90 protein-coding genes, 4 tRNA genes and 1 pseudogene are annotated in these 104,636 nt (G+C 52.7%); 64 read left to right on the plus strand and 31 right to left on the minus strand.

The window, feature by feature from the left end; genetic code table 11:
- The 6 genes and pseudogenes from RDM26_RS00005 to RDM26_RS00030 form a co-directional block, all read right to left on the minus strand.
- A pseudogene (locus RDM26_RS00005) lies at positions 1-210 on the minus strand (hypothetical protein); the annotation flags it as partial.
- Between the two features lie 507 nt (positions 211-717).
- A complete protein-coding gene (locus tag RDM26_RS00010) occupies positions 718-1,386 on the minus strand; it encodes an NAD-binding protein (protein WP_307737034.1) in 669 nt (222 codons plus the stop codon).
- Positions 1,379-2,713 carry a potassium transporter TrkG gene (locus RDM26_RS00015; RefSeq protein WP_307737035.1) on the minus strand — a complete coding sequence of 445 codons (1,335 nt, stop codon included), beginning with the start codon at positions 2,711-2,713 and terminating at the stop codon, positions 1,379-1,381. Before RDM26_RS00015 ends, RDM26_RS00010 begins: the two co-directional genes overlap by 8 nt.
- 211 nt (positions 2,714-2,924) lie before the next feature.
- Positions 2,925-3,407: an EamA family transporter gene (locus tag RDM26_RS00020; protein ID WP_307737119.1), complete on the minus strand. Its 483-nt coding sequence runs from the start codon at positions 3,405-3,407 to the stop codon at positions 2,925-2,927.
- Positions 3,335-3,664 carry a hypothetical protein gene (locus tag RDM26_RS00025; protein WP_307737036.1) on the minus strand — a complete coding sequence of 110 codons (330 nt, stop codon included), beginning with the start codon at positions 3,662-3,664 and terminating at the stop codon, positions 3,335-3,337. The genes RDM26_RS00020 and RDM26_RS00025 overlap by 73 nt, the downstream gene beginning before the upstream one ends.
- 203 nt (positions 3,665-3,867) lie before the next feature.
- Complete coding sequence (locus tag RDM26_RS00030) at positions 3,868-4,437, minus strand: nitroreductase family protein (RefSeq protein ID WP_307737037.1); 570 nt, start codon at positions 4,435-4,437, stop codon at positions 3,868-3,870.
- A gap of 353 nt (positions 4,438-4,790) precedes the next feature.
- On the opposite strand from RDM26_RS00030, the gene RDM26_RS00035 reads away from it, so the two are divergent.
- On the plus strand, positions 4,791-5,336 hold the full coding sequence (locus tag RDM26_RS00035; RefSeq protein WP_307737038.1) for a ClbS/DfsB family four-helix bundle protein: 546 nt from the start codon (positions 4,791-4,793) through the stop codon (positions 5,334-5,336).
- On the opposite strand, the gene RDM26_RS00040 is transcribed toward RDM26_RS00035, so the two are convergent.
- On the minus strand, positions 5,275-7,968 hold the full coding sequence (locus tag RDM26_RS00040; protein WP_307737039.1) for an SNF2-related protein: 2,694 nt from the start codon (positions 7,966-7,968) through the stop codon (positions 5,275-5,277). The genes RDM26_RS00035 and RDM26_RS00040 overlap by 62 nt on opposite strands.
- A 54-nt stretch (positions 7,969-8,022) precedes the next feature.
- Between RDM26_RS00040 and RDM26_RS00045 the strand changes: the two genes are divergently transcribed.
- Positions 8,023-8,787, plus strand: coding sequence for a fumarylacetoacetate hydrolase family protein (locus RDM26_RS00045; protein ID WP_307737040.1), 765 nt, complete (start codon positions 8,023-8,025; stop codon positions 8,785-8,787).
- Between the two features lie 29 nt (positions 8,788-8,816).
- Here the strand turns inward: RDM26_RS00045 and RDM26_RS00050 are convergent, their stop codons facing one another.
- Entirely contained in the window at positions 8,817-10,001 is a 1,185-nt protein-coding gene (locus RDM26_RS00050) for an aminotransferase class I/II-fold pyridoxal phosphate-dependent enzyme (protein ID WP_307737041.1), read from the minus strand.
- Between the two features lie 174 nt (positions 10,002-10,175).
- Between RDM26_RS00050 and gltX the strand changes: the two genes are divergently transcribed.
- From gltX to RDM26_RS00070, 4 genes are all read left to right on the plus strand, one after another.
- Entirely contained in the window at positions 10,176-11,708 is a 1,533-nt protein-coding gene (gene gltX / locus RDM26_RS00055; protein WP_307737042.1) for a glutamate--tRNA ligase, read from the plus strand.
- Between the two features lie 102 nt (positions 11,709-11,810).
- A tRNA-Gln gene (locus tag RDM26_RS00060) sits at positions 11,811-11,882 on the plus strand.
- A 32-nt stretch (positions 11,883-11,914) separates the two neighbouring features.
- Positions 11,915-11,987, plus strand: a tRNA-Glu gene (locus tag RDM26_RS00065).
- Positions 11,988-12,085: 98 nt separating this feature from the next.
- Entirely contained in the window at positions 12,086-13,390 is a 1,305-nt protein-coding gene (locus RDM26_RS00070; RefSeq protein WP_307737043.1) for an ATP phosphoribosyltransferase regulatory subunit, read from the plus strand.
- A 131-nt stretch (positions 13,391-13,521) separates the two neighbouring features.
- On the opposite strand, the gene nhaA is transcribed toward RDM26_RS00070, so the two are convergent.
- Entirely contained in the window at positions 13,522-14,895 is a 1,374-nt protein-coding gene (nhaA, locus tag RDM26_RS00075; protein WP_307737044.1) for a Na+/H+ antiporter NhaA, read from the minus strand.
- 151 nt (positions 14,896-15,046) lie between these two features.
- Here nhaA and RDM26_RS00080 point away from each other — a divergent pair.
- The 4 genes from RDM26_RS00080 to RDM26_RS00095 all read left to right on the plus strand — a co-directional run bounded on the left by RDM26_RS00080 (position 15,047) and on the right by RDM26_RS00095 (position 18,452).
- Positions 15,047-15,120, plus strand: a tRNA-Leu gene (locus tag RDM26_RS00080).
- 155 nt (positions 15,121-15,275) lie between these two features.
- Positions 15,276-16,172 (plus strand): Bax inhibitor-1/YccA family protein, encoded by an 897-nt coding sequence (locus tag RDM26_RS00085; protein WP_307737045.1) that lies wholly within the window; start codon positions 15,276-15,278, stop codon positions 16,170-16,172.
- 68 nt (positions 16,173-16,240) lie between these two features.
- Entirely contained in the window at positions 16,241-16,738 is a 498-nt protein-coding gene (locus tag RDM26_RS00090) for a hypothetical protein (RefSeq protein ID WP_307737046.1), read from the plus strand.
- Between the two features lie 106 nt (positions 16,739-16,844).
- Entirely contained in the window at positions 16,845-18,452 is a 1,608-nt protein-coding gene (locus RDM26_RS00095; protein ID WP_307737047.1) for an AI-2E family transporter, read from the plus strand.
- Between the two features lie 4 nt (positions 18,453-18,456).
- On the opposite strand, the gene RDM26_RS00100 is transcribed toward RDM26_RS00095, so the two are convergent.
- Positions 18,457-19,221, minus strand: a complete 765-nt coding sequence (locus tag RDM26_RS00100) for an isoprenyl transferase (RefSeq protein ID WP_307737048.1) — start codon at positions 19,219-19,221, stop codon at positions 18,457-18,459.
- Between the two features lie 151 nt (positions 19,222-19,372).
- Here RDM26_RS00100 and RDM26_RS00105 point away from each other — a divergent pair, with 151 nt between their 5' ends.
- Both RDM26_RS00105 and greA read left to right on the plus strand, forming a co-directional pair.
- Positions 19,373-20,065, plus strand: a complete 693-nt coding sequence (locus tag RDM26_RS00105) for a hemolysin III family protein (protein ID WP_307737049.1) — start codon at positions 19,373-19,375, stop codon at positions 20,063-20,065.
- 138 nt (positions 20,066-20,203) lie between these two features.
- Positions 20,204-20,680: a transcription elongation factor GreA gene (gene greA, locus RDM26_RS00110; RefSeq protein ID WP_307737050.1), complete on the plus strand. Its 477-nt coding sequence runs from the start codon at positions 20,204-20,206 to the stop codon at positions 20,678-20,680.
- A gap of 43 nt (positions 20,681-20,723) precedes the next feature.
- Here greA and RDM26_RS00115 read toward each other — a convergent pair whose 3' ends face one another.
- Genes RDM26_RS00115 through xseA form a run of 3 tightly spaced genes read right to left on the minus strand, consistent with a single transcriptional unit; the run spans position 20,724 to position 23,695 of the window.
- A complete protein-coding gene (locus tag RDM26_RS00115; protein WP_307737051.1) occupies positions 20,724-22,199 on the minus strand; it encodes an LssY C-terminal domain-containing protein in 1,476 nt (491 codons plus the stop codon).
- A 3-nt stretch (positions 22,200-22,202) separates the two neighbouring features.
- Positions 22,203-22,418, minus strand: coding sequence for an exodeoxyribonuclease VII small subunit (locus RDM26_RS00120; RefSeq protein WP_307737052.1), 216 nt, complete (start codon positions 22,416-22,418; stop codon positions 22,203-22,205).
- A complete protein-coding gene (gene xseA, locus RDM26_RS00125) occupies positions 22,418-23,695 on the minus strand; it encodes an exodeoxyribonuclease VII large subunit (RefSeq protein WP_307737053.1) in 1,278 nt (425 codons plus the stop codon). Before xseA ends, RDM26_RS00120 begins: the two co-directional genes overlap by 1 nt.
- Positions 23,696-23,772: 77 nt before the next feature.
- Between xseA and RDM26_RS00130 the strand changes: the two genes are divergently transcribed.
- From RDM26_RS00130 to ychF, 3 genes are all read left to right on the plus strand, one after another.
- Positions 23,773-24,777 carry a 4-hydroxy-3-methylbut-2-enyl diphosphate reductase gene (locus tag RDM26_RS00130; protein WP_307737054.1) on the plus strand — a complete coding sequence of 335 codons (1,005 nt, stop codon included), beginning with the start codon at positions 23,773-23,775 and terminating at the stop codon, positions 24,775-24,777.
- Positions 24,778-24,785: 8 nt separating this feature from the next.
- A complete protein-coding gene (locus RDM26_RS00135) occupies positions 24,786-26,255 on the plus strand; it encodes an alpha/beta hydrolase-fold protein (protein WP_307737055.1) in 1,470 nt (489 codons plus the stop codon).
- Between the two features lie 126 nt (positions 26,256-26,381).
- Positions 26,382-27,458 carry a redox-regulated ATPase YchF gene (ychF, locus tag RDM26_RS00140; RefSeq protein ID WP_307737056.1) on the plus strand — a complete coding sequence of 359 codons (1,077 nt, stop codon included), beginning with the start codon at positions 26,382-26,384 and terminating at the stop codon, positions 27,456-27,458.
- Between the two features lie 65 nt (positions 27,459-27,523).
- Here the strand turns inward: ychF and RDM26_RS00145 are convergent, their stop codons facing one another.
- Together RDM26_RS00145 and RDM26_RS00150 are read right to left on the minus strand one after the other, a co-directional pair.
- Entirely contained in the window at positions 27,524-27,766 is a 243-nt protein-coding gene (locus RDM26_RS00145) for a hypothetical protein (protein WP_307737057.1), read from the minus strand.
- Positions 27,767-27,768: 2 nt separating this feature from the next.
- A complete protein-coding gene (locus tag RDM26_RS00150; protein WP_307737058.1) occupies positions 27,769-28,014 on the minus strand; it encodes a ribbon-helix-helix protein, CopG family in 246 nt (81 codons plus the stop codon).
- A 118-nt stretch (positions 28,015-28,132) separates the two neighbouring features.
- Between RDM26_RS00150 and RDM26_RS00155 the strand changes: the two genes are divergently transcribed.
- From RDM26_RS00155 to RDM26_RS00165, 3 genes are all read left to right on the plus strand, one after another.
- Positions 28,133-28,414, plus strand: a complete 282-nt coding sequence (locus RDM26_RS00155; protein WP_307737059.1) for a type II toxin-antitoxin system RelE/ParE family toxin — start codon at positions 28,133-28,135, stop codon at positions 28,412-28,414.
- Positions 28,401-28,703, plus strand: a complete 303-nt coding sequence (locus tag RDM26_RS00160) for a HigA family addiction module antitoxin (protein WP_374041803.1) — start codon at positions 28,401-28,403, stop codon at positions 28,701-28,703. The genes RDM26_RS00155 and RDM26_RS00160 overlap by 14 nt, the downstream gene beginning before the upstream one ends.
- Positions 28,704-29,020: 317 nt before the next feature.
- Positions 29,021-30,304, plus strand: coding sequence for a DUF4143 domain-containing protein (locus RDM26_RS00165; RefSeq protein ID WP_307737061.1), 1,284 nt, complete (start codon positions 29,021-29,023; stop codon positions 30,302-30,304).
- A 132-nt stretch (positions 30,305-30,436) separates the two neighbouring features.
- Here RDM26_RS00165 and RDM26_RS00170 read toward each other — a convergent pair whose 3' ends face one another.
- A complete protein-coding gene (locus tag RDM26_RS00170; protein WP_307737062.1) occupies positions 30,437-30,724 on the minus strand; it encodes a YciI family protein in 288 nt (95 codons plus the stop codon).
- Positions 30,725-30,848: 124 nt separating this feature from the next.
- Here RDM26_RS00170 and xerD point away from each other — a divergent pair, with 124 nt between their 5' ends.
- The 8 genes from xerD (at position 30,849) to der (ending at position 38,945) form a co-directional block, all read left to right on the plus strand.
- Positions 30,849-31,802, plus strand: coding sequence for a site-specific tyrosine recombinase XerD (gene xerD, locus RDM26_RS00175; RefSeq protein WP_307737063.1), 954 nt, complete (start codon positions 30,849-30,851; stop codon positions 31,800-31,802).
- 498 nt (positions 31,803-32,300) lie between these two features.
- Positions 32,301-33,137, plus strand: coding sequence for an AAA family ATPase (locus tag RDM26_RS00180; protein WP_307737120.1), 837 nt, complete (start codon positions 32,301-32,303; stop codon positions 33,135-33,137).
- Entirely contained in the window at positions 33,124-34,005 is an 882-nt protein-coding gene (locus tag RDM26_RS00185; protein ID WP_307737064.1) for a segregation/condensation protein A, read from the plus strand. The genes RDM26_RS00180 and RDM26_RS00185 overlap by 14 nt, the downstream gene beginning before the upstream one ends.
- The gene (gene scpB, locus RDM26_RS00190; protein ID WP_307737065.1) at positions 33,998-34,570 is read left to right on the plus strand and encodes an SMC-Scp complex subunit ScpB; all 573 of its coding nucleotides are present in this window, start codon (positions 33,998-34,000) and stop codon (positions 34,568-34,570) included. Before RDM26_RS00185 ends, scpB begins: the two co-directional genes overlap by 8 nt.
- A 141-nt stretch (positions 34,571-34,711) precedes the next feature.
- Positions 34,712-35,491, plus strand: a complete 780-nt coding sequence (locus RDM26_RS00195) for a pseudouridine synthase (protein ID WP_374041804.1) — start codon at positions 34,712-34,714, stop codon at positions 35,489-35,491.
- Between the two features lie 9 nt (positions 35,492-35,500).
- Complete coding sequence (locus RDM26_RS00200) at positions 35,501-36,631, plus strand: prephenate dehydrogenase (RefSeq protein WP_307737067.1); 1,131 nt, start codon at positions 35,501-35,503, stop codon at positions 36,629-36,631.
- 122 nt (positions 36,632-36,753) lie between these two features.
- Positions 36,754-37,464, plus strand: a complete 711-nt coding sequence (gene cmk / locus RDM26_RS00205) for a (d)CMP kinase (protein ID WP_307737068.1) — start codon at positions 36,754-36,756, stop codon at positions 37,462-37,464.
- 41 nt (positions 37,465-37,505) lie between these two features.
- Complete coding sequence (gene der, locus RDM26_RS00210) at positions 37,506-38,945, plus strand: ribosome biogenesis GTPase Der (RefSeq protein WP_307737069.1); 1,440 nt, start codon at positions 37,506-37,508, stop codon at positions 38,943-38,945.
- A gap of 235 nt (positions 38,946-39,180) precedes the next feature.
- Here der and RDM26_RS00215 read toward each other — a convergent pair.
- Positions 39,181-39,266 (minus strand) — tRNA-Leu (locus tag RDM26_RS00215).
- Positions 39,267-39,315: 49 nt separating this feature from the next.
- Here RDM26_RS00215 and RDM26_RS00220 point away from each other — a divergent pair.
- The 8 genes from RDM26_RS00220 (at position 39,316) to tgt (ending at position 49,696) form a co-directional block, all read left to right on the plus strand.
- Complete coding sequence (locus RDM26_RS00220; protein ID WP_238128102.1) at positions 39,316-39,924, plus strand: ANTAR domain-containing response regulator; 609 nt, start codon at positions 39,316-39,318, stop codon at positions 39,922-39,924.
- A 78-nt stretch (positions 39,925-40,002) separates the two neighbouring features.
- A complete protein-coding gene (polA, locus tag RDM26_RS00225; RefSeq protein ID WP_307737070.1) occupies positions 40,003-42,666 on the plus strand; it encodes a DNA polymerase I in 2,664 nt (887 codons plus the stop codon).
- A gap of 224 nt (positions 42,667-42,890) precedes the next feature.
- Positions 42,891-44,348, plus strand: coding sequence for a 30S ribosomal protein S1 (rpsA, locus tag RDM26_RS00230; RefSeq protein ID WP_022865380.1), 1,458 nt, complete (start codon positions 42,891-42,893; stop codon positions 44,346-44,348).
- Positions 44,349-44,524: 176 nt separating this feature from the next.
- Complete coding sequence (locus RDM26_RS00235; RefSeq protein WP_307737071.1) at positions 44,525-45,016, plus strand: hypothetical protein; 492 nt, start codon at positions 44,525-44,527, stop codon at positions 45,014-45,016.
- A gap of 29 nt (positions 45,017-45,045) precedes the next feature.
- A complete protein-coding gene (locus RDM26_RS00240; protein WP_307737072.1) occupies positions 45,046-46,611 on the plus strand; it encodes a hypothetical protein in 1,566 nt (521 codons plus the stop codon).
- Between the two features lie 110 nt (positions 46,612-46,721).
- On the plus strand, positions 46,722-47,384 hold the full coding sequence (gene coaE, locus RDM26_RS00245; RefSeq protein WP_307737073.1) for a dephospho-CoA kinase: 663 nt from the start codon (positions 46,722-46,724) through the stop codon (positions 47,382-47,384).
- Positions 47,385-47,742: 358 nt separating this feature from the next.
- Positions 47,743-48,471, plus strand: coding sequence for a queuosine precursor transporter (locus tag RDM26_RS00250; protein WP_307737074.1), 729 nt, complete (start codon positions 47,743-47,745; stop codon positions 48,469-48,471).
- On the plus strand, positions 48,452-49,696 hold the full coding sequence (tgt, locus tag RDM26_RS00255; RefSeq protein WP_307737075.1) for a tRNA guanosine(34) transglycosylase Tgt: 1,245 nt from the start codon (positions 48,452-48,454) through the stop codon (positions 49,694-49,696). The genes RDM26_RS00250 and tgt overlap by 20 nt, the downstream gene beginning before the upstream one ends.
- A gap of 38 nt (positions 49,697-49,734) precedes the next feature.
- Here tgt and gluQRS read toward each other — a convergent pair whose 3' ends face one another.
- Positions 49,735-50,688, minus strand: coding sequence for a tRNA glutamyl-Q(34) synthetase GluQRS (gluQRS, locus tag RDM26_RS00260; RefSeq protein ID WP_307737076.1), 954 nt, complete (start codon positions 50,686-50,688; stop codon positions 49,735-49,737).
- Positions 50,689-50,765: 77 nt separating this feature from the next.
- On the opposite strand from gluQRS, the gene thrS reads away from it, so the two are divergent.
- From thrS to RDM26_RS00345, 17 genes are all read left to right on the plus strand, one after another.
- On the plus strand, positions 50,766-52,775 hold the full coding sequence (thrS, locus tag RDM26_RS00265) for a threonine--tRNA ligase (RefSeq protein WP_307737077.1): 2,010 nt from the start codon (positions 50,766-50,768) through the stop codon (positions 52,773-52,775).
- 3 nt (positions 52,776-52,778) lie between these two features.
- Positions 52,779-53,342: an HIT domain-containing protein gene (locus tag RDM26_RS00270; RefSeq protein WP_307737078.1), complete on the plus strand. Its 564-nt coding sequence runs from the start codon at positions 52,779-52,781 to the stop codon at positions 53,340-53,342.
- A gap of 14 nt (positions 53,343-53,356) precedes the next feature.
- Positions 53,357-53,971: a phosphatidylinositol phosphate synthase gene (gene pgsA, locus RDM26_RS00275; RefSeq protein ID WP_307737079.1), complete on the plus strand. Its 615-nt coding sequence runs from the start codon at positions 53,357-53,359 to the stop codon at positions 53,969-53,971.
- The gene (locus tag RDM26_RS00280; protein WP_307737080.1) at positions 53,972-54,922 is read left to right on the plus strand and encodes a phosphatidylinositol mannoside acyltransferase; all 951 of its coding nucleotides are present in this window, start codon (positions 53,972-53,974) and stop codon (positions 54,920-54,922) included.
- A complete protein-coding gene (locus tag RDM26_RS00285; RefSeq protein WP_307737081.1) occupies positions 54,919-56,034 on the plus strand; it encodes a glycosyltransferase in 1,116 nt (371 codons plus the stop codon). The genes RDM26_RS00280 and RDM26_RS00285 overlap by 4 nt, the downstream gene beginning before the upstream one ends.
- An 89-nt stretch (positions 56,035-56,123) precedes the next feature.
- A complete protein-coding gene (locus RDM26_RS00290; protein ID WP_307737082.1) occupies positions 56,124-57,464 on the plus strand; it encodes a PrsW family glutamic-type intramembrane protease in 1,341 nt (446 codons plus the stop codon).
- A 1-nt stretch (position 57,465) separates the two neighbouring features.
- Complete coding sequence (locus RDM26_RS00295; RefSeq protein WP_307737083.1) at positions 57,466-58,053, plus strand: NUDIX domain-containing protein; 588 nt, start codon at positions 57,466-57,468, stop codon at positions 58,051-58,053.
- 88 nt (positions 58,054-58,141) lie between these two features.
- On the plus strand, positions 58,142-58,903 hold the full coding sequence (locus RDM26_RS00300; protein ID WP_307737084.1) for a YebC/PmpR family DNA-binding transcriptional regulator: 762 nt from the start codon (positions 58,142-58,144) through the stop codon (positions 58,901-58,903).
- 9 nt (positions 58,904-58,912) lie between these two features.
- Positions 58,913-59,551 (plus strand): crossover junction endodeoxyribonuclease RuvC, encoded by a 639-nt coding sequence (locus RDM26_RS00305; RefSeq protein ID WP_307737085.1) that lies wholly within the window; start codon positions 58,913-58,915, stop codon positions 59,549-59,551.
- Between the two features lie 39 nt (positions 59,552-59,590).
- On the plus strand, positions 59,591-60,190 hold the full coding sequence (ruvA, locus tag RDM26_RS00310) for a Holliday junction branch migration protein RuvA (RefSeq protein ID WP_307737086.1): 600 nt from the start codon (positions 59,591-59,593) through the stop codon (positions 60,188-60,190).
- Between the two features lie 9 nt (positions 60,191-60,199).
- Positions 60,200-61,324, plus strand: a complete 1,125-nt coding sequence (gene ruvB, locus RDM26_RS00315) for a Holliday junction branch migration DNA helicase RuvB (protein WP_307737087.1) — start codon at positions 60,200-60,202, stop codon at positions 61,322-61,324.
- Positions 61,325-61,371: 47 nt separating this feature from the next.
- Complete coding sequence (gene yajC, locus RDM26_RS00320) at positions 61,372-61,803, plus strand: preprotein translocase subunit YajC (RefSeq protein WP_307737088.1); 432 nt, start codon at positions 61,372-61,374, stop codon at positions 61,801-61,803.
- A 41-nt stretch (positions 61,804-61,844) separates the two neighbouring features.
- On the plus strand, positions 61,845-63,728 hold the full coding sequence (secD, locus tag RDM26_RS00325) for a protein translocase subunit SecD (RefSeq protein WP_307737089.1): 1,884 nt from the start codon (positions 61,845-61,847) through the stop codon (positions 63,726-63,728).
- Entirely contained in the window at positions 63,725-64,813 is a 1,089-nt protein-coding gene (gene secF, locus RDM26_RS00330; protein ID WP_307737090.1) for a protein translocase subunit SecF, read from the plus strand. The genes secD and secF overlap by 4 nt, the downstream gene beginning before the upstream one ends.
- The gene (locus RDM26_RS00335; protein WP_307737091.1) at positions 64,810-65,349 is read left to right on the plus strand and encodes an adenine phosphoribosyltransferase; all 540 of its coding nucleotides are present in this window, start codon (positions 64,810-64,812) and stop codon (positions 65,347-65,349) included. The genes secF and RDM26_RS00335 overlap by 4 nt, the downstream gene beginning before the upstream one ends.
- A 149-nt stretch (positions 65,350-65,498) precedes the next feature.
- Positions 65,499-65,852, plus strand: coding sequence for a hypothetical protein (locus RDM26_RS00340; protein WP_307737092.1), 354 nt, complete (start codon positions 65,499-65,501; stop codon positions 65,850-65,852).
- Between the two features lie 58 nt (positions 65,853-65,910).
- Positions 65,911-68,238, plus strand: a complete 2,328-nt coding sequence (locus tag RDM26_RS00345; RefSeq protein WP_307737093.1) for a RelA/SpoT family protein — start codon at positions 65,911-65,913, stop codon at positions 68,236-68,238.
- On the opposite strand, the gene RDM26_RS00350 is transcribed toward RDM26_RS00345, so the two are convergent.
- Together RDM26_RS00350 and RDM26_RS00355 are read right to left on the minus strand one after the other, a co-directional pair.
- Complete coding sequence (locus RDM26_RS00350; RefSeq protein WP_307737094.1) at positions 68,182-68,772, minus strand: hypothetical protein; 591 nt, start codon at positions 68,770-68,772, stop codon at positions 68,182-68,184. The two genes, RDM26_RS00345 and RDM26_RS00350, sit on opposite strands and share 57 nt — an antisense overlap.
- Positions 68,773-68,861: 89 nt before the next feature.
- Positions 68,862-69,617 carry an MBL fold metallo-hydrolase gene (locus RDM26_RS00355; protein WP_307737095.1) on the minus strand — a complete coding sequence of 252 codons (756 nt, stop codon included), beginning with the start codon at positions 69,615-69,617 and terminating at the stop codon, positions 68,862-68,864.
- 131 nt (positions 69,618-69,748) lie between these two features.
- Between RDM26_RS00355 and RDM26_RS00360 the strand changes: the two genes are divergently transcribed.
- Together RDM26_RS00360 and RDM26_RS00365 are read left to right on the plus strand one after the other, a co-directional pair.
- A complete protein-coding gene (locus RDM26_RS00360) occupies positions 69,749-71,089 on the plus strand; it encodes a DUF349 domain-containing protein (protein WP_307737096.1) in 1,341 nt (446 codons plus the stop codon).
- Positions 71,090-71,117: 28 nt separating this feature from the next.
- On the plus strand, positions 71,118-72,497 hold the full coding sequence (locus RDM26_RS00365) for a UTP--glucose-1-phosphate uridylyltransferase (protein WP_307737097.1): 1,380 nt from the start codon (positions 71,118-71,120) through the stop codon (positions 72,495-72,497).
- 123 nt (positions 72,498-72,620) lie between these two features.
- Here RDM26_RS00365 and RDM26_RS00370 read toward each other — a convergent pair whose 3' ends face one another.
- Positions 72,621-74,498, minus strand: a complete 1,878-nt coding sequence (locus tag RDM26_RS00370) for a DEAD/DEAH box helicase (protein WP_307737098.1) — start codon at positions 74,496-74,498, stop codon at positions 72,621-72,623.
- Positions 74,499-74,663: 165 nt separating this feature from the next.
- Between RDM26_RS00370 and aspS the strand changes: the two genes are divergently transcribed.
- Positions 74,664-76,448, plus strand: a complete 1,785-nt coding sequence (aspS, locus tag RDM26_RS00375; protein WP_307737099.1) for an aspartate--tRNA ligase — start codon at positions 74,664-74,666, stop codon at positions 76,446-76,448.
- 77 nt (positions 76,449-76,525) lie between these two features.
- On the opposite strand, the gene RDM26_RS00380 is transcribed toward aspS, so the two are convergent.
- The 3 genes from RDM26_RS00380 to proC form a co-directional block, all read right to left on the minus strand.
- Entirely contained in the window at positions 76,526-77,494 is a 969-nt protein-coding gene (locus tag RDM26_RS00380; RefSeq protein WP_307737100.1) for a bile acid:sodium symporter, read from the minus strand.
- Between the two features lie 108 nt (positions 77,495-77,602).
- Positions 77,603-77,929: a YciI family protein gene (locus RDM26_RS00385; protein WP_307737101.1), complete on the minus strand. Its 327-nt coding sequence runs from the start codon at positions 77,927-77,929 to the stop codon at positions 77,603-77,605.
- Positions 77,930-78,023: 94 nt separating this feature from the next.
- Positions 78,024-78,839 carry a pyrroline-5-carboxylate reductase gene (proC, locus tag RDM26_RS00390; RefSeq protein WP_307737102.1) on the minus strand — a complete coding sequence of 272 codons (816 nt, stop codon included), beginning with the start codon at positions 78,837-78,839 and terminating at the stop codon, positions 78,024-78,026.
- A gap of 281 nt (positions 78,840-79,120) precedes the next feature.
- Between proC and ileS the strand changes: the two genes are divergently transcribed.
- From ileS to RDM26_RS00405, 3 genes are read left to right on the plus strand one after another with little or no spacing between them, the layout of a single operon-like run.
- Positions 79,121-82,381: an isoleucine--tRNA ligase gene (gene ileS / locus RDM26_RS00395; protein WP_307737103.1), complete on the plus strand. Its 3,261-nt coding sequence runs from the start codon at positions 79,121-79,123 to the stop codon at positions 82,379-82,381.
- A gap of 28 nt (positions 82,382-82,409) precedes the next feature.
- Positions 82,410-84,095, plus strand: a complete 1,686-nt coding sequence (locus tag RDM26_RS00400) for a glutamate ligase domain-containing protein (RefSeq protein WP_307737104.1) — start codon at positions 82,410-82,412, stop codon at positions 84,093-84,095.
- 56 nt (positions 84,096-84,151) lie between these two features.
- On the plus strand, positions 84,152-85,174 hold the full coding sequence (locus RDM26_RS00405) for an RNase H family protein (RefSeq protein ID WP_307737105.1): 1,023 nt from the start codon (positions 84,152-84,154) through the stop codon (positions 85,172-85,174).
- A 193-nt stretch (positions 85,175-85,367) separates the two neighbouring features.
- Here RDM26_RS00405 and sucB read toward each other — a convergent pair whose 3' ends face one another.
- Positions 85,368-87,341, minus strand: a complete 1,974-nt coding sequence (sucB, locus tag RDM26_RS00410) for a 2-oxoglutarate dehydrogenase, E2 component, dihydrolipoamide succinyltransferase (RefSeq protein WP_307737106.1) — start codon at positions 87,339-87,341, stop codon at positions 85,368-85,370.
- Positions 87,342-87,365: 24 nt separating this feature from the next.
- Positions 87,366-88,733, minus strand: coding sequence for a dihydrolipoyl dehydrogenase (lpdA, locus tag RDM26_RS00415; protein ID WP_307737107.1), 1,368 nt, complete (start codon positions 88,731-88,733; stop codon positions 87,366-87,368).
- A 284-nt stretch (positions 88,734-89,017) separates the two neighbouring features.
- Between lpdA and RDM26_RS00420 the strand changes: the two genes are divergently transcribed.
- Positions 89,018-89,458 (plus strand): hypothetical protein, encoded by a 441-nt coding sequence (locus RDM26_RS00420; protein ID WP_307737108.1) that lies wholly within the window; start codon positions 89,018-89,020, stop codon positions 89,456-89,458.
- Here the strand turns inward: RDM26_RS00420 and RDM26_RS00425 are convergent.
- The gene (locus RDM26_RS00425) at positions 89,455-89,916 is read right to left on the minus strand and encodes a TrmH family RNA methyltransferase (RefSeq protein WP_307737121.1); all 462 of its coding nucleotides are present in this window, start codon (positions 89,914-89,916) and stop codon (positions 89,455-89,457) included. The genes RDM26_RS00420 and RDM26_RS00425 overlap by 4 nt on opposite strands.
- Before the next feature lie 130 nt (positions 89,917-90,046).
- Between RDM26_RS00425 and RDM26_RS00430 the strand changes: the two genes are divergently transcribed.
- Complete coding sequence (locus RDM26_RS00430) at positions 90,047-90,580, plus strand: YbhB/YbcL family Raf kinase inhibitor-like protein (RefSeq protein WP_307737109.1); 534 nt, start codon at positions 90,047-90,049, stop codon at positions 90,578-90,580.
- 17 nt (positions 90,581-90,597) lie between these two features.
- Here RDM26_RS00430 and RDM26_RS00435 read toward each other — a convergent pair whose 3' ends face one another.
- From RDM26_RS00435 to RDM26_RS00445, 3 genes are all read right to left on the minus strand, one after another.
- A complete protein-coding gene (locus tag RDM26_RS00435) occupies positions 90,598-90,864 on the minus strand; it encodes a type II toxin-antitoxin system RelB/DinJ family antitoxin (protein ID WP_307737110.1) in 267 nt (88 codons plus the stop codon).
- Positions 90,865-90,955: 91 nt separating this feature from the next.
- Positions 90,956-91,510 (minus strand): hypothetical protein, encoded by a 555-nt coding sequence (locus RDM26_RS00440; RefSeq protein ID WP_307737111.1) that lies wholly within the window; start codon positions 91,508-91,510, stop codon positions 90,956-90,958.
- 172 nt (positions 91,511-91,682) lie between these two features.
- The gene (locus RDM26_RS00445) at positions 91,683-95,843 is read right to left on the minus strand and encodes a G5 domain-containing protein (RefSeq protein ID WP_307737112.1); all 4,161 of its coding nucleotides are present in this window, start codon (positions 95,841-95,843) and stop codon (positions 91,683-91,685) included.
- Positions 95,844-96,203: 360 nt separating this feature from the next.
- On the opposite strand from RDM26_RS00445, the gene RDM26_RS00450 reads away from it, so the two are divergent.
- The 4 genes from RDM26_RS00450 to RDM26_RS00465 all read left to right on the plus strand — a co-directional run bounded on the left by RDM26_RS00450 (position 96,204) and on the right by RDM26_RS00465 (position 102,306).
- Positions 96,204-97,778, plus strand: a complete 1,575-nt coding sequence (locus RDM26_RS00450) for a type I restriction-modification system subunit M (protein ID WP_307737113.1) — start codon at positions 96,204-96,206, stop codon at positions 97,776-97,778.
- Entirely contained in the window at positions 97,775-98,449 is a 675-nt protein-coding gene (locus RDM26_RS00455) for a restriction endonuclease subunit S (protein ID WP_307737114.1), read from the plus strand. The genes RDM26_RS00450 and RDM26_RS00455 overlap by 4 nt, the downstream gene beginning before the upstream one ends.
- A 9-nt stretch (positions 98,450-98,458) precedes the next feature.
- Positions 98,459-98,998: a restriction endonuclease subunit S gene (locus tag RDM26_RS00460; protein ID WP_307737115.1), complete on the plus strand. Its 540-nt coding sequence runs from the start codon at positions 98,459-98,461 to the stop codon at positions 98,996-98,998.
- A 302-nt stretch (positions 98,999-99,300) separates the two neighbouring features.
- Complete coding sequence (locus RDM26_RS00465) at positions 99,301-102,306, plus strand: HsdR family type I site-specific deoxyribonuclease (RefSeq protein ID WP_307737116.1); 3,006 nt, start codon at positions 99,301-99,303, stop codon at positions 102,304-102,306.
- Positions 102,307-102,580: 274 nt separating this feature from the next.
- Here RDM26_RS00465 and RDM26_RS00470 read toward each other — a convergent pair whose 3' ends face one another.
- Entirely contained in the window at positions 102,581-104,143 is a 1,563-nt protein-coding gene (locus RDM26_RS00470; RefSeq protein ID WP_307737117.1) for a hypothetical protein, read from the minus strand.
- A 35-nt stretch (positions 104,144-104,178) separates the two neighbouring features.
- On the opposite strand from RDM26_RS00470, the gene RDM26_RS00475 reads away from it, so the two are divergent.
- Complete coding sequence (locus RDM26_RS00475; RefSeq protein WP_307737118.1) at positions 104,179-104,484, plus strand: ADP-ribosylglycohydrolase family protein; 306 nt, start codon at positions 104,179-104,181, stop codon at positions 104,482-104,484.
- Positions 104,485-104,636: the final 152 nt, after the last annotated feature.

The raw sequence follows: 104,636 nt of genomic DNA on the forward strand, positions 1-104,636 counted from the left end.
ACCTTCTACTTTACCACAGCACTCGTAGTAGATTTGAGATCCCAAAATCTCCTGCAGGATTACGTGATAGATGAGCGTCCTCTGCATCGTGCTACGTTCGGTTGCCGAACGCCCAGAAAAGGTCAAGCCCAATAGAAACGAATAGGACGAGGTTATCTGGTAGTTTTTAGCGCCGCACGGTTTGGGGCGTAGCCAGTTCCTAAGACCCATGGTTTTTCCTTTTAGGTCATGAAAAAATGAGTGCATGCAAAGGTGGAAAAGACGTGGCACGTGGATGCGACTTGGCGTGCTTTTCGCCTGCTATCTTTTACTGCCTGCGCTTACTAGGGCGGCCATCGGAGTGTTCTGCGCCCCTGATTCAGGAATGATGCTGTTTATCTTGATGCTGTTCATAGCATTTCCGCTAATCACCGTCTCGCTAGCCGCTTGGGACGGGTTCTGGTAAGGATTCACCGTTTTGTGGACGTTCCTGCCGCTTCTATTTTTCATGGTGCCCATGCTGATCTTTTTCAACGAATCCGCGCTGATCTACGGGGCCGCCTATTCACTGCTAGCAGTAATAGCTAACAAGATCGGCAGTTTGTTTCACTCAAAGGCTCACAGTATCAACAGTCCCCGCGAATCGTAAACCGCACTGTTGTTTGAGGCATTGCTGCTCCGATACGTGCTGAGGCAGTTAGCCCGGTTATTGCTAGTGGCCGCGCTAGGGTAGGGCAGCTACGGTCGGGGTGCGAGGCGGGCAAACTTTTCTAACTGTTTCGCGCTGCCGTAAATTTGGACTTGGTCGCCTTCAGTTAGTTCTACTGCCCCCAGTACCGGTTGCCACTGGTTTTCCCGCAGCACCGCCACAATTTTGACCCCGTGCCGATTCCAAAGGTCAACCTCATCGAGCGGCCCGGCTGCAGACTTGGGAAGAATAGTTCTAACCATGGCGGTGCCGGAAGACAGTTCTACGTAGTCCAGGTTTACCCCGCGTACCAGGTGAGCAACCCTGCGCCCCATCGCTACCTCGGGGTAAACGATATGGGGAACTCCAATCTGTTCCAAGATACGTCCGTGGGCGGTTCCGGAGGACTTTGCCCACAGGTTCTTAACCCCCATATCGGTGAGCAGGGAGCAGGTGAGGATAGAGGCCTCCACATGGGGGCCGCCAATCCCGACTACTACGCCATCACAATCAGCGACACCGAGTTCAGTAATGGAAGCAATATCGGTGGCATCGGTTTGCGCCACCTGGCTCAAGATGCCGTTATTGCGGTTTACTACCGTCTCATTTAAATCGATACCGATAACTACGGCATAGTCGGACATCAGTTCGCGGGCGACGGCGCTGCCAAAGCGTCCTAAGCCCAGCACTGCATAAGTAGGTTTAGAGAAATTAACCAATGATCGGCCTTTCTGTGGGGAAGGAAATCTTAGAGGCACTAGGTGCGAAAGCGAGTGCGGTAGCAACCGTAATCGGACCTAATCGCCCAATAATCATTAAAGCTATAAGTATTAACTGCGAAGGATCGTTAAGTAGCGGCGTTATTCCGGTAGATAGACCTACGGTACCAAAAGCGGAGAACACTTCAAATAGGGTTTGCGACAAGTTGAAGTGGGTTAAGAACATGATCGAAATGGTGGAAGTAACCACCAAGATGAATCCCAGCACCACCACCGCGACTGCTTGATGGACGACCTCGGAAGAAATGCTTTTCCCAAATACTACTGCTTGGTTACGGCCGCGGATAACCGCAGCGACAATCGCCAGGAGGGCAAACATGGTGGTGATTTTGATACCCCCGGCAGTTCCGGCCGGTCCAGCGCCGATAAACATAAAAGTGTCCATCGCAAACAAGGTGGATTCGTGCATTTGTCCAATATCTATCGAGTTAAAACCGGTGGTGCGGGTTTGGACTGCTTGAAATATTCCGGCCAGGATCGCGTCCGCGGTGGGGAGTTTGCCCAAAGTTTTCGGGTTGTGCCACTCGAAAGCCGTAACCAATAGGGAAGAAAATACCAGCAGACCGCCGGTGCCAGCTATCATCATCCGTGTGTGCAGTGACCAGCGGTAAGGCTTGAATAGGCTGGTACGCAGTTGGAAGAGGACCGGGAATCCCAAACCTCCGATAATGATCGCAATGATCAGGGGCAGACATACCCCCCAATCTCCTACAAAGGAAGACATATTGTCGGAATAGAGGGCGAAGCCGGCATTATTAAAAGCCGAAACTGCATGAAATACCCCATGCCAGAGGGCGCGCGGCAGCGAATACCCTAGGGACAGGAAACGAATCGTCAGGGGAATAGCGGTGAGTAGCTCAACCAGGAGGGAAGTTCCCAGTACCCGGCGCAACAGCACGCCCAACCTGCCGGTGACGCTGCGCCGCTCGGCCGCTGAAGCTAACTTGGCGCTATGACTTTCTCGGCGGATTACTGCTTGCGCGAGCACGGCTGCAAAACTCATCACCCCGAAGCCGCCTACCTGTATTAATAGTAAAATTACGACTTTGCCAAAATCCGTCCAATAGGTGGCGGTGTCAACAATCGTCAAGCCGGTAACGCAGAGGGCAGAGGTGGCGGTAAATAAGGACGGAAGTAGCGGCAGGCCCCCGACATGCACCGTTGATAACGGCAGCATTAGTAGGCAGGTTCCTATCAGCAGGGCGATGAGGAACCCGGATAATATCACTGCCGCATAGTTAAAATAATGCCGCTGTGTTTTGGACACGAACTGCATCCTACGCAGCATTGCCCCCTCCTGCAAATGCGCGATTCTCTCCGAAAATAGTTGGGTGTTTCTCCTAGTCAGTAGGTATTGCTAGTTATTAGCTTGGAAAATACTTTTCGGGAGATTTTTGTGCAATCAGCGGGACTCTATTGGTGTTTTTGTCGGCGCCTATCCTGGTAGTTAGTGCAGTAAATCCGTTCCGCCTTTAGGGTTAGGATCCGTAGCCAGCTGGGAAGGTAATCGCGATTAGGATCAACTCAACTGCCAGCGCCCCTAGCAAACTGAACTGTTCATGCAGTACAAATGCTCCTATTATCGCTGCTACCGCCGGATTTAAAGCCGATAATAGTCCGGTCATTTCTGCCGATACTCGCGCCTGAGCAACCAGTTGGAAAGTGAAACCAAAAACCGTGCACACCACGACCTGTATTCCTAGCATGCCCCATTGCGCGGACGAGGAAGGCAAATGTGGGGATTCCAAGAAAAGACTGGCGAACCCAGCAAACAGTGCCAGCGTACGCAGTTGAATAATGCCGACTGCGAATCCCTCCTCGGGGCTGTGGGTTAAACGATCGGTAACGATGATGGTGACTGCGTAACAGACGGCTCCCAGCAGGGCGATTAACAGTCCCGCAGAAAATTCCCGCCCGGCAGCGTCAGCATCCCTACTTCCGCAACCGCCAGGAATGCCGATCGTAGCATCAAGAGATTAGGGCGCACCCTCGCCAAAGCGGCTGTTGCTAGTGGCACCATCACAATATTGGTGTGTTCAGTCAGTGCTACCGGACCGGTATCTGCCATGGTCAAAGCAGTAAGCTCCAGTGACATCACCAAGAAATATAGGAAGCCAATCAAGAATCCCGCTACCCATACTTTCCGGCTGGCACGATAGAAGCGTCGGGCAAATATCGCTGCCAATATCAGGAAAGCAATCCCAAAACGTAGCGTCAAAACGTTGGAAGGTGCTCATGGTTTCTAACAGCAGTTTGCTGAATATAAACGAAGTACCCCGAGCCATCATCACCAGAGCTAACAGTATTTCCAGTCCGTGCGCACTCGTTTTCTTCATCTTGGTCACCCTATTAACGAAGAGGGTGGCGAAGATGCCAGGATTCCAATACTGAAATCCTGGTTACTAATTTTGGGGTATCCCGTTAACGCTGGATTACTCGTTGGCGAATGTCTTGCAGTTGTTTGGGGGAGGGCTCATCGCTGGCCAGTCCGAACGGCATTTGCGCATCTAACACCCAGGTTTCGGGCAGATCGAACATTTGCTTCACCGCGTGGTCGATTACCGGATTGTAGTGTTGCAGGGAAGCTCCAATTCCAGCCTCCCGGAGCGCTACCCACAGTGAAAACTGCAGCATTCCCAGAGATTGTGCCGCCCAATGCGGGAACTTGTCGGCGTATGTAGGGAACTTGCCCGCCATTTCTTCGGTGACTGCCTGGTCATAAAAGTAGAGAATAGTGCCGTATCCAGCCCGGAAAGAATCAATTTTTTCCCGCGGAACCTTCCCCTCGAAAACCTCAAAAACCCGATTCCAGAGGGCGTCCTGATTCTCTCCAGTAACTACCAGGAGTCGTTGCGACTGCATATTGAAAGCATCCGGCACCTGCGCGGTTACCTCATCAATCAAATCGAGCAGTTCCTGATGGCTCAGGGGAATCTCCCGGTTAAGTTGGTAGCGGGAGCGTCGATTGCGCAAAAGTTCCAAGGTTTTCATAGCTATTCCTTCCGTCTGTTTCCTGATAATCGTCTCGAACAATCCTCGCGGACGCTAGCAGCGACAGCAGAATTCAGCTCCCGGCACATAAACGCTTATCCAGCAGTTTTTATTATCGACAGTCAAAAAGGAATAACCGATACTTGCTTGCTGCGAAAAACTATAAGCTAGCGCCTGTGGATACGGTGCGGAGGTGGGGCGGAATCTTTAAAAAAGTTTTATATTCTTGAGCGTGACAGACGTAAGTTTTAATAGCGACCGAGGGTAATCGAAACTTCAGGCGGTCAGTAGAAATAGCTAAAACTTGAGGCAGTCGCGCTAAATAGGTACTACCAGCTTCAGGGGGGTAAGAAATGAGGACATATGAGTCAGGAACTGAGCTAGCTGCCGAGATTACTAAACGGGCTAATTTGTTTATCGGTGAATTTGCCGAGGTTCCTGCGGGTAGTTGGGATTTGTTAGTCGAGGGGGTAGATCGCACTCCCCGCCAGATACTTGCTTACCAGTTGGGGTGGATGGAGCTTTTACTGGGATGGGAACGCGATGAACAAGCCGGTATCGAGGTGGTTACTCCCTCTCCCGGCTACAAATGGAATAAATTGGGCGGCCTGTATGAGTCTTTTTATAAGCGTTGGGAGCAGGTTGAAACCGCAGAGCTGATTGATCACTTCCAAGCGCTGCTAGATGAAGTTATTGAACTGGTAAATACTCTCAGTGCAACCGAACTGTTCGCGCCTGACCAGCGAGCATGGGCATCGTCTACCCCCTCGGCCTGGCCGGTGTGGAAATGGATACATATCAACACGGTTGCCCCGTTTACTACCTTTCGCACCAAAATCAGGAAATGGAAGAAACTAACTGCTCGCTATCCATCAACAAAGCATCAGCTAAATCGGTAATAGAACTAGAAGTGTTTATCACTGAAGAGAATAAATCCCGTTTACGCTGTTGAAGTTGAGAAACCTTTTCTTCAATAGTTCCTGCCGAAACCAGGCGGTAGACATTGACCGGGCGTTCTTGCCCGATGCGGTGGGCGCGGTCGATTGCTTGCTCTTCCACCGCCGGATTCCACCATGGATCCATCACAAACACATAGTCGGCGGCAGTCAAAGTAAGTCCCGTGCCGCCTGCTCGCAGCGAAATCAAGAATGCTCGTGCGTCTCCCTCGGAAAACTCCTTAACTACCTGGTCACGCTGCCGAGTAGACCCATCCAGATAGGTAGTTTTTATTCCTGCCTCCTCTAGGGCTTCTTTAATCAACTTTAAATAAGAGGTGAACTGGGAAAATACCAAGGCTTTATGGCCAGGTATTGCCTGTAACTGTTCCAACAGAGCGTTAGTTTTCGCGCTAGTTATCCCGGCGCGTCCTCCTACCAGACGCAGGTCTAAGCTGGCTCTCCGCAGCGCCGTCAGCGCCGCCAAAATTGACATCCGATCCCCGGATCGCAGCAACCCGCTAACCTGGCGGCGTGCCTGGGTTTCCAGTTCCCGATAGGCGGTGCTATGTCCCGGCTCTAAATCAACCCGCAACACCTGTTCAATCTTGGGAGGTAAATCTGGCGCTACCTCTGCTTTAGTGCGCCGTAACATATAGGGCGCCACCAGCGAACGCACCTGACTCAGCCCGCGCAGTTGCAGGGCAGCAAACTGTTCCCGTGAAAGCAAAGTGCCTGGTTGTGCTAAAGATAAAATCGCATGTAAATCGGCTAAAGAGTTTTCTAGGGGAGTGCCGGTAGCACAAATCGTCCAGTCTCGGCGCATATCGGCGAGGACGCGCCAGGCTTGGGTGCGCGGATTCTTCACTAGCTGTGCTTCGTCACAGATAACTCCCTGCCACTGAGGCTCTAAGAAAGCCTCTGCATGGCGGCGCAGCAACCCGTAGGAGGTAACCACTAAATCTGCGCCGCTGAAACCGTCTTCGATCTCGGTGCCGCTACGCAGCGCCTGCACTTCCATCTCGGGATAAAAACGTTGCGCTTGAGACTCCCAAACATTAATCACTGAAGTGGGCGCCACTACCAGCACCGGATTCGAGGTGGGTAAGGATTTAATCGCTGCTAGAATCTGCAGAGTTTTTCCCAGCCCCATTTCGTCGGCCAGCACTGCTCCGGGCCCAATCGAGAGTTGCGCCAGCAGCCAGGACACCCCCGTACGTTGATATTCGCGCAGCTTGGCGGTGTGGGGCGGGGCTATGGGTGGCAACTTTAGTTGGCGTGAATTCCAGGCTTCTAGGCCGCGCACCTTTGCCTGCGTACCCTCCAGGATCTGAGAAAGGTCAATAATCGCCGGGTGAATGCCGCGCCGATTAAGGGTCGCACGCTCACTAAGCAGGCTCAATTGATCCAGATCTGCTTCGCTCAAGTAAGTATCGCTATCGATTAGCCCGCCCCGCTCGCGAATCTGGGCGATATCGGAGGCCGAAAAGTCGCGGTCATCTAAATGTAACCGCACATTCGGGGTAAACCAACCGTAAGTATTGGGAACTAAATCCACGATGATCTGCCCGCCCCTTTGCGAAAACGAACGGGGAATGCCGCTACGATTAACCGCTAAGTCTTGACCGTCAAAAACGGTTTCCAGCTCATCTAACAACTGGTTTATGCGGTGAGCGGGGCAAGAAAGAAAACTATCGAAAGTGAAAACTCCTTCTTGGCGGCGTAACCACTTTGTCACCTGGGTTTTCAGCTGCGCAATCTGGTCAGGCGGGGCGCTAGTTTCAATCTTTTCACCCTCAAGTTCGCGCATTCCGCGCAGGTGAATCCGGTAAAGATCGTCTTCTCGGGAAGTTCCCACTTCAAGCAGGTAGCGATATTTTGGGAACTCAAAACTGTTATCCAAAGAATAAACCGGGAAACTATCGCTAAGGCGCGGAAAATCTCGCAACAAAAAATCCGCTAAATCCCCTTGTGGCACCCGCACCGGTTTCGCCCCCAACACCCGGTTGAGCTGCCCGAAACGATCATCCCAGAAGGCAAAGCACCCCAGCTCCGCACTGGCCACCAGTTCGAGGCCAGCCGCCACACAAGTAGCAGCCACTGTGCGCCCCGCCGGATCTTGACCGGCAGAAAAATCAATCCCGAAGCGCAGCGCCACGTCCCCAGTAACACAAATATCTAGGAAAGGACGCGCCACAATTGGAGAGAAACGCAGTGGAGTGAGGGGCTCGGTGCCGAGGGCAAAAGAAAATCCGGCGCGTGCCAAAGAGCGAATAGCGGGGGATACCTGCGCTGCCTCCTCGGAAGATAGTCGCTGGGGAGCCTTTTCCAATATCCCGGCCACCTGTCGCAGGCAGCTGAGCTGCGTCCTATCTAAACCGGCAGAAACCGACTCCCATTTAGTTTGGCAAAGGTCGCGCCAACTGGCACGATTGCGGGTCCAAGTGCCCGAAACTTCCCGGCGTAGAGGATGGAAACTACCATCCAATTCGATACAAATCCCCAGGTCGGCGCCAGGAGTTATTTCAGGACGCGGGGAGGTAAACATCGCGCCTAGCAGGCGACGCCATGTCGGTTCCTGGTCATTACTACTCACGCGTTCCTCCGGGCTCATCCTTTCTACTTTAGCAAGGAGGCTAGACTGGGCTCTATGAAGATTGTGCGATTTCGGATTGATGACCACCCTATTTACGGTGCTTTAGAGGACGGAAGTGAGCGGATAGTCGCCCTCAAAGGTGACCCCCTGTTCCAAAAGGCGGAACCCTCCGGACAGCTCTATAGCCTAGAGGAAGCGCGGCTGCTATCTCCGGTGATTCCCCGCTCGAAGGCAGTTAGCTGCTGCGCGAATCTGCCGGGATCAGCGGCTGGTGTGGGGCAGTGGCCACAGGTGGCTATCAAACCCAATACGGCGGTGATTGGACCAGATGACCCCATCGCCATTCCTGCTTGGGGAGGTGGCACGACGCGCGCCTTCGTGGGGCTCGCAGTAGTTGCTAAAACTATTTGTAAAAATGTCACTGCCGAACAGGTGGGGTCGGTGATCGCTGGGTGGACTATCGGGGTAGACTTTGCGAGTGGCGGGGATGAAATTAGTTTCACTCAGTCCAAGGCTTGGGATACTTCTGCCGCGATAGGTCCGTGGATTGTAGTTGACCCTGGTTTTAATCCCGATAACGTCACCATTAGCGCCAGCGTTTCCGGCGGGGAGGTCGCCTCCGTTAGCAGCGTCGACTTTCCGCTAACAGCCGCCGAAGCCTTCGCTAAAGTGAGCGCCATGATGACCCTGCTACCCGGGGACGTAGTGATGGTAGGAGGAATTGAGTTGCCACAGCCCTTAAGCGCTGGTGAGCGCCTAACAAGCGCCATAACCGGGGTAGGACAGATGGAAAATATGGTGGTTAGCGCCAACCGCTAACCCATTTACACCACCTGCTGTGCAGGGCCCTAATCATTTTCTGCTTCTCGCAGGGCGCTAGCTAGCCGCCGGGTCATCTCCAGGAACAGGTAGCGGGGAGTAGCGGCGTTAAGCCGCAACAAACCGGGGTATCCGGTACCCAGGATTTCGCCGCCATTTACCCCTACTCGCGCTTTCTCCTCCGCGATTTTGACCGGGTTTTCGCAATAGTTACTCGCGTCCCATAGTGACAGGTAGGTGCCTTCAACTTCCGGGATTTGCAGCCGCGGGGCAATCTGCAGCGCCAAATCCTGGGAGCAGGCAAGATTTTCGCGAATATAAGCTTTGATTTCTTGCAGCCAAGCGCCGCCCTCTTGATAAGCGGCGCAGGCAGCCAGTGCCCCTAGGGGAGTCGCGCCCATCGCTAGCTGGGTAGTTAACCCTGACTCTTCAAATTGATCGCGTAGCGGCGAGGGCGGCAAAACCATTTGTGCGCAATGGAGTCCCGCCAAATTCCATCCTTTAGAGGCTGCATGCGCGGTAACCGTAATCTGGGTAAAATCAGGATCTAGGCTAGCGAAAGGAATATGGCGAGCCTTATCGGTAAGCACCAGGGGAGCGTGGATTTCATCCGCAAACACCGTTACCTGATGGGCAAGTGCCAGTCGCCCAACTTTTTTCAGCTCGGATTCGCTAAGGACTCTCCCGGTGGGGTTCCAAGGGTTACAAAGCACCAGCAGCTTAGCTTTTTCTTGACTAAGGGCTCTATCGAGCGCCGCAAAATCCAGCTCCCAACGTCCCTGGTGATACCGGCTTTTAACTTCTATTAGTTCTCGTCCTGCCTGGGTGGGGATAGTCAAAAAGGGCATATAGGCCGGAGTGGGAACCACCACCGCTTCCCCGGCTTTAGTCGTCAGTTGGATTTGGGCCCGCAGAATCGAAAGCACATCGGAGGAAATAAACACATCCTCGGCGCTAACCTGCCACCCATAGGATGCAGCGAGAAAACGCCCGGTTTCTTCCCGGAGGTCATTGGCAAGGTCAGGCGGCATGTATCCAAAGAAACCGTCATCGATAGCGCGATGCAGGCAGCGTTCAACCGCAGGAGCGGTTCCAAAATCCATTTCCGCAACCCACGCTCCCCATAAAGGCTCGCCCTCGAAGGTCTTTCCTGTCCATTTTAAAGATCCGCGGCGGCGTAGTTCTTGCAGGGATAAGTGGTCATAATCTTGCATGTATCCACCCTACGCCTCTAGCTGTACCCGGGGTGGCTTACTGCTTAGGGCAGGCTATCGAAAACGAATTGGAAACAGGTGGTCGGTTTACCCAATCCCCTAGGTTCGAGAATCAGGCGAGGCGCGAAGTAGAATCAAGGGGAACGAACGATTTTACGCAAGGAGATTATAGGTATGAATCCGGATTCTACTTCCCCTATTCGGGTGCGGTTTTGCCCTTCACCCACTGGTACCCCACATGTGGGAATGGTGCGTACCTGCCTATTTAACTGGGCATACGCGCGCCACACCGGGGGAACTTTCGTTTTCCGGATCGAGGATACCGACGCCAAACGTGACTCGGAAGAATCTTTCCAGCAAATCCTAGAGTCGCTGCGCTGGCTGGGGCTAGATTGGGACGAGGGCGTGGATAAAGGCGGCCCCTACGGCCCCTACCGGCAGAGCGAACGGATGGATATCTATAAAGAGGTAGCAGATAAGCTGCTTGCCGGGGGATATGCTTACGAATCCTATTCCACCCCTGAGGAAATCGCGGCGCGTCATAAGGCTGCCGGTCGTAACCCGCATCTGGGCTATGACGGTTATGACCGCACCCTGACCGAGGAACAAATCGCTGCTTTCCGCGCGGAAGGCCGCCAGCCGGTTTTGCGTATGCGGATGCCCGATGAAGATATTACTTTCCATGACCTAGTGCGCGGAGACATCACTTTCCAAGCCGGTTCCGTTCCCGATTATGTGATTGTGCGCGGCGGAGGTGACCCCCTCTACACCCTGGTAAACCCGGTAGATGACGCCCTAATGCATATCACGCACGTGCTGCGCGGGGAAGACCTGCTCTCCTCCACCCCCCGCCAAATTGTGTTATACCGCGCCCTCATCGAGTTAGGAATCGCCGATCGCGTCCCCGAGTTCGCGCACCTGCCATACGTCATGGGGGAGGGAAACAAGAAACTATCCAAGCGTGACCCAGAATCTAACCTGCTATTGCACCGGGAAAACGGGATGATCCCCGAAGGGCTCGTGAACTATTTAGCGCTGCTCGGATGGGCTTTATCAGCCGACCGAGACGTGTTTAACAAAGAAGAAATGATCGGGGCCTTCGATATTGAGGACGTCAACCCCAATCCGGCGCGTTTTGACTCCAAGAAAGCACTGGCGATTAACGCCGACCATATTCGGATGCTGGAAGTTGGCGATTTCACCGAACGGATCGTTCCCTACCTGCACGCCGGCGAATTCGTAAGTGCCGATAACCTAGCCGATTTAACGGAGAAAGAAAAACAGCTTTTAGAGGCCGCCGCTCCGCTTGCCCAAAGCCGGATGCAGGTACTGTCTCAAGCTAAGAGCCTGCTGGGATTCTTATTTATTGCCGATGACCAGGTGGAATACCAAGAAAAACCGCTGCGCAAACTCAAAGATAATGCTCCGCAGGTGCTAGCAGCCGCGGCTGAAGTGGTAGATGGCTTGCCAGACGGCCAAGTTGGCGAGACCGGAACCATTGGAGATTCAGAGGCCGTAAAAGCCGCTATGAGCCAGGTAATGGTCGAAGAAATGGGGCTGAAACCGCGCGTTGCTTTCCAACCGCTCTTTATGGCGATCACCGGCTCTAACGTGTCGATTCCGGTATTTGACTCCATTGGAATCTTGGGGAAAGAGGCAACTATAAAACGCCTACGTAAACTGCAAAACCGTCTGGAGCAGGCGTAATGCAGGTGATTAGTCACACAAGGAAATTATTTGAAGCGGGATAACCTACTGGGTTAAAGTAGGTGACTGTGCGATTAAGCGTGAGCTTAGTTGAACAGCCCTTGGGGTATGGTGTAATCGGTAACACAGCTGATTCTGGTTCAGCCATTCTAGGTTCAAGTCCTGGTACCCCAGCAAAAATGGGAACCTGTTGGTTCTTGTTTCTGGCCCCCATAGTCTAGAGGCCTAGGACACCGCCCTCTCACGGCGTAGACACGGGTTCGAATCCCGTTGGGGGTACCGCTAAGGATTTTACCCTTTTAACTTTGGTTTACTTTTACCCTGATAAGCTTTTTAGTCCCAAAGTCGAAACTTTCGCCAATGCTAAAGTGATAGTCATGTCTGGAAAAATTGTTGCTACTCGCGGGATGCGAGACTTTTTACCCACCGAAAAAACTTGGCGTGAACGCGTGCTTAGCGTTTTGCGTGATACCTATACGTCCCTGGGGTTCATGGAAATAGAAACCCCTGCCCTAGAGCCGATCGAGCGGCTACAATCTGGGCAAGGTGGGGAAAACGAAAAAATGATTTTCCAGGTGATGCGGCGCGGTTTGGATCCGCAAGCCGGCATCCTGCCCGCCGAGGCCGTAGACCTGGGGCTGCGCTATGACTTGACTCTTCCGCTAACTCGCTATTTTGCCAGTCACCAGGCGGAGCTACCGAATGTGTTCCGTGCCTTCCAGACCGGTCCAGTCTGGCGTGCTGAGCGTCCGCAAAAGGGGCGTTTCCGCCAGTTTAACCAGGTGGATATCGATATTCTGGGGGAAGCTTCTTTCAGTGCGGAGGTGGAAATCTTAGCGACCGCTTGGAGCGCTGTCACCAAACTGGGACTAGACAAAGACTCTACCGTGTTGATTAATGATCGCCGTTTCCTGCGCGACCTGATGAGCGCTGCCGGTATTGATGGCGATAAGCACGATAGTGCCTTTATCACCCTGGATAAGATGGAAAAAATCGGTCAAGAGGCAGTGATTAAAGAACTGGTTACTCACCAGATTGCTAGTGATAGCCAAGCTCAATCTTTGGTGGAGGCGGTAGCTAGCATTTCCGCTGTAGACCTGCAAGCAGATATGAATACATTGGAAGTAGCTGCTTTGCAAACCGAGCTGCCACTATATGACCTGGGAGAAATCGCTGCTCAGGTTGGTAAAATCTGCCCCGATATTAAAATCAAGTTCACCCCCACTTTGGTGCGCGGTATGGGGTACTACACCGGTCCGATTTTCGAAGTTTCCCACACTGCCTCTGGTTCCTCGATTTGTGGAGGAGGGCGCTATGACGGGGTAGTAGGGCGCTGGCTCGGGCGAGATGTTCCGGCCGTGGGCTTCAGCTTCGGTTTTGAGCGGATTGTGGATCTAGTATCCCTGCCTGAGGAAGGACAGCAGCTAAAGGTGGCGCTGGCCTATCAAAAGCCCCATGAAGCTCTCGCGGCTTTGCATCTGCGCGAAGGGCTGCTGGCAGCTGGAGCCAGTAAGGCCGGCCTGCTGAAAGCCCCCCGTAAAATGTCGGCTGGCTTCTTCGAGCAAGCAGCCTCCCTCGGCTATAACCGAGTGTTGCTGCCTAGCCGTTACTTAGAGGCAGCCGAGCAGAATAACCCGGACTTTGCGGCTTTGCTGGAGCAGGCACGCGTCCTCGAAAACTAGGAACGAGGGCGAAGAACGAGGGCGCGAAACCGCCCCAAGTATCCGGGGAACTGTTTTTGGGGAACTGGGGACAGTGTATTCACCCTGCGCAGTAAGCCACTGGGGAATGGAGGTTGGCCAGAGCTACTACTTTAGCTTTGGATCTTTCCAGCAGCTTTTAAGTGTCGCACCCGAATTTGCAGAGCGATAGCGGCCAAGATCACTGAAGCAAAAGTTCCCATAAGTACCCCGAGGGAGCCCGCTTGGGTAAGTTCCGCGTTCCCTCTAAAGGCCAGGTGGGAGATTAGTAGCGCTACTGTGAAGCCGATACCAGCGGTTATCGAAACCGGAAGTACATCGCGCAGCCCTACGCCCTCGCCTAGAGTCAGGGGAGTTACCTTGGTAAATAAAGCTACGGAACCGAAGATTCCCAGTACTTTACCAAGCGGCATTGCCAGCATTACTGAAAGCGCGATCGGATGAGTAATCACGTTGAGGGGGCCTCCGGCCACATCCACCACGTTTACCCCGGCAGCGAAGAAAGCGAAGATCGGCACCGCCAGTCCCGCGCTAAAGGGGTTAACGGCTTCCGTCAAACGTTCAGTTTCTGGTTCGGTCTCGCCGGCGAGTTGTTTGGCAGGAACCGTCATTCCTAGCAGCACCCCAGAGATAGTGGCGTGCACTCCCGAGTCAAACATGAAATACCAGGTAACAATGCCCAGAGGAATCAGTATCCACCAGCGTCCCCAGCGTTTTTGGGCTAAGAAACCAAAAATTGCGGCGCAGACAAACGCCAGCAGGAGGGAAATAAATTTCATTCCAGTGGCATAGAAGATGGCGATTACCAAAATCCCACCCAGGTCATCGGCGACTGCCAGGGTTAGCAGGAAGGTGCGGGCAGCTTGCGGCAGGCCGCGGCCAAAGATCTGCAGAATCGCCACTGCGAAAGCGATATCGGTAGCGGTGGGAATCGCCCAACCATGCCAGGCATTATCCCCAGAAATCGCAGTTCCTATCAGGTAGACGGTGGCCGGCCCGATCATCCCGAATATCGCGGCGATAATCGGCATAGCGGCAACTTTAATGTTATGTAGCGACCCCACTGCGAACTCTTGTTTGAGCTCTAGTCCCACGGTGAAGAAAAACAGGGTCAAGATTCCGTCCTGTGCCCATTCGTGCACCGATAGGTGTAGTCCCAAGGAGCGCGGACCAAACTCGAAGTTCGAAAGCGCCATATAGCCTTCCCGCACCGGAGAAGGAGCGTTCGCCAGGATCAGTGCCAAGATAGCGGCCGAGACCAAAATCATACCGGCCACAATGTCATTTGCTAACACCCGTTTAATCGAGGTAGCGACCCCATGGGGAGCATCATCGCTGTAATCCTTGGGGGAAGGAGCCGCTAAATCCTGGTAGTCAGGGGGAGTAACCAGTTCTTCAACCTCTTTTTCTAGCGGGAAATAATGAACATCCCGCTGAGGCTGATTCTTCGCGGATCCTTTGTTTTCGTCTCCAGGTTTTTCTCGCATGGCACTATGCTAGCGGTTATTCGTTTCGACAATTAGGAATGCCTGAGGTTTAATATGGAGTGGCGCTTTACAAAAGGCTTTCACTTTTGGTAAAACAAGACTTGGCCGGTGTGCACTAACGCAGACAGGGAAGAATAAAAGCCCTGGTAAAGCCCCCGTAGCCCAATCGGTAGAGGCAGCTGACTTAAAATCAGTCCAGTGTCGGTTCGAGTCCGACCGGGGGTACAACTCATTATTCTTACCGGACTCATCCAGAAACTTTTAAGAAACATTCACTAATAATTTGATTAGTGGCCTTACTTCCACCTCTGAAAAATACAGGGCGCGACTGCAGAAGTTGCAAAGGGGAGTGGCTGGTAATGGAACAAGGAGAGATCTAGATGGCAAATCCGGTTATGAATCAAGTAGGCGAGCAGATGCGTCGTACTCCCGCCGGCTATCCCGAAATGCCGGGGTACCAGGTGGGACGGAACGCGCAGCCGGCTAATCCCACATATCCGCAGTCCGCTACTCCTGGCGGCTTTTCGCAAACTACTTTTGACCAGGGCGAGCAAATAGGCCAGCCACAACGAGTTTCTCGTCCCATGACCTTAGACGATGTACTGGTGCGCACCGGCTTGAGTTTTGGGGTAATGGTACTGGGCGCGGCGGCGCTATGGTTTTGGGGCGTAAATGACTTAACGGCTAACGCGGGAACTATGCTCACCATTTCTTCACTTTCCGCTTTGGTGGCTTTCGCGCTGGTATTGGTCTCTTCTTTCCGACGTAAGCCTTCAGCGGCGATCACTTTGGGCTATTCCTTCTTTGAGGGACTATTCATCGGTGGGATTTCTGCTTTCTTCGAATACTCCTATCCCGGGATCGTAGTGCAGGCCTTGATTGGGACAGTAGCCGTCTTCGTTACCTGCCTGGTGCTATTTAAGTCAGGACTGGTGCGGGTTAATTCGAAGTTTATGAAGATCTTGCTGCTGGGCATGGTATCAATCTTGGTTTATCGTCTCTTGGCGATGGTTCTGGCGATGGTTACTCCTGCCAGTGCGCTAGGTAACATTGATCAAGTCACGGTACTGGGACTTCCCTTAGGGCTCTTGGTAGGGCTCTTCGCAGTGATTTTTGGGGCAATGTCCCTGATCTCAGACTTCGATATGGTTCGCGAGGGCGTACGCCTAGGGGTAGATAAAGAGATGTCCTGGAGCTGCGCCCTCGGGATTATGGTTACGGTGGTGTGGCTCTACGTGGAGATCCTGCGAATCCTGGCGATCCTAAGAGACAACTAAAAAACTTTGCTTCGGGGCGACTACAATAGGGCTAGTCGCCCCGAAGTACTTTTAGGGAGGAAATAGCTGTGCCGGTGATCGTAAGAACCCCCACTTTGGTTGATGCTGCCGGCGCGGCTATGGCGCATCGCCAGATTCTAACCGAAACTCTCGACACTAAAGCTCCGGATTCTTTTTGGGACAAGCACACCGAGGAGAAACTGCTCGCTTATTGGCATGAGCAAGTATTACAGACTAAAGGGCGCCGAATAGCCTTTGCTTCCAGGGGACGCCAGGTTGTGGGAATGGCCTACGTTCGACCCGCTCCTCAAAATGATCACCAGCTGGGACGAGCTCCCCGCAACCTAGATATTGCTTTCTTCGGCATTCTCCGCCAAGCGTATTCTACGGATATTGCCCAGCGTCTCTTAGATTATGTTCTCGATGCCGATACCCCGGCGCAAGCCTGGGTGTTGCGCTCAGATCAGGAGAAACGACGTTTTTTACGAGTGAATGGCTTCACTATGGATGGGCTTAGCGTCGTTGATGAAGATTCGGAACAAATGATTTCTAGAATGACCCGTTAGCAAAGCCTGAAAGCGGCGAGAGTCGGTTACCGGGGTTTTGCAAGTATCGAAACTGACAAGACTGCTCGTTTGGAAACTAGCTTAAGAGCGCTGCTAATCTTGTACTATGAACTCTCGTCTCGAACGAATACGGCAAACAGGACGCAAGTTACTAAGCAACCTTTCACGTCCCCAGCCAGAGAAAGCCCCTTCCCAACTGGATATTGAATCCTATAACCAGGATTTACCGGAAATGAAAGCAGAGGCTAATCCAGGATCCGAAGAAGAGGCGGTTCCGTTCACCTTACGGGTAGCGGCAGATTGGTCATGGCGCCTACTAGTGGTGGGCTTGGCTTTTGGTGCCTTTATATTCGTCGTCGCTAGATTCCAAGTGATAATGGTTCCGGTAGCTATTGCAATTTTGCTATCGGTGCTATTAGAACCGCTCTTGCGGCTGCTTTTTGTAAAACTGAAATTTCCGCGCACCTTGGCAGCGGCAGTGACCCTTGTTATCGGGTTGGGAATTGTGACCGCGATGATCTCTATTTCCACCACCCAACTGGCTACGGAACTCCCTAACCTGATAAGCAGAACCAAAGAGGGCGTAGACGAAGGGATCAGCTGGCTGGCGACCGGTCCGTTGAAGATGGACACGGAGACTGCCTCGAAACTATGGGAGCAAGCTCAAAGCCAGATCCAAAACTATGCTCGTGATAATGCCTCTTGGCTGGCCTCTAACGCATTGGGAACCATGTCTGCAGTGGCCGGAGCATTTACCGGGGCGCTTACTGCTTTATTTTGTTTATTCTTTTTCCTCAAAGATGGCCGTAAAATTTGGCAATGGTTTTTGCGGCTGCTTCCGCGTTCGGCGCGTCACCCCTTAAACGAAGCAGTTATTCGCGGCTGGGTTACTCTCGGCGCCTATACTCGCACCCAGTGTTTAGTGGCCGCGATTGATGCTATTGGTATTGGTGGTGGCGCCTACCTGATTGGGGTGCCGCTGGCTATTCCCCTGGCGATTTTGGTGTTCCTCGCGGCATTCGTCCCTATTTTGGGAGCGATTCTGTCCGGGATGATGGCGGTTGCCATTGCGCTGGTAGATAAAGGTTTCACCACCGCTATCGTGATGCTAATTATTATTTTGGTAGTACAGCAAATCGAATCCAATCTGTTACAACCGGCTCTCATGTCGAATGCGGTTAGTCTGCATCCGGTGGCAGTGCTGTTAGCGGTAGCCGGTGGCGGTGCCGCTATGGGAATCGTGGGTGCGGTCTTTGCAGTTCCGATTTTGGCTTTCCTGAATACTACTGTGCTTTACCTGCGTGGTTATGACAGTTTTATTCGGCTAAACTACCAGAAGGATCGTCCCGGGGGGCCTCCCGGATCTTTGGATCGTGAACTCGCGGAAGCGGCTCGCCCCAGCGAGCAGAACCTGTCGGAAGCTCGCCAGGCAAAGGAAGAAGCGGAGCAAGACACGGAGCGCCATACTCCTCGTGACCATGCAGAGCAAGCCGAAAAAATACAAAAGGAGATTCAAAGCACGCTTTCGGAGTTTGCCAGTGCCGATCCGAACCAGATGCTTCCCGGGGACGCGAAAACTGATTTTGAGATAGGAGCGACCACCAAAATCCAAAAAGTTGCCCAGGCGGAAAAGGCGGCTCGCGAAGAGGATCAAGCGGAAGGGGCAGCATCCCCGGAAATAGGGATCCCAGAAGCATCCGATAGCGAGGAATGAGTAATTACTTGCCCATGCGCCGTTCCCGCAAAGCAAAGTCACGCAGAGCGCGGTAGAAATCGATTTTTCGGAAATCTGGCCAGAAGGCTTCGCAAAAATAGTATTCCGAATGGGTAGATTGCCACATTAGGAATCCCGACAGACGCTGCTCCCCCGAAGTGCGAATAACCAAATCGGGATCTGGCTGTCCAGCGGTGTAGACATGCGAGGTTATTTCGTCGACGGAAAGCTCCCTAGCAACAGTTTCTAAGGTCGCGCCCGCCTGGGCTTTTTCCAGTAACAAGTTCCGTACGGCCTCGGTAATCTCTTCGCGTCCCCCATAACCGACCGCGATATTTACGGTCAAGGGAGAATTGGTACGCGTTTGGGATACCGCCTGCTGTAAACGCTTTTGTACCTGATCCGGTAGGAGAGAAAGATTCCCTAATAACCGCAGGTGCCACCGGCCAAGAGAAGCTATTTGTTCTACAACGGTACATATAATGTCAAATAGTTTAGTGAGTTCGTCTCCAGAACGCCGGAGATTATCGGTAGAGAGCATCCAAAGCGTAACTACCGGGATCCCAACTTCTTCACTCCACCCTAAAAACTCGAGAGCCTTGTCGGCGCCAACTTTATGCCCGGTTTCAGATTGTTCTCCGATTTGGTGAGCCCAGCGCCGATTCCCATCGAGAATTACCCCCACATGGCGCGGCAACGATTCAGTGGGGAGCGCCTTTTCTAGGTTGCGGGCATAGAGTCGGTAGACCAGATCTGTAAGGTGAGTCAAGCTTGCTCCTTTAAGGTTAATAGTTGGATTTTACCCCTATGACGCGTTGTTGACAGTATTGATCCCCTAGATTAGCGTAGGTGCACGGAAAGTATTCTGCCGTAGCTTTTTTGGAGCTAGGACAGGTTTCTATCTGACCTGAGGAGGACGGATGGCACCTGATGAGGGCGCATATACGCAGGTAAAAAAACGGGTAACGGATTCTTTGAATATTTTGCCCAAACCCAAAATGCGAGGGTGGATCCACACCGTTACCGTTCCGCTGTCCCTAGCAGCTTCCATTGTGTTGATTTGTTTAGCCAATACTGCTAATGAACGCTGGGCATGTGCGGTCTATTTGGTTTGTTCCCTGCTGCTTTTCGGGGTTTCTGCGCTGTATCACCGCATAGATTGGGGTAAACGTGCCCACAGCGTGATGCGTCGCTTCGATCATTGCAATATTTTCTTGTTGATTGCGGGATCTTATACCCCGATCGCAGTCTCCCTCTTGCCGTACCCGCAGGCGCGAAACCTGCTAGTACTGGTGTGGTTGGGCGCCTTGGCCGGAATCTTGCTCTCAGTTTTTTGGCCAGATGCTCCCCGCTGGCTGTATGTTCCGATTTATATCTTGCTAGGTTGGGTGGCTTTGGGTTATATGGGGCCGCTACGTGAGGCCGGGGGGCTAGCCGTGATCTGGCTGCTAGTTGCGGGGGGACTTTGTTACTCGATAGGAGCGGTTTTTTACGGGCTGCGCTGGCCAGGTAGAAACGCTCGCTACTTTGGGTACCACGAAATATTCCACTCCGGTACAGTGGCGGGGTGGACTTGTATCTGTATTGCCGCATATTTCGCGGTTTTGGCTTGATCTGAACGTTTATGCTGGCCAGGATGCCTAGTTTTGTTAATAGCAACTTTACCGGCAATTTGTTACACTGATACCTGCTGTTTTACTGACCGCGCTCGGCGTGGTCAGTCTTTTGTTTTATTAGCTAAGGAGAACACGATGGCCGACAAGACCTGGATGACCCAGGAATCATATGATCGTCTAAAAGAAGAGTTACGCCATCTCGAGGAAGAAGAGCGTCCGGCAATCGCCCGTAGAATTGATGAGGCACGTCAAGAGGGCGACTTAAAAGAAAACGGTGGCTACCATGCCGCTCGAGAACAGCAGTCTTGGAACGAAACTCGGATTCTGCAGCTAAAAGAAATCATGGAAAATGCTGAGGTAGGCGAGCCTCCTGCCGATGACGGCATTGTAGAACCCGGTATGGTTGTGAAAGCTACCTTGGGGAGGCGGGAAGTGAACTTCTTGATGGGTTCGCGAGAAGCCAGCCCGGATGTAGATATGGATGTTTATTCCCCGGATGCTCCTTTAGGTCAGGCAATTTTGGGGCACAAAGTGGGCGAAGTGGTCGATTATCAGGCTCCCAACGGTAAAACCATTCAAGTAAAGCTACTGGAAGTAACGCCCTACCAGTAATCGGGCTACCAACAATAGGGGTCTTTCGGGAAGCGTTTGCTGGCTACTCTACCTTTACCCACCGCCGCGCTGCCGGTGAAGTGATCGCCAAGATTGCCAATACCGATAAGGTAGTGGAAGTGATCCACAGGGGAGTACCAGAAGCACCTTCGATCCCTAAAGACTCCATCATTCGCACAATAACGGTCGCGGTTAGCACCACAAGTAATCCCAGGCGCATCCATTTTTGGTGAAACAAAGTACCCACGATTAAGACTGCGAGCAAGAGCGCTAACGCCATGAAACCGTATCCCGCCAGGCGGGTTTGGTAAAAGGTAAACCCTAATTCATCAGCGTATTTAGGGTTGGTAACCAAGATATAGCCAACCGCCGCCAGCTCTAGGGCATGCAGAACCGTCAAAGTAATTCCACAGGCCAAAGAGGTGGCCGGTACTTGACGATCGCGCAGGAATCGGTGCTTATTTTTCTTTTCTGCTTGTTCGCGGGAAGAACGCAAATACCCCTTATGCTGCAAAGCTAGATTTTCATGCGGATTTAAATACTCTTCACTTACCAGGTTGGCTTCAATCACCGGCATGCTGCCATCGGTTTGCACCCGGTCACCTCCGCCGTTGCGGGAGTGATAGGCACTAGTAGCATCGGGAATCACGTCCACCTCTACACTGGTGCAAGCATTGCGGACGGTGTCAACGACATGGTCACGTTCAATATCGATATTCTCGTCAATCTTGTGAGTGATTTGCAGAGTGAAGAGCGACAGGCCAACCGCTTTATCGAAAGTTGCTGCTGCCAGCCAATCTACCTGGATCCCTCCCGGTAGTTTCCACCCTTCGGGAACTTTCCAAAAACGCACATGGTGCCGTTGACTAGGGTTTCCATCCACTTCTTGTTGATAGGCAAAATCTTGTTTGCGGCCAAACAGATAGAGAGGGGAAACCGGCGCCGCTGGATAAGAACGCTTAAAAATACTGGCGAAAACAATTTTCCAAGACGAAGAAAGAGTGATCTCGTCAGCCATTGTCCAACCGGCTGCCTGCATCGCCAGGTGAATATCATCTTCTTCTCCCAGCCAAGCCAGGTTAATGGGATCCCCCAAAATCCCATCCCCAGTTTTAGAACGCCCAATGTAATAGTCCGGAACGTAGAGCGAAGACATTATTTGATGCAGCCGAGGCAATGCCAAATAAGCTAAAAGCACCCAGAAAAAAGTTAAATAAACCAAAATTACCAGGGAAAACTGGAAACCATGTTTTAGTAGTATCCAAGCCAGACGTACGGTTAAGACCGCCGCGATCACCACAAAAATGTAGTCAATGATCTGGTAGACAGTTAGGGGAGCAGAGCGGTGATACCTGAGCTTTTGCCCCAATTCAAAGGGTAGGTGTTCGTCAGTTTCGCCCGTTTGTTCCCCAACAGAACCTATTTCTGTAGTCGTCTCTAGGACGCCCTCGTACGATCTCTCCGGTGACGCTTTCTTGATTGCGGATTCTGGTTCCGGCCGGTTCTCGCTGGTTTCCATGGTTTACTCACTCTTTTTAGCCTGTTCCAAACGCTGTTTGGCTTGATCTAAGAAGGATTGACAGTGGCTCGCTAGCTGTTCGCCCCGCTCCCACACTTTTAGAGACTCCTCTAGACCGAGTTTGCCCGACTCCAAGTGAGCAATCGCGGACACCAATTGTTCGCGTGCCTGTTCATAGGTAAGCTCCGCCACTGGAACTTCCGTGTTTTCTTCACCCATCATTGCCTCCTAAGCTTTTTCTGATTTGTACCAAAAACCTTGGTCACTGCCGTTCCATCTGCGAAAATCGCTTCTAAAAGATCGCCTTTACTTACCTGCGAGACCGAGTTGATGACCCCGCCAGCAGGAGAACGCAAAATACTGTAGCCACGTTCTAAAATTCCTTGGGGCGAATAGGCTTTCAAAGCATCCCGCCATCCAGTCAGGGAAGTAAGCTGGTTTTCCAGCTGGGTTTCAAATCGAAAACGTAGTCGCTGACTCTCTAAAGCCAAAGAATGTTCCTGCGCAGCAATAACCGCGCTGGGATCGGCCAAGACAGGGCGGGCGCGTAACTGGGCTAACTGCCCTAAATGTTGATCTAAGAGGGCGAGCATCTGGGTGCGCAAACGGGAGCAGGCACCCTGCAGCCCTAAGGATTCCTCTTGTAAATCCGGCACAATCCGCCGCGCCGCATCAGTCGGGGTAGAAGCCCGATAATCAGCCACGAAATCTAGCAAGGGAGCATCCTCCTCATGTCCGATAGCGGAAACTAGAGGGGTGCGTGCCGCAGAAGCTGCCCGCACCAAAGATTCCTCAGAAAATGGCAGTAGATCTTCGACCGCACCACCCCCGCGGGAAATCACAATCACTTCCACCTGGGGGATAGCATCCAGCTCCTTAAGCGCCCTAGTTACCTCCGCGGCGCAGGTGGGACCTTGCACTGCCACTTCCCGCACCTCAAACTCGGCAAGTGGCCAACGTGCCAAGGCATTTACCATCACGTCCTGTTTGGCTTTAGCGTTGCGCCCTACGATCAAGCCGATTCTGCGGGGAATCACCGGCAGGGGTTGCTTGTTTTCTTGGGCAAATAGACCTTCAGCGGCTAGTTTTTTGCGCAGTGCTTCAATCTGGGCAAGCAGGTTACCCACCCCGACCGTATGGACTTCTTTTGCCATCAGGGAAAGAGAACCTGATCCCTCATAAAAATCCGGTTTGGCGTGAACAACTACCTGCGCGCCCTCGGAAAAGCTAGTCCCTAGCGAATCAAGTACCGTAGGCCAGCACTTGACGGTCATTGACGTGCTTTGGTCGGTGTCCCGCAGGACAAAGAAAGCCATGCGCGCACCGGGACGTTTTTTATATTCGACTACTTGCCCGCTTACCCACAGCGGCGACATTCGGTTCACATATTTTTTGATATTAGCGGTCAGCAACGATAGTGGCCACGGGTTATCCCGAGTGGTTTGGGCGGCCGTGGGAGCCAGCTGTGTTTGCGAACCCTGAGGATTTGTACGCACCGCTCCATTCTACCCATAGCGGCTAACAAACAGTCGCTGGTTCGGTGGGATGCAAAATCCCTTAGTAGGATAGGGGCGTGGCGAAAAAGAAAGTCTTGCTGGCATCACCGCGTGGTTACTGCGCGGGAGTAGATCGCGCGGTCGACGTGGTAGAAAAAGCCTTAGCGCTCTATGGAGCCCCAGTTTATGTGCGTAAAGAGATTGTGCATAACAAGTTTGTAGTAGAGCAGCTGAGCGCTAAAGGCGCGCGTTTTGTGACCGAACTAGATGAAGTTCCCACCGGGGCGCGAGTCGTGTTTTCCGCCCACGGAGTATCGCCGGTGGTGCGGGAAGAAGCCAAGCGTCGGGGACTGAAAACCGTCGACGCCACCTGCCCGCTGGTGACTAAAGTGCATCGCGAAGCCCTGCGTTTCGCCAAAGCGGACTATGACATTGTTTTGGTAGGACATGAAGGTCACGAAGAGGTTGAAGGCACCCAAGGAGAAGCTCCCGACCATATTCAGGTGGTGGGAGATCCTGAAAATGTAGACCAAGTGCAGGTGCGCGACCCGGAAAAAGTGGTGTGGCTATCGCAAACTACTTTGAGCCTCGATGAAACCCGGGAAACTGTGGATCGGCTGCGAGAACGATTCCCGGAGCTCAGCGATCCTCCCAGTGAAGATATTTGTTTTGCCACTCAGAACCGGCAGGGGGCAGTAAAAAAGATCGCGGAAGCCGCCCAGGTGGTGATCGTGGTGGGATCCGCCAATTCTTCTAACTCGGTGCGACTCAAAGAGGTAGCGCAAGTAGGCGGGGCAGAGCAGGCCTATCGCATTGATAAAGCTTCCGAGATGGAAGAATCCTGGTTTGAAGGGGTAGAAACCGTGGGGCTGACCTCTGGGGCTTCGGTGCCGGAATTACTGGTAAAGGAAGTTTTGGAGCAACTTGCCCACTGGGGTTTTGCGGACGTGGAAGAAGTAGAAACTGCCCGGGAAACAGTAACTTTCGCGTTGCCTTTACCTTTGCGTAAAGAACTGACAGAAGCTGGAATCATTAAGACTAATAACCGCCGGCGCACTAACGATCCGGGGCACACCTGCTAGAGGTACGCATGCTGACCTCGCAACCTTTTGTTATTGTCATTTGTCTGGCAGCTGGTGGTCTACTACTTGCGTTGCCGCAGATGATTCGCAAGCCTGGACATTGGCTGCGCTCAGTTTTGGTGGTCTTATTGGTAGCTATCATCCAGGTAGTGGCAGTGGGACTGCTGGTTAATTTACCGATGCAGTACGTGTCTACCCCTGCTGAGTTGTGGCAGATGGTCAGCAATCAGCAAAACAGCACGGTAAGTATCAGCGATACCCAGCGGGGATCTAAAATAGCAGCCAAGGAATCTGGGAGAGCAGAGAAAGGTGCGTCCTCTTCCTCAGAAAAACTAAACCCCTTGACCTCACCGGCTTTGCCAGGGCAAGAAGCATGGATACCGCACTTTAAGCCCTTGTCGAAGGGGCGACAACTGACGGTTTTTTCTGGACCGAAGTCTGGGGTAAAAGAGCAGGTGATTGTGTGGACGCCACAGGGGTATGATCCTGACGACAAAACCACTACCTATAACGTTTTAGAGTTTATCCACGGTTATCCGGGATCTCCGGTATCAGTCGCCCTCGCCCTTGATTTTTCTTCCAACCTGCAAAAAGCAATCGATAAAGGAGAAATAGCTCCCACTATCGTGGTTATTCCGGAAGGAAACGTTAATCGTGAAGCCCCTACCTGCGCTGATGTAAAAAACGGGGAGCAAACTGCCACCTGGCTCAGTTTTGATGTTCCCAAAATGGTGCGCTCTAGCTTCTCTAATGTATCCGATAAGCGAAAAGACTGGATGATCGCCGGCAATTCTTCCGGAGCTTATTGTAGTGCTCGCTTGGGTATGCTTTACGGAGATATTTTTGGAACTAGTGCGGTGCTTTCTGGTTACGATCAGCCGATTGTGGGATCTTGGGGAGGACGTAACGGTGTCACGTTCACCGCTAATACCCTGTCGTCTCTAGTGGGTAAACCCCGTAGCTGGCCCCTAAATATGTATGTTTTTGGGGCGCAACTAGATCGCGACTCTCTGCACCTAGCGAAAAATCTGTCCCGAGCCTCGTATCATGCCGGTGATCGGGTGGAACTAAAAATTACGGCAGAGGGCGGGCATAACTGGGCGACTTGGCGCGAGCAAATGCCAGAACTTTACCGCTGGTGGGAGCAGGTGCGAAATAGTGATACCTCTAAGGATGCGCAGCTTAAGGGTGCCGATTCGGCGCTGATTCCGGAAGCTTCCCCGGCACTATTTTCTCTTATGGGGTGGGGGAGCATAACAGTCGCCGCTGTGGTAGCTATCTTGGCTTTGGCGCTCGTGGTTCGCTTCGTGCCAAAGGTAATGGAAAAAGCGGCACGTGCGTCTTATCTGCGAGCATTGCTAGGGTGCGTAGCAGCAATGATGCTGGTAATACTGGCGGTAATGCTCCCTATAAACCGTTTAGGGGAGTTCTATAGCTCGCTGACAGAGATTGTGCAGACTATTACCGGGGCTATCTAGCGGGGACAATATAGAAGGGCATCTAGCGGACGCCGTTTAGGGGAAAACCTAGCGGGGTTATGGTCGGTAACTGAGTATTTTGCGGCTAGATTTCTTGGTGCTTTCGCCCTTCGATAGGGTAGAGACGTGGCTTTAACAATTGGGATTGCAGGATTACCTAACGTTGGTAAATCAACTTTGTTCAATGCGCTCACCCGCGCAACCGTGTTAGCAGCGAATTATCCGTTCGCGACTATTGACCCCAATGTGGGGGTGGTGCCGCTGCCGGATCCGCGCCTGAAAAAACTAACCGAAATGTTTAATTCGGCGAAAACTGTGCCCGCCACGGTTTCTTTCGTAGATATTGCGGGAATCGTAAAGGGTGCCTCCCAAGGGGAAGGGCTCGGTAACCAGTTTTTGGCAAATATTCGGGAAGCTGACGCTATCTGCCAGGTAACTCGGGTATTTAGCGACCCGGACGTGGTGCACGTAGACGGCAAGATTGATCCCGCCTCCGATATTGAAACTATTTCTACCGAACTGGTTCTCGCTGACCTGCAGACTCTAGAAAAAGCGGTTCCCCGCTTAGAAAAGGAAGTCCGAGGGCGCAAAACCGAACCGGAAGTACTGGCAGAAGTAAAGAAAGCCCAGGCGATTTTAGAGGACGGAGCGCTGCTATCTGCCCACGATGAACTGGATAAAGCGCTGCTGAAAGAGTTCCAGCTGATGACTTTGAAGCCGTTCATCTATGTGTTCAATATGGACGCTGACCAGCTACTCGATGAGGGGCAACGCCAAGAATTAGAAAGTCTGGTAGCGCCAGCGAAAGCGATTTTCTTAGATGCCCAGTTTGAAGCGGACCTAGTGGAACTGGATGAAGAGGACGCGCGGGAAATGTTGGAGGAATCCGGGCAAAGCGAGTCCGGCCTCGACCAGTTAGCCCGGGTGGGTTTCGATACTTTGGGGTTGCAAACTTATTTGACGGCTGGGGAAAAAGAGTCTCGCGCCTGGACGATTCGTAAGGGCTGGACGGCTCCTCAAGCCGCCGGGGTAATTCACAGTGATTTCGAACGTGGATTCATTAAAGCCGAGATTATCGGGTTTGATGAGCTAGTGGAACTCGGGTCTATTCACGCTGCCCGGGAGGCCGGAAAACTGCGCCAAGAGGGCAAAGAATATGTAATGCAAGACGGCGACGTAGTCGAATTCAAATTTAACGTCTAGAGTCTGATGATTGATTTCTGTCCATTAGATGGGCACGTAGACGCAACGTAGTTCATTCCTCGAGACTAATCGAGCAGGCTGAGGTACTGTCTGCGTGCTTTCGTCGAATGGATGATCGTTTTGGTGCCGTCATCCCAGATGAGAATAACGATTTCGAGCAGTCTCATCGAGCCGTCGAACCCGAAGCGCAATTCCCGCTGAGGGTGATCTTCGTCGAGTGGAGCCTTAAAAACGCAGCCTGATGTCGCCGCAGTGACTGAGTGTTCCGGATTGATGCCGTGTTTCGTGGCACTCCGACGTACATCCATTTCTAGATGGCATTCTTTAATACTTCGCGGATTGCCTGAGACCTTGACCATCCGTTGGCAGCCGCATACTTGTCGAGATTCGAGATCTCACTGGGAGAAAGCCGAATGGAGATAACCTTCGCAGCCTCTTCGTTGCGAGGTTTCCTTCCTCTACGACGAAGCGTCTCTACGTCGTAGCCCTTTTCGGCTTCGGCTACCCATGCATCGATTTGCTCTTCGCAGACTGGTTGCCCGTTAATAGTTTTCATGTCCGTAATTGTAATACGAAATAAAGGTAGAGGCTAGGGGGAGGTTATTTCTTTCGAAACCCCATTGAATTCAAATTTAACGTCTAGCGTTAATAACGGAGTGCGTTATACTGTTTAGATGATTCGATCGTTCGGGGACAAAGAAACGGAGCGGCTGTGGAATCGGCAGCCGGTGCGTTCTATTGACCCGCGAATACAGCGGACTGCGCTGCGTAAACTACGTCAAGTCGGCGCTGCAGCTTGCTTAGAAGATTTGCGGGTTCCACCGGGAAACCGGCTACAAGCGCTCCAGGGCGACCGGTCAGGACAATATAGCATCAGGATTAATGACCAGTGGAGGATATGTTTCGTATGGACGTCCTCCGGCCCCGAGGAGGTGGAGATCGTTGACTACCACTGAAAAGCTAAGCCCTATTCACCCCGGTGAAGTCCTCAGTGAAGACTTTCTTGCCGAAATGGATCTTAGCCAGAATAAACTAGCTGTCTCAATTGGGGTGCCACCCCGGCGCATCAATGAAATTGTGCACGGCAAAAGAGGCATAAGCGCGGACACCGCCCTGCGTCTTTCACGCTATTTTGGAACTTCTGCCGAGTTTTGGCTGAACCTACAAACCCGCTATGAGCTTGATCTTGCCATTGACCGTTCAGGATTCGAACTTGACCAGATAAAACCCCGGCAAGTGGCGTAGGAGTAATGAGGGAGTGCCCCTCTGCCTTGGTTGTATCCAGGAATTGCCGGACGATTTTTGTTACGCGCGCAACTACTGGTTATCTTTACTCAAGTTGCGCCAGATTGTTTTTGGTGCCGTAAAGCGTTTCAGGCGAGGCAAATCACCCGGTGAATTAATGGTTCGAGAGTAACAAGCCCTGAAAAGTACACAATGAATTTCCTGAAAAGTGCTCAATGAATTACTTGAAAAATGCTCATTAACTTCTCTGAAAAGTGTACAATGAATTACTTGAAAAGTGCTCAATGCCCAGGTAGACTTCTTTTAGAGGTGGGGTGATGAGCTTAAAAAAACCGGGATATCGGTCAAGACTTATTGACGAAAAAATCGCAAGATACTTGGGTATCTTCGGAGCTGTCTGTATTGAGGGGCCGAAGTGGTGCGGAAAAACCTGGACAAGCTTGGCACACGCAAATAGCGTCAGTTATCTAACGGATCGAAGTCAGCGTGACCTGGCAATGGTAGATCCCAAATATGTTTTTACTCATCAAAGTCCGCAATTGCTTGATGAATGGCAGATTGTTCCCGAGATTTGGGATGCGGTACGGCATGAGTGTGACACGGATCGGGAAAAAGGGAAATTTCTCCTGACTGGTTCAACCGCTTTGAAAGTCAATGAAGGTCAGCACAAAGTATTCCACTCCGGGGTAGGAAGAATAGTAACGCTGCGTATGCATCCTATGAGTCTGTATGAATCAGGTGATTCCACCGGAGAAGTATCCCTGTCTAGCCTATTGCAAGGAACGGTTGAAACGGGATATGTGGGCGAAGTGAACCTGGAAAAACTTGCCCGCCTCATCGTTAGAGGGGGGTGGCCTGAAAACATTGACACGGCGGAGGAAGATTGTGCAGTTATTCCCGAGAGTTACATTGATTCTTTGGTAACTAAAGATATGCATGAAGGGGCAGGAAGGAAACGTAATCTGCACAAGATGCGTATGCTTTTACGTTCGCTTTCCAGGAATGAATCAACTTTAGTCGGAAACAAAACCCTGGTTAAAGATATCGAAGAATATGAAAACCAAGATGAGTTAATCGAAAGCCGTGCAACCATCGCAGATTACCTCAGCGTCCTCGATAGTTTATATCTGACTGCGAATCAAGAAGCCTTTAGTGTTAATTACCGCTCCTCGGCAAGAATTGGGAAAGCAGCGAAAAGGCATCTGGTGGATCCTTCCCTTTGTTGCGCAAGCCTAGGTCTGAGTGTTGAAAAACTGCTGCATGACCATGAGACTTTTGGACTACTATTTGAGGCACTCGTGGAACGGGATTTACGAATTTATGCCGACTATCACGGAGGGCATCTTTTCCATTTCCGCGACAATGTTTCTGGTGATGAAGTTGATGCCATCCTCGAATTTAAGAATGGCGACTATGCGGCTTTTGAAATTAAATTAAGTGATGGCAGCATTAGTGACGCAATAACCAGCCTTACCCGCTTCTACCGCTACGCGAAAAAGAAACCGAAAGCGATGGGGATTATCGTTGGACACCTGCAAGCCGTAATGCAGGATAAAGAAACCGGAATCTACATACTTCCGGCCACCTCCCTCAAGCCTTAACAGTTCCGCATCCCCGCAGCAGCCAATGCACAGAGGTGGCAGGGGGAAATCCTTTAGCTCACGTGGGGGACAGCACTTAGAGGGGGTATCAGCTGCCTGAGTTAAATCCAGGTTCCGCTAACAGGGTTCTGACTAGGCGATTTCCCCTATGATTACGTTCCATTGATGTACTTTGCGACTCGTAATGAAACCGGCCAGGAAAAAGGGATCCTCAGCTAAAGCATCCAGGGCGTTCTCGCCAGATTCAGCTTCCACCGCGATTAGCGCGCCGGGTTGGGAATCATTCACCCAAGAACCCACCAGTTTCACAATGCCTTGATCGTGCAGGCCGCGCAGATGTGCGCGGTGTTCAGGGCGAACCTCATCCATTTTTGCGGCAGCTGCCGGGTCATAAAAGTATTCAATCGCGAATAACGCCATAAATCATCACTCCTAAAATCAACGATGCTTCTATTATTACTCTGGTGGCAAACTGCTGCCGGAAAACCGCTTTTGTCACAGGTGGCGCGCAAGTAAAAGTGGCTGCTCCCTCTAAAATAAAAATATGGATGAAATCGAGCAGGCGAGCGAAGCATATTTAGATCACCTGGCGATTGAACGGGGGCTATCAAACAATACTGTCGGCTCCTATCGGCGTGACCTGGCGCGTTACCACGAGTATCTAGCCGGTGCGGGTATTCATACCCTAGCCGAAATCACCCCGGATACTTTGCGGGCATTCTTGCAGGCGGCCGCAGCCGGGGAAGACGGGAAAAACCCGCTAGCGGCATCTTCTATCGCCCGGCTCCTGGCCTCCCTGCGTGGATTCCACGGCTTTGCGCAAACCGAGCGCCTAAGTGGCACCGACCCCACCGAAAACCTAGAAAATCCCCGCTTAGCGCGCCCACTCCCCAAAGCGCTAACTATCACGCAAACCCGCGCTTTACTTGAAGCTTTTAATGGGGAGGATCCGGCTTCTTTGCGCTCGCGGGCACTTTTGGAAACCCTATATGCGTCGGGAGCTAGGGTGAGTGAAGTGTGTGCCCTCGATGTGGATGATTTAGGGATTCTAGCTGGGGGTGAGGCGGAAGCTTCAGAGGAAAATCCGATTACCCTGGTGACCGTAACCGGTAAAGGCAATAAGCAGCGCCTGGTGCCGCTAGGAGAATACGCGGTTAAGGCCTTAGAAGCCTATCTGGTGCGTGCCCGTCCGGGGCTAGCCCAAAAAGGGCGAGGTAGCTCCGCACTGTTTTTGAATCTGCGGGGAGGACGCTTATCGCGGCAAAGTGCCTGGAATATTATTCGCGAGGGCGCAGAAAAAGCGGGCATACAAACGGCGGTTTCCCCTCACAGCCTGCGGCATTCTTTTGCCACCCATATGTTAGAGGGCGGGGCGGACGTTAGGGTAGTGCAAGAGCTGCTCGGTCACGTGAACGTAACTACCACCCAGATTTATACCAAGGTAACCGCCACTTTGTTGCGCGAGGTGTATCAAGAAACCCACCCGCGTGCTCGCTAGTGATTGGTAACGGTTGCGGGGGTGCGGAGTCGCGCGCGTTGTGGTGCAGGGTAGTGCGGAGAAGATATTTTTCCTCCTGCCCAAAGTCTGGGAAATACTGCGGTATTTCCCAGACTTTATGCCCACCGCACCTACTCGGATAAAATATCTTCCCCGCACTGCAGGTCACCGCACTTACTCGGATAGAATCTGAGCCCCACGTCTTAACTGCGCCACAGCTACTCAGAAATAATAATCTCCTGATTGTGTGCCACTGCTCGAATCAGGTCGTAGTTTCACATCTCCTCAAGTTAGTTAGGATACCTGGGAGATTGTGGCTGTATTCAAATCTCTATCTAGGTGGTTATTGTCGCCTGTGTCTTTTCTATGCAGGTAGTGAGATTTACATTTCACGGTACCGAGCGGGGGGGGGTAAAAGGCTCGTTGAACGCCGCTTGGTAACATTTTTTCTCCGGTTGTCATATCGTTAGAAGAGTGAGTGAGATTCAACCTGGTTTGATGCCCCCGCCAACCCCGAAGGATGCGGAGTTTCCCGCACCTGCGCCCCTACAGTCCCATGGGCCTGCGCGAATTATTGCTATGTGCAACCAAAAAGGCGGGGTCGGCAAAACTACCACCACCATAAACTTGGCAGCGTCTTTGGCAGAGTATGGCCGCAAAGTGCTGATCGTAGATTTCGATCCCCAAGGCGCCGCCACTGCCGGGTTGGGGGTAAACGGCAACGACTTGGACGCGACTATCTATAATGTTCTCCTTGATCGCAACGTTAACGTGGAGCAGGTTATTCATCCCACCGCGATCGAGGGTATGGATCTGGTGCCGGCCAATATTGATCTTTCGGCTGCCGAGATTCAAATGGTTAACGAGGTCGCCCGGGAAATGGCTCTTGCCCGCGCCCTCCATCCGGTGAGTGACAAATATGACGTGATCTTGATTGACTGTCAACCCTCCCTGGGGTTGCTCACCGTTAACGCCCTGACGGCGGCTCACGGGGTAATGATCCCGATGGAAACCGAGTTTTTTGCGCTGCGCGGGGTAGCGCTACTGGTAGAAACCATTGAAAAAGTCCGTGACCGCCTCAACCCGAAACTTAAAATTGACGGGATTTTAGCGACTATGGTCGATACCCGCACTCTGCATTCGCGAGAAGTAATGGAGCGCTTACAAGAAGCCTTCGGGGATCGGGTCTATCAGACGGTGATTCGCCGTACTGTAAAGTTCCCGGATGCTTCGGTGGCGACCGAACCGATCACTACTTTTGCGCCCTCCCATGCGGGAGCCGAGGCTTACCGGCAGTTGGCGCGCGAGGTTATTGCTCGTGGTGACACCGCCTAACTCGTCGGCAGTTCCCAGTAATCTCCAAGAGGTAAACGGGGAGGAGGCAGCGCTTTTCCCCTCCCAGCTAGCCGGGAAGACGGATCCCGAAAAAGCGCCTCCCTTTGAACTGGAACTAGAGGTATTCTCCGGGCCACTAGATCTGCTCCTCACCCTAATCATCAAGAACAAACTGGATATTACCGAAGTCGCATTAGCGCAGGTAACCGATGAGTTTATTGCCTATATGCAGGCGTTTCCGGATTTATCGCAAGCCTCCCAGTTCCTAGAAATTGCGGCAACTTTGCTCAACATCAAGGCCAGCCAGTTGCTACCCGGAGAAGAAACCGAGGAACTGGATCCGGAATACTTAGAGGCGCGTGACCTGCTGTTTTCTCGGCTCTTGCAATATCGTGCCTATAAAGAAGTAGCAGAATATTTACGAGTGCGCATCGGGGAAGGAGGAGCCTACTATCCGCGGGAAGTTCCCCTGCCCGCCAAGTTCGCGCGTCTATTGCCGTCGCTGCGAGTGGATTTCACCCCCGAAGATTTAGCCCACGCCGCCGCCGAAGCCTTTACCCGCCGCCCTCCTCAAGTATCCCTGTCCCATCTGCACCTGCCGCAAGCCTCCCTGGCAGAGCAAGCCCAAATCGTGGTTGCCGAGTTAAAAAGCAGTGGCAAAGCTAGCTTCAGCGAGCTGAGTCGGTCCGCCAAAAATGCTACCGAAAGAGTTACCCGTTTCTTAGCTTTACTGGAGCTCTACCGACACCGCTGCGTGGAATTTACCCAGGAGAGCGCGCTGGACGAACTATATGTGACCCTGGAAACCAAGGAAATTCCCGACTTTACCAACTTTATTTTCGATGAATATGGAGCCACCGATGACTAACTGCGCTGATGAACAGCTGCTGGCCGCCTTGGAAGCAATATTGATTGTAGCCAGCGAGCCGCTCAGCCCCGAGGAACTCGCGCCACGCCTGAAAAGCCCTCCCCAACAGGTAAAAGCGGCATTAGAGCAACTGCGTGCCGAATATGCGGGCGAAACTTCTCGTCCTCACGGATTCGTGTTACGCAACGTGGCCGGGGGGTGGCGGATCTATTCCGCCCCCGCGCAAGAAGAAATCGTTGCCAACTTCCTCACCCAGGGGGGAACCTCCCATTTATCAAATCCGGCTTTAGAAACCTTAGCCGTGATTGCTTACCGGCAACCGGTTTCCCGCTCAGTAATCGCCGGTATTAGGGGAGTGAGCGTAGATGGGGTAGTGCGCACCTTGTTGGCGCATGATCTGATTGAAGAAGTTGAGCGAACCGAGTCTGGGGCGATTCTTTACGGCACCACCACCAGTTTCTTAGAACGGATGGGACTGGCCAGCCTGGAGGAGCTCCCGCCGCTAGCACCACATTTGCCGGCTAATGAAGAGTTAGATGAGTTAGAAGCCCGGCTCAAACAATAAATTTGCCTCCGCGATAGGATGAGGACAGTTAAGAAAAAACCAATAGGAGAAGCCAAGTTGACTGATCTTAGTTCCTATCAGGAAAGCGATGAGGGTACCGACCGGCAGGGGCGACCAGCAGATAAGATTCCCCTAGCCCCGATGCCGCCGCGACGTAAAAACCCGCAGGTGGTGGCAAAATCGCAAGCATCTACCGAAAGTGGCAAAGAAGAACGACTACAAAAGGTCTTGGCGGCCGCCGGGGTAGCATCTCGGCGTGCTTGTGAAAAACTGATCGTTTCTGGACGGGTGAAAGTCAACGGTAAAGTAGTGCGCGAGTTAGGCACCAAAGTTGATCCCGATCAGGTGATGCTGCATGTAGATGGACAGCTAGTGATGATAGATGATTCCCGGGTCACTATCGCCCTAAATAAGCCCACCGGGGTGGAATCTTCCCTCCGCGGCGACCCTCACGATCTCACCCAATTTTTGACCGACTACCGGGAACGACTGTTCCATGTGGGCAGACTAGACGTGGATACTTCCGGGCTGTTACTGCTTACTAATGATGGGGAACTGGCCAACCGTCTCACCCATCCCTCCTGGGAGGTGCCAAAAACCTATCTAGCTACCGTTAAGGGCAAATTTACCGGTAAGACTGCCCAAGAGCTGCTTTCCGGAATCATGTTGGAGGACGGGTTTGCGCAAGCTGACCGGGTATCAATAAAAGGTACTCATGGCGGGCTCACCCTAGTGGAAATTGAGCTGCATCTGGGCAGAAACCGGATTGTGCGCCGCATGTTAGAAGAGGTAGGAGCTCCGGTGATGGAATTATCCCGGATCGCGCACGGCACTGTGAAACTGGGGACATTGCCCCTGGGAGCCACCCGTCGCCTCTCAAAGCCTGAGCTGAGTGTGCTGATGAAGAGCGTCGGCCTTTAGGGTGGAACTATGGCAAATACGCACTCGCCACTTTCTGGCACCGAGGTAGGTACCACCGGCCCAGTATTGATTATCGGAGCCGGCCTACTAGGTGCGTCCTTGGGTATGCGACTGAGCAAGCTGGGACTCCCGGTTTTTTTACGGGATATTTATCCGGTAGTTAGCGCGCTGGCCTGCGATATGGGTGCCGGTAATACCTGGGAGGAAAGTTCGGCCGAACCCGCCCTAGTAGTGGTAGCCACCCCGCCAGATGTCGCTGCTGATCAGGTGGTCGCCGCGTTAAAAGAGTTCCCGGGTGCCCTCGTTACCGATGTGGCCTCGGTAAAAAGCGTGATTTTAGAGGAAATTAAGCAGGCGGGGGCAGATCTAACTCGCTACGTAGGCTCGCACCCGATGGCGGGGAGAGAACGTTCCGGGACGGCCTTTGCCCGCGAAGACCTGTTTGAATCTCGCCCCTGGGTGATAGTTCCCAATGAGCAAACCCAGCCGGGCGCAGTTTTAGCAATGCGTAGTCTCGCTTTAGATGTAGGTTCATTGCCGCTGCAATTAGATGCGGATACACACGACCAATCTGTGGCTTTGGTTTCGCATGTTCCCCAATTGGTGTCTTCACTGTTGGCCGCGCAACTGGCAAAAGCGATGCCCCAGTCTTTAGGGCTAGCAGGGCAAGGACTGCGCGACACCACCCGGATTGCTTCTTCTGATCCGGCTCTCTGGGCAGCCATCATAGCAGGTAACGCTGAACAGGTAGCGAAAGTGCTACGGGGATTTAGTGATGACATGCAGCAAGTATTGCACGCCCTCGAACATCCGGGAGCTGCAATTCCTTCCCCCAGTTTGGTGGGAGCGGTAACTTTAGCTATGCGGCAAGGTAACTTGGGAGTGGCGCGTATTCCCGGTAAACACGGCGGAGCACCCCGGCGTTACCAGGAAGTAATGGTAAAGGTTCCCGATGAACCCGGAACTTTAGGACAGCTTTTCCAAGCGGTAGGCGATACCGGTATCAATATTGAGGATTTAGAGCTAGAACATTCCCCAGGAGCTGCCTTCGGGATAGCCCGTTTGGCCATTGAGCCTAACTCCGCGGCATTGCTAGCCGAAAAACTGGAGATAAAAGGCTGGGAAATCGTGGCTTCTTAGCTTATTCGCTTTAGAGATTAGCGAGGAAGCTATCCTAAACGACTATAAATGGCATAGTATCTAAGGGTAGGGGACGCATTTGCGCGTTCCAGTAATAATGCTTTCAGAAGGGTTATAACGCTATGTTAGGTGACGGTTCGCAATACGTTAGCCAGCAGATTCTCGGAGCCGGCTTGGTAATCGCCATTGATGGCCCCAGCGGGGCAGGCAAATCTACCATCGCGCGCCTATCTGCTGCGGAGCTAGGCACTAACTTTTTAAACACTGGCGCCATGTATCGCGCCCTCACCTGGTACGCGCTGCAGCAAGGAACAGATTTAAACGATCCGGCGGCGCTGACTGTGCTGGCCGGTTCAATTCCGATGCAGGTAGAAGCGGTTGCCCATGCCCCGCGTGTCCTAATTGAGGGGCGCGATGTGACTCGTTTCCTGCACTCGGAGGAAGTAAATAACGCGGTCAGCCAGGTTAGCGCGGTTCCCGGGGTGCGTGAACAGATGATTGCCCGCCAGCGGCAAATTATTCAGGCTGCCCAAGCATCCGGGCGGGGGATCGTAGCCGAAGGGCGCGATATTACTACCGTGGTCGCACCAAATGCGGACGTTAAGATTTTGCTCACCGCCTCCCCCGAGGTGCGAGAGCAGCGCCGTGCCCAACAGGCAGGGGCAGGCAGCGATGCGGTAGCCGCTCGTGACCTAGCTGACTCGCAGGTAAATAACTTCACTACTCCAGCTCCCGGAGTTGAGCTGCTGGATTCCTCTGACCTGGATGAGCAAGAAACTATGGAAGCAGTAGTGGAAATCGTAGGGCGGGCTTTCCGGGCTCGTCAAGGCTGAGGTTTCGCCAAAGCCCCCTGCACTCGCCTAAACTGAAATGCGTGAGTGAAGACCTAAACCCTGCGGATTCTGCTAATCTGCTCAATGAAATTGAGCTACAAGAAGACGACCTGGAGCTGCTTGCGGGCGAAGCTGCGGCCTCGCAAATGCCGGATGCTCGCGCACTACCGGTACTAGCGGTTATCGGGCGCCCAAACGTAGGTAAATCCACCTTGGTTAACCGAATTTTGGGGCGGCGCGCTGCGGTAGTACAAGACCAGCCGGGAGTAACCCGTGACCGGGTACGTTACCAGGCACAGTGGGCAGGCAAAGATTTCCAATTGCTAGACACGGGCGGTTGGGAATTGGGCGTCAAAGGTTTGGATCAGATGGTGGCCGCGCAAGCCGAAGCCTCCATCCAGCTTGCCGATGCGGTGCTATTTGTGACTGATGCCCAAGTGGGCGCCACCGAAACCGATATGCAGATTGCTCGGATTTTGCAGCGCTGCAATAGACCAGTGATTCTAGTAGCCAATAAGGTTGATTCTGAACGGGTAGAGGCCGATGCCGCTGCCCTGTGGTCACTGGGATTAGGTGAACCCTTCCCGCTGTCTGCCCTGCATGGGAGAGGCAGTGGTGACCTGTTGGATAAAGCAATTGCGATGCTGCCGGAACAATCCCAGTACTCGCGGGCGCTTCCTGAAGGCAGTCCTGGCAGAGTCGCCTTGATTGGGCGGCCTAATGTGGGTAAATCCTCGCTGCTGAACGCCCTCGCCGGTTCGCAGCGAGTGGTGGTCAACGAACTGGCAGGCACTACCCGTGATCCGGTAGATGAAGTAATTGAGATCGCTGGGGTTCCTTGGATTTTCGTGGATACCGCTGGGATTCGCCGGCGAATGCTCAAGAGCCGGGGCGCCGACTTTTATGCTTCTTTGCGTACCCAAAGCGCGATCGAAGAAGCCGAGGTAGCCATGGTGCTGTTAGATGCTTCCCAGTCCTTGGCTAGCGCCGATATCAGGATAATTGAGGAAGTTATCTCTGCGGGGCGGGCGCTGGTACTGGTAAATAATAAGTGGGACTTACTAGACGAGAAACGCCGTCACGACTTGGAACGTGAATGGGAATTGCAGCTGTCTCACGTGGATTGGGCGCCGCGGATTAATCTTTCTGCGAAAACCGCCTGGCATACTAACCGGATCCAGGGAGCTTTAGCGCAGGCACTTGCCGGTTGGAATACCCGGATTTCTACCAGTGAACTAAATACTTTCCTGGGACGTTTAGTTGCCGAACATCCCCACCCGGTTAGAGGAGGGAAACAACCGCGGATCATGTTCGCTACTCAGGTTTCTGCGGCTCCGCCCCGATTCGTGTTCTTTACTACCGGGTTCTTAGATCCGGCATATCGGCGTTTTATCGAGAATCGGCTACGCGAAGAGTACGGTTTTGTCGGTAGCCCTATCCAGATCTCGGTGCGAGTGCGCGAACGCCGCAAGCGTAACTAACCCCGCCCGCTCGGCTGGCACCAGGCAGTAGGGGCAAGTGTGCTTCCGCGCCGATGTCTGCCTAGAAAAATAGTTATTATCCGGGTTGATTGTGTCTTAGTGAGGATTTTCATAACGGGTATTTTTAGGGCGGATCGAGCGCAGAATACTCAATGATCCCGGGTTAATCGGGAATGCAACAGAGTAAATAACGCGCGGTCAAAACGCTGATACCTTGGGTTTAAGCCCTGATCAGTACCTCGAGTGGGACTCGAACCCACATGTCCGGTGAAGGACGGCGGATTTTGAATCCGCTGCGTCTACCAATTCCGCCATCGAGGCTTTTTCGTAACGCTGTAAAGCGCGACGGGTTTCAGTCTAATATAGACACGTGGCAACTTCGAAATCTAATACTAAAAATAATCAGACTGTCTCACCTAAAGTGCTGGTAGCTGAGGATGAAACCCTGATCCGCCTGGATATTGTGGAAACTCTCACTGATGCCGGCTACGAAGTAGTAGCCGAAGCCGGAGATGGAGAGGCCGCCTATCAGGCAGCCTTGGAAAATCATCCTGACCTGTGCGTAATGGATGTGAAGATGCCTAAAATGGACGGAATTACGGCTGCGGAAAAGATTATGAAAGAAATCTCTTGCGCAGTAGTGATGCTCACCGCATTTTCGCAAAAAGAGTTGGTGGAACGGGCGCGAGATGCTGGTGCCATGGCCTATGTGGTTAAACCTTTCACTCCCGCTGAACTCTTACCCGCGATCGAAATCGCGCTTTCCCGGCATGCAGAGATTCAATCTTTGGAAGGTGAAGTAGCCGACTTACAGGATCGTTTCGAGACTCGCAAAGTAGTGGATCGGGCTAAAGGGCTACTGATGGAAAACATGGAAATGAGCGAGCCGGATGCCTTCCGTTGGATCCAGACCACCTCCATGAATCGGCGCCTCACTATGCGAGAAGTCGCAGAAGCAGTGGTAGAACAGATCGGGTAAAACCGGTTTGAACAGCAACTATAGTCGGTTGCTGTAGGGATAAGGCCTTTCCTCTAGGATAGCTAATAGGAGGAAAACATGGCCGACAAGAAAACCCTGCTAGTAGTTGACGGGCATTCCGCAGCTTTTCGCGCGTTTTACGCCCTCGATCCCGCAAATTTCCGTACCCAAGAGGGGCAATACACTAACGCGGTGTTCGGGTTCTTGCGGATGCTAGTAAAAATGCTGCAGGATGAACAACCCGACTATTTGGCAGTCGCGTTCGATGTTTCTCGCCATTCTTTCCGCACCGATCAATACCCTGAATACAAAGCCGGACGTAAACCTACTCCGCCCGAGTTTGCTGGACAAGTTGAACTTATCAAAGAGGCGCTCGCTCACCTGGGGGTAACCACTTTAGAACAAGAAAATATCGAGGCCGACGATATTTTGGCTACCTTAGCGAGCCGCGGCAGCACCGCCGGGATCCGGGTACTGGTCGCTAGCGGGGATCGCGACACCTTCCAGCTATCAAACGAGCAGGTTACAGTGCTCTATCCTTCTCGCTCAATCACCGACCTCAAACGGATGACCCCCAGGGCAATTGAAGAAAAATATGGGGTGCCGCCACACCGCTATCCCGAGATTGCCGCCTTGGTGGGAGAAAAAGCCGATAACCTGCCAGGAGTTCCGGGAGTAGGGGAGAAAACCGCTGCCTCCTGGATTAATAAATATGACGGTTTAGCGGGAGTAATCGCCCACGCCGCCGATATTGGGGGAAAACGCGGGGAAGACCTGCGCGCTCACCTCGAGGATGTTAAACGCAACCGGAAACTGAATGCGCTGCTGACCGACCTGGATTTAGGGGTTGAGGTTTCAGAACTCACCTTTGGGAAAGCTGATGCGGCAAAGCTAGAAAAACTGCTCGACAAATTGGAGATTGGGGAGGGCACTCGTCAGGCTTTAGCTAGTATTCCCGCATTCGCTCTCGGAGCAAAGCCGGCAGAAAAACGCCCCGAAGTTAAACTTATTGCCCCAGACAAAGTTGCCGCCTGGATAGCTGACCTTAGCGGACAGGTAGGGGCGGTAGTTGAAGGACTTAGCACGCCCGGTAGCGGAGAGGCCACCCAGGTTACTTTGGCTAATAAAAATGAAGCTGCCAGTATTAGCCTGATTGAAGGAGACGTAGAAACCGTAGCGGCGCTGCGCCAGTGGCTGCAAAATCCTCAAGGCAGTGTTTTCCATAACTGGAAGAGCGCCTGGCACGCCCTCAAGGGGGCAGGAATCGCGCTCGGTTTGCCTAGCTGGGACAGCGAAATTGGTGGGTATCTGTTGGATCCTTCCGCCCGCTCCTATGATATTGAGGTTTTAAGTGGCAAGCTCTTAGGACGAGCTTTGGTGGTGGAAGAAAAAGAAGCTAGCGGACAGACCGCATTGGATTTTTCGGGTGTTTCTAACACTAAGACGGCGCAGATTGCGGCGGCTTTGCCCGAGATTGCCAGCGCAGAGCAAGAGCGGTTAGCTACTGGAGGCGCCGAACATTTATGGCTAGAGATGGAACGGCCGGTCGCTAAGATTCTTGCCCAGATGGAAGATACCGGGATCGCAGTCTCAGACCAGGTTTTAGGGGATCTCGAGAATGATTTAAGACGGCAAACCGAGGACGCTAAGCAGGCGGCTAGAAGCGAAGTAGATCGGCCGGAACTGAATCTATCTAGCCCCAAACAGTTACAAGAAGTTTTATTTGACCAGCTGGGGATGCCGAAAACGAAAAAAACTCGCACCGGATACACCACGAATGCGGATGCTCTGGAGTGGCTGTTTACTAAAACCCAGCATCCGTTCTTGCAGTATTTGCTGGCGCACCGGGACTCGATAAAACTTTTGCAGACCGTGGAAGGACTGCAAAAGGCAGTTCATGCTGACGGCCGGATCCACACCACCTTTAAGCAAACTGTTACTGCTACCGGCCGGCTTTCCTCTGCCGATCCGAATTTGCAAAATATCCCGGTACGTTCGGAAACCGGGCAACGTATCCGGGAAGCCTTCGTTTGCGGATCCGGATTTGAAAACTTGATGAGCGTGGATTATTCCCAGATTGAGATGCGGGTAATGGCGCATATGTCGGGGGATCAAGATCTGATCGCCGCCATTAAAACCGGTGAAGATTTACACCGCACTATGGCCGCTATGATTTTTGGGATTCCGTCCGAGCAAGTCGATGACCAGATGCGTTCGAAGGTAAAAGCCACTTCCTATGGTTTGGCTTACGGCTTGTCGGCATATGGTCTGGCCAATCAGCTGCGAATTGGCCACAAGGAAGCAGAGAAACTGATGGAGCGTTACTTCGCCCGTTTTGGAAAAGTACGCAGCTATTTGCGGCAAATCGTGGAGGAGGCACGCAAACACGGCTATACCGAAACTATGCAGGGACGGCGCCGGCAACTCCCCGATCTTAGAAGCTCCAATCACACTTTGCGGCGCATGGCGGAGCGGGCTGCCCTCAACGCTCCTATCCAGGGAACGGCTGCAGATTTGATGAAGCAGGCCATGATCCGGGTAGATCAGGAACTAAAAGCCCAAAAACTCACCTCGCGGGTGCTACTGCAGATTCACGACGAATTAATCCTGGAAGTAGCGCCAGGGGAGGAGACCCAGCTGCGCGCCCTCGTGGAAGAAGCGATGTGTCATGCTGCGGAGCTGTCAGTACCCCTGGTAGTCGGGATTGGGGTGGGTAAAAACTGGCGGAGCGCCGCCCATTAGCTCGATCTTTTTTGAGACAGCGGTGAACAAAACCTGCGAGCTTTCGCCTTGCCCTCGTCCTAGTGACACTGTGTTATCGCCTACAATTTGCCAAAATAGCCTCCGTAAGCGGTCTTTCGGCTGGAGCTGGACGGGTTTTTGCTGATAGGCTCAACAAGGTTTCTCTTATGAGGAACCAAATTGTCCATATTGTCTATTAAGTCCGTTTTGGAGAAATTATCTCTATGACCACCTCTACTGAGCAGCTGGATCAAGTTGCCGTAAACGATATCGGTTCACAAGAAGAACTACTTGCTGCAATCGATAAAACTATTAAGTACTTTGGCGATGGCGACATCGTTACCGGTACTGTCGTGCGGGTCGACCGCGATGAAGTCCTCCTCGATATTGGTTATAAAACCGAGGGCGTTATCCTCTCCCGCGAGCTATCCATCAAACATGATGTGAGTCCCGAAGACGTTGTCCAGGTGGGCGACGAAATCGAAGCCCTGGTATTGCAGAAGGAAGATAAGGAGGGGCGCTTACTGCTTTCGAAGAAGCGTGCCCAATACGAGCGTGCCTGGGGCGACGTCCAGAAGGTCAAGGAAGCCGATGGCGTGGTCACCGGTACCGTGATCGAGGTGGTCAAGGGCGGTCTGATTTTGGATATCGGTCTGCGTGGTTTCTTGCCGGCATCTCTGGTTGAGATGCGTCGGGTACGTGACCTCGCTCCCTATATTGGTCGGGAGCTCGAAGCTAAGATTATTGAACTGGATGAGAACCGCAATAACGTGGTGCTTTCCCGTCGTGCCTGGTTGGAGCAAACTCAGGCGGAGGTACGCACCCAGTTCTTGGATACCTTACAAAAGGGTCAGATCCGTTCCGGTGTGGTTTCCTCCATCGTCAACTTTGGTGCCTTCGTGGATCTGGGCGGAGTAGACGGCCTGGTGCACGTATCCGAACTGTCCTGGAAGCATATCGATCACCCCTCCGAAGTGGTGGAAGTTGGCCAGGAAGTTTCGGTCGAGGTACTGGATGTGGATATGGATCGCGAACGGGTTTCGCTGTCCCTGAAGGCCACCCAGGAAGATCCTTGGCAGACTTTTGCTCGTACCCACGCTATCGGTCAAGTGGTACCGGGCAAGGTAACTAAACTGGTTCCCTTCGGCGCGTTTGTACGGGTCGAGGACGGAATCGAAGGCTTGGTGCATATCTCTGAACTGGCGCAGCGTCACGTAGAGGTACCGGAGCAGGTCGTTAAAGTTGGCGAAGAAGTATTCGTTAAGGTTATCGACATTGATTTGGATCGTCGCCGGATTTCGTTGTCGCTCAAGCAGGCGAACGAGGGTGTTGACCCGAACACTACTGAGTTTGATCCTTCGCTGTATGGCATGACCGCCGAATACGATGAAGAGGGCAACTACAAGTACCCCGAAGGCTTCGATCCGGAAACTAATGAATGGATGGAAGGTTACGAGGCACAGCGGGAAGCTTGGGAAGAAGAATACGCCCAGGCTGAAGCCCGGTGGAAGGCACACAAGGAGCAGGTGGCTAAGGCTCTGGAAGCCGACACTGAAGCCGCCGCTACTCGTCCGGATCCCGCCGAGAACGCTAGCTACTCCACCGAGAGTGAAGACTCGGCTGGCACTCTGGCTTCCGATGAAGCCCTAGCTGCTCTCCGCGAGAAGCTAACTGGCGAATAAACAGTTAATCGCAGTTCTCCTTAGGAACTGTGACGCTTAACTTTCAGGGTGGGCAGAAGCAGAAATGCTTCTGCCCACCTTTTTTATTTCTAAAGGCAGAGCCGTGAAATGCGGATATTCGCATTGATTTTTCTATCTGGCGCTTTCCTGGGGCTAATGCCTGGTAGCGTGAAGCTATGAAGCAGATGCTGGGCAGCGATGATGAGGGCAAGAATAGTGGCTCCTTGTCACCAAATACGCAGTCGTCTAACCCCTATGGGCCTCCCGGTCAGATTCTGCCTGCCGGGCAGCCGCCAGCACCTGCTCCCTATCCTCCCACCCAGCCCTATCAGGGCGGCGGGCAGCCCTACCTGCAGCCGGGAGGCACGCCGGCGTCACTTCCGGCAGTATTTCCTGTGGGGTATCAGGCACAGGTAGCGGGGTATGCCCCTAATCCGGCGGGCTCTGTTAACGTCCACTTGCCAGAACGCAGCAATTCGTCCTCTAAGAGAGTGCCAGTCGCGTTGTTAATTATCGGGATAGTTATCGCGACTGCCTATCTAGGGTTCTTGCTGCTGGTACTGCTAAAACCGGAGATTTTGGCGTTGCCTGCTGTGTCTTCACTGCCGGTTTCGGCAATCGGGCACGCGGGTCAACTGCTTGCTAGCAGCCCTATAGGGCTGTGGTGAATATCGGGTTATAAGGTAGGTAGATAACGATGTTAGCTTCCCCAGCTTCCAGTAGCGCCGGTAATAAAGGCAACTTGGTGCTGCGTCTACTGGCGGTGCTGGTTACCTTGGTACTGGTAGATTTGGCGCTGACTGTCTACGTGTTTGTTCTCTCCGATAGCAGCGGCAAACTGGGTGCGGGAGCAGCCAAGGAAAAACCACCCACTGTTTCCACGGTGATTGAAGTACACAAACAGATAAAAAGTGACTCTTTTACTCCCTATATAGCTGCTGAATCCAGTCCGGCACTGATGGTTAAAGAGAGCCTCGAGATCTGGCTAATTTTTAATACCAGCGAAGGAGCTAGTGCCCAGCCACTATCTGGGGATGGGAAAGCGAAAGGAGAACCGTTTAGTTTGCCAGCCTGCGATAACGGCCTGGCGCAACCCTATGAGGCATTCGGGGGACAGATAGTTTGCAAAGGTGCCCTGGGAGAGAAGGAGAACCCGGCCTCGGCTGCTGGCGCGAAAACTGGTGAGTGCGCGGGGGAGGTAATCTACCAAGACACTCAGGTAATGGTCTGCGCTGAGCCGGCTGCTAAAGGCGCCAAAACGGTTAGTTATATGCAGGCAGGAAAGACTATCTGGGAAACTAGTCTGCCGGGACAACCCGCTATAGCAGCCAATAGTAAATCCATTTGGGCAACTCGCCTAACCGATAAGCAGGGCAAAGTCAGTTACCAAAGATTTGATGTACCCGGGGCACCAGCTGCTGGTAGTGAAAAACCGGCCGGCTGGGATGCGATTAAGAAAGTAGATTTCCAAAATATAACCCTAAGTATCATCACCATCGGTACTGCCAAATATAACGATCTTCCCCTGAGCGATGGTAGGTGGAGGGAGGCACCGGAGCGAGATACAGGACTAGCCCTGGGGATCAGAAAAAATGATAAGGTCTATGCCGATAGCAATGGTGATGGCTATTTAGACTTTGCGCAGGTTCTCTACCTACAAACTGCCGGAGGAGAAATACCCGAAAGAGATGAGGGAGAACTTACCTTCCAAGGGCGAGTTCACCAGATACTGGTGTGGATTTGGGATCCAGAAAGTCAAAAACCAAAGTTGATGGATTCTCCACTAATTTCTCCGACTATTGGTCCCTATTGCGGTGCGGGATACGATTCAGAAATCCCATTCGCAGCAGATCTATCCGCTGTGGAAGGCCTGGGGTTAAAAGTTAAGTATCTTTATAGCCAGGCTAGCTGGAATGATGTTGTCGTTGAAGGTAAAGGCATGGAGCAGTTGACCCAAGTTTCTCGCAGTGAAGAAGCAGAATATCGGGTAGTTAAGGACAACTTGGTGAGGATAGTGAACGGAAGTGCTACCGCAGTAGTACCGCCTGAGGGTTGCATTGAAATCATGGAGGAAGACGAAGATGTGAACGACGTTCCGGATTTATTGCCCTTCCGCGGAGCTGATGCTTCCCTAGCAGTTTCTCCCAAAAAGTTTAAGAACGTTAATTACTGGTTCCCAGTATGGAAAGATTCCCAAGGAAATGTCTTGTGGTATGCCGTTGACCAGTTACACGATAATTATGTGCTCGGCTGGTCAAAGTAAACTAGTTACCACTTCGAACTAGGCTCTAGTATCTTTCGATAGCTATTGCCTGGTTACGGACAGGTAATTTCCACTTGGGCGGAAAGGTAATCGCTAGGTAGGCTGGCATCGTGAGTGAACTATTGATTTACCGTAACCCGGATCGAGGAGCCCGCTGGGCGGCGGCTTCGCCCACGAACGCCCTCTCCGTGGCAGTAACTGGAGGTATCGGTTCCGGTAAATCTACTGCGGTAAAAACCTTAAAAGCGCTAGGGGCTAAGACTTGCAGCGCCGATGAACTGGCGGGACAGGCATTGGTCGATTTAGCGCCCGATATTGCCCGTGCTTTTGATCATCCCGAATGGGAAACCGGTGTTGATCGCCGCGCCCTCGCCGCGATCGTGTTTAATAATCCCGATGCCCGCCGCCTCCTAGAATCCATAACTCACCCCTATATTGCGTTCCTTTCTGATCGTTTCTTTGCCTCCCTCACCCCGGGGGACATTGGTATTTACGATATTCCGTTGCTGGCCGAAAACCTGAACGCGCGCGCTTTTGACGTGATCGTGGCAGTGAGTGCGCCCCTCAAACAGCGTTATCAGCGACTGCTTCAACGCTCCGGTATGGAGCCGGCACAAGTAGACGCCCGGATTGCCGCCCAAGCCAGTGAAGAACAACGCCGCGCCATTGCCAACTTTGAGCTGGTAAATGATACTACCCGCGAAGATTTGCGGCGTATCATCGCCTCGGAGTTATGGCCGGAGCTGCGGCGCCTGGCCAATGGAGAAAACTGATTGCCAGCTGCTCACGCGCGAAATCGAGTTTTCATACCGTTAGTTCTCGATCTCCGCGCGGGCAGAGGTTTTTCCTCCTGCCCAAAAACTCGAAAAAGCCACGGGCTTTTTTTCGAGTTTTACGCCCACCTAGCCTACTCGGATAAAACCTCTGCCCGCGCCTCCTAGACATTCAGGCGACAAATTCGAACTAATGAAGCTAATAACCGCATAGGAAAAGCCTTGCCCGCGTGGCTTGTTATTGACACAGCAGGCCCCAGTTATCTCCAGGCAGTATAAAACGAGAACCTAACGCGGCAGTCTGGGCCTAACTGGACGAGTACCCCGGGGAGACTGCTAGATTAGGCAGGTGACAACTATGGCGAAATCTGAAAGATCTCTATCTCCGCAACCGCGCGACCTCGAAAAAAATGCTTCCACAGGTGCAAATGCCGCGATCTTTGCCCGCACCCCGCGCGGCCTTTTTGATGTTTGCGTTATTTTCTTTGTGACCTTTCTACTAATCGCCAATATTTGTGCCACTAAAGCGATTCAGATCGGGCCGATTGTTTTTGACGGGGGAGCTATTTTATTTCCCTTAACTTATGTTTTAGGCGACGTGATTAGTGAAGTCTGGGGGCTAAAGGCGGCTAAACGGGCTATCTTAATGGGCTTCGTGATTTCCGTAATGGCCTCTGTGACTTTTTGGGTAGTGGGAATGCTGCCGCCGGAAGCCTCTTATCAAAATAACGCTGCCTTCCAGAGCGTGCTCGGGTTTGTACCCCGCATCGTGATCGCCTCGATGGCCGGTTACGTGCTGGGAAACTGGCTTAATGCCTATGTGCTGGTGAAAATCAAAGAGCGCTGGGGTGAGAACAATCTTTGGGTTCGTCTAGTGACCTCTACCCTGGCCGGCGAACTAGTAGATTCCATTGTTTTTTGTGCTATCGCTTTTGGGGGAATCATGAGTTTGCCCCAACTGCTGATCTATATTTTCCTCGGCGGATACCTGTATAAATGCGCGGTAGAAATCCTTTGTCTACCCTTTACTTACCTAGTGATTGCCCGGGTAAAGAAACACGAAAGGTATGGCCTTGACATTCACTAAAGTAGCGAAGCTGCCCGGCAGGCGGGGACGAGCCGGCATCATTCATACCCCGCACGGCGATATTCCCACCCCGGCCTTTACCCCGGTGGGTACCAAAGCAACGGTGAAAACGGTGTTGCCAGAGAGCATGAAGGAGCTTGGGGCGGCCGCGATTTTGGCTAACGCCTACCATCTCTATTTGCAGCCGGGGTCAGAAGTTATTGACCAGGCAGGCGGGCTCGCTCGCTTTATGAACTGGAATGGGCCTACTTTTACCGACTCGGGCGGATTCCAGGTGCTCTCGCTAGGGTCAGGCTACAAGAAAGTGCTTTCTGGCGAGTTCACCGGGTCGGGACGCGCCGATCATACGGTGGCAGCGAAAAAAGAGCGCCACGCGCATGTAGATGAGGGAGGGGTAACTTTCCGTTCCCATCTAGATGGTTCTCGGCATCGGTTTACTCCCGAAGTGTCGATGCAGATCCAGCACCATCTGGGCGCCGATATTATGATGGCCTTCGATGAGCTCACTACTTTACTGAATTCTCGCGAGTATCAGGTGAAATCCCTAGAGCGTACCCGGCGCTGGGCGGAGCGTTGCCTGGCAGAACATGAGCGTCTCACCGTTGAGCGCGCCGATAAGCCCTATCAAATGCTGTATGGGGTTATCCAAGGGGCGCAATATGAAGATTTGCGGCGTAAAGCCTCCCGCGATTTATCTGTGATGGAGGTGGCAGGGCGTAGCTTCGATGGTTTTGGAATTGGGGGCGCGTTCGAAAAAGAAAACTTGGCTACTATCGTGGATTGGGTTTGCGAAGAGCTTCCAGAAGAAAAACCGCGTCACCTGTTAGGACTGAGCGAACCGGACGATATTTTTGCCGGGGTAGAGGCCGGGGCGGACACTTTTGACTGTGTAAACCCCTCCCGAATAGGACGCAACGGCGGTCTTTACGGACGCTATGGGCGTTTTAACCTCACCCGCTCTGAATTTAAACGCGATTTTCAGGCTCCAGTGGCGGGCTGTAACTGTTACACCTGCCAGAATTATTCCATTGCGTACCTACATCACCTGTTTAAAGCCAAAGAAATGTTGGGTTTTACCCTGGCCACCATCCACAACGAATACTTCACCGTCCAGTTGGTACGCGGGATTAGACAATCCATTATTGAGGGCGAGTATCCCGCCTATAAACAGCGCGTCCTCGGCGATTTTTATGGGGGGCAGCCGCTGCGTTCACACTGGGGATAATAGTAGGCAGGGTAATAACTGTGTTCTATTTTGCGTAGCTAAGGTTGCGCACTCAGCGGGACAGGCGGGGGGAATCGCCAATCCTCGCGACTCATGTTCTCCAAGTCAAAGCGGGATAGGAACTCCTTAGCCGTATTTGCGGGAGGAAACCCTAGGGAAGTCGCGAACATCGAGATCACCTGCGCGGTTTCTATCTCGCATTCTCGCAGCTGTTCCAAAGTGACGGCTCCATCGCGTTTCGCCAGGCGCTGGCCGTTGTCATTCAGCACCAAGGGGACATGCACCCAAGTGGGCGGGGTAGACCCCAATAGCTGGTGCAGGTAGTTTTGCCGGGCAACTGAGGAGAGCAAGTCCCTCCCGCGGCACACCTGGGTTACCTCTTGAAAGGCGTCATCAACCACGCAAACAAAGTTATAAGAAAACACTCCATCCGAGCGGCGCAACACGAAATCATCTACTGTCCCGGTTTGCTGCCCATAAACTGCGTCAGTAAAAGTCAAAGATTGCTGGTTAGTACGCAGGCGAAAAGCCGGGCCGCGTCCTTTTCCCGCCAGTTCTTCCCGTTTTTTCGCCCGCTCGGTGGGGGTGAGGTCGCGACAATACCCGGGGTACGCTCCGGGAGGAGTATGCGGGGCAGAAGCTATCTGAGATAACTCTCGACGCGAACAATAACATTCATAAACCAGTCCCGCGGCTTCAAGCTGCGCAAACGCCTCCTCATAACGGCAGTGGCACTTAGATTGCACCAAAGGATCCCCGTCCCAATCAATCCCGAGAGTCGCTAAATCTGCCAGTTGCAGGCTACGGAAAGGCTCCCGGGATCGGGCATCTAAATCCTCAAAACGCAGCACAAAACGCCCACCGCTTTGCCGAGCCAGCGCCCACCCGATCAGGGCGGTACGCAGATTCCCTAAATGCAAAGCGCCAGTCGGGCTAGGCGCATAACGACCAACGAGCGTGAAACTGCCCTCCGCTAGTAGGGTTAGTAGCAACCCCTACATTTTAATCGCAATGGGCTCATAGGTAGAATAGCCAGGTAATTACTTATCCGTAACTAGGAGGATCGAACGTGGCAGCACAGGCAGCAGGACTGATTAACGTCCAGATTGCAGGAGAAAACCAAGAGGTAGCTGCCACTTGCACCGGCCTAGATCTGTGGGGCAAAGACCGCACTATCGTGGCTATGAACGTAAATGGGCACCCCTGGGATCTGGCGCGCACCTTGCCCGAGGGCGCAAAAGTAGACCCCATAACCGCCGCCAGCGAAGCCGGATTAGAGATTATTCGCCACTCCGCCACCCACGTCCTCGCCCAAGCGGTGCAACAGATTTACCCTGATGCCAACCTGGGAGTCGGCCCTTATATCACCGATGGTTTTTACTACGATTTTGGCAATATCGATCCGGTAACGCCTGAGCTGCTAAAAGACCTGGAAAAACGGATGAAGAAAATCGTTAAAAGTGGGCAGCGTTTTGTGCGGCGGGAAGTGAGCGACGAGGAAGCCAGAGCGGAACTAGCCGATCAACCCTACAAGCTGGAACTGATTGAATCCAAAGGTCACGGCACTGACCAGGCAGAAGGAGCCAGTGTAGAAGTAGGAGCCGGGGTGCTAACTATTTATGACAATGTTGACCGTTCCGGCCAGTGCGCCTGGAAAGATCTGTGCCGCGGCCCGCATGTGCCCAATACCCGCTATATCGGTAACGGCTTCGCGCTGATGAAATCCTCCGCTGCCTATTGGAAAGGCGATCAAAATAATGATCACCTGCAGCGCATTTACGGCACCGCCTGGGCTAGTAAAGAAGATCTCGTCACCTATAAAACCCGTCTGGAGGAAGCCGAGCGGCGCGACCACCGCAAACTGGGACGCGAACTTGACCTGTTCTCCTTCCCGGACGAGATTGGTTCCGGCCTGCCGGTATTCCACCCCAAAGGCGCGATTATCCGCAATGAAATGGAAGAATACTCCCGCAAGCGGCATATCGAATCCGGATATTCCTTTGTCTACAGTCCCCACATCACCAAGGCTGACCTGTTCAAAACCTCTGGTCACCTAGATTGGTACGCCGATGGCATGTATCCGCCGATGCACTTGGATGAAGAGCGAGACCAGGCAGGGAATATCACCAAACAGGGGCAAGACTACTACCTCAAACCCATGAACTGCCCCATGCATAACCTGATTTTCGCTTCTAAGGGGCGTTCTTACCGCGAGTTACCGTTGCGTCTTTTCGAATTCGGTACCGTGTACCGCTACGAAAAATCCGGGGTGGTGCATGGACTAACCCGCGCGCGCGGATTCACGCAAGATGATTCCCATATTTACTGCACTCGCGAGCAGATGCGTGACGAGCTCGCCAGTCTGCTGACGTTCGTTCTTGATCTGTTGAAAGATTTCGGACTAGAGGATTTCTATCTAGAACTGTCCACCAAGAATCCCGCTAAGTTCGTAGGCGACGATGATACTTGGGAAGAAGCTACCCGCACTCTGGAAGAGGTAGCGACTGCATCTGGCCTGAAACTGGTGCCCGATCCGGGTGGAGCCGCTTTCTATGGGCCAAAAATCTCGGTACAAGCTAAGGACGCGATCGGGCGTACCTGGCAAATGTCAACTATCCAATTGGACTTTAACCTGCCGGAACGTTTCGACCTTACTTACACGGCTGCCGATGGCTCCCGCCAGCGTCCCGTTATGATTCACCGCGCCCTGTTTGGCTCCATTGAACGTTTCTTCGGGGTACTGCTAGAACACTATGCAGGCGCTTTCCCGGCTTGGCTCTCCCCGGTACAGGTACGCTGCGTTCCAGTAGCCGAAGCCTTCAATGACTACCTATTCGAGGTTGCTGACCAGCTGCGCAAGCAAGGAGTCCGGGTAGAGGTTGATACCTCCGATGATCGTTTTGGTAAGAAAATCCGTAACGCCTCTAAGGATAAAATCCCCTTTACCCTGATTGCCGGGGGAGAGGACGCTGAGGCGGGGGCGGTTTCTTTCCGTTACCGGGATGGCAGTCAAGAAAACGGGGTGCCGATCGAGCAGGCTATCGCCAAGATTGTTTCTGCGATCGCAGAACGGAAATAGCAGATGACGTCGCCGGATTCGAATTCGCTACCAACAGAAGATTCGCGCGCTTTCGGGGCAGTTCCCGATGCTTTCCAACGCCTGTGGACTCCCCACCGTCAGGTATATATTTCGGGTGAAGAACGCCCGCAGACTAAGAAGAGTGAAGACTGCCCGTTTTGCGCCGCCCCTCATCGCAGTGACGAGGACGCCCTCATCGTGTACCGAGGCGAAAAAGTTTTCGCCCTCATGAATCTTTTCCCCTATAACTCGGGACATATGTTGATCTGTCCCTACCGGCATATCTCGGAATATATCGAGCTTGACCAGGACGAGCGCGCCGAATTTGGGGAAGTAACTGCGAGGGCGATTAGAACTTTGAAAAAGGTAGCGAATCCGGCCGGATTCAACCTGGGGATGAATCAAGGGGAAGTTGCCGGAGCGGGAATCGCTGGACACCTGCACCAACATATTGTTCCTCGCTGGGCAGGAGACGCTAATTTCTTCCCTCTGATTGCTCGCACTAAGGCAGTGCCGCAGCTTTTAGGACAGGCACGCGAGCAACTAGCCAGTGGCTGGCAGGAGTAGACAAGGGGTAGTTAATGCTTGGAAACCATGGAAGAGGTCTCGCCCGCGCTATTTTTACTTCCCCCGCAAAGCTCTTAGCCAAAGCGGGGGTAACCCCCAATATGGTGACTGTTGCCGGTACCGTAATCAATATGGCGCTCGCAATAGGCCTGCTGGCACGGGGGTATTTAGCACTAGGGGGAATCTTGATTGGGATAACCGCTTTCGCGGATTCCCTAGATGGGGTACTCGCGCGTCTCACCAACCAAACCAGTGAATTTGGGGCGTTCCTTGATTCCTCGTTAGATCGCCTAGCTGACGGCGCTATTTTTGGTTCCCTGCTTTATTGGGCGATTAGCGGAATGACACCGGGAGGAATCCGTACCGGCACCATAATCGCCGGTATTTGCGCCCTGGTGGGAGCGGGGGCGGTTCCCTATGTGCGGGCTCGCGGCGAATCCCTAGGGGTAGTTGCCAAAGTGGGGATCGGGGAGCGCACCGATCGCCTGGTAGTCGCCCTGGTGGGGGCAGGTATCACTGATCTGGGGGCTCCCTTGGTTTGTTTTCCGGTTGCTCTTTCCTGGGTGGCTATCGCTAGTTTCATAACTGTGGGTCAAAGAGTTTTTTATGTCAGAAAGCACCTTAAGTAAGTGAAAACTGGTATTTTTTCGAGCGAGCAACTTGCGCGCTCAGGCTTAAAACTGCTGTCGCAGGTGCCGCTGCCTCTGGCCCAGGGGATCGGGGATTTGATCGGGGAAGTGCTCTACCGGATTAATACTTCTGGCGCTCAGCAATATCGGAAAAACTTGGTGCACTTGGGAATCGCCGACAACAAAATCGAAGAAACTGTGCGCCAGGGTTTAAAAGGATATATGCGGCTTTTTTCTGAAACCGCTTTACTGGGGGGCTTTTCTAACCCCCAGCTGCTGGCTCGCGTGCGCATCGGCGGGGATCGGGAATCATTACTGGAAGATTGCGCACGGGGCAATGTTTGCTTAGCGCTTACCCACTCCGGAAACTGGGATTTAGCGGGTTACTTTGCAAGTAAAGAAGTAATCCCGATACTTACGGTAGCCGAAAAAGTAAAACCGGAAGCTCTGTTCCAGGCTTTTACCCGAGTACGCCGCCAGGCTAATATGCGGATTATTGCGGTGAAAAAGGGCGAAAAGCCTTTCTCAAAACTAGTGGCGGCCGCCTGTGAACAAAACTATCTGATTCCGCTGCTAGCTGACCGCGATATTACTGGTCGCGGGATAGAAGTTACTATCGGGAAAACCAAAGCTTTGGTCGCCGCGGGGCCAGCGGCTCTCGCCACAAAGATTAACGCCCCGCTTTACTGCGGACATATCGCTTTGGAAAAGTTAGGGCGCGCACGCTTAGGAGCAGCCCGTTCTCGCTGGGGAATAGTGATAAACATTTCCGGGCCAATAAAGCCAGATAGAGTAGAAAATATGACTAGGGATTGGGCGAGCCGGGTTGGGGAAATGATTAGGGAATCCCCCGAATCTTGGTTCATGCTACAAAAATTGTTTGTACCTGATCTTGATCCGGAGCGCTTAGCGCGAGCTCGTGAACGTGCAAAGCAGGAGACACAGCTATGAAAATAGGAATCGTTTGTCCCTATGCTTATGACGTGCCGGGGGGAGTACAGTTTCATGTGCGCGACCAGGCTAAAGAGCTACGCAAACGCGGACATGAAGTTTCGGTATTTGCCCCGGTAGAAACTGATTATAGCGAGGACGGATTCATAAATGCCGGAAAAACTTTCGCGATTCCCTATAACGGATCCGTAGCTCGTCTAGCCTTTGGGCCGCGAGTGGCAGCCCGCACTCGCCAATGGGTTACCACCAGTGATTTCGATATTTTGCATGTGCATGAACCAGCCACGCCCTCAGTATCTCTAATTGCTCTGCAACATGCGCGTTGCCCGGTAGTGGGTACCTTCCATGCTGCCCTGGAAAAATCACTGCTCTACACCCTGGGCAAACCGGTGGTGCAATCGGTAAAAGAGAAGCTCAGTGCGCAAATCGCGGTGTCAGAGGAAGCAAGGCGCACTTTGCAACGCTATCAAGATGGGGATGCCACGGTGATTCCCAATGGGGTTGACTTCCCGGCGTTCGCTGGGGCAACTCCCAGCCCAAAGTGGCAGCAAAGCGAAAAATCGCCAGTGTTTTGTTTCTTAGGGCGCCTAGATGAACCCCGAAAAGGCCTGTCTATCCTGGTGGAAGCAATTCCTAAGGTGCTGGAAAAATACCCTGCTGCTCGCTTTTTAATTGCCGGCCCGGGCACGGCTAGTAAAGCACGCGCTGCCCTCGAGCCTTTTGGGAAAAGCGTAGAGTTTTTGGGTGCACTTAGTGAGGAAGAAAAAAAGTCGCTTTTTAAATCCGCTACCGCCTATATTGCGCCGCAAACCGGGGGAGAATCCTTCGGGATTGTACTGGTAGAAGCGATGGCAGCTAATTGCCTGGTCGTTGCTTCCTCGATTCCCGCTTTTTCTGCGGTACTTCAAAAGGGCAGACTTGGTGAAATTTTTACTTCCGAGGACGCAAATTCGCTGGCTGAAAAGTTACTTGCAGTGTGTGAGAATAGGCAAGCAGCCTCCCGGCTAGCTAATTGCGGTCACCAAGGGGCGCAACGTTATGACTGGTCAATCGTAACTGACCAAGTCCTAGCAGTCTATGAACGCTGCCGGGAAGATAAAAAAAGACCGTGAGCGTGCCACTAGTGAGTTTTGTCAGTGCTAAGAAAAGAAAAACTAATCTCCCAGTTTAGACTAGGGGTAGCTCCAGAAAGGAGGAACAGGTGAGCCAATCGAATCCCGAATATCTGCCAGATTCCCCGGTTACGGCGGAAATGGGCACCAACTATCCTCCGGTAACCGAACAGTTAGTTGCCAGTTACAGTTTTGATGCTCTTAGTTTGCCTGCGGATCCTCTGATTCCTCATCCTGCTGTCTCCCAGCGGGTATCTGCTCAACCCCTACTGGTCGATCCCGGAGCGGAAAAAGCGAACAGACGTTCGCGCCTGCGCTCGTTCCCCTGGCTAGAATTGCTGTGTTTGCTGGCTGCTGGGGGCGGACTTACCTATTTGGCACTTTTTATTTCTTCCGAAGAATCAATAACCACCACTATCGGGGCAGTATTTGCCGCCTTGCTGCCGATGGCGGTGGTAGTCATTGTGATGGTGTGGCTAGATCGCTGGGCGCCAAAACCCTGGTGGTTACTAGTAATTGCCTTTTTTTGGGGGGCTGGGATCGCCTCCGTATGTGCGTTGGGGCTTAACACTATTTCCGGGAAAGCCCTGCAGTCAGTAGATGTTGGTCCAACTCCTTTTCAATCTTTTGGACTGCTGGCCACCATTGTGGCTCCCATAGTTGAAGAGTCTTTAAAAGGTCTCGGGGTAGTAATCATCATGTTGGCTCGGCGCCGCTCAGTGAAAAGTCCGCTAGATGGGGTAGTGATTGCCGGAATCCTCGCCGCTGGCTTTGCTTTCACCGAAAATGTGCTTTACTTTGCGCGGTTTTACGAACAACTCCCGGTAGTTTTCTTTATGCGGGCAATGCTGGGACCTTTTGGTCACACCGTTTACACTTCGATTTTTGGTCTGGCAGTGGGAATGGCGCTTACCCGGATCGCCTCGCCAAAAATGCGTTTCATTCTCCCTGCTTCTGGCCTGGTTTCTGCTATCTGCCTGCACGCTGCCTGGAACGGATTAGCCACCTATTCGGCGCTGCTTTTCGTGGTTTCCTATGTGTTTTTTTGGGGGCCTATGTTCATCACCTGGCTAATAATTAACCTGGTGGTGTCGGTACGCCAACGCAATGCCATCGAAAATGGTCTCCAGGCATACATTGGCGCTGGTTGGATCGATGTTCGGGAAGCGCAAATGCTCTGTTCCCTGTCTGGCAGGCGCCGGGCTCGCAGGTCAGCGCGTACTATCTCGCCTGCTGCTCGCCGCGCATTGTCAGAATTCCAGCAGGCGGCTACGGTCTTGGCTTTGAACTATGTCGCCAGTTCTCACCGCGGCCTGTCTGAGGGAATCAAAAAAGAGAATGAGGAAACCGTGAAGAAGCTACTGGCGTCGCGTAGACATTTTGCTGCTGCCTGTACCGCGGTCGGGGCATACCGGATGGGGCGTTCCTAGAGTGAACTCCGGTTTTCATCTGCCGCGTCCCATCCCGAATCCTTTTCCGCCTAACGGAAGAAATCCTCTTGGCTCAGACTGGATGGTCGATGCCGATGGCTACCCGGGTCGCCATGCTGCCAGGATAGTGGTCATTGATTCGTTAGAGCGCCTCCTTTTAATCAGTGGCCATGATTTTTCTGACCCTACCCATCGCTGGTGGTTCACCCCCGGAGGTGGGATTGAGGACGGAGAGACCCGCGCACAGGCTGCCCTGCGAGAACTCAAAGAGGAAACCGGGTTAGAGCTGAGGCCTGAGCAACTACAAGGACCGGTGCTTTACCGCGAATCCCTATTAAAATTTCGCAAACTCTGGGCTATCCAGGCAGAACATTTTTTCTTAGTGCGTTTAAAGGAGGAGGGTCCCCAGATTGTCACTGCTGATTGGACGTCCTCGGAAAAACAGCTTTTAGAGGCAGTTCGTTGGATTCGACTGGACGAGCTGCCACACTTGGCACAACGAGAAACTATTTACCCAAATTGCCTGCCAGACTTGGCGAAGCAGTGGCTAAGCGGGTGGGATGGCCGCCTAGAGACCGTCTATGATTAAGCCTATTTAGACGGTTAGGGTGCAAAAGCGCTAAAATCAGGCTTGGTATTTCGAAAACTAATTGCGCGAGCGGGATTAAGGAGAGCGAATGTCGGGTCACTCAAAGTGGGCTACCACCAAACATAAGAAAGCGGCAATCGACGCTAAACGGGGCAAACTATTTGCCCGGTTGATTAAGAATATCGAGGTAGCAGCCCGTACTGGCGGCGGGGATCCGGCGGGAAACCCCACCCTATTTGATGCGATCCAAAAGGCGAAAAAGAACTCGGTACCGGCCGATAACATCAAACGGGCAGTTAACCGTGGTTCTGGTGCAGAAGCAGGTGGGGCAGACTGGCAAACCATCTCTTATGAAGGTTATGGCCCTGGCGGGGTAGCAATGTTGGTAGAGTGTCTGACCGACAATAAGAACCGCGCTGCCGCCGATGTGCGTACTGCCTTTAGTAAAAACGGCGGTAACTTGGCAGATCCTGGCTCAGTTTCCTACCTATTTAACCGGATTGGCGCTATCGAAGTCGCCAAAGCCGAGGGCGTTGATGAGGACACCATTTTGATGGCGGTTCTAGATGCAGGCGCCGAAGAGGTCGAGGAAGGCACGGAAACCTTTACGATCGTTTGTGATCCCACAAATCTGGTTGAGGTGCGTAAGGGTCTGCAAGAAGCGGGTATTGACTACGACTCGGCAGAAACCCAGTGGAAAGCTATCACGCAAGCAGAGCTGGATCTGGCGAAATATCGCCAAGTAATGCGGCTGATCGATGCCCTGGAAGATAGTGATGACGTACAGGACGTATTCACTAATCTCTCGGTAAGCCCTGAGGTACAAGCCCAATACGAGGAAGAAGAGTAGGCAGCATCTTTGCGGATTATCGGGATTGACCCCGGTCTTACTCGCTGCGGGATCGGGATCATTGATATGGATTCGCAGCGGCGCGCCCAGCTGGTGCATGTCGAGGTCGCCCGGTCTCCGCAAAATATGGCTTCCCATTTCCGTCTAGATAGGATTCGCCGCCGGATTGCGGCAGCTATCGAAGAGCATCATCCGGAAGTCATGTCGATTGAGCGGGTATTTGCGCAAGACAATGTGCAATCAGTTACCTCCACCATGTGGGTGATGGGGATAGCTATGAGCGAAGCTGCCGCCCACAAACTACCGCTAGCTATCCACACGCCCTCGGAGGTCAAAGCCGCAGTTACCGGCTCGGGGGTAGCTGATAAAGCTCAAGTACAGCATATGGTGCAACGGATTTTGCGAATGGAAAAAGTGGTACGGCCGGCCGACGCTGCCGATGCTTTAGCGATCGCGATTTGTCATGGTTGGCGTCAAGACGGTTTGCAGGGAGCGAGCCGGGATGGTACCGTTAACGTTTCCTTATCGGGCAAGATTTCTGCTCGCGGAGCTCTTACCCCCGCCCAAAAGTTTTGGGCACAGGCGCAGGCAGCAAGCCGACGTACCGGGGCGGTTGATCCGCGGCTTAGGCGAAATAAGAGCAAGTAGGATAGCGTTTATTACGTAGCCAGCTAGCGGAGATTCTATATGATTACGCATTTATCAGGAACCATTGAGGAAGTAAGGCTAGATAAAGCCACTATTGACGTGTCCGGTGTGGGCTATAGTTTCTTTGCCACCCCCGCCACTTTGTCTACCTTGGCTGCAGGCCAAGAGACCAAAATCTTAACCCACTTGGTGGTAAGGGAAGATGCCTGGCTACTTTTTGGCTTCGCGGGAAGCGACGAACGCGATATTTTCTCTACTCTAATCACGGTTTCTGGGATCGGCCCGAAACTGGCATTAGCGGCTCTCGCGGTATTTCGTCCCGATGAATTGCGGGCAGCAGTTTCTCGCGGTGACCTGGCGGCGCTCACCCAGATTCCGGGGGTAGGTAAGAAATCTGCGCAAAGAATCCTGGTAGAAATTGGGGATAAATTGGGTGAACCGGCCGCCGAAGAGGCTGGCTCTACCGGCGGTATTGGCAGCGCCGAACGCGAAGAAGTTTGCCATGCCCTCGAACAGCTAGGCTGGCGAACCCCACTGGCACAAAAGGCGGTTAAAGAGGCGGCCGAAGCTAATCCGCAAGCGCAAGTCCCAGAGCTTTTACGTGCAGCCTTACAATTGCTGGGTAAGCATCACGCATAGGGGAGCAAGGTGGAAGAAACAAACGAGTGGGCGATCAGTTCTCCGGTAGGTCCGGGAGCAGATGAGGTCGAGCGAGCCGCCGAGGCAGCGCTGCGCCCCAAAGATCTGGACTCTTTCGTAGGGCAAGAAAAAATCCGCCGCCAATTGGATTTGGTGCTCAAAGCGGCAATCGGGCGGGGAGCTACCCCTGACCATGTACTTTTAGCCGGGCCGCCTGGTTTAGGAAAAACTACCCTGGCGATGATTATTGCCCACGAAACCGGAACTTCCCTGCGGCTCACCTCCGGGCCGGCGATTCAACACGCGGGCGATTTAGCTGCGATTCTTTCCGCTCTGCAAGAGGGAGACGTGCTGTTTATCGACGAGATCCACCGCTTGGCGCGCACTGCCGAAGAAATGCTCTACCTGGCGATGGAAGATTTTCGCGTCGATGTGGTGGTGGGTAAAGGCCCGGGTGCGACCTCGATTCCCTTGACCCTGCCCCCATTTACGGTAGTGGGCGCTACTACTCGTTCTGGATTGCTACCTGCACCTTTGCGGGATCGGTTTGGTTTTACTGCCCATTTGGACTATTACAGCACCGCCGAATTAGAACAAGTTTTGACCCGATCGGCGCGGCTGATGGAGGCGGAACTTGATCCGCAGGCAGCCTCAGAAATGGCGGCGCGTTCGCGAGGAACCCCCCGAATTGCTAACCGTTTGCTCCGCCGAGTAATCGACTATGCCCAGGTACATGGAGACGGCACCCTCTCTTTGGAAGCCGCTAAAGCCGCCCTCGACCTGTTTGAGGTAGACCCGGCCGGTTTAGATCGTTTGGATCGTTCGGTCTTAGAGGCGCTATGCAAACGCTTTGCCGGCGGACCGGTGGGCCTGACCACTTTGGCGGTTTCCGTGGGGGAGGAACCCGAAACCGTAGAAACTGTTTCGGAGCCTTACCTGGTTCGGGAAGGCTTCATTGCGCGGACTCCTCGCGGGAGAGTAGCTACCGATAATGCATTCACTCACCTGGGGATCACTGCTCCAAACCGCGGGGCGGAAGCCTCACTTTTTGACTTGCCGGGAAGTGAATCAGGGGGCAACTGGTCACAAAACCGCCCAAAACCGGCAACGAAAGATGAAACTGACGTCCTTTAACGCTTAGAATCATTAAGGTTAAAGATTTTTAGACTGGAAGGTTAACAATGGGAAGTGGAGTACTTCTAGCCGTTATCGGCGCATTCTTATTGATGATGATTTTTTCTTCACGCAATGCCAAGAAGAAACAAGCAGAGCAGCGCGACAAACTAGCTAACGATATGGTGCCCGGCGCCTGGGTGATGACCACCTCAGGTTTTTATGGACGCTATGTAGAGACCGATGGGGACGTAATCGTGCTCGAGACCTCGGATGGAACCGAAACTCTGTGGACATCCCGGGCGATTGTCAGCGTAGGAAACCCCCCGTTCGCTCCCGATGCCGCGGATACCAACTCCGAGGACGCCGGCGCAGATAAAGCAGATAACAACGAAAATGCTAAGGATCCGGCGGCAGATTCCCCGACAGAAGAAACCCTAGTTGACGAGGGAAAAGACGAGGCTGCGTCCTCTGATAGCGAATCAAGCGAAAATAACTAAATAGCGAAGAATAATCCCCGTAGATAACGGAAAGAACAACATTGGCGAAGAAAAAATATCACGCCGGACGCACACTGGCGTTTTTCCTGGTACTTGTGCTGGCTTTAACGGGAACCTTGCTGGTGGGCGTGCTCACGAAGAAGGCTAAACCGACTCCCTCCCTAGCTCTCGATTTAGAGGGGGGTACTCAGCTGATCCTCACCCCGAAAGCTAACGCTGCTTCCGGAGCGAAACGCGCGGTTACGGCTGAGGATATTACACAAGCGATTGAGGTTATTCGGCAGCGTGTCGATGCTTCCGGAGTTTCCGAAGCGGAGATTACTTCTCAGGGCAACTCCAATATTTTGGTGTCCTTACCCGGTAACCCTTCGAAAGAAACCTTGGATTTGGTGCGCCAGTCTGCCGAGTTGTATTTCCGGGCGGTGCTTCGTTCGGCTCCGGGGGTTCCGCAATCGGTGATCGCTCAGCAGGCACAGCAGCAACAAGCTGGCAAGAAGCAGGCACAATCGGCAAATATCGATCCGCAAGCTTTCGCGAAAGAATTGGCGGATCTAAACCATGACGGCAAGATCAGCGATCAGCCTACCAGCCAGCCGAAAGACAATTCGGACGATGCCTGGATTACCGAAAAAGTCTTGGAAGAATTCTATGCCAAAGATTGTCAGCAAAAGAGCTCTTTGGAAGGCGGCTCTTCGGGAGATATTAAAAAACCGCTGGTAGCCTGCTCTAGCGAAGGACAGGAAAAATATATTCTTTCGCCGGCAGAGGTTTCAGGTGCTCGAATTTCCTCTGCAGAATCTGGTATGGGAACCGGAGCCTCGGGACAGTCCACCGGACAGTGGATAGTGAACCTAGCTTTCGATAAACAGGGTGCTTCTCAGTTTGCGGATATAACCACCCGGATGATGAAGTACCGTCAGCAACCGGTTCCAGGAGAAAACGGTTTACCGGCGGGGCAAACCAATGACAAGAACCGCTTCGCGATCGTGCTGGATGGACTGGTGGTTTCAGCTCCCGGAGTAAACAACGCGATTACTAATGGTAAAGCTGAAATTTCGGGATCTTTCACCCGCTCATCTTCGACTGCCTTAGCTAACCAGTTAAAGTTCGGTTCGTTGCCTCTTAACTTCGATGTGCAATCCGAACAACAGGTATCAGCAACGTTAGGTTCTGACCAGCTACGTTATGGGGTTATCGCCGGTATTATTGGTTTGATTTTGGTGGTGTTCTACCTGATCTGGCAATACCGTGGCCTAGCAGTTGTAGCAGTAGGCTCCCTGGTGAGCGCGGGGGTACTGCTTTATCTGACTTTGACTTTATTGTCCTGGTCGATGGGGTACCGCCTCTCCCTAGCCGGTATTGCCGGCGTGATCGTGTCTATCGGTACCACCGCGGACTCCTTCATTATCTACTTCGAGAGGATTCGCGACGAGGTTCGTGATGGTAAAGCACTATCTAGCGCGGTCAGCGTTGGTTGGGATCGGGCGAAACGCACGATCGTTACCTCCGACTTGGTGAACGTGCTAGCCGCTTGCGTACTCTACTTCCTGGCGGTTGGCGGCGTGCAGGGCTTCGCTTTCACCTTGGGGATCACCACCTTGATCGACTTGGCGCTAATCTTTATCTTCACCCACCCGATGATGGTGTGGCTGCTGCGCTTTAAGTTCTTCGGTGAGGGTCATAAACTATCTGGCCTCGATCCGGAACACTTGGGGGCTCAGCGGGGAACCTATCGGTATGTAGGCGCGGGGCAAGTACGTAAAATTCGCTCCGTTTACAAAACTAAGCCGCAAGAAGATTCAAACCAGCCCGTTAAGAGCAAAGCTGAGCAATCAGAGGTGGCAAACGAGGATTCCAACCAGGATGATGCTGCCACAGATGAGTTAGCGTCAGTATCCGCGACGGACCAGGAGGAAGAAAAGTGAGTTTCGCAAGTTGGGGTAACGCCCTCTATTCTGGTCGCAAGTCTTACCGGTTCATTGACAACCGTAAATACCTGCTGATTGCGGGGGCGGCGCTAATGCTGATTTCGGTACTGGCTATATCGGTACTGGGGTTGGAGCGTTCCATTGATTTTAAAGGAGGAACCGAGTTTACGGTTTCTTCAGTGGCGGGCAGAGATCAGTCCCCCGCACAAAAGGTAGTAAATGCGAATCCTAAGTTGAAGGGCTCTTCGGTTAACTCGGTGGGAGCCTCCTCGATTCGGGTGCAATCAGTTTCCCTAGATGTCACTGATAAACGCCAGGTGGTTTCGGATTTAGCTAAAGCCTATAACGTGCCAGAGGCTAAGGTAGCGGCGACTACGATTGGCCCGTCTTGGGGCGCGGACGTGACCTATAAGGCGCTGCAATCTTTGGTGATTTTCTTTGTTCTGGTAGCCCTAATGTTGTGGGCATACTTTAGAACCTGGACGATGGCATTCTCGGCGCTGTTCGCGCTGTGCCATGACGTGCTAATCACCGGTCTGGTTTTGGCACTGACTCGGGTAGAGATTTCCCCGGCCACCATTATCGGGGTGCTCACCATTTTGGGCTACTCCCTCTATGACACCGTGGTGGTCTTCGATAAGGTACGTGAGCTTTCGGTTGATTTCGAACAGCAAACCCGCTCTACTTACGGCGAGATCGTTAACCTGGCAATCAACCAGACCCTGGTGCGCTCGATCAATACTTCTGTGGTGGCGCTACTACCGGTTACCTCGATTCTGCTGATTTCCTGGATAACTCTCGGGGGCGGCACCCTGCGTGATATTTCCTTAGCATTATTTGTAGGGATGATCGCCGGTACTTTGTCTTCGATTCTGATTGCACCTTCTATGCTGATGGTGCTGCGTTCGCGCACCGAAAAAATTTCCAGCCACACCCAAAAGGTACTGGAGAAACGGGCTGGGGGCAGCGACCAAGTTGAGGGCAAGGAAACTGAGCTTTCCCGGGTGGCGCAGCCTTTGAAAGCTGGCCATCATCAGGGACAACAGGCACAACCCAAACGCACTCCCAGGAGTAAACGATGATAAACCCCAAACTCGCTCCCTTAGGAAAAATTATTCGCGAAAATCTGCGTGATGTACCGGATTTTCCACAAACCGGGGTACTCTTTCGGGATATTTCTCCGCTGCTGGCTAACGGGGAAGCCTTTTCCCAGCTGGTGAAAGGGCTAGCCGACTTTTATCGGGGTCGGGTCGATTTAGTTGCCGGTCTGGAGTCTCGCGGATTCTTAATTGCGGCTCCAGTAGCGGTGGAACTAGGTCTGGGTACCTTAATGATCCGCAAAGCCGGGAAACTTCCCGGTCCGGTAATCGGGATCGACTACGGCCTCGAATATGGCAAATCCCGGATGGAACTACAGCCGGATTCTATTAAAGAGGGCGCGCGAGTCTTGGTACTCGATGACGTTTTGGCTACTGGTGGCACCGTAAATGCTTCGGCGGCGCTGATCAAACGTGCGGGTGGAATCGTAGAATCGGTGTGCGTTTTGATGGAGCTGGAAGAACTCGATGGGCGTGATCACATCGGCGACCTAGAATGTGAAGCCCTGACTCTGATCTAGTGGTATGACTATCGGAAACTGATTGTAATCCTATAAAACCCTTTAAGTCTCAGGCACGTTAGTTTACACTGCTTTTATTATCTTTGAGCAGGGGAAGACTAATGAAAAGTTCCTGGTGGTTTCCACGGTTAGCAGCCAGCTTGTGTCTCATGCCTTTAATCTCGATCTTTGTTGATTATTGGCATCGCTCCTACGAGCCGGAGCTAGTGCGCTTTCACTATTTTTCCCTTAAGACTTTAGCATTCCTGATCTTACTGGCAGTACTGTCGGGGATTTGCCTGTATTTATTGCTACCTTTTAAGCAACTACCCTCGCGCAAAGCCGAAGTAATCTGCACGATTCTTAGCGTTTTCTTCCTGATAGTCTCGGCGTTACTATCGGTCTATTTTATTCCGGTAGTTTATCCTGCGGCATTCATAACTTGTTTTTCAATAGGAACTGTTTTGCTGATTAATCTGTATACCACTAGGAAACCTGCTAAAACCAATAATGATATTGACTGATTAGTAAGCGTCTTGCCAACGAGTTGGGGAAATGACTGGGGGTCACTAAACTAGGTACATGAGTTCTATCACTCCCGATGAGGGCGCCAGCGCGGTTCCGTCCTCGCGGGTGCGTGCTTCTTTGGCCTGGTTAACTGGGCGTTCAAAGAACATTGATCCCCATATTCAAGCCTTGGTGCGCGCTCTGCGTGCCAATCATCCTAAAGCCGATATTTCCTTGATTGAACGCGCCTATCAGACGGCCTCACGCTGCCATGAAGGACAGTTTCGTAAATCTGGGGAGCCTTATATTACCCATCCGGTAGCGGTGGCCACTATCTTGGCAGAAATTGGGATGACCAGCACCACTTTGGCGGCCGCGCTCCTGCATGACACAGTAGAGGACACCGACTATACCCTGGAGCAACTGACTGCCGATTTTGGGGAAGAAATCGCCCTCCTGGTTGATGGGGTAACTAAACTCGATAAAGTTACCTATGGGCAGGCGGCGCAGTCCGAAACTGTGCGCAAAATGATTATCTCCATGTCCCGTGATATTCGGGTACTGGTGATAAAACTGGGTGACCGCCTCCACAATGCCCGCACCTGGAAATATGTTTCTCCCAAGTCGGCGCAAAACAAGGCGCGGGAAACCCTAGAGATTTTTGCCCCTCTCGCGCACCGCCTGGGAATGAACACCATCAAATGGGAGTTAGAAGATCTGGCTTTCAAAACTCTCTACCCCGACCTGTATGAAGAAATCGATAACCTGGTGCATGAACGCGCCCCGGAGCGAGAAAAGTACCTGAGCGAAGTAATCGACAAGATCAAAGAAGACCTGCGGGTAAATAAGATTGCGGGACAAGTAACTGGCCGCCCGAAACATCACTATTCCATCTATCAAAAGATGATTGTGCGTGGCCGCGACTTTGACGATATTTATGATCTAGTTGGGGTGCGAGTACTGGTAGATACAGTGCGGGATTGCTATGCGGTTCTCGGGGAAATGCACGCCCGCTGGAACCCGATCCCAGGGCGTTTCAAAGACTATATTGCGATGCCCAAATTCAATCTTTATCAGTCGCTACACACTACGGTGGTAGGCCCTGGGGGCAAACCGGTAGAAATCCAGATTCGTACCTGGGAGATGCATCGCCGCGCAGAATACGGAATCGCGGCTCATTGGCGTTATAAAGAAAACCCCAACGCTAAATCTGCCGGTGATACCAAAGGGGTATTGGCTGATAGCGGTGAAATGGGTTGGTTGCGTCAATTGGTGGATTGGCAAAAGGAAACCCAAGACCCGAGCGAATTCTTGGATTCGCTGCGCTATGAAATGTCCGGTTCCCGGGTGTATGTGTTCACCCCGGCCGGGGAAGTTAAAGAGCTACCCGCTGGGGCTACACCGGTAGATTTTGCATACGCGGTACATACCGAGGTGGGCAATCGCACCGTGGGGGCGAAAGTTGGCGGAAAACTGGTGCCGCTAGATACCAAATTGGAAAATGGGGATAGCGTTGAGGTGCTAACTTCCCGCTCTCCTAACTCTGGGCCTTCTCGGGATTGGTTAAAGTTTGTGGCCAGTCCGCGCGCACGCAATAAAATTAAGGCCTGGTTCTCTAAAGAACGTCGTGAAGAGGCTATCGAAGCAGGTCAAGGTCTTATTTCCTCCTATATGCGCAAGCAAAATCTGCCGTTGCAGCGCCTGATGAGTCATGACACTATGACCGCCCTCGCCTCCGGCATGGGGTATTCCGATATTTCTGCCCTCTATGCGGCTGTCGGTAGCCACCATGTTTCGCCAGCACATGTGGTTGAAAAACTCATGGAAAATGCCGGGGGAGAAGACGGCGCGGAAGAAACCTTGTCGGAGGCCGTGCTTCCCGAACAAGTCGAGGCGCGCCCTAGCGGTGGTAACGAAGGAACCGGGATCCAAGTAGAAGGGATGAAACAGGGAGAAATCTGGACGAAGATTGCCCGCTGCTGTAACCCCCTGCCAGGCGATAAAATCGTGGGGTTTGTTACCCGGGGTCACGGCGTTTCCGTCCATCGGGAGGAGTGTTCTAACGCACAAAACCTGATGGCTCATCCCGAGCGGGTGGTGCCAGTTTCTTGGGCAGAGCATCCGACTGCAAAGTTCCAGGTTGAAATTGAGATTCAGGCGCTTGATCGCGAGGGACTAATTAATGACGTTACCCAGGTATTGGCAGATTATCGCGCTAATATCTTGGCGGCTGCAATGAACACTTCTTCGGATCGCGTAGCTACTTCCCGTTACACCTTCGAAGTGGCAGATTCGCGTTATCTGCACGCGATTTTGAATGATATCCAAAAGATCCCGGGGGTGTTTTTAGCAAAACGCACCACCGGTACTTTGCGGAAACAACCTGTCAGCCAAAGCCATTAGAAGGGCGCGGTTCCAACAGTCCTTACCAGCCAGGTGGGGGTGTTGATCACAATAGTTCAGAGCAGCTAGCGGGCTAAGCAGATCGACTTTCCCTATACGCACAAAATCATTAGTTGAGCCCAGGCTGGACCAAGCTGGTTGGCTCTTTAAGTCGCCGCCTCCTCTAAGGCACCCGATTGCGTAAATTCCCTGTTGCTTTAGGCGCAGCTGTGAGGGCGTATCTAGTTGGATCCAGTAGCGACAATCGGCTGCGCGCCGGGGACGGCGAAAACTCGCGATATAAATCGTCTGTAGGGGAAGGGAGTTTCCTGCCCAAACCCAGGCGGCGGAGTGAGCCGACAGGAAACAGCCCTTAGGAACCAGGGGAGCCAAAAATAGGGCACGCCCATAGATGGAGGCTAAAGTAACCGGCTCGGCCAGTAAATCAACCGCTCCGCAATGGCTATGAATAAACCGACTGCCGCGCAGTAGTGAGGATCGCGCTGCCCCTTGCAGCGACTGGTTTCCCAAGGCATCAATCAGGATTGCTTCCATGGATTTAGCCTGGCTCCGCGAGCAACCTGAAACAAAGCTACCAGCGCCTGGTAAGGAAACCGTAAACCTATTGCGGCTGTGGAAAACCGTTATCCCTGGTATCTAGCTTGCGCCAGGAAAGGGTTGTGGGCTTTTTCCAACCCAAATACCGTTGCCGGTCCGTGTCCGGGAAGTAGCAGGGTATCCGGATGAATCACATTTTGTAGGGTGCGCAAAGTATGCAGCATCTGCTGGGAATCACCGCCGGGCAGATCAGTGCGACCTACTGATCCGGCAAAGATTACGTCTCCTGATAAAGCCAACTGGCGAGGAGCCGGTTTTTCCTCTCCGGATTCGTCTAGCCACTGATCGTAAATAGCGTGCATTTCCTGCTTTGCATTGCCAGACAGGGTCTCGGCTTCGAAAAGGAATAGTGTGGATCCTTCCGTATGTCCGGGAGCGGGAACCGCTCGCATAAAAATTCCCGGCGCAAGTTCTGCCCCTTCGCTGGTAGCGACCCCTGGCAATACCTGCAAGTTTTCAGGTTCTTTCCAAGGGGAGAGGGATAGTTCGTGCTCGGTACGTTCGCGAGGATCCAGCTTTTCGGGGTGGAAACGATACTCATCGGGAGCCGGTATATAGACCGGAGCCTTGCCCGCAATAGCGTGGGCATCCCAAATATGGTCGGCGTGTCCATGAGTGCACAGCACCGCTGCCACGGTTACCTCTAGGCGCTGCAGCGTAACTTGCAGCTGATCCAAGGCGCCGGATCCGGGGTCTACCACCAGGGCTTCCCGGCTGCCGGGAGCTAAGAGTAAATAGGGGTTTTCGCCATAGTAGGATGCATAAAACTTTTCGATCCGCATAGGTTTATCTTAAAGGATGTGCGTCCTTGGTGGTTTAGTTGCTCTAGGGCATAATATGGTTAAGGAGCAATAAGCTCCGCGCGCAGGCGGCTAATCCTAGCCGTTAAAATAACTGATTTAAGGAAAAATTAGTGACTGAACAGCCCGATAACGCTCCGAAGCCCAAACCCGTACCCACCCCGGGGAAGATTCGCTTAGCGAAGGATAACCAGCCGGTAAAGCCGGTAAGAACCCCTGATTTTTCTGCAGCCTTGCCTTTTGGGCGCGTTGATGACGAAGGACGTGTCTGGGTCAAAGATGGTGAAGCAGAACGCCAGATAGGACAGTTCCCGGCAGAGGTTCCCGACAATCCCCTTAATATCTATGTGCGGCGCTACCTGGATATAGCTGCCCAAGTGTCACTGTTTGCCGAACGGCTCCCCAGGCTAGCTGAACGCGAGATAGACCAGACCATGAAGTCACTACGCGAACAGGTTAGTGAGCCGGCTGCAGTGGGTGATCTCCCGGCACTGCGGGAAAAAGTTGCGCAGCTGCAGGAAAAAGCTGATAAGCGTAAGGAAGAGGCCGCCGCGCAGCGGGCTGAGGCGAAAGAAGAAGCCCGTAAAAACCGCGAAAAAGTAGTAACACGAGCCGAGGAAATTGCTGCGCAAGATTCTGCTCGCACCCAGTGGAAAAATTCCGGAAAAGAGCTCCGCGACCTGTTGGACGAGTGGAAACGCTTGCAGCATGCCGGTCCGCGAATTGATCGGGGCGTAGAAGATGAACTCTGGAAACGCTTTGCTAGTGCTCGATCCACGTTTGATAAGAAGCGCCGTGCCTTCTTCACCGAATTAGATGCCACCCAGGCGCAGGCCAAGGCCGCGAAAGAAAAATTAATCGCAGAGGCCGAAGCGCTCTCGGATTCTACTAACTGGGGTGAAACAGCTCGCGCCTACCGGGATTTGATGCAGCGTTGGAAGAGCGCGGGACGAGCTTCCCGCCGAGATGATGATGCCCTCTGGCAACGGTTCCACCGGGCGCAGCAAAAGTTCTTTGACGCTCGTAATGCCCAAAGCGAAGCCGTCAATGCTCTGGAAGGGGAGAACCTGGCGAAGAAAGAAGCTCTACTGGTAAAGGCGGAAGCCCTCAAAGAGCTCACCGACGTAGAAGAGATCAAGTCTCGCCTGCGACCTTTACAAGAGCAATGGGACGAGATCGGCCATGTTCCGCGCGCCGATATTGATCGTGTGGAACGGAGAATGCGAGCAGTAGAGGATCACCTGCGCGACTTGGAAGAGGAAATCTGGCGTAAATCCAACCCGGAAACCAAGGCGCGCGCCGCAGGCATGGCCGGACAGCTTAAAGATCTTATCGACCAGATTAAGGCGGAGATTGCCCAGGCAGAAGCTGACGGGGATACCAAGAAAGCGGCAGAGCTACAAGAATCCCTTAAAGCTCGGGAGGCTTGGCTAAAGCAAGTGGAGTCCTTTTAGAGGCAAAACGAAAACAAAGAGGTTTTAGATGAGCAAGGCAGGATTATCTCAGGCGAAACAAAAAATGGAGAAAGCCGGGGTTAGCCCCGCCGCAATCTCAGTTTTTTCTCACTACTACCAGGTGTTAGAAGGTGAACACACTGGTTTTATTCCCGAGGAAACAATTTCCCCGCTGACCAGTGTTGATCGTCTGGAAGATAATCAGGTCACCCCGCAGCAGGCACAGGATGCGCTTGCTAAAACCGTGATGATTAAACTCAATGGGGGATTGGGGACCTCCATGGGGATGGATAAAGCTAAGTCTTTGTTACCGGTGCGTGAGGGGCTCACTTTTCTAGATATCATCTGTCAACAGGTGCTGGCTGCCCGTAAAGACTACGGGGTAAGCCTGCCCCTGATTTTTATGAATTCTTTCCGTACTCAAGCGGATACTTTGGCAGCCTTGACGCGCTACCCGGACATTGAAGTTGCTGGTTTGCCACTGGACTTCTTGCAAAATCAAGAACCGAAACTGCGAGCCGATGATTTGACCCCGGTTTCTTGGGAAAAAGATCCCTCTTTAGAGTGGTGTCCACCTGGTCACGGTGATATCTACACCGCCCTGTATGGTTCTGGATTGTTAGATAAACTCATTGATGCGGGTTATCGCTATGCGATGACTTCTAACTCCGACAATTTGGGGGCTACCCCGAATGCGGAAATCGCTGGCTGGTTCGCGGCGAGTGGTGCCCCTTATGCAGCAGAGCTTTGCGTGCGTACTATTAATGATCGCAAAGGAGGGCATTTAGCGATCCGTAAGGCAGATGGGCAATTGATTTTACGGGATACCGCCCAGACTCCGCCCGAGCAGATGGATTACTTTACCGATGAGCATCGCCATCCGTTCTTCCATACTAATAATCTATGGTTTGACCTGGTGAAACTACGGGATGCCTTGGTAGAAAGAAATGCGGTATTGGGGCTGCCCCTGATCGCCAACCACAAGACGGTTGATCCTTCCGATCCGGAGAGCCCAGCGGTTATCCAAATGGAAACTGCGATGGGGGCAGCAATTGCTTCCTTTAAGGGAGCGACTGCCATTTTGGTACCTCGCAGCCGCTTCCTCCCGGTTAAAACCACTAATGAATTAACTTTGTTACGTTCGGATATTTACGATCTTGGCGAGGACTATCACCTGCACAAAGTTAATGAACAAGAAGTAGCAGTGGATTTGGATTCCCATTACTTTAAGAAGATCTCTGATTTTGAGGCGCGCTTCCCGGAGGGCGTGCCCTCCCTGCGGCAGGCTACCGGTTTCAAAGTTACCGGGCCGTTTAGCTTTGGCAGGGACGTAAAAGTCAAGGGACAGGTTAGTTTGGAAACCGCGGAAGAACAACAGGTAGATTCGGGCAGCTGCCTGGCTGGATAAGCCTAAAGTCTCCAGGTATAGTCCAGCACTTTAGGATCGGCGAGCCCAAACCTGCTGCGCCCTCAAGAGTGCCGAGCCGGTAGCGCGGCTTAACCAGGACTATGCTTTTAAAACCGGCAGGGTCTAACCTCGACGATTCCGCTTAAAATCACGTTTTTTCCCGTGCTTTTTACCGCTATGTTTACCCGGACCTTCGTCCTCGCGCATCCGGAGGGTGCGCCCTGACACCCGGGCTTTGGCAATCTTACGGATAGTTTCCGGGGAAAGCGGACGAGCCATCTCTACTAGCGAGAAACTCTGCAAAATATCGATATGCCCCACTTCACCGCCTTTTAGGCCACCTTCTCCGGTGATTGCCCCCACAATAGCTCCGGGTTTTACTCGATCCCGGCGTCCTACCTCTACTCGATAGCGTCGAGAAGAACTGGAGGAGAAGTGGCGGCGGGCGGCTCCCTTTCCTCCTCCGCTCTTGCCTGCTTCTTTTTCGCGGCCTTCTTCGAACCTGGCGGAGATAAAGCGCCCTAATTCGTCTACCTTTTCTTCCCGGCGAACCCGGAATTCCAGTTTGCGTTTCTTTGGTCCAAAATCCCCGCTCGCTAAGGCCAACAAGGCGGCGGCGGCGTCCCCAATATCCATTCCTTTTGCTACCACCAGGTCTTGGATAGCGTCATAGTAGACTTCCATTTCGCCTTTTTCGAGGCGCCGGTCAATCTGTTCGGTCATCCGATTCGCTCGTGCCTGCGCTACTTGGTCGGGAGACGGAATAAATACTTCGGTCATTTCTTCACCGGTAAGTTTTTCAATTACGCGTTTGCGAGGGCGCTCCCGCGGAGTAAAGAAGGTAAGGGAAGTTCCGTCGCGTCCAGCTCTTCCGGTGCGGCCAATGCGATGCACATAGGCTTCGGGTTCGCGCGGTACGTCATAGTTGACTACTAATCCGATGCGATCGACATCCAGACCGCGAGCAGCTACATCAGTGGCCACTAAGACATCTAAGGTGCCTTCTCTCAGGCGCGATACAATCCGTTCACGCTCTGCTTGGGCTACATCTCCACTGATAGCGGCCGCTAAGAATCCGGCGTTTTGAAGTTCGGTTCCCACCTGTTCGGCGTCGATCCGGGTACGCACAAACACAATGGAAGCCTCGGCTTCACTGAGTGCTAGTACGCGGCATAAAGCCTCAGATTTGAATTTGAAAGGCACTACCGCATAGGTCTGATTTACCGTTTCAACGGTGGACGATTGCGGCGCGATCGAAATCTCTACAGGATCGGACAGGTGACGCTCTGCGATCCGTTTGATTGCGGGAGGCATAGTGGCAGAAAAGAGGGCGCGAATGGCATCCCGGTTAGCGCCACTAGCAATTTGGTCCACGTCCTCGGAAAATCCCATGCGCAGCATCTCGTCTGCTTCATCTAGGACGAAGAATTTGAGCGCCGATAAATCTAGTTCCCCGCGTTCCATTAAATCTATAATCCGCCCCGGAGTGCCAACCACGATTTGTGCCCCGTCACGCAAAGCGGAAATCTGCGGGCCATAGGAGGCGCCCCCATAAACCGGCACTATTTTCAGTTTTAACTCGCGCGCAAAGTCGGTGAGCGCATTAGCGGACTGGGCGGCAAGCTCCCTGGTAGGAGCCAGAATTAAGGCCTGTACCTGCGGGGTTTTATTGCAGGCGGTCAAAATCGGCAGTCCAAAGGCGGCAGTTTTCCCGGTTCCAGTTTGCGCAATCCCGACTACGTCCCGCCCAGACATCAAGGGCGGGATGCCTTGCCGCTGGATCGGGGTGGGCTCGGTAAATCCCATATTTGCTAAGGTGTCTAAAATAATCTCCGGCAACCCTAAGTCGGAAAAGAAAGAGGCGTCTTTGGAAGGCGCCTGTTCATCGACGGGATCTACCTGGGTACTTATGGAGCTGGGCTCTAGGCTAAGTCCTGCAGTTTCCAGATCGGTTTGGGATTCAAAAGAGGGCGCACTCGCCCCCGCGGCTATTTCGCTCATTTTTATGCCTGTCTGCTTAAATGTTATTCGCTTTAACGTTACCGGAGGTAGCAGGCAAGTGGATAAATCCCAGCCAGTGAAACGCGACACCAACCCCGGCGGGAAATCCCTCCCACTCGCCCGGGAGGCTAAACTATTAACAGTTAGATGAGGAAAGGAATAGCATTGCTCAGAACGCATGACGCGGGAACTCTAAACCGCGACCTGGTGGGACAAACAGTAGAACTTGCGGGATGGCTGGATCGCCGCCGTGATCATGGGGGAGTGTGCTTCATTGATTTACGGGACGCTTCCGGGGTGGCGCAGGTAGTTATTCATGACGAAAAAATCGCTCATGAGCTGCGCAGCGAATATGTTCTGCGGATCAAAGGCGAGGTACATCCCCGCCCGGAGGGCAACGAAAACCCGGAACTGCCTACCGGCGAAATTGAGGTTTACGCCGATGAAGTTGAGGTATTGAACCCGGCAGCGGCACTACCTTTCCAGGTTTCGGTACATGCGGAGGATTCTGGGAAAGTTGGTGAGGACGCCCGCCTGAAATATCGTTACCTGGATTTGCGCCGTCCGGAGATGCAAAAGCGTTTGCGTCTGCGCTCCCAGGTTTCTAAAGTCACTCGCGATACTTTAAATTCTCTAGGTTTCGTGGAGATTGAAACCCCGACTTTGACCCGTTCTACTCCCGAGGGCGCGCGGGACTTCTTGGTTCCAGCTCGCCTAGCCCCGGGCTCTTGGTATGCCTTGCCTCAGTCTCCCCAGCTATTTAAACAGCTACTGATGGTGGCGGGAATGGAACGCTACTATCAGATTGCCCGCTGCTACCGCGACGAAGACTTCCGCGCTGATCGCCAGCCAGAGTTTACCCAGCTGGACGTGGAAATGAGTTTCGTTAAGCAAGAGGACGTTATTGAAGTAGCTGAACAGGTACTCACTAACATCTTCCAGCTGATTGATGTCAATATCGAAACCCCGATTCCCCATATGACTTACGCGGATGCGATGGCGCGGTTCGGCACTGACAAACCAGATTTACGCTTCGGTCTGGAACTTACTGACCTGACTGATTACTTCAAAGACACCCCCTTTAGGGTGTTTGCCAATGCCGACTATGTGGGCGCAGTCGTGATGCCGGGAGGTGCCTCCCAGCCGCGGCGGACTTTCGATAAGTGGCAAGATTGGGCGCGTTCGCGTGGCGGTAAAGGACTGGCCTACGTAAAGGTAGAAGAGGACGGCACTTTGTCGGGGCCGGTAGCGAAGAACCTCACGGATTCGGAGCGCGAGGGACTAGCTGAGGCAACCGGTGCTAAACCGGGGGATTGTATTTTCTTTGGCGCCGGCAAGATTGATGAAGCCCGCGCCCTCCTGGGGGCAGCACGCCTGGAAATCGGCGCCCGCTGCAACCTGCTAGACCCGAATGAATGGAAGTTCGTGTGGGTGGTTGACGCTCCATTGTTTAAGCCTTCCGCGGCCGCGAAAGCGGAAGGGGACGTGGCGCTGGGAGGTTCTGCTTGGACAGCGGTGCACCACGCCTTTACTTCTCCTAAACCGGAATGGCTTGACCGCTTCGAGGAAGATCCGGGTAATGCCCTGGCCTACGCCTACGATATTGTGCTTAACGGTAATGAAATCGGAGGCGGCTCTATCCGTATCCACCGCCGCGACGTACAGGAACGTATTTTCAAGGTGATGGGATTGTCGCCGGAGGCAGCCCAAGAAAAGTTTGGGTTCTTGCTGAATGCCTTCAAGTATGGGGCTCCTCCACACGGCGGAATCGCGTTCGGTTGGGATCGGATCGTGTCTTTGATGACCCATGCGGATTCGATTCGCGACGTTATTGCCTTCCCCAAGTCCGGGGGTGGCTACGATCCGCTAACCGATGCTCCGGCACCAATTACGCCCGAACAGCGTAAAGAGAGCGGGGTTGACTTCGTTCCAGAGGATGAAGAAGACTAACCTCGCTAAAAACATGGAGGCCGCCCCTACCTGGTAGGGGCGGCCTGGTTTATGTACTACCCGCCTGACAGCTTAGATTAAGCGGGTTTAGCAGCCAGGCGGCGCGCCAAAACTGCGCACACCAGTAACTGAAATTGGTGAAATACAATCACCGGGATAGTCACCGCCGCCACGGTAGCGGGCGGGAAAATAATGGCTGCCATGGGCAGGCCAGTAGCCAGGGATTTTTTGGATCCGCACATCAAAAGCACGATCCGGTCTCGGCGCTCTAAGGATAGCCAGCGTCCCAGATTCCAGGTGAGGGTGAGCATAATTGCCAGCACTACCAGGCATTGCGCCAGCAGTAATCCCACTTGGGGGGCCGAGATTTTTTGCCAAAGGCCGCCGGCAGTGGCTCCGCAAACTGCAGAGGCTACGATCGCCAAAATGGTACCGGTATCGGTGGCTTTGGTAAGCGCGCGATGCTCATTTAACCACTTTCCGATATAGCGGTGCACTAGCTGCCCTAAAACAAAAGGCAGTAACAGTTGCAACAGCACGTTTACTACCCGTGCGGCCTCGATTCCGCTGGATCTACCCATCACCATGAACACTAGGGCGGGGGTGAGAATAATGCCGGCGATATTAGAGATGGTGGCAGAGCAAACGGCTCCCGCGATGTTTCCGCCGGCAATAGAAGTAAAAGTTACCGAGGACTGTACCGTAGAGGGAAGCAAAGTTAAGTAGAGGGTTCCCAGGGCGAAAACCGGTCCCAAGAGCTTCAGATCTAGCGGGTGCATTACCATCCCCAGCAACGGGAAAAGCACGAAGGTGGAAAGCGCAACTGCGCCTTGCAGACGCCAGTTCTTTAACCCTTCCCAGATTTCTTTAGTAGATAGGCGCGCCCCGTAGAGAAAAAACAGCAACACGATTAAGGCGTTTCCCAAATAGCTCAGGGCGCTAACCACCACCGCAGGTACGGGAATCAGGATCCCGAGCACCAAAATCGCCAGGATGGAAAGGATAAAGGGATCTAGGAATCGGCTTAACCGTTGCTTTACGCTCACCCAACCAAGATACCGGGGGAGAGCACAGGTGGTCTAACCTACCCCAAAGGTTGGGGGCTCTCCTAATAGCCAGAGAATAATGTCAAGAGCGATCGGTCTTAAGTGGGGTTAGCAATCGGCGAACGTGCCTACCACTGGAAACCAGTCCCGCACCGTGATGCTTTTTACCATCCCTGCCTGCACATAGGGGTCGTCTTCTAAGATCTGCTTAGCTTCTTCCGCGTCGCGAGCTAGCATAATGGTCAGCGATCCCTGTTCCTGTGAGCTGGTGGTTCTGCCGCTAGAAAGTACCATACCCAGGCTGTTTAGTCGGTGCATAAAGGCACGATGATCGGCGCGGATCTCGTTTTTAAGTCCCACTAGCTGGGGATCATAGTCGTAGAGGACTATGTAAAGACTCATTCCCTGATTATCTTCGTGTCCTGGAGTGGTCATCGTTACCTCCCTATAGCGCCGTGGTATCCGAAAGTAGCCTTTAAATACCAACTGTTTCTACTTTACCGCAGGATTTACCTTAAGGTGCGGATTGTTAGGACGCCGATAGTTCTTGATCCCGGGCTACCGCCGCATTTACCGCGGCACGGGCAGCTGCCGAAAAACCGGCATCTTCCATAGCTAATAGGCCGGCTACGGTAGTGCCCGCCGGGGAGCACACTTGATCCACTAACGCCTGGGGATTTAAACCTTGGGGCAGATTCTCGAGGACGTTTTGTGCTGAACCAGCTACTGCCTGCGCCACTATCCGGGTAGCTTCCTCTTTCTTAAAACCGTGGGCGACCCCGGCCTGCGCGAGGGCATCAATGAATCGGTAGATCCAGGCAGGCGAACACCCGGCAAGGGCGGCAAAAGCGGCGAAATGATCTTCCGGTACCAGCGCGGTTTTACCTATGGCATCGAACATGGCGCGCACTTCACTGAGGGCGTCGTCGCTAACGTACTGGTTAGCAGCAATCCCGGACATGGACTGGTTGATTTGCGCATTCACATTCGGCATTACCCGCACCACTGGGGTTTGTGCCGGTAGATGCGCTTCGATGGCAGCCAGCGGTTTCCCGGCAGCCACCGAGATCACTACCGGTTTCGCGGCGAGGGCGTCGCCTAGTTCATCCAGTAAAGGTGCAATCATATAGGGCTTTACCCCTAGAAGTAGGTATTTTGCCTGCCGAGCTACGGTGGCGGCGTCCGGGGCTATGGGGAGGGAAAACTCGTCCTCGAGGGAGCGCATGCGTTCGCGGGTACGGTTGAACGCCAAAATGTCGGCTGCCTGCATCTTTCCGGAGGATAGTAGGCCGCGCACGATCGCGCCTCCCATAGCGCCAACTCCGATAACCCCTAACTTCACCATGCGTCCTCCTAAAAAGTGATTTTTAATAACTGTTCTTATCCTAGCGCGGACAAAATTTAAAGAAATAGCTAAACGGGTTATGCTGTGGGAAGTGGCGTTGATCCGGCTATCACCGAGGAGCCTCTGGAAGAACCCTGATAGCAGGTAGTAGAACCAGACGGGTAAGCCCGTAATAGCCGTTAATGAGACCCATATTTTGGGTGAAGCGGGGTGGTACCGCGGGGCTGGAAAGCCTTCGTCCCGGCACTGGCAGTAACGGCTCTACATAGGTGAGGTTTAACGTGGGCTACTATCCGCGGCATAAAGATGGCGATGTTTCCGCCAATCCGTCTTTTCCCCAGCTAGAGGAAAAGACTTTGAAATATTGGAAGCAGAACGACACTTTCCGCAAGTCAATTGCCCAAAGAGATGCGGGGGATGCGGGAACTAACGAGTTCGTGTTTTATGACGGCCCGCCTTTTGCTAACGGCTTGCCGCACTATGGGCATTTGCTGACCGGATACGTAAAAGATGTGGTGGGACGCTACCAGACCATGCAAGGCCACCGGGTGGAGCGGCGTTTTGGCTGGGACACTCACGGTCTGCCGGCAGAGTTAGAAGCAGAACGCATTCTGGAGATTGAAGACAAATCTGAGATCGAAGGCCCGGGCGGTATCGGGATTGAAAAGTTTAACCAGACCTGTCGGGAATCAGTGCTGCGCTACACCAAAGAGTGGGAAGAATACGTTACCCGCCAGGCACGCTGGGTAGATTTCGATAACGACTACAAGACCCTAGACGTTAACTATATGGAGTCAGTGATCTGGGCGTTTAAGCAGCTCTATGAGAAGGGTTTGGCCTATGAGGGTTTCCGGGTATTGCCCTATTGTTGGAATGACCAGACTCCGCTGTCTAACCATGAATTGAAAATGGATGACGATATTTATCAGGATCGTCAAGACAATACTGTGACTGTGGGGCTGCGCCTGGAAACTGGGGAACTGGCGCTGGTTTGGACCACTACCCCTTGGACGCTGCCCTCTAACTTGGCAATCGCAGTCGGCCCAGAGATTACCTATGTAACCGTGCAGGTAGACCCGGATTTAGAGTCGCCGGTTGCTGGGGAAAAAGTTATTATTGCGCGTGACCTTTTGTCTGCCTACGTTAAAGAGCTGGGTGAAGATCCGCAAATCGTGGCAGAATATCCCGGTTCTAAGCTGGTGGGACGCTCCTATGAACCGATTTTTGATTACTACAAAAACCAGCTGGGTGAGGGCGAAACCCCCGGGGCTAAGGCCTATCACGTGCTGGCGGCAGACTTTGTAACCACTACTGACGGTACCGGGCTGGTACACCAGGCTCCCTACGGCGAAGACGATATGATCCTGTTAACCGCCAATGGGATTAACGCCGTGACCCCGGTAGATGATGCCGGGCTGTTTACTGCGGAGGTTCCCGACTATCAAGGGATGCAGATTTTTGATGCCAATAAACAGATTATTCGCGACTTCCGGCTGGGTAACGAGGACGACCAAGGCCCCTTGGCACGCACCCCGAAAGAAAAACGGGCAGTTCTGGTGCGCCAACAGTCCTTTGTCCACTCTTATCCGCACTGTTGGCGTTGCCGCAAACCCCTAATCTATAAACCGGTTTCCTCTTGGTTCGTAAAAGTCACGGACTTCCGCGAGCGTATGGTGGAACTAAACCAGCAGATCGACTGGGTACCTGAACATATTAAGGATGGACAGTTCGGTAAATGGCTGGAGGGCGCTCGCGACTGGTCGATTTCGCGTAACCGGTTCTGGGGTAGCCCCATTCCGGTATGGAAGTCTGATGATCCGGCTTATCCGCGCGTAGATGTCTATGGTTCGCTGGAGGAACTAGAAAAAGATTTCGGGGTAGAAGTTAAAGATCTCCACCGGCCATTTATCGACACTTTGGTGCGTCCTAACCCGGATGATCCCACCGGTAAATCTATGATGCGGCGCATTCCGGACGTGTTGGACTGCTGGTTCGATTCGGGATCAATGCCCTATGCGCAGGTGCATTACCCCTTCGAGAATCAGCAATGGTTCGAGGATCACTATCCCGGTGATTTCATTGTGGAGTATATCGGGCAGACCCGCGGATGGTTCTACCTGCTGCACGTGCTGGCCACGGCGCTGTTCGATCGTCCGGCTTTCACTTCCTGTGTTTCCCACGGGATTGTGCTCGGCGATGATGGCCGTAAAATGTCGAAGTCGCTACGTAACTATCCGGATGTTAATGAAGTATTCGACACCTACGGTTCGGATGCGATGCGTTGGTTCCTAATGTCCTCCCCGGTGGTGCGGGGCGGAAACCTGGTGGTAAAGAGCGAGGGGATCCGCGACACGGTGCGCCACGTGATTTTGCCACTCTGGAATATCTATTATTTCTTCGCCCTCTACGCTGGTTCTTGCAATAAAGGTGCCGGTTATCAGGCGAAAGCCTGGGATCTAGCGGATCCCAAGACCCTGGAGCAGCTGGGAGTAATGGATCGCTACCTGTTGGCACGTACCCGTAACCTAGCGCTAAATGTTAAAGAGCTGCTGGATAACTACGATATTCCGGGAGCTTGTGAGGCAGTTAGCGAGTATCTGGATTTGATGACTAACTGGTATGTGCGTACCTCTCGTGATCGTTTCTGGAATGAGGAGGCCGCCGCTTACGATACGCTTTACACCTGTCTAGAGGTCTTGATGCGAGTGATGGCACCGCTAGCTCCGCTAGTGAGTGAAGAAATCTGGCGGGGACTGACCGGAGGAGAATCGGTACATCTGTGCGACTATCCGGTAATAGCGGATACGGTGGATGACCCGGCTTTGGTGTTAGCTATGGATATGGTGCGCGAAGTGGTTTCGGCGGCGCATTCGCTGCGTAAAACCCATGGTTTGCGGGTGCGGCAACCGTTGCAGTCCCTAACGGTTGTCGATGATGGTAGCCAAAAACTGGCGGACTTTTCCGATTTGATCGCCGGGGAAGTAAACGTGAAACAGGTGGTGTTGCAGGTTTCTAGTGAATCGGGTTTGCAGCTGCAGCGGCAAATGAAACTCAATCCCAAAGCCTTCGCTCCCGAGATTCGCAAAGCCACATCCCAACTATTTAAGGCGCAAAAGACTGGCCAGTGGCGCGAAGAGGGAGAAACGGTAGTATTCCCCGAAGTACTCATTGCTGGTAAGCCGGTTACCTTAAGTGGAGACCAATTCTCGCTGTCTACCACGGTAGAGGTCGAAGCAGGCCAGGTGGCCACGGTGTTAGGCGATGGGGCAGTGGTGGTACTCGATACTGAAATCACCCCCGAGCTGGAAGCCGAAGGCTATGCCCGCGACTTGGTACGCTCTATTCAAGATGAGCGTAAATCCCAGGATCTACATGTTTCTGACCGTATCGAGTTAGTGCTGGAAGTTCCCGCAGAAAAAGTCGAAAGTGCTCAGGCTCATGCGCCCATGATCGCCCATGAAGTCTTGGCCACGGAGCTTAAGGTTCAGGCCGGCACGGATGATGCCGTGAAGATTAATATTACCGCGGTTCATCCGGTATAGGTAATATGCCGGACGAAAAGGGGGATTAGTGAATAGCCAAGATAGCCAACAGCCGGCGGTTAACCCGTACGAAGAGATTGCGAAAAACGCTCATGGCGAGAGCGGAGGGATCGATCCCGATCTATTGCCCTATCTGGTGGAAGCCGATCGGCAAGAACGTATCGATTTGTCGATCAGCGATAACTCCGCAGAGCAGCAAGATAGTGAGCGCCTACGGGAAGTATTGCAGGCGGGCGGGATAGTTTTACCCCAGGAGATCTCAGATCCTGAAGCCGCAGAAAATGCCGAAAGTGGGCGTGACAGTTCCGAACCTGCAATGGCAGCGGATTCGCCGACTTCTGATGAATCCTTGCAAGCGGATTTTGAGGTGGCTCAGGTATATGCCCAGATACTCAATCGGCGCCCCGAACATAATATTTCGCCAACTAAGGCACGGATCGAGCGCGCCCTCGACTATCTATCTGACCCGCAGCTGTCCTATCCCAGTTTGCATATTGCCGGTACTAACGGGAAAACCTCTACTGCGCGGATCGCTGACAGTCTCTTAAGTGCCCAGGGTCTGCGGGTTGGACGTTTTACCTCTCCGCACCTAGTTAGCGTGCGAGAGAGAATATCGATTGACGGGGAACCGATCAGCCCCCAGGCATTCTTGCAAGCCAATCAAGACGTGGAACCGATTATCGCCCTCGCTGATAAAGAGGGCGAAAGCGCCGGGCAAGGTCGTCTTTCTTTCTTTGAATATTTAACCGCCTTAGCGTTCCAAGCTTTTGCTTCCGCCCCTATCGACGTGGGCGTAATTGAAGTGGGGATGGGGGGACGCTGGGATTCTACCAATGTCCTCGAATCTGCAGTGCAGGTGATCTGTCCAATTTCTTTTGATCATGAACAATGGCTAGGGGATACGCTTGCGCAGATCGCCCGGGAAAAAGCGGGGATTATTCGACCGGGTGCCACCGTTATTTGCGCCCCGCAAGCCGAGGAAGCGCTCCAGGTGATTAGGCAGGCTTGCCACGAAAAAGACGCTACCTTGCGCCTATATGGCGAGGACTTCCTCGTTAGAGAGCAGAAAATGGCGGTTGGGGGACAGGTATTTACCCTGACCACGCCGGCAGCCAGCTATCAAGATCTCTATTTACCGCTCTTTGGTAGTCATCAGGCAGTAAACGCTGCCCTGGCAATAACAGCCGTAGAGGCGCTGGGGGCAGGCAAAGTACTTTCCGAGGAAGTGTTGGCAGCCGGCCTTGACGCGGCGCGTTCTCCCGGGCGCCTGGAGGTATTGGGAGGCTCTCCTACGGTTATCGTAGATGCGGCGCATAATCCGGCAGGGGCAGTGGCGCTGCGGTCGGGGATTGAGGACGCGTTCGGATTCCAAAAAGTAGTGGGCGTTTTCTCGGCGATGGGCGATAAAAATGTGGAAGGTATCCTCGCGGAAATGGAGCCGTTGCTAGATGCAGTGGTGACTTTGCCGATGGAGGGAGAGCGCGCCATGGAACCGGTGGAACTGGCGAAAATCGCGGGAGAAGTCTTTGGTGCCGAACAGGCTTTTGCGGCTCCTAACCTTTTAGACGCGCTAGATCAGGCGGTCTCGTTAACCGAAGAAGGAAATCTCCCGGCTGATGCGGTCGGGATCGTAATCTTCGGTTCGGTAGTTTTGGCGGGGCAAGCTCGCCAGTTACTCTCCTCCCGGATAAAATCGGAGAATACTTCTCATTGAGGTGGGATATACACAAGTAGTACGCAATCTCTGAATAAATGTGAAAAGATATTTAAGTGACTTTAACCGTAGCAATCGACGCCTATATGCTTGCAGAAGCTAACCTGGTGGGTTGGGCATGGGCGATTGACCAAGAGAATTGGGCGTGCGGATACGTGGAGGATTCCGCATCGATAACGCAAGCCCAATTTAGAGCGGTTTTTTCTTTTGTACGTCGCTGTAATCAGGTTAATGAACCGCTGGTTATTTTCACTTCTTCCGAATATGTGGCGGCAGTGCTGCAAACTTGGCGGCATAAATGGCGCAGTAACGACTGGCAAAAACTTGATGGGATGCCGGTTACTGATCTTTCTATTATCCGCAATATTGATCATTTTCTGGAAGGTAAATCTTTGCAGGTTGCCTGTGCAGGCTCTAAAGAACAAGCATTGCTGACGCAGGCACATATTTACGCGCGCGAAGTGGTTTATGCCCACCGTGACGGAAAAGAAGTAAATCTAGGTCCGGGGATTAGCCCAGACCTGCTTAGCGGGCGGCGCCAGCCAAACCTCGAGAAAATAGTGGCAGACCAAGCGCGTAGGCCGCAGATTAAGAAGAATATTCCCGATAACGTAACCAAGCTTCCCCGCACCAATCAGAGCACGCAGACGGTAACTTCCTGGCGGGAAGGCCCTAACTCGGGGCCAGTCGGCGTTGGGGGATTAGGGTCTCCCGCGCGGGGAGCCGCCGCCAATTTACGGGCTATCACCCAGGTAGTAAGAGACGAGGATCTGCGTTTTCAAAAATACTGTGCCAGTGCAGATCGGGTGAAAATTAGAGAATTGATGCATCCGGATTTTATGTCGATCGGGGAACTGGGGGTTCCTATTTCCCGAACCGAGGCCGCGGCTCTCCTGGCAGAAGCTCCGCCTTCGCCTTCTGAGGTGGAAGTACGCGAGCTGGGTCCCCACACTGCACAGGTTATCTATTTTGATTCCGATTCGGTGCAGTCCTGGATTTGGATTCGTTACCAAAACAATCAGGCACGCCTGATTTTTCAGCAGATTACCAAGCGACCCTCCGATATTTTTGGAATCTAACTGCTGTTAGTGTTTGGAGATTTCCCGTCTTTTATGGGGGTTAAATAACCTTGCCAATAATCATGCCGGTTATTGTATTTTCGGATAATGTCCGTTTTTACAGAAAATGACGGTATAAAAATGTTCTTTGGCTCCGGGAAACCGGAGCCAAAGAACATTATCAGGAGTATTAACTTTTAGCTAGTTAGAGATCCTAGAGCCCAACCTCGGCAGAGAAGTCTCCTTCTTCCAGGCGCTTCTTTACCGTAGTCAGGTAACGAGCTGCATCCGCGCCGTCGATTAGACGATGATCATAAGATAGCGCCAGATATACCAGGGAACGCACTGCAATAGTGTCGTTTCCTTCAGAATCTTTCACTACCATTGGCCGGCGTACAATCGTGCCTAGTCCTAAAATGGCTTCCTCCGGGTAGTTAACTACCGGAGTATCGAAGAGGGCGCCACGCGAACCAGTATTGGTAATCGAGAAGGTGCCGCCAGACATTTCATCAATACTGATAGAACCGTCGCGAACCTTCGCGGCCAACTCGTTGATCCTGCGGGCAATAGCCGCAATCGTCAGATCACCACAGTTCTTAATAACCGGCACCATCAGACCCTTCTCAGAGTCCACCGCGATACCTACATTCTCGTGATCAAAATAGGTGACCTCGTTGGTTTCGTCATTTACCCGCGAGTTGATCTTCGGATGCGCCTTCAGGGCTTCCACTGCCGCTTTCACAAAGAAGGGCAAGAAGGACAACTTGGTGCCTTCTCGCTGCGCGAAAGAGTCTTTCGCCCGCGCCCGCAGATTCGCGATCCGGGTAACGTCCACCTCGACCACCGTAGTCAGCTGCGCGGTAGAGGCCAGCGAATTCATCATGTGCTTGGCGATAGTCTGACGCATCCGAGATAGCTTCTCGGTCTTGCCCCGTTCTTGCGCCGGCTCGATCGGAGCTAGCGGAGCTGCAGGTGTTTCCGGAGCTGCAGCCGGTGCCGCTTGCGGTTTTTGCGCAGCTGCCAGCACGTCCTCGCGCCGGATCCGTCCGCCTACGCCACTGCCTTTAAGGGTGGAAATATCTACCCCTTTTTCGCGCGCTAGCTTGCGTACGATCGGAGTTACGTAACCGCCACTTACCTGTGCTGCTGCCTGCGGTTTTTCGTCCGGCTGCGAGGAGGCAGCTGGAGGAGTTGGAGCGGGAGGCGCCTTAGGAGCCTCTGGAGCTTGCGGAGCCGGCGGTGCTGCCGGTGGTTTCGGCGCGGCTGGGGCTTGCTCAGCTTTGGGCGCTGGGGGAGCCCCAGGAGCTGACGGAGCTGCGGGAAGATTATCGGAGGGTGGTACCACCTGTCCTTGGGCTGTCATCGTACCGGGATAACCCGTATGTACCTGCGGGTATGCCCACTGTACTACGTGATGGTCGCCTTCGCGTTTGATTGAAGACGGAATACCCGCGCCCGGTAGTTCTTCCAGATTGTCTGGTAGGGAGGGAGCCGGGGGAGCCGCCGGCACCTGAGGGGCAGCAGGAGCCTCGGGGGTGGGGGAGGCAGCCGGGGCAGCGCTTTCGCTGCTTTGCGCCGGAGCCGCAGCGCTATCGCCTACGCGGCAAAGCACGGTGCCCACATCTACGGTTTCATCCTCTTGTACCAAAATTTCAGTGACTACCCCAGCGATCGGGGAAGGTACTTCCGAATCCACTTTGTCAGTAGACACTTCCAGTAAGGGCTCGTCCACCTCTACTTGGTCGCCTACTTTCTTCAGCCAGCGAGAAACGGTGCCCTCGGTTACCGATTCGCCTAGAGCCGGCATTTCCACGGCTTGTCCGCCACCTGCCGGGGCAGAGCCACCTGCCGGGGTTTCCGGCATCGGGGGAGTCGCCGGGATAGAGGGAGCGGGAGTGTCTTGTGTCTGAGGTGTTGGCGAGTTAGCAGGGGCATCCGAGCCAACTTCGCTTGCTTCACCTACCCGGCAAACTACCGTGCCTACGTCTACGGTTTCGTCTTCTTCCACCAAAATTTCGGTGATTACTCCCGCGATGGGAGAGGGAACTTCAGAGTCAACCTTGTCGGTGGAAACCTCCAGTAACGGTTCATCTACCGCTACTTGGTCGCCAACCTTCTTTAACCAGCGAGAAACCGTACCTTCGGTTACCGATTCGCCCAGAGCGGGCATCTCAATATCTTGTGCCATATTATTAATCTACCTTTCTGGACCCTAGGAATGTAAGGGTTTGCCGGCAAGAGCCATTCCGGCTTCACCAATTGCTTCGTCTTGGGTGGGGTGGGTGTGCACTAAGGCCGCCAAGTCTTCCGGGAAGGCTTCCCAGTTGACCATTAATTGGCCTTCCCCAACCAGTTCGCCGACCCGTTTGCCGAGGGCGTGGAAGCCTACGATCGGGCCGTCTTTTTGCGCCACCAGTTTAATGATTCCCCCAGTTCCTAGAATCTGGGATTTGCCGTTGCCTGCCAGATTGTATTCGGTGACTTTAACTTGGTCTTTGCCGAACTTTTCTTCCGCTTGCGTCTGGGTTAAACCAACCGAAGCGATCTCGGGCTCGCAGAAAGTAACCCGCGGAATATTGGGTTCTACCAAGGGTTGAGGATCCAGGCCCCCTAAGTATTCGGCGAGGAAAATGCCTTGCGCGAAACCACGATGCGCCAGTTGCAGACCGGGAACAATATCGCCTACGGCATATACCCCGGGAACATTAGTCATCAAGTGCTCATCTACCGGGATGAAACCGCGATCAATATTTACCCCGATTTCTTCAAATCCCATGTTTTGGGTGCGCGGACCGCGTCCCACCGCTACGAGTAGTACGTCGGCATCATAGGTATCGCCGGACTGGGTTTTAACTTGCACCGAGTTACCAGTTTGGGTAACTGAATCGAACATGGTGCCGGTCTTGAAGGCAATGCCGCGGCTACGGAATGCACGCTCTAGACCTTTAGAAATGGAGGCGTCCTCGTTATTCGCAAGGTGAGGTAGCCCTTCAATCACGGTTACCTCGGTGCCCAAGGAAGCCCACAGGCTCGCGAACTCGATTCCGATAACTCCGCCGCCGAGCACGACTGCCTTGTTGGGAACCCAATCAAGTTGTAGAGCCTGATCGGAAGTGATCACTCGTCCCTCGATTTCCAGACCAGGAAGGGACTTCGAATAAGAGCCGGTAGCTAGTACCAGATTTTTCCCTTGGTAAGTCTGATCGCCAACCTGTACGGTGTTGGGGCTGATGACGCGACCCCAACCTTGTATGTAGTCGATCTTGCGGGATTTCACCAGACCCTGTAGTCCCTTATGGAGGCGAGAAATGGTCTTGTCCCGGAAGCGACCCACCTCGTTCATATCAACGCCGTCAAAGGTGGCTTTTACGCCCAGGCGAGAGGCTTCTTTGATAGCATCCACGGTTTCTGCCACGTGCAACATTGCCTTGGTGGGGATACAGCCTCGGTGGAGGCAGGTGCCACCCACTTTGTCCCCCTCGATAAGGGCGACTTTCATGCCCAGTTGGGAAGCGCGCAAGGCGGTAGCGTATCCGCCGCTGCCCGCGCCCAAAACTACAATGTCATAGGTGCTAGTCATTGTGATGTTCTCCTTGATAAAAGCACGGCTATGTCTGGCCATGACCGGGCGAGGCCAGAACCTTTAGTAATGGTTCATGCTTGCCGGCACACTTACAGACACCTGCAAACATTGTTTCATTTTTGACCGGTAAACGCACGGTGAATAACGCTCTTTCTCAAGACGGCGAAAAAATGTGAAGGAGAATACAATATTTTTTTCTGAGCTTGGGGTGAGAGTGGGGGTGCCTGCAACTAGTGCGGGTAAAATCTAAAGACACCTACCGCAAAAATTCGGAGAAGATATTGTCAGCATCTGAGTCTGCGCAACAGTCCCATAAAGATCCGCGCACCGCCTCTTGGGGAGCCGGGCGCATCTTTATGGCACTCTTAGTGGTGTTTGCGGTGGTTGCGTTGTTCCACGAGTTTTCCACCCTGCCGGCCTCTGGGTCGGCCGGTTATGGACTGGCTATGTTGTCGCTGGCGAATGTGGCGCACTGGATTGTTTTATCGATCGCGGTGATTCATAACGGACGGCGGATGCGCTTGCTGGCCTGGACGCTCACTGGGGTCGAAGCTTTGCTGCTGGTGTTATTTGCTTATGTCTTTTCGTCCGCGCATTTAGATAGCGCGCAGCTGCTGTATAACTGGGGGCAGGCATACTATTATTTACCCGCGATTTTAACGGCGCTGACTTTGCTCTGGCTGATAGTATCGTCGCCGCTGCGCCCCGGGAACGGTAATTAAACTAAATTCGGGTAAGCGTTCTGCCTCAGAGCTTCATACAGGCCGATAGAAGCGGAAATAGTTAGGTTCAATGAACGCAAATGCGGCACCATCGGGATTCGCACCAGGTCAGCTATCCGAGGATGTGCCATGACTTCCTCGGGGAGCCCGGTAGGTTCGGGGCCAAATAGTAATCCATCCTCACTTCCGTAGGAGGTCTCTTGGAAGTGCAATTTGGCGTGACCGGTAAAAGCATGGATTTTTCCGGGTATATCGGCGAGGGCGTCCTCTAGATTAGGGTGCACTTTCACATGTGCCAGGTCGTGGTAGTCTAGTCCCGCGCGCTTGAGCTTCGTGTCGTCCATATCGAAACAAAGTGGTTCTACCAGATGTAATAGGGTTCCGGTGCAGGCGGATAAGCGGATAGCAGCTCCGGTATTTCCCGGAATCCGCGGCTCGAAATAGATCAAATGCAACACGCCCTCGATTCTATTGCCTTTTCGCAATTGCTAAATAATTCCGGGGAGGTTATCGGTTAGTGATTTTGCTGCCTGAGCGGGGCTATTCACGTAGCCTAGAGGCAAAAGCACTGAACGTATTGGAGGAATCATGGATCTTAACTCACGCCCGCTAGCTCTGGACCCTTACCAGGCGCTGCCACAGCTTCCCACTTTTACTTTGAGTTCTACCGATATGACGGCAGGAGGGCAGATGCCGACCGCGCAGCTAGCGGCGGGGGAGAACCTGTCTCCGCAGCTTTCTTGGAGCGGTTTCCCCAAAGAAACCAAGTCTTTCCTGCTTACTTGCTTTGATCCTGATGCCCCTACGCCTTCCGGGTTTTGGCACTGGTTGATTACGGACATTCCGGCGGAGATGACTTCCCTGCCGACTGGCGCGGGCAGCAGTGACTTAGAGCTTGAGGGCGCGGCGTTCCATTTGCGCAACGATGGGGGCGGCTGGTCATATATGGGGGCAGCTCCGCCGAAGGGGGATCGTCCTCACCGCTATATTTTTGCCGTTCACGCCCTGGATACGGAAACTTTGGAACTGGATGAGGACGCGTCGGCGGCAGCTGCTAACTTCCAGGCGCTCTTCCATTCCTTGGCGAGAGCCACCCTCGAGGTCACCTACCAGAACAAGTAGGGGACGTAACGGGCAGTTCAATCCTTCACTGCTTGTTCGAAGCTACTGTAGCGTGGGTAGTTCTCGGGATGCGCCTTCATTTCCTCGTATTCTCGCAAGGCAGCCAGGGTCTGGGTATTAGGGATATCTCGCGATATTTGAAATGGGATTGCTTGATCTCGCACGGTTTGCCGCAAGAATATGGTGACCGCAGTAGTTAGATCCATTCCCAGATCTTTAAGTAAAAGCTGTGCGGAGCGCTTGAGGTCGGCATCTAAGTTGATGTTGGTACTAACTTTAGTCATCGTTACCCCTCCTCTTCTGTTATTAATACTAGAAATACTGGGGTGAAAGATCAATGGTTATGTGCGTATTATATGTCTAATACGCACATATTTAGTGATTTTGGAGCTGTTTTGCGGTCTTGTAATCTTTCAAATAACGCAGGGTAAGGAACAACAGCATTAAGCCGATAAATGCAAAGATGCCGATGGCGAAAGCATACCAGGCATTGAAATCTTCGAATCCAGATAGAGAACATACCCATATCAACATGGCGCTTTCCCCGAAACAGGTTAATGCCAACACCGCGATTAGGATGCCTGAAATCAGAACTTTTTGGGGATCTTGCTGTATCTTGTCACGAATCTTTTTGGTTTTATCGCTGTAGTCATCAGGGATTTGAAAACCAGGTGTGGCTAGGGCTTTTTCAATTTCGGCGCTGGCATAATCAGCTTTCCCCTTAAGCTGTTTAATAATCGGGTACTCAATGGCGATAAGAACGAATAAGAAGCCGTCAAAAATCGATACTTCGATTCCCAAACCGGCAATTAAAACTCCGATGAATGCGAGCGCGAATATGGCCATAAAAACCAGAAATATTTTCAAACATACTGCATAGATTTTGCTGTCACGTTTTAACTGAGTTAACAGGAACTGTTCGCGTTGCATAATTATCCCCGATGATTTTAGAGAGCAATAATAGTTCTTACGGTCACGATACCACCAGCGGTGCAGCTTGAGATAAACGAAGAAAGCAAGGGGCTCGGTGCGTTATATTGCACCGAGCCACTTACTTTGGGATGTCTGGATGGGGAAGTAGCCCCCCGCTCAGACTAAGCCGTTAGTCACGACGACTCCGACGTCTGGCAACAGCCAGTACCAAACCGGCACCGATCATCCCCATACCCACGTATGCTGTCTTCGCCACATCGGCGCCAGTTCGCGCTAGCGAGTCTGCAGAGCTTCTAGTATAGGTGGGGTTCTTAGACTTATACGAGCCTTTTGTAACCTGCTTAGTCTTACCTGGTTTACTGGGGTTATTTGAGGGATTATCCCCCGGATTAACCGGCTCAACTGGCTTGTCAGAGGGTTTGTCGGACGGATCAGTCGGATCTGTAGGATCGCTCGGATCAGTGGGATCAGTCGGATCTGTCGGATCGGTCGGAACCTCGCAGACACACTTCGTACCTACGCGGACTTTACGATTCTGTGGATCCTTTATGACCTTTTCCGAGACTTCAGGATCGCCTACCGGCTCGCCATTCTCCAGCTGCCAGGTCTTGGTGATCTCCTTTTCTCCCAGTTCACCAGCTTGATCCTCAACCATCTTGCCAGCTTCTAGATTCGGGTCGTACTCGATGATTGTTTCGTACGGAATCTGTTCCTTGTGCGTATCCGTCAGCTCGGTTTTAGTCTTGTTCGGACCAACTTCCACGATGTGTTTAACTGGATCGCTAATCTTCTCGGAAGATTCCTCCTTGGAGAGCTGCCCATTTTCGGTCTTCACCGTGACAGTGTGCTTGATCTCGCCCTGTTTGCCTTCCTGGATGACTTTCTTTTCGCCAGGTTTCAGTTCAGGGTTGACACGCACCTCTACCTCGAACGGGGTCTTTTCCGTCCACTCAACCGTGTCAGAAGCCGGCGGGCACTTGGTGCCTACGCGGATGATCTGATCTTTTGGATCCTTGGTACGCTCAGTGGTCACGGTCGGGTCGCCGTCCAGCTTTCCGTCCTTGATCTTCTGAGTTGAAGTTACCAGGTCGGTGCCCAGCTCGCCCTGCTGGTCAACCACCTGCTTACCCTTTTCCAAGGTGTCATCAAAGACGATCTTGGTCTCGAACGGAACCGGCTTTTCTACCGTAGTCACCACTTCGGTGTCCGCGGGTGCCGGACCGTACTCAATGATCTCCTTGACCGGATCCTTGGTCTGCTTCTCCTCGGGCGTGACGGTTGCGTCGTTGCCCTTGGAAGCGAAGTCCGCAGTGTAGGTCTTCTCGCCTGGCACGCCTTTTTGGACGATCTTGATCTCACCCGGCTTGAGCTTCGGATTCGGGCGGGTCTCAACCTCGAACGGAACCTGAGCAGTCCAGGTAACCTGCTCAGAGGTCTCGGACGGCTTGGTGCCGACGAGGACGACCTCGTTGACCGGATCCTTGGTGCGTTCCCAAGAGCCGTCCTTGTTCATCTTCTCGCTGCCCGGCTTACCCTCGGTCTCTACCTTGTAGGTTCCAGCAGGGATGGTGGCGTCGTACTTGTACTCGACATCGAAGGGCACTTCGTGTGTCGGAACATCAACGACGTTAACCACGGCTTTAGTGATGTCGATGGATCCGTCTTCGTATGTTACGGTGACCGGAATCTCGATCTGATCGCCCGGTTTCGCATCTGCGGGAGAAGTTGCGGTGATCTGACCATTATCGTCAATACTGACGGTCCAACCGGCAGGAAGATCTCCCAGCTTGTACGGATTGTTCTCAGCAACCTTAATATCCTTAGGCTTTTCAAGAGTCACCGGGAGAGTCGCACTATCGCCGGGGTACACCGTTTCTACCGGGTACGAGGGCTCGGCCTCCCAGTTATTCATCAACTTCACTACGGTGGTGACCGGGGTGTCGGTGGTCAAGTCTCCGGGAGCGTCCACGGTGACCGTAATGGTCTTCTTATCACCTGGTTTGGCATCTGCCGGTGGGGTAGCGGTGACCTCACCGGTGTTCGGGTCAATCTGGTACTTCCAGCCGTCAACTGTTTTATTGGTAATCGGCGAGCCGTCCTCGTTCTTCCCAAAGGAGTACGTGGAGCCTTTCGGAGCTCCCTCAACCTGGTGCTTTACCGCCTGGTTCGGGCCAGTCACCTGGACGTTATATTCCGCCTTCAGGTCACCCTTAATAACAACGACCGTACCAGTCACCTTTTGTGGCTTGAACTTATTCCCATCCTTGTAGTGCGCGATAACCGGAACATCTAGCTGATCGCCTTCCTCCGCGTCACTTGGGATGGTAGTGGTGATTTCACCTGTGTTCTCGTTGATAGTAACGGTCCACTCATTACCGTCTTTATCTTTTAGAAGAGTTTCGGTTTGACCATTCTCAAAGGTGTAGCTATCTGGAGCCTCGTCAGTAGTGTTACCACTAAGACCACGTTCGGGGATAGTCGGCAGCAAGCTGACCTTTGCATTCGGCTTACCGGTTACCGTGTCATAATCAGGGATCTTGATTTCCGCGAAGGCCTGGAACTGAACCTCAATTTCATCGGTGGTCTGATCCGGGTAGGTGGCCTTAACTTTCGGAGTGATAATGGTACCTGGGGCGACACTATCGTCTGCCTTGGCAGTGACCTTGCCGGTATTGTCGATCGTGACGGTCCAGCCTTCTGGCACACTATCCGGGTCAATCTCGAACTTTGCGGGAGGGACAGGCAAATGCCCCTTCATAATCGACTTAGTTAGGATCTGTGCAGATATTTCCTCATTCACTTTGCCTTTAGATAAGCCCGGGCGTACGAGGTCAGTGACCTGGGTGTTGTTTGGGTCAACAACTACCAGCAGTTGCAGCTCGTCCGTGGAGCCGTTTGAGTACTCCACGATGACCGTCGGGCGGGCAAAGGTGCCCGGTTTCGGGTTTTCCGGGGCGGTTACGGTGACGTTATAGTCCTCGTCAATCTCAACGGTCCAACCCTCGTAGACGTACTTCTCGTCCAACTTGACTTTAGCCTCGAAGCCGCCGTCTCCCTTTTTCTTTGCCAGATCCTTGATCAAGTCAGCAGTCTGAGTAAAGGTCACCTTCTGGGGCGCAGTTGCCAGCGGGCCGGTAGCGCTATCAACGCCGGAGATAATCGAGGCATCGGTCTTGTCATACTGCGGGTTGTGATACTCCGTATCATCCAGAGAGAATGACTTCGAGTCGATAACGTTCGCCTTGCTGTAGCGATCCAGCGAATTCGAGCTGTCGAAGGTCTTGCCTTCTTCGCCGATGTTGTTTTCAACGGCATTCTGGAGCTGATCCACGGTACGCGGCTTTGCCAGCACCGCGAAATGCACGTTCTTGTCGTCCTTTAGACCCGTGCCACGGTACTCCGGCCAGGTGAAGTAGATGTCACCGGTCGTTTCGTCGATACGCAGGTTCTGCGTACCACCGGAGGCTGCTGGGTCTGTGGTGCCGATGAACTGGCCGTTGCCGTCGTAGACTTCCACGACCATGCGGGACATCGAGTCATCCGTGCCACCGTTCTGCACAGCAGGAATGTTGACGGTACCGACCTTGGTTTCCTCACCAGGGATGATCACGTGCTTCTCGAAAGACTCCCACGACACCGTAATCGGGTTACATTCGATGTTCTCGCTCGGCCACGGGTTTACAGTAGCGCCGAATGCCGAGCTGGAACCTTGCGTGGCATAGAGGTTGCCAGTATGATCCTTCTTGTAGTTGCCCTGCCAGGCGTAACGAACGGGATTGTCGGCAGTGGCCGAAGCGAACTGCCCGACCTTCTCCTCAGTCAGTTCTGCGTAGATATTCAGGTTTCGTAGCGCGCGAAAACCATCAATGACGATGCTCTCGTCAGCCTTGTGAGTGACGCTCTTGCCAAGGAAGGTCTGGCCGGCCTCCATGGAAGGCACCTCGCCGGTATTCAAGAGTGTGCCAAGGTTCCCCGTATTGATGAAGGACCAATCGGCAAATGTGCGGTCCTTCGAGTTATCAAAGGAGACGCTCAGACCCCACAGGGTTTTCGAGGGGCTGGTAGCACTGGGCTCCATGGTATTCCAGGTAAAACCGGCCTGGCTACCCTCCGGCTCGCTGCTTTCAACCACGCACGAACCTGCCGGCAGGTCGGAAGCTTTTTGATCGCCTTTCTCAACCGCACCGGATTTATCACGGATACCGCCGGAGAGCTCTGCTGCAGCAGCGGATTGAGGTGACATGAAGCTTGGGGCTGTCACTAAGGTGCCCGCCGCTAAAGCCAAAGCCGATAAAGCCGCAATAGAGGAACGCGAAAAACGCTTCCGCACTCCGGGCTTACTTAAGGAATACATCAATCAGTCCTTCCTAAAGATTTCACGTTATGTGCACGGGTCGTCTGCTAGTGCCCGCAAATTTAGGACTTATAAAACACTCTTTATATTAAAGCTTCTCATGATTAAATGCAATATGATTTACCTCTAAAAATACCGGAGAAGTATCCCTTACCGGCAGGTATAACTTTAGTGACCCGCCCAGCCAGTAGTGCTTTTGTCGTTACCACAGCCGTTCGATTTTTCTATTAGTGATAATCGCAGAAAGTGCGCTGCGGGCAGTCTTTGCGTGGCGGTAACTAGGATACGCTTCAGCCTCGCTAGACTATTAACGAGTTTATTACCTAGGGGGTTCTAGTGGCGGCATCAGATCAACGCGCTAATCTGCATCGGACGATTTGGCGGGTGGCCAATGATTTGCGTGGCAGCGTAGATGGTTGGGATTTCAAAGCCTACGTGTTGGGAATGTTGTTTTACCGTTTCATTTCGGAACACATCACTAATTGGGTAAATAAGATACAGGCCGAGGGCGGGGAAGAGGGTTTCAACTACGCCCAAATAGATGATGAGCAGGCAGAAACCGCCCGGGAATATATGGTGAACACCCTGGGGTTTTTCATCCCGCCCTCAGAATTGTTTAAAAACGTGCGCCGAGCCGCGCCTCGTGACCAAAACTTAAACGAGACTTTAGCGTCCGTATTTGCCGATATTGAGGCTTCGGCTATCGGTTCTTCCTCGGAAGAAGACCTTAAAGGGCTATTTGATGACGTCAATACCAATAGTCCCCGTTTGGGGAACTCGATCGCGGAACGAAACGCCAAGCTGGTCAAACTGCTTGAAGCTATCGGCGACTTGGAGCTGGGTGACTACCAGGATGCCGATATTGATACTTTCGGTGATGCCTACGAATATTTGATGACTATGTATGCCTCGTCGGCTGGAAAATCTGGGGGCGAGTTCTTCACTCCCCAAGATGTTTCGGAACTGATAGCCCGGCTGACGGTGCTCGGCAAAACCCGGGTAGGTAGGGTTTATGACCCTGCCTGTGGATCCGGCTCCCTACTGTTGAAGTTCGCGAAAGTATTAGGGCGCGAAAATGTGGAGGAGGGTTTCTTCGGGCAAGAAATTAACCTCACCACCTATAACCTGTGCCGGATCAATATGTTCTTGCATGGGGTGAATTTTTCTAAATTCGATATTGCCTTAGGCAATACCCTTACGGAACCGGCGCATTGGGATGATGAACCTTTCGAAGCGATTGTTTCTAACCCGCCCTATTCCACTAAATGGATAGGCGCGGATTCGCCGACTTTAATGAATGATGAACGTTTTTCACCTGCCGGGGTGCTAGCTCCTAAGGGTAAGGCGGATCTGGCGTTCACGATGCATATTTTGTCTTGGCTGGCCGTTGACGGCACGGCCGCGATTGTCCAGTTCCCCGGGGTGCTTTATCGCGGGGGAGCGGAAAAGAAGATCCGCAAATATCTGGTGGATGGCAACTATGTGGATGCGGTTATCCAATTGCCGGTGGATTTGTTCTTCGGTACTTCTATCGGCACCTGCGTGCTGGTGCTAAAGAAGTCGAAGAAAGATTCGAATGTGCTGTTTATTGATGCTTCCGAGCTGTTTGAACGCTCGGGGACTAAGAACCAGATTACCGAGCCTTTCCGTGACCAGATTCTTGATGCCTACGGGAAACGGGAAAATCAGGATCACTTTGCGCAGCTGGTTTCGATAGAAGATATTGCCGAGGCCGACTACAACCTTTCGGTATCCAGTTACGTAGAACCCAAGGACACTCGGGAAAAGATTGATATTCACCAGCTCAATCAAGACATTGCCGGCATCGTGGAGCGCCAAGCCAAGCTACGGGAAGCCATCGATACCATTGTCGCTGACCTGGAGGGCGCTTCCAGCGAGGCAACCGCATGAGCTGCATAGACGACCTAATCGAGCAATGTTGTCCCAACGGGGTGGAATTTATAGTTTTGCAGGAGTTGTTCAATACTAGAAACGGTTATACGCCTTCAAGGAAAAATCCCGAATATTGGGAAAATGGAACAGTTCCCTGGTTTAGGTTGGCTGACATTAGAGGTAGCGACAGAATTCTCACTGAAGCGATTGAAAATGTATCTCCGTCGGCCGTAAAAAACAGTGGCTTATTCCCTGCGGGTACCATAATCATTTCAACATTAGCTACTATTGGCGAACATGCATTAATGAAAGTCCCCGGTTTATGTAATCAGCAGCTAACAGCCCTAACTTTACGCGAAAAATATGCCGCTCTTTTTAATATTAAGTTTTTGTTTTATTACACCTTTGTTCTAGCTGACTGGTGTAAGAAAAATACAATGAATTCCAGCTTTGCCTCTGTGGATATGAGGCAATTTAAACGTTTCAAATTCCCCATGCCGCCGCTGGAAGTGCAAGATGAAATCGTACGGATTCTAGATTCTTTCACCAAGCTAGAAGCGGAGCTAGAAGCGGAGCTAGAAGCTCGTCGCAAGCAGTACGAGTACTACCGCGACTCGCTTCTCAGTTTTGAGAACATGAATAACCGCGTGGGGGGCGTAGCTAGACTAATATCTTTACGAGATGTATAGAGTTATTCGGTGGAAAAAATATCCGCATCTTTAACTGACAACAATTCATATGTCGGTGTCGATAATCTGATAGCGAATAAGCGTGGCAAAAAACCATCAGACTACGCTCCCAATACCAGTAAGCTATCTAAGTTCTATCCTGGCGATATTCTCATAGGCAATATACGCCCATATCTACGAAAGATTTGGCAAAGCAACCTTGCCGGTGGTGCTAGTGGTGACGTATTAGTAATTTCTATAAAAGATGAAAAACAAAAAGAGATTACCTCAAGATTTCTTTATCATGTTCTAGCTTCTGAAGATTTCTTTGAATATAACAATAGGTTTGCCAAAGGTGCGAAAATGCCGCGTGGGGATAAGAAAGCAATAATGGATTATAAATTTTCGCTTCCTCGTCTCTCGGAGCAGCAACGCATTGTGCAGATCCTCGACAAGTTCGACGCTTTGGTAAACGATCTTTCTTCGGGTTTACCGGCGGAGATTGCGGCTCGGCGTAAACAGTACGAGTATTACCGCGACCGGCTACTGACTTTCACTCCCGCAAAGTAAATGCGCGATTTGGGTCGCGGCCGGTAAAAGATACGAGAGGGGCTTGACCTGCGTAGCAGGTCACGGGGTCCCCGGAGTGCTTTTACCGAGCCAGACCCGCAAGCGGTAGGCGATAATAACGCTTGGGCGGGAGGAAAAATCTCTCCCCCGGTCATACCAGGTAGGGAAAGCTTTTGCCTCGTGCGGACTTACTAGGCGCATTAGGCTCGCAGGGCGAGCTTCGGCTAGGTAACACAAATTTAAAGCACCAGCGCCACTAAGATAGAAACAGTTACCAACTCCAGTTGTTTCCAGGAGACTTCATGAACACCTATTTACCGATTGCCACCAGTGAAGATGCTACGGTAGTCGCCACCTACGAGCCGGAAGAACGCAAAGAAAAGGCGTATCAGAGCGAAGCCGCCCTCGAAAAAGCGTTAATCGAACAACTCCAGCGGCAACAATACGAGTATTTACCGATAAAAGATGCCTTCGCCCTCGAAAATAATTTGCGCCGCAGCCTGGAAGACTTAAACGAGGTTTCTTTTAGTGAACGCGAGTGGGAGCGTTTCTTTAAATCCGAGTTGGCGAATCCTTCCCGCAGGATTTTAGAAAAAACTGCGATTATCCAAGCTAGTCCCGCTGCCCTGGTTTTAGAGCGGGATGACGGCACTCAAAAGAATATTCACTTGCTGGATAAGGTTAATATTCACCGTAACCGTCTGCAGGTGATTAACCAGTATGAAACTGAGGGCATTCACCATAACCGTTACGACGTAACTATCCTGGTAAACGGGTTTCCTCTGGTGCATATCGAACTAAAACGGCGGGGAGTGCAGCTGCGGGAAGCTTTTAACCAGATTAACCGCTATCAGCGGGACAGTTTTTGGGCAGGCAATGGATTATTCGAATATGTGCAATTATTTGTGATTTCCAACGGGACTTACACGAAATATTATGCGAACACTACCAGAAAGCAGCATGTGGAAGAGCAGGCGAAGTCAGGTAAGCGGGGGAGTGCAGCCAGTTTTGAGTTCACTTCTTGGTGGACTGATGCGCGTAACCGTCACATTACGGAGCTCATGGATTTTGCAAAGACTTTCCTGTCCGGGCGCACTTTACTCAATGTGATCACGAAATATTGTGTGTTTACTACCGAGAAGAACCTGATGGTGTTGCGTCCTTACCAGATTGTGGCGGCCGAGAGGATTATTAACCGGGTACAGATCGCGACCAATTATAAGAAGCTGGGCACTATTGAGGCCGGCGGCTATATTTGGCACACCACTGGCAGCGGGAAAACTCTCACCAGTTTTAAGACCGCGCAGCTGGTTACCCAGGTGGAGGGGGTGGATAAGGTTCTGTTTGTGGTTGACCGCAAAGACCTGGATCATCAAACCAAGAAAGAATATGAGGCTTTCCAAAAAGGAGCGGTTAACTCTAATCGGTCTACCCGGCAGCTTGCTGCGCAATTGGCGAACGATAAAGCCAAGATCGTGATTACTACTATCCAAAAGCTAGCTAATTTTGTGCGCGCTAATAGCCAACACAAAATCTATGACAGCCATATTGTCATTATTTTCGATGAATGCCACCGCAGCCAGTTTGGGGATATGCATCAGGCGATAAAGCGGGCATTTCGTAACTATCACCTGTTTGGTTTCACCGGCACTCCGCTGTTTAACGAAAATAAGGCTACGGGTTCTTCGCTGGCGATCCGCACGACTGCGCAAGTTTTTGGTGACCGCCTGCATTCTTACACCATTACCGATGCGATCAGTGACCAAAACGTGTTGCCGTTTCGTATTGACTACGTGAACACCCTTAAACCTCGGGAGGGGATTAGGGAAGAGGAAGTGCTCGCGATTGCTACCGAGGAGGCTTTGCTGGATCCGCGCAGGATTCGGGAAGTGGTCTCTTATGTGCTGGCTCATTTTGATCAAAAAACTAAACGGAACTCTTACTATTCCTTGAAAGGTAAACGGGTGCGGGGGTTTAACTCTATTTTTGCCGCCGCCTCCGTTAAAGCCGCTAAAGCCTACTACCTAGAGTTTGCGCGACAGCAAAGCGAGCTTGCTGCCGATAAACGCCTAAAAATCGCCACTATTTTTACCTATGCCCCGAACTCGGATGACTATAGCGACGGGCTGCTGCCGGAAGAAGATTTCGATACCGGGGCTTTAGAACTCCCTGACCGCGAGTTTTTAGAGGCTGCGATTAGAGACTATAACCAAATGTTTGGGAGTAGTTTCGATACCTCGGCAGATAGTTTTGGTGCCTACTATGAGGACGTGTCCGAGAAGATGCGTAACCGCCAGCTAGATATGCTGCTGGTAGTCAACATGTTCCTAACTGGTTTTGATGCGAAAACCCTCAACACGTTGTGGGTGGATAAGCATATGCATCACCACGGGTTGTTGCAGGCTTATTCGCGTACTAACCGCATTTTGAACTCGGTGAAAGCTTACGGAAATATTGTTTCCTTTAGGAATCTGGAGAAAGAAACGTCCGAGGCTATCGCCCTCTTCGGTAATAAAGAAGCTGAGGGGATTACGGTACTTAAGCCTTTCGGGGTTTATTTTGATGCCTATTTGGAAAAACTTGACCAGTTGTCGCGCTGGGAGCCAGGTGAGCTAATTATTGGGGAGGCCGAGCAAGACCTGTTTATAAAAACTTTCGGGGAACTGTTGCGGTTGCGAAATATTCTGTCTGCTTTCGATGAATTTGAGGAAAAAGATCCGCTCAGTCCGCGTGACCTACAAGACTATCAGTCAGAATATATTGAGCTTTACCGGCAGCGGCGTGCCGAATCTGAGGGGGAACGTAAACGGATCAATGATGATTTGACCTTTGAAATCGAGTTGATCAAGCAGGTCGAAGTAAATGTTGACTACATTTTGATGCTGGTAGAAAAATACCGTGACCAGCACGCTGAGCAGAGCCGCCAGGAAGTGCGGGAAGATATTCGCCGCGCAGTTAAATCCAGTCCTACCTTCCAGAATAAGCTGGATCTGATTGAACGGTTCGTGGATTCGGTTTCTGCCACTAGCGGTGAGATTGATGAAGAGTGGAAAGCCTTCCTAACTGATCAAAAAGCTATCGAGCTTGCAGGAATTGTCAAGGAAGAAAATCTGAAGCAACCTGAAACCGAGCGGTTCATTAACGCCATGTTTAGGCGGGGACATCTGGAAACCTCTGGATCCGATATTGACCAGATTTTACCGCGCGGATCCCTGTTCGCTACGGGTGCTGATAGCCGGATTGAACGCAAGAATCGGGTAATTGAAAAACTGAAAACCTTCTTTGATCGTTTCCATACCCTCGGATAGTTTTGGGCTAATGCCCATAATTTTGACCAGGTTCTATGAAGAGCAGCGTTGAGCGGCTTTCAAAAAATAAGGGGCATACTCCGGGCGGCGGTGACTAGAATGCGCGCCAAACTCGCTAGGCGTTAGTTGCTAACGTCCAGCCCGCAAGCGGTATCTGAGCTTATAACGCGGTTGCTAAGGTGCTAGTTAAACTTTGGATGAGGAGCATAAGGTCGTATAAAAAGATTTCGCCTCCCGGCATTAGCCGGGAGGCGAAATACAGGTTGCTAATTGGTTACTTGAACCTGCGGGCGGTTAGCGCACCGCCTGCAAGGAGCAGTAGAGCGGAGATGCCGAGTAGGGAAGCGACCTCAGCACCAGTCGATGCCAGCTTCTTCATAGGCTGAGAAGCTTGCTTATTCTTAGGCTGAGCCGGCTTACAGGCTGGGGCCATTGCAGTATCTTGGCTGTCCCAGGTCCACTCAGTTACCGCGTCTTCAGCAAAGAAGTAACCGTCCAATGCGGAGGCCTTAACTTGTACCTTCGAGTTGTACGGGTAGATGTAATTGCCATCCTGGTTAGCTTTCAGCTCCACGCCGTTTGCAGTAACCGTGTAGGAAACGCCTTCGGTCTTCTGAATCGTCACGTAAGGTTTGATGGTGCAAGAAGCAGGATCATCAGCAGAAGGATTAATCAGCTTAGGAGCAGCCGGAGTTGCCAACTGTTCAGCTGGATCTATCGTGCATGGCTTAGGAGCAACATTGAACTCCCACTCGGTGTCGCCTTTAACTTCGATCTTGCCCTTGAAATCCTGCTTCAATAGGGCTGCTACCGAAACTTTGGTTCCCTCGGTAACGGTTTCGTAATCAAAGTACTTGGACTCGGGAAGCTGTACCGTACCCTCAACCCCGCACTTATCTGCCTCTACTAGCGTGGGGGCCTCGGGAGTCATTGTGCGGACAGCTGAGCTTACCTTCACGACCCAGCCATCAATGTCATTACCTTCAACGCTTTCAACGCGGAAGAGCTTAGCTTGTTCAGGATCGTCAATCGAAGCGGTCAACTGGTACCACCGGTAACGTCCCGTGTAGCCAGAGAACATGTCCAGGCTATTACCAATTGAAGCGCGAGTAATAGGAGTATCTTCACGGTTCTTCGGAGTGACTTCGGCAGAAGGCCTATGAGCAGCCTTATCGGCGAAAACATACTTGTTTGCCGCCGGGTCGCCACCGTTGGTTATAAGCGGCTTGTAGATTTTTTCGCCATCTTCGGTAACCGGGTCATCGGCCTTATACTGCGACACTCCGATAGTGATTGTGGGTGCCTTGCCCTCGGGAACCTTACCAAGATAGGTTTCCCCATCCCACTCGCCTTTAACCAACTCAAACTTGAAATCTGTGTTGGCCTGCTGGTTCATGGCGAGCTTTTCAACGCCATTGCTATAGCCGGTTGAAAAAGAGAACTGGCTGTGTCCGTACTTACCGTCGCGATACTGGTAACAGTCCTGAACGCCGATCTTGTCAACACCCTCGTACTTGGGTTTATTGAGATCCACGTTGAGGGGAATTTTTTCATCTTTGCCAACGGTGAGGTTGAGCATCGGCCACTCGTAGTCAAGTAGGCTGCCGGTTGGCTTACCATCTTTAAACTCGTAGACCTCGCAATAAAGGAGCATGTCAACTTTGGTGCCTTCCAGCTTAGGGTCGTACCGTTTGACCTTGTCGCTCCAAGTAACATCGAAGGTCTTGACGTTGCTACCGTCGTCAACACTGTTTGCTGCTACAGCGGAAACAGCGCCCCCCAGTGTCAGGGCCGCCACGCCTGCAAAAGCAGCCGTGGTACGCAACCAATTCTTCATTATTCCTCCTGCTTGTAATGAGATACCCATAACGAGTGTATCAAGGTAATTTCCCAGCCGGTACTTGTGTATTGCTAACCCCACAGCAACCGCTTACGGGGATGCGGCGGATCCATCGCAGTTGCCATCACGCCAGTTCTTTCCGCGAAGCCATCGAAACCGCTGTCAGTTTCGGAGGGGACAGCGCTACCTACGCCGCCCTGACCGGGACAGTTGCGGGTGCCGCCTACGGAGAAAAGGCGATCCCTGCTGAATGGTTAGCCAAGCTGAAAGGCTGCTACTACCTCGAAAAAGTAGCTGAACGTTTCCAGCAAATAGATCGCCGCTTCTATCCCGGGTAGACCGATAAGTGCGCGGTCTGTGGCCGCGCCTAACCACCCAGTCTAGATCCATAGTGGTCGCGCAGCTTCGGGAACATTCTTAAAGTCCGGGTGGGTCCCCGGAGGCATTAGTGCAAACATCTTCCGGATTCGTATGCCGTCTTCTGCTTGAA

The organism is uncultured Varibaculum sp. (assembly GCF_902489465.1).
Taxonomy (GTDB): domain Bacteria; phylum Actinomycetota; class Actinomycetes; order Actinomycetales; family Actinomycetaceae; genus Varibaculum.

Coding starts and splice junctions, on each gene's coding strand:
- RDM26_RS00030 (WP_307737037.1), bottom strand. CDS start 4,437: ATGAAAACCTTGGAACTTTTGCGCAATCGACGCTCCCGCTACCAACTT.
- RDM26_RS00035 (WP_307737038.1), top strand. CDS start 4,791: ATGAGGACATATGAGTCAGGAACTGAGCTAGCTGCCGAGATTACTAAA.
- RDM26_RS00045 (WP_307737040.1), top strand. CDS start 8,023: ATGAAGATTGTGCGATTTCGGATTGATGACCACCCTATTTACGGTGCT.
- RDM26_RS00050 (WP_307737041.1), bottom strand. CDS start 10,001: ATGCAAGATTATGACCACTTATCCCTGCAAGAACTACGCCGCCGCGGA.
- gltX (WP_307737042.1), top strand. CDS start 10,176: ATGAATCCGGATTCTACTTCCCCTATTCGGGTGCGGTTTTGCCCTTCA.
- RDM26_RS00070 (WP_307737043.1), top strand. CDS start 12,086: ATGTCTGGAAAAATTGTTGCTACTCGCGGGATGCGAGACTTTTTACCC.
- nhaA (WP_307737044.1), bottom strand. CDS start 14,895: ATGCGAGAAAAACCTGGAGACGAAAACAAAGGATCCGCGAAGAATCAG.
- RDM26_RS00085 (WP_307737045.1), top strand. CDS start 15,276: ATGGCAAATCCGGTTATGAATCAAGTAGGCGAGCAGATGCGTCGTACT.
- RDM26_RS00095 (WP_307737047.1), top strand. CDS start 16,845: ATGAACTCTCGTCTCGAACGAATACGGCAAACAGGACGCAAGTTACTA.
- RDM26_RS00105 (WP_307737049.1), top strand. CDS start 19,373: ATGGCACCTGATGAGGGCGCATATACGCAGGTAAAAAAACGGGTAACG.
- greA (WP_307737050.1), top strand. CDS start 20,204: ATGGCCGACAAGACCTGGATGACCCAGGAATCATATGATCGTCTAAAA.
- RDM26_RS00115 (WP_307737051.1), bottom strand. CDS start 22,199: ATGGAAACCAGCGAGAACCGGCCGGAACCAGAATCCGCAATCAAGAAA.
- RDM26_RS00120 (WP_307737052.1), bottom strand. CDS start 22,418: ATGGGTGAAGAAAACACGGAAGTTCCAGTGGCGGAGCTTACCTATGAA.
- RDM26_RS00135 (WP_307737055.1), top strand. CDS start 24,786: ATGCTGACCTCGCAACCTTTTGTTATTGTCATTTGTCTGGCAGCTGGT.
- RDM26_RS00145 (WP_307737057.1), bottom strand. CDS start 27,766: ATGGATGTACGTCGGAGTGCCACGAAACACGGCATCAATCCGGAACAC.
- RDM26_RS00150 (WP_307737058.1), bottom strand. CDS start 28,014: ATGAAAACTATTAACGGGCAACCAGTCTGCGAAGAGCAAATCGATGCA.
- RDM26_RS00155 (WP_307737059.1), top strand. CDS start 28,133: ATGATTCGATCGTTCGGGGACAAAGAAACGGAGCGGCTGTGGAATCGG.
- RDM26_RS00165 (WP_307737061.1), top strand. CDS start 29,021: ATGAGCTTAAAAAAACCGGGATATCGGTCAAGACTTATTGACGAAAAA.
- RDM26_RS00170 (WP_307737062.1), bottom strand. CDS start 30,724: ATGGCGTTATTCGCGATTGAATACTTTTATGACCCGGCAGCTGCCGCA.
- xerD (WP_307737063.1), top strand. CDS start 30,849: ATGGATGAAATCGAGCAGGCGAGCGAAGCATATTTAGATCACCTGGCG.
- RDM26_RS00180 (WP_307737120.1), top strand. CDS start 32,301: ATGCCCCCGCCAACCCCGAAGGATGCGGAGTTTCCCGCACCTGCGCCC.
- scpB (WP_307737065.1), top strand. CDS start 33,998: ATGACTAACTGCGCTGATGAACAGCTGCTGGCCGCCTTGGAAGCAATA.
- RDM26_RS00195 (WP_374041804.1), top strand. CDS start 34,712: ATGCCGCCGCGACGTAAAAACCCGCAGGTGGTGGCAAAATCGCAAGCA.
- RDM26_RS00200 (WP_307737067.1), top strand. CDS start 35,501: ATGGCAAATACGCACTCGCCACTTTCTGGCACCGAGGTAGGTACCACC.
- cmk (WP_307737068.1), top strand. CDS start 36,754: ATGTTAGGTGACGGTTCGCAATACGTTAGCCAGCAGATTCTCGGAGCC.
- polA (WP_307737070.1), top strand. CDS start 40,003: ATGGCCGACAAGAAAACCCTGCTAGTAGTTGACGGGCATTCCGCAGCT.
- rpsA (WP_022865380.1), top strand. CDS start 42,891: ATGACCACCTCTACTGAGCAGCTGGATCAAGTTGCCGTAAACGATATC.
- RDM26_RS00235 (WP_307737071.1), top strand. CDS start 44,525: ATGAAGCAGATGCTGGGCAGCGATGATGAGGGCAAGAATAGTGGCTCC.
- RDM26_RS00240 (WP_307737072.1), top strand. CDS start 45,046: ATGTTAGCTTCCCCAGCTTCCAGTAGCGCCGGTAATAAAGGCAACTTG.
- RDM26_RS00250 (WP_307737074.1), top strand. CDS start 47,743: ATGGCGAAATCTGAAAGATCTCTATCTCCGCAACCGCGCGACCTCGAA.
- tgt (WP_307737075.1), top strand. CDS start 48,452: ATGGCCTTGACATTCACTAAAGTAGCGAAGCTGCCCGGCAGGCGGGGA.
- RDM26_RS00270 (WP_307737078.1), top strand. CDS start 52,779: ATGACGTCGCCGGATTCGAATTCGCTACCAACAGAAGATTCGCGCGCT.
- pgsA (WP_307737079.1), top strand. CDS start 53,357: ATGCTTGGAAACCATGGAAGAGGTCTCGCCCGCGCTATTTTTACTTCC.
- RDM26_RS00285 (WP_307737081.1), top strand. CDS start 54,919: ATGAAAATAGGAATCGTTTGTCCCTATGCTTATGACGTGCCGGGGGGA.
- RDM26_RS00300 (WP_307737084.1), top strand. CDS start 58,142: ATGTCGGGTCACTCAAAGTGGGCTACCACCAAACATAAGAAAGCGGCA.
- ruvA (WP_307737086.1), top strand. CDS start 59,591: ATGATTACGCATTTATCAGGAACCATTGAGGAAGTAAGGCTAGATAAA.
- yajC (WP_307737088.1), top strand. CDS start 61,372: ATGGGAAGTGGAGTACTTCTAGCCGTTATCGGCGCATTCTTATTGATG.
- RDM26_RS00335 (WP_307737091.1), top strand. CDS start 64,810: ATGATAAACCCCAAACTCGCTCCCTTAGGAAAAATTATTCGCGAAAAT.
- RDM26_RS00340 (WP_307737092.1), top strand. CDS start 65,499: ATGCCTTTAATCTCGATCTTTGTTGATTATTGGCATCGCTCCTACGAG.
- RDM26_RS00345 (WP_307737093.1), top strand. CDS start 65,911: ATGAGTTCTATCACTCCCGATGAGGGCGCCAGCGCGGTTCCGTCCTCG.
- RDM26_RS00350 (WP_307737094.1), bottom strand. CDS start 68,772: ATGGAAGCAATCCTGATTGATGCCTTGGGAAACCAGTCGCTGCAAGGG.
- RDM26_RS00355 (WP_307737095.1), bottom strand. CDS start 69,617: ATGCGGATCGAAAAGTTTTATGCATCCTACTATGGCGAAAACCCCTAT.
- RDM26_RS00365 (WP_307737097.1), top strand. CDS start 71,118: ATGAGCAAGGCAGGATTATCTCAGGCGAAACAAAAAATGGAGAAAGCC.
- RDM26_RS00370 (WP_307737098.1), bottom strand. CDS start 74,498: ATGAGCGAAATAGCCGCGGGGGCGAGTGCGCCCTCTTTTGAATCCCAA.
- RDM26_RS00385 (WP_307737101.1), bottom strand. CDS start 77,929: ATGACCACTCCAGGACACGAAGATAATCAGGGAATGAGTCTTTACATA.
- proC (WP_307737102.1), bottom strand. CDS start 78,839: ATGGTGAAGTTAGGGGTTATCGGAGTTGGCGCTATGGGAGGCGCGATC.
- sucB (WP_307737106.1), bottom strand. CDS start 87,341: ATGGCACAAGATATTGAGATGCCCGCTCTGGGCGAATCGGTAACCGAA.
- lpdA (WP_307737107.1), bottom strand. CDS start 88,733: ATGACTAGCACCTATGACATTGTAGTTTTGGGCGCGGGCAGCGGCGGA.
- RDM26_RS00430 (WP_307737109.1), top strand. CDS start 90,047: ATGGATCTTAACTCACGCCCGCTAGCTCTGGACCCTTACCAGGCGCTG.
- RDM26_RS00435 (WP_307737110.1), bottom strand. CDS start 90,864: ATGACTAAAGTTAGTACCAACATCAACTTAGATGCCGACCTCAAGCGC.
- RDM26_RS00440 (WP_307737111.1), bottom strand. CDS start 91,510: ATGCAACGCGAACAGTTCCTGTTAACTCAGTTAAAACGTGACAGCAAA.
- RDM26_RS00455 (WP_307737114.1), top strand. CDS start 97,775: ATGAGCTGCATAGACGACCTAATCGAGCAATGTTGTCCCAACGGGGTG.
- RDM26_RS00465 (WP_307737116.1), top strand. CDS start 99,301: ATGAACACCTATTTACCGATTGCCACCAGTGAAGATGCTACGGTAGTC.
- RDM26_RS00470 (WP_307737117.1), bottom strand. CDS start 104,143: ATGAAGAATTGGTTGCGTACCACGGCTGCTTTTGCAGGCGTGGCGGCC.